Annotated in this window: 106 protein-coding genes and 1 pseudogene (2 of these 107 cut by a window edge); 28 read left to right on the top strand and 79 right to left on the bottom strand. The window is 35.9% G+C overall.

Translation table 11 applies throughout. The features are described 5' to 3' along the window. Positions 1 to 1,007: the 3' portion of a diphosphomevalonate/mevalonate 3,5-bisphosphate decarboxylase family protein gene (locus QWT87_RS02685; protein WP_302713358.1), read on the top strand. Its footprint begins 49 nt before the window's first position; only the last 1,007 of its 1,056 coding nucleotides appear in the window; its start codon lies off the left edge, out of view; its stop codon occupies positions 1,005 to 1,007. A 233-nt stretch (positions 1,008 to 1,240) separates the two neighbouring features. Here QWT87_RS02685 and QWT87_RS02690 read toward each other — a convergent pair. From QWT87_RS02690 to tsaE, 8 genes and pseudogenes are all read right to left on the bottom strand, one after another. Beyond that, positions 1,241 to 2,185: pseudogene (locus QWT87_RS02690) on the bottom strand (IS256 family transposase, variant Zn-binding type); the annotation flags it as partial. A gap of 164 nt (positions 2,186 to 2,349) precedes the next feature. Continuing rightward, positions 2,350 to 3,195, bottom strand: a complete 846-nt coding sequence (locus tag QWT87_RS02695) for a prephenate dehydrogenase (RefSeq protein ID WP_302713362.1) — start codon at positions 3,193 to 3,195, stop codon at positions 2,350 to 2,352. Positions 3,196 to 3,498: 303 nt separating this feature from the next. Then, on the bottom strand, positions 3,499 to 5,775 hold the full coding sequence (locus QWT87_RS02700) for a cation:proton antiporter (RefSeq protein WP_302713364.1): 2,277 nt from the start codon (positions 5,773 to 5,775) through the stop codon (positions 3,499 to 3,501). Between the two features lie 94 nt (positions 5,776 to 5,869). After that, positions 5,870 to 6,580, bottom strand: coding sequence for a LytR/AlgR family response regulator transcription factor (locus QWT87_RS02705; protein ID WP_302713366.1), 711 nt, complete (start codon positions 6,578 to 6,580; stop codon positions 5,870 to 5,872). Beyond that, entirely contained in the window at positions 6,558 to 7,328 is a 771-nt protein-coding gene (locus QWT87_RS02710; RefSeq protein WP_302713368.1) for a histidine kinase, read from the bottom strand. The genes QWT87_RS02705 and QWT87_RS02710 overlap by 23 nt, the downstream gene beginning before the upstream one ends. Before the next feature lie 184 nt (positions 7,329 to 7,512). Beyond that, positions 7,513 to 7,884, bottom strand: a complete 372-nt coding sequence (locus tag QWT87_RS02715; RefSeq protein WP_302713370.1) for a hypothetical protein — start codon at positions 7,882 to 7,884, stop codon at positions 7,513 to 7,515. Then, positions 7,884 to 9,077 carry an alanine dehydrogenase gene (locus QWT87_RS02720; protein WP_302713372.1) on the bottom strand — a complete coding sequence of 398 codons (1,194 nt, stop codon included), beginning with the start codon at positions 9,075 to 9,077 and terminating at the stop codon, positions 7,884 to 7,886. The genes QWT87_RS02715 and QWT87_RS02720 overlap by 1 nt, the downstream gene beginning before the upstream one ends. Positions 9,078 to 9,147: 70 nt before the next feature. After that, positions 9,148 to 9,555 carry a tRNA (adenosine(37)-N6)-threonylcarbamoyltransferase complex ATPase subunit type 1 TsaE gene (tsaE, locus tag QWT87_RS02725; protein ID WP_185206294.1) on the bottom strand — a complete coding sequence of 136 codons (408 nt, stop codon included), beginning with the start codon at positions 9,553 to 9,555 and terminating at the stop codon, positions 9,148 to 9,150. Between the two features lie 187 nt (positions 9,556 to 9,742). Between tsaE and dnaG the strand changes: the two genes are divergently transcribed. The 3 genes from dnaG (at position 9,743) to QWT87_RS02740 (ending at position 13,599) form a co-directional block, all read left to right on the top strand. Beyond that, positions 9,743 to 11,722, top strand: coding sequence for a DNA primase (gene dnaG / locus QWT87_RS02730; RefSeq protein WP_256039647.1), 1,980 nt, complete (start codon positions 9,743 to 9,745; stop codon positions 11,720 to 11,722). A gap of 110 nt (positions 11,723 to 11,832) precedes the next feature. Next, on the top strand, positions 11,833 to 12,519 hold the full coding sequence (gene clpP / locus QWT87_RS02735) for an ATP-dependent Clp endopeptidase proteolytic subunit ClpP (RefSeq protein WP_076392404.1): 687 nt from the start codon (positions 11,833 to 11,835) through the stop codon (positions 12,517 to 12,519). A gap of 483 nt (positions 12,520 to 13,002) precedes the next feature. Beyond that, entirely contained in the window at positions 13,003 to 13,599 is a 597-nt protein-coding gene (locus QWT87_RS02740; protein ID WP_302713378.1) for a superoxide dismutase, read from the top strand. A 50-nt stretch (positions 13,600 to 13,649) separates the two neighbouring features. Here QWT87_RS02740 and QWT87_RS02745 read toward each other — a convergent pair whose 3' ends face one another. Together QWT87_RS02745 and QWT87_RS02750 are read right to left on the bottom strand one after the other, a co-directional pair. Continuing rightward, positions 13,650 to 14,072, bottom strand: a complete 423-nt coding sequence (locus QWT87_RS02745) for a DUF6146 family protein (RefSeq protein ID WP_302713380.1) — start codon at positions 14,070 to 14,072, stop codon at positions 13,650 to 13,652. 48 nt (positions 14,073 to 14,120) lie between these two features. After that, complete coding sequence (locus tag QWT87_RS02750) at positions 14,121 to 15,311, bottom strand: endonuclease/exonuclease/phosphatase family protein (RefSeq protein ID WP_302713382.1); 1,191 nt, start codon at positions 15,309 to 15,311, stop codon at positions 14,121 to 14,123. 251 nt (positions 15,312 to 15,562) lie between these two features. On the opposite strand from QWT87_RS02750, the gene QWT87_RS02755 reads away from it, so the two are divergent. The 3 genes from QWT87_RS02755 (at position 15,563) to QWT87_RS02765 (ending at position 20,448) form a co-directional block, all read left to right on the top strand. Beyond that, positions 15,563 to 18,436 (top strand): carboxypeptidase regulatory-like domain-containing protein, encoded by a 2,874-nt coding sequence (locus QWT87_RS02755; RefSeq protein ID WP_302713384.1) that lies wholly within the window; start codon positions 15,563 to 15,565, stop codon positions 18,434 to 18,436. A 35-nt stretch (positions 18,437 to 18,471) separates the two neighbouring features. Beyond that, positions 18,472 to 19,863, top strand: a complete 1,392-nt coding sequence (locus QWT87_RS02760; protein WP_302713386.1) for a DUF5689 domain-containing protein — start codon at positions 18,472 to 18,474, stop codon at positions 19,861 to 19,863. Between the two features lie 75 nt (positions 19,864 to 19,938). Continuing rightward, positions 19,939 to 20,448, top strand: a complete 510-nt coding sequence (locus QWT87_RS02765) for a hypothetical protein (RefSeq protein ID WP_302713388.1) — start codon at positions 19,939 to 19,941, stop codon at positions 20,446 to 20,448. A gap of 66 nt (positions 20,449 to 20,514) precedes the next feature. Here QWT87_RS02765 and QWT87_RS02770 read toward each other — a convergent pair whose 3' ends face one another. From QWT87_RS02770 to QWT87_RS02795, 6 genes are all read right to left on the bottom strand, one after another. Continuing rightward, positions 20,515 to 20,985, bottom strand: coding sequence for a DUF6702 family protein (locus tag QWT87_RS02770; protein ID WP_302713390.1), 471 nt, complete (start codon positions 20,983 to 20,985; stop codon positions 20,515 to 20,517). A gap of 58 nt (positions 20,986 to 21,043) precedes the next feature. Then, a complete protein-coding gene (locus QWT87_RS02775; protein ID WP_302713392.1) occupies positions 21,044 to 21,796 on the bottom strand; it encodes an LOG family protein in 753 nt (250 codons plus the stop codon). Between the two features lie 7 nt (positions 21,797 to 21,803). Continuing rightward, complete coding sequence (locus QWT87_RS02780) at positions 21,804 to 22,517, bottom strand: nucleotidyltransferase family protein (protein WP_302713394.1); 714 nt, start codon at positions 22,515 to 22,517, stop codon at positions 21,804 to 21,806. A gap of 102 nt (positions 22,518 to 22,619) precedes the next feature. Further along, positions 22,620 to 23,030: a RapZ C-terminal domain-containing protein gene (locus tag QWT87_RS02785; RefSeq protein WP_302713396.1), complete on the bottom strand. Its 411-nt coding sequence runs from the start codon at positions 23,028 to 23,030 to the stop codon at positions 22,620 to 22,622. 90 nt (positions 23,031 to 23,120) lie between these two features. Next, positions 23,121 to 23,525 (bottom strand): GxxExxY protein, encoded by a 405-nt coding sequence (locus QWT87_RS02790; protein ID WP_302713398.1) that lies wholly within the window; start codon positions 23,523 to 23,525, stop codon positions 23,121 to 23,123. 36 nt (positions 23,526 to 23,561) lie between these two features. After that, entirely contained in the window at positions 23,562 to 24,578 is a 1,017-nt protein-coding gene (locus QWT87_RS02795; RefSeq protein WP_302713400.1) for an aminoglycoside phosphotransferase family protein, read from the bottom strand. Positions 24,579 to 24,626: 48 nt separating this feature from the next. On the opposite strand from QWT87_RS02795, the gene xrtF reads away from it, so the two are divergent. Continuing rightward, complete coding sequence (xrtF, locus tag QWT87_RS02800) at positions 24,627 to 25,157, top strand: exosortase family protein XrtF (RefSeq protein ID WP_302713402.1); 531 nt, start codon at positions 24,627 to 24,629, stop codon at positions 25,155 to 25,157. Continuing rightward, positions 25,144 to 25,572, top strand: a complete 429-nt coding sequence (locus QWT87_RS02805) for an exosortase F system-associated membrane protein (RefSeq protein ID WP_302713404.1) — start codon at positions 25,144 to 25,146, stop codon at positions 25,570 to 25,572. Before xrtF ends, QWT87_RS02805 begins: the two co-directional genes overlap by 14 nt. Before the next feature lie 90 nt (positions 25,573 to 25,662). Here QWT87_RS02805 and QWT87_RS02810 read toward each other — a convergent pair whose 3' ends face one another. The 19 genes from QWT87_RS02810 to QWT87_RS02900 form a co-directional block, all read right to left on the bottom strand. After that, a complete protein-coding gene (locus tag QWT87_RS02810; protein ID WP_302713406.1) occupies positions 25,663 to 25,872 on the bottom strand; it encodes a bacteriocin-like protein in 210 nt (69 codons plus the stop codon). Positions 25,873 to 26,085: 213 nt separating this feature from the next. Next, entirely contained in the window at positions 26,086 to 27,084 is a 999-nt protein-coding gene (locus tag QWT87_RS02815) for a cation diffusion facilitator family transporter (RefSeq protein ID WP_302713408.1), read from the bottom strand. 54 nt (positions 27,085 to 27,138) lie between these two features. Further along, positions 27,139 to 28,131 carry an aspartate-semialdehyde dehydrogenase gene (locus tag QWT87_RS02820; RefSeq protein WP_302713410.1) on the bottom strand — a complete coding sequence of 331 codons (993 nt, stop codon included), beginning with the start codon at positions 28,129 to 28,131 and terminating at the stop codon, positions 27,139 to 27,141. Between the two features lie 32 nt (positions 28,132 to 28,163). Next, positions 28,164 to 28,595, bottom strand: coding sequence for a hypothetical protein (locus tag QWT87_RS02825; RefSeq protein WP_087708792.1), 432 nt, complete (start codon positions 28,593 to 28,595; stop codon positions 28,164 to 28,166). 92 nt (positions 28,596 to 28,687) lie between these two features. Further along, a complete protein-coding gene (locus QWT87_RS02830) occupies positions 28,688 to 31,417 on the bottom strand; it encodes a TonB-dependent receptor (protein WP_302713413.1) in 2,730 nt (909 codons plus the stop codon). A 209-nt stretch (positions 31,418 to 31,626) separates the two neighbouring features. Then, positions 31,627 to 32,487, bottom strand: coding sequence for a carboxylating nicotinate-nucleotide diphosphorylase (gene nadC / locus QWT87_RS02835; RefSeq protein WP_273076252.1), 861 nt, complete (start codon positions 32,485 to 32,487; stop codon positions 31,627 to 31,629). After that, positions 32,484 to 33,530 (bottom strand): PDDEXK nuclease domain-containing protein, encoded by a 1,047-nt coding sequence (locus QWT87_RS02840; protein WP_302713418.1) that lies wholly within the window; start codon positions 33,528 to 33,530, stop codon positions 32,484 to 32,486. The genes nadC and QWT87_RS02840 overlap by 4 nt, the downstream gene beginning before the upstream one ends. Before the next feature lie 16 nt (positions 33,531 to 33,546). Then, positions 33,547 to 35,124, bottom strand: a complete 1,578-nt coding sequence (gene nadB / locus QWT87_RS02845) for an L-aspartate oxidase (RefSeq protein WP_302713420.1) — start codon at positions 35,122 to 35,124, stop codon at positions 33,547 to 33,549. Positions 35,125 to 35,154: 30 nt separating this feature from the next. Next, positions 35,155 to 35,781 (bottom strand): NAD(P)H-dependent oxidoreductase, encoded by a 627-nt coding sequence (locus QWT87_RS02850; protein ID WP_302713422.1) that lies wholly within the window; start codon positions 35,779 to 35,781, stop codon positions 35,155 to 35,157. A gap of 111 nt (positions 35,782 to 35,892) precedes the next feature. Continuing rightward, the gene (locus tag QWT87_RS02855) at positions 35,893 to 38,145 is read right to left on the bottom strand and encodes a T9SS type B sorting domain-containing protein (RefSeq protein WP_302713424.1); all 2,253 of its coding nucleotides are present in this window, start codon (positions 38,143 to 38,145) and stop codon (positions 35,893 to 35,895) included. Positions 38,146 to 38,306: 161 nt separating this feature from the next. Beyond that, on the bottom strand, positions 38,307 to 38,783 hold the full coding sequence (rnhA, locus tag QWT87_RS02860; RefSeq protein ID WP_302713426.1) for a ribonuclease HI: 477 nt from the start codon (positions 38,781 to 38,783) through the stop codon (positions 38,307 to 38,309). A gap of 33 nt (positions 38,784 to 38,816) precedes the next feature. Further along, positions 38,817 to 40,412 (bottom strand): replicative DNA helicase, encoded by a 1,596-nt coding sequence (gene dnaB / locus QWT87_RS02865; protein ID WP_185207212.1) that lies wholly within the window; start codon positions 40,410 to 40,412, stop codon positions 38,817 to 38,819. A 163-nt stretch (positions 40,413 to 40,575) separates the two neighbouring features. Beyond that, positions 40,576 to 42,921, bottom strand: a complete 2,346-nt coding sequence (locus QWT87_RS02870) for a T9SS type B sorting domain-containing protein (protein ID WP_302713430.1) — start codon at positions 42,919 to 42,921, stop codon at positions 40,576 to 40,578. Between the two features lie 84 nt (positions 42,922 to 43,005). Next, positions 43,006 to 45,096, bottom strand: a complete 2,091-nt coding sequence (locus tag QWT87_RS02875; protein WP_302713432.1) for a T9SS type B sorting domain-containing protein — start codon at positions 45,094 to 45,096, stop codon at positions 43,006 to 43,008. A 30-nt stretch (positions 45,097 to 45,126) separates the two neighbouring features. Then, on the bottom strand, positions 45,127 to 45,771 hold the full coding sequence (locus QWT87_RS02880) for a tetratricopeptide repeat protein (RefSeq protein WP_302713434.1): 645 nt from the start codon (positions 45,769 to 45,771) through the stop codon (positions 45,127 to 45,129). Between the two features lie 90 nt (positions 45,772 to 45,861). After that, the gene (locus tag QWT87_RS02885) at positions 45,862 to 47,097 is read right to left on the bottom strand and encodes an MFS transporter (RefSeq protein ID WP_302713436.1); all 1,236 of its coding nucleotides are present in this window, start codon (positions 47,095 to 47,097) and stop codon (positions 45,862 to 45,864) included. Positions 47,098 to 47,191: 94 nt separating this feature from the next. Next, a complete protein-coding gene (locus QWT87_RS02890; RefSeq protein WP_302713438.1) occupies positions 47,192 to 47,554 on the bottom strand; it encodes a hypothetical protein in 363 nt (120 codons plus the stop codon). Positions 47,555 to 47,623: 69 nt separating this feature from the next. Then, a complete protein-coding gene (locus QWT87_RS02895; RefSeq protein WP_302713440.1) occupies positions 47,624 to 49,138 on the bottom strand; it encodes a GH3 auxin-responsive promoter family protein in 1,515 nt (504 codons plus the stop codon). A 130-nt stretch (positions 49,139 to 49,268) separates the two neighbouring features. Beyond that, positions 49,269 to 49,532: a hypothetical protein gene (locus QWT87_RS02900; protein ID WP_087708701.1), complete on the bottom strand. Its 264-nt coding sequence runs from the start codon at positions 49,530 to 49,532 to the stop codon at positions 49,269 to 49,271. 122 nt (positions 49,533 to 49,654) lie between these two features. On the opposite strand from QWT87_RS02900, the gene QWT87_RS02905 reads away from it, so the two are divergent. Beyond that, a complete protein-coding gene (locus QWT87_RS02905) occupies positions 49,655 to 49,993 on the top strand; it encodes a hypothetical protein (protein WP_087708703.1) in 339 nt (112 codons plus the stop codon). A gap of 56 nt (positions 49,994 to 50,049) precedes the next feature. On the opposite strand, the gene QWT87_RS02910 is transcribed toward QWT87_RS02905, so the two are convergent. After that, positions 50,050 to 50,439 (bottom strand): hypothetical protein, encoded by a 390-nt coding sequence (locus QWT87_RS02910; RefSeq protein ID WP_116097302.1) that lies wholly within the window; start codon positions 50,437 to 50,439, stop codon positions 50,050 to 50,052. Positions 50,440 to 50,670: 231 nt separating this feature from the next. On the opposite strand from QWT87_RS02910, the gene mfd reads away from it, so the two are divergent. The 7 genes from mfd (at position 50,671) to pth (ending at position 59,687) form a co-directional block, all read left to right on the top strand. Next, positions 50,671 to 54,042 carry a transcription-repair coupling factor gene (gene mfd / locus QWT87_RS02915; protein ID WP_302713445.1) on the top strand — a complete coding sequence of 1,124 codons (3,372 nt, stop codon included), beginning with the start codon at positions 50,671 to 50,673 and terminating at the stop codon, positions 54,040 to 54,042. A 561-nt stretch (positions 54,043 to 54,603) separates the two neighbouring features. After that, positions 54,604 to 55,428, top strand: a complete 825-nt coding sequence (locus QWT87_RS02920; RefSeq protein WP_087708709.1) for a hypothetical protein — start codon at positions 54,604 to 54,606, stop codon at positions 55,426 to 55,428. A gap of 8 nt (positions 55,429 to 55,436) precedes the next feature. Beyond that, positions 55,437 to 56,249 carry a hypothetical protein gene (locus tag QWT87_RS02925; RefSeq protein ID WP_302713447.1) on the top strand — a complete coding sequence of 271 codons (813 nt, stop codon included), beginning with the start codon at positions 55,437 to 55,439 and terminating at the stop codon, positions 56,247 to 56,249. A 3-nt stretch (positions 56,250 to 56,252) separates the two neighbouring features. After that, positions 56,253 to 56,996: a hypothetical protein gene (locus tag QWT87_RS02930; RefSeq protein WP_087708713.1), complete on the top strand. Its 744-nt coding sequence runs from the start codon at positions 56,253 to 56,255 to the stop codon at positions 56,994 to 56,996. Between the two features lie 140 nt (positions 56,997 to 57,136). After that, positions 57,137 to 57,988: a hypothetical protein gene (locus tag QWT87_RS02935; protein WP_302713449.1), complete on the top strand. Its 852-nt coding sequence runs from the start codon at positions 57,137 to 57,139 to the stop codon at positions 57,986 to 57,988. Between the two features lie 103 nt (positions 57,989 to 58,091). After that, positions 58,092 to 59,033, top strand: a complete 942-nt coding sequence (locus tag QWT87_RS02940; protein ID WP_302713451.1) for a hypothetical protein — start codon at positions 58,092 to 58,094, stop codon at positions 59,031 to 59,033. Positions 59,034 to 59,123: 90 nt separating this feature from the next. Continuing rightward, the gene (pth, locus tag QWT87_RS02945; protein WP_302713453.1) at positions 59,124 to 59,687 is read left to right on the top strand and encodes an aminoacyl-tRNA hydrolase; all 564 of its coding nucleotides are present in this window, start codon (positions 59,124 to 59,126) and stop codon (positions 59,685 to 59,687) included. Between the two features lie 48 nt (positions 59,688 to 59,735). Here pth and QWT87_RS02950 read toward each other — a convergent pair whose 3' ends face one another. From QWT87_RS02950 to QWT87_RS02995, 10 genes are all read right to left on the bottom strand, one after another. Continuing rightward, positions 59,736 to 60,158: a hypothetical protein gene (locus QWT87_RS02950; protein WP_302713455.1), complete on the bottom strand. Its 423-nt coding sequence runs from the start codon at positions 60,156 to 60,158 to the stop codon at positions 59,736 to 59,738. A 175-nt stretch (positions 60,159 to 60,333) separates the two neighbouring features. Continuing rightward, positions 60,334 to 60,972, bottom strand: coding sequence for a carbonic anhydrase family protein (locus QWT87_RS02955; RefSeq protein WP_076391687.1), 639 nt, complete (start codon positions 60,970 to 60,972; stop codon positions 60,334 to 60,336). A gap of 53 nt (positions 60,973 to 61,025) precedes the next feature. Beyond that, positions 61,026 to 62,618 (bottom strand): SulP family inorganic anion transporter, encoded by a 1,593-nt coding sequence (locus QWT87_RS02960; protein WP_302713458.1) that lies wholly within the window; start codon positions 62,616 to 62,618, stop codon positions 61,026 to 61,028. 140 nt (positions 62,619 to 62,758) lie between these two features. Further along, complete coding sequence (locus QWT87_RS02965; protein WP_273079079.1) at positions 62,759 to 63,058, bottom strand: hypothetical protein; 300 nt, start codon at positions 63,056 to 63,058, stop codon at positions 62,759 to 62,761. Positions 63,059 to 63,079: 21 nt separating this feature from the next. Beyond that, positions 63,080 to 63,748 (bottom strand): carbonic anhydrase, encoded by a 669-nt coding sequence (locus QWT87_RS02970; RefSeq protein WP_116097318.1) that lies wholly within the window; start codon positions 63,746 to 63,748, stop codon positions 63,080 to 63,082. 245 nt (positions 63,749 to 63,993) lie between these two features. After that, complete coding sequence (locus tag QWT87_RS02975; protein WP_302713462.1) at positions 63,994 to 64,551, bottom strand: serine acetyltransferase; 558 nt, start codon at positions 64,549 to 64,551, stop codon at positions 63,994 to 63,996. Positions 64,552 to 64,593: 42 nt separating this feature from the next. After that, entirely contained in the window at positions 64,594 to 65,745 is a 1,152-nt protein-coding gene (locus QWT87_RS02980) for a glycosyltransferase (protein WP_185207181.1), read from the bottom strand. Next, on the bottom strand, positions 65,746 to 66,309 hold the full coding sequence (locus QWT87_RS02985) for an acyltransferase (protein ID WP_087708728.1): 564 nt from the start codon (positions 66,307 to 66,309) through the stop codon (positions 65,746 to 65,748). Next, positions 66,306 to 67,469, bottom strand: coding sequence for a glycosyltransferase (locus QWT87_RS02990; RefSeq protein WP_302713466.1), 1,164 nt, complete (start codon positions 67,467 to 67,469; stop codon positions 66,306 to 66,308). Before QWT87_RS02990 ends, QWT87_RS02985 begins: the two co-directional genes overlap by 4 nt. Then, entirely contained in the window at positions 67,469 to 68,308 is an 840-nt protein-coding gene (locus QWT87_RS02995; RefSeq protein WP_302713468.1) for a glycosyltransferase family 2 protein, read from the bottom strand. Before QWT87_RS02995 ends, QWT87_RS02990 begins: the two co-directional genes overlap by 1 nt. A gap of 87 nt (positions 68,309 to 68,395) precedes the next feature. Between QWT87_RS02995 and QWT87_RS03000 the strand changes: the two genes are divergently transcribed. The 4 genes from QWT87_RS03000 (at position 68,396) to QWT87_RS03015 (ending at position 72,727) form a co-directional block, all read left to right on the top strand. Further along, positions 68,396 to 69,166 (top strand): class I SAM-dependent methyltransferase, encoded by a 771-nt coding sequence (locus QWT87_RS03000; RefSeq protein ID WP_302713470.1) that lies wholly within the window; start codon positions 68,396 to 68,398, stop codon positions 69,164 to 69,166. Between the two features lie 25 nt (positions 69,167 to 69,191). Beyond that, a complete protein-coding gene (locus QWT87_RS03005; protein ID WP_302713472.1) occupies positions 69,192 to 70,220 on the top strand; it encodes an acyltransferase family protein in 1,029 nt (342 codons plus the stop codon). Between the two features lie 142 nt (positions 70,221 to 70,362). Next, positions 70,363 to 71,796 carry an MBOAT family O-acyltransferase gene (locus QWT87_RS03010; RefSeq protein WP_302713474.1) on the top strand — a complete coding sequence of 478 codons (1,434 nt, stop codon included), beginning with the start codon at positions 70,363 to 70,365 and terminating at the stop codon, positions 71,794 to 71,796. Position 71,797: 1 nt separating this feature from the next. After that, positions 71,798 to 72,727, top strand: a complete 930-nt coding sequence (locus QWT87_RS03015; protein WP_302713476.1) for a hypothetical protein — start codon at positions 71,798 to 71,800, stop codon at positions 72,725 to 72,727. Here QWT87_RS03015 and QWT87_RS03020 read toward each other — a convergent pair. The 23 genes from QWT87_RS03020 to QWT87_RS03130 all read right to left on the bottom strand — a co-directional run bounded on the left by QWT87_RS03020 (position 72,719) and on the right by QWT87_RS03130 (position 94,619). Beyond that, a complete protein-coding gene (locus QWT87_RS03020; protein ID WP_116097336.1) occupies positions 72,719 to 73,660 on the bottom strand; it encodes a glycosyltransferase in 942 nt (313 codons plus the stop codon). The genes QWT87_RS03015 and QWT87_RS03020 overlap by 9 nt on opposite strands. Continuing rightward, complete coding sequence (locus tag QWT87_RS03025; protein ID WP_302713480.1) at positions 73,657 to 74,487, bottom strand: FkbM family methyltransferase; 831 nt, start codon at positions 74,485 to 74,487, stop codon at positions 73,657 to 73,659. Before QWT87_RS03025 ends, QWT87_RS03020 begins: the two co-directional genes overlap by 4 nt. 10 nt (positions 74,488 to 74,497) lie before the next feature. Then, positions 74,498 to 75,571 (bottom strand): hypothetical protein, encoded by a 1,074-nt coding sequence (locus tag QWT87_RS03030; RefSeq protein WP_302713482.1) that lies wholly within the window; start codon positions 75,569 to 75,571, stop codon positions 74,498 to 74,500. Continuing rightward, complete coding sequence (locus QWT87_RS03035; protein WP_302713484.1) at positions 75,561 to 76,514, bottom strand: glycosyltransferase family 2 protein; 954 nt, start codon at positions 76,512 to 76,514, stop codon at positions 75,561 to 75,563. Before QWT87_RS03035 ends, QWT87_RS03030 begins: the two co-directional genes overlap by 11 nt. Beyond that, positions 76,511 to 77,416 (bottom strand): GT-D fold domain-containing glycosyltransferase, encoded by a 906-nt coding sequence (locus QWT87_RS03040; RefSeq protein WP_302713486.1) that lies wholly within the window; start codon positions 77,414 to 77,416, stop codon positions 76,511 to 76,513. The genes QWT87_RS03035 and QWT87_RS03040 overlap by 4 nt, the downstream gene beginning before the upstream one ends. Positions 77,417 to 77,418: 2 nt before the next feature. Then, complete coding sequence (asnB, locus tag QWT87_RS03045) at positions 77,419 to 79,215, bottom strand: asparagine synthase (glutamine-hydrolyzing) (RefSeq protein ID WP_302713488.1); 1,797 nt, start codon at positions 79,213 to 79,215, stop codon at positions 77,419 to 77,421. A gap of 25 nt (positions 79,216 to 79,240) precedes the next feature. Beyond that, the gene (locus QWT87_RS03050; RefSeq protein WP_302713490.1) at positions 79,241 to 79,987 is read right to left on the bottom strand and encodes a class I SAM-dependent methyltransferase; all 747 of its coding nucleotides are present in this window, start codon (positions 79,985 to 79,987) and stop codon (positions 79,241 to 79,243) included. Positions 79,988 to 80,017: 30 nt separating this feature from the next. After that, the gene (locus QWT87_RS03055; RefSeq protein ID WP_302713492.1) at positions 80,018 to 80,935 is read right to left on the bottom strand and encodes a glycosyltransferase family 2 protein; all 918 of its coding nucleotides are present in this window, start codon (positions 80,933 to 80,935) and stop codon (positions 80,018 to 80,020) included. Positions 80,936 to 80,947: 12 nt separating this feature from the next. Beyond that, positions 80,948 to 81,616 carry an NAD-dependent epimerase/dehydratase family protein gene (locus tag QWT87_RS03060; protein WP_302713494.1) on the bottom strand — a complete coding sequence of 223 codons (669 nt, stop codon included), beginning with the start codon at positions 81,614 to 81,616 and terminating at the stop codon, positions 80,948 to 80,950. A 14-nt stretch (positions 81,617 to 81,630) separates the two neighbouring features. Then, entirely contained in the window at positions 81,631 to 82,467 is an 837-nt protein-coding gene (locus QWT87_RS03065) for a 2OG-Fe(II) oxygenase (protein WP_087708755.1), read from the bottom strand. Beyond that, a complete protein-coding gene (locus QWT87_RS03070; protein ID WP_302713497.1) occupies positions 82,460 to 83,338 on the bottom strand; it encodes a glycosyltransferase in 879 nt (292 codons plus the stop codon). Before QWT87_RS03070 ends, QWT87_RS03065 begins: the two co-directional genes overlap by 8 nt. 1 nt (position 83,339) lies before the next feature. Beyond that, positions 83,340 to 84,161 carry a glycosyltransferase family 2 protein gene (locus QWT87_RS03075; protein ID WP_302713499.1) on the bottom strand — a complete coding sequence of 274 codons (822 nt, stop codon included), beginning with the start codon at positions 84,159 to 84,161 and terminating at the stop codon, positions 83,340 to 83,342. A 1-nt stretch (position 84,162) separates the two neighbouring features. Then, positions 84,163 to 85,062, bottom strand: a complete 900-nt coding sequence (locus QWT87_RS03080) for a glycosyltransferase family 2 protein (protein WP_302713501.1) — start codon at positions 85,060 to 85,062, stop codon at positions 84,163 to 84,165. Between the two features lie 22 nt (positions 85,063 to 85,084). Then, positions 85,085 to 85,999: a glycosyltransferase family 2 protein gene (locus QWT87_RS03085; protein ID WP_302713503.1), complete on the bottom strand. Its 915-nt coding sequence runs from the start codon at positions 85,997 to 85,999 to the stop codon at positions 85,085 to 85,087. Positions 86,000 to 86,018: 19 nt separating this feature from the next. Beyond that, positions 86,019 to 86,993 (bottom strand): hypothetical protein, encoded by a 975-nt coding sequence (locus QWT87_RS03090; RefSeq protein WP_302713505.1) that lies wholly within the window; start codon positions 86,991 to 86,993, stop codon positions 86,019 to 86,021. Further along, positions 86,990 to 88,096, bottom strand: a complete 1,107-nt coding sequence (locus QWT87_RS03095) for a DegT/DnrJ/EryC1/StrS family aminotransferase (protein WP_302713507.1) — start codon at positions 88,094 to 88,096, stop codon at positions 86,990 to 86,992. Before QWT87_RS03095 ends, QWT87_RS03090 begins: the two co-directional genes overlap by 4 nt. Then, complete coding sequence (locus tag QWT87_RS03100; RefSeq protein ID WP_302713509.1) at positions 88,089 to 88,550, bottom strand: acyltransferase; 462 nt, start codon at positions 88,548 to 88,550, stop codon at positions 88,089 to 88,091. The genes QWT87_RS03095 and QWT87_RS03100 overlap by 8 nt, the downstream gene beginning before the upstream one ends. Continuing rightward, the gene (locus tag QWT87_RS03105; RefSeq protein WP_302713511.1) at positions 88,547 to 88,948 is read right to left on the bottom strand and encodes a sugar 3,4-ketoisomerase; all 402 of its coding nucleotides are present in this window, start codon (positions 88,946 to 88,948) and stop codon (positions 88,547 to 88,549) included. Before QWT87_RS03105 ends, QWT87_RS03100 begins: the two co-directional genes overlap by 4 nt. 73 nt (positions 88,949 to 89,021) lie before the next feature. Beyond that, on the bottom strand, positions 89,022 to 90,278 hold the full coding sequence (locus tag QWT87_RS03110; RefSeq protein WP_302713513.1) for an ABC transporter ATP-binding protein: 1,257 nt from the start codon (positions 90,276 to 90,278) through the stop codon (positions 89,022 to 89,024). Positions 90,279 to 90,311: 33 nt separating this feature from the next. Continuing rightward, complete coding sequence (locus QWT87_RS03115) at positions 90,312 to 91,160, bottom strand: ABC transporter permease (RefSeq protein ID WP_302713515.1); 849 nt, start codon at positions 91,158 to 91,160, stop codon at positions 90,312 to 90,314. A 176-nt stretch (positions 91,161 to 91,336) separates the two neighbouring features. Then, on the bottom strand, positions 91,337 to 92,200 hold the full coding sequence (rfbA, locus tag QWT87_RS03120; protein ID WP_302713517.1) for a glucose-1-phosphate thymidylyltransferase RfbA: 864 nt from the start codon (positions 92,198 to 92,200) through the stop codon (positions 91,337 to 91,339). A 21-nt stretch (positions 92,201 to 92,221) separates the two neighbouring features. Further along, a complete protein-coding gene (gene rfbB, locus QWT87_RS03125; protein WP_302713519.1) occupies positions 92,222 to 93,301 on the bottom strand; it encodes a dTDP-glucose 4,6-dehydratase in 1,080 nt (359 codons plus the stop codon). A gap of 4 nt (positions 93,302 to 93,305) precedes the next feature. Then, positions 93,306 to 94,619, bottom strand: a complete 1,314-nt coding sequence (locus tag QWT87_RS03130) for a UDP-glucose dehydrogenase family protein (RefSeq protein WP_302713520.1) — start codon at positions 94,617 to 94,619, stop codon at positions 93,306 to 93,308. Positions 94,620 to 94,837: 218 nt separating this feature from the next. Between QWT87_RS03130 and rimP the strand changes: the two genes are divergently transcribed. The 3 genes from rimP (at position 94,838) to infB (ending at position 99,657) form a co-directional block, all read left to right on the top strand. Next, positions 94,838 to 95,305 (top strand): ribosome assembly cofactor RimP, encoded by a 468-nt coding sequence (gene rimP, locus QWT87_RS03135; RefSeq protein ID WP_185207120.1) that lies wholly within the window; start codon positions 94,838 to 94,840, stop codon positions 95,303 to 95,305. A 15-nt stretch (positions 95,306 to 95,320) separates the two neighbouring features. Continuing rightward, positions 95,321 to 96,556, top strand: coding sequence for a transcription termination factor NusA (gene nusA, locus QWT87_RS03140; protein ID WP_076391760.1), 1,236 nt, complete (start codon positions 95,321 to 95,323; stop codon positions 96,554 to 96,556). An 80-nt stretch (positions 96,557 to 96,636) separates the two neighbouring features. Continuing rightward, a complete protein-coding gene (gene infB, locus QWT87_RS03145) occupies positions 96,637 to 99,657 on the top strand; it encodes a translation initiation factor IF-2 (RefSeq protein ID WP_302713524.1) in 3,021 nt (1,006 codons plus the stop codon). Positions 99,658 to 99,686: 29 nt separating this feature from the next. On the opposite strand, the gene QWT87_RS03150 is transcribed toward infB, so the two are convergent. The 5 genes from QWT87_RS03150 to QWT87_RS03170 all read right to left on the bottom strand — a co-directional run bounded on the left by QWT87_RS03150 (position 99,687) and on the right by QWT87_RS03170 (position 104,171). Next, positions 99,687 to 100,196: a transposase gene (locus tag QWT87_RS03150; RefSeq protein WP_302713526.1), complete on the bottom strand. Its 510-nt coding sequence runs from the start codon at positions 100,194 to 100,196 to the stop codon at positions 99,687 to 99,689. 455 nt (positions 100,197 to 100,651) lie between these two features. After that, positions 100,652 to 101,920: an ABC transporter permease gene (locus QWT87_RS03155; RefSeq protein WP_302713528.1), complete on the bottom strand. Its 1,269-nt coding sequence runs from the start codon at positions 101,918 to 101,920 to the stop codon at positions 100,652 to 100,654. Next, the gene (locus QWT87_RS03160) at positions 101,907 to 102,662 is read right to left on the bottom strand and encodes an ABC transporter ATP-binding protein (RefSeq protein WP_302713530.1); all 756 of its coding nucleotides are present in this window, start codon (positions 102,660 to 102,662) and stop codon (positions 101,907 to 101,909) included. The genes QWT87_RS03155 and QWT87_RS03160 overlap by 14 nt, the downstream gene beginning before the upstream one ends. A gap of 1 nt (position 102,663) precedes the next feature. Beyond that, positions 102,664 to 103,659 carry a BtrH N-terminal domain-containing protein gene (locus QWT87_RS03165; RefSeq protein ID WP_185207112.1) on the bottom strand — a complete coding sequence of 332 codons (996 nt, stop codon included), beginning with the start codon at positions 103,657 to 103,659 and terminating at the stop codon, positions 102,664 to 102,666. Positions 103,660 to 103,769: 110 nt separating this feature from the next. After that, positions 103,770 to 104,171 (bottom strand): hypothetical protein, encoded by a 402-nt coding sequence (locus QWT87_RS03170; RefSeq protein WP_087708369.1) that lies wholly within the window; start codon positions 104,169 to 104,171, stop codon positions 103,770 to 103,772. A gap of 195 nt (positions 104,172 to 104,366) precedes the next feature. Here QWT87_RS03170 and QWT87_RS03175 point away from each other — a divergent pair, with 195 nt between their 5' ends. Beyond that, complete coding sequence (locus QWT87_RS03175) at positions 104,367 to 105,179, top strand: peptidoglycan-binding domain-containing protein (protein ID WP_302713534.1); 813 nt, start codon at positions 104,367 to 104,369, stop codon at positions 105,177 to 105,179. Between the two features lie 57 nt (positions 105,180 to 105,236). On the opposite strand, the gene QWT87_RS03180 is transcribed toward QWT87_RS03175, so the two are convergent. From QWT87_RS03180 to QWT87_RS03200, 5 genes are all read right to left on the bottom strand, one after another. Further along, the gene (locus QWT87_RS03180) at positions 105,237 to 105,680 is read right to left on the bottom strand and encodes an ABC transporter permease (RefSeq protein WP_087708371.1); all 444 of its coding nucleotides are present in this window, start codon (positions 105,678 to 105,680) and stop codon (positions 105,237 to 105,239) included. 68 nt (positions 105,681 to 105,748) lie between these two features. Further along, complete coding sequence (locus tag QWT87_RS03185; protein ID WP_302713536.1) at positions 105,749 to 106,180, bottom strand: hypothetical protein; 432 nt, start codon at positions 106,178 to 106,180, stop codon at positions 105,749 to 105,751. Beyond that, positions 106,180 to 107,319 (bottom strand): beta-ketoacyl-ACP synthase III, encoded by a 1,140-nt coding sequence (locus tag QWT87_RS03190; protein ID WP_302713538.1) that lies wholly within the window; start codon positions 107,317 to 107,319, stop codon positions 106,180 to 106,182. Before QWT87_RS03190 ends, QWT87_RS03185 begins: the two co-directional genes overlap by 1 nt. A 1-nt stretch (position 107,320) precedes the next feature. Continuing rightward, entirely contained in the window at positions 107,321 to 108,235 is a 915-nt protein-coding gene (locus QWT87_RS03195) for a dialkylrecorsinol condensing enzyme DarA (RefSeq protein WP_302713540.1), read from the bottom strand. Between the two features lie 40 nt (positions 108,236 to 108,275). Continuing rightward, positions 108,276 to 111,932, bottom strand: a complete 3,657-nt coding sequence (locus tag QWT87_RS03200; RefSeq protein ID WP_302713542.1) for an MMPL family transporter — start codon at positions 111,930 to 111,932, stop codon at positions 108,276 to 108,278. 192 nt (positions 111,933 to 112,124) lie between these two features. Here QWT87_RS03200 and QWT87_RS03205 point away from each other — a divergent pair, with 192 nt between their 5' ends. From QWT87_RS03205 to QWT87_RS03215, 3 genes are all read left to right on the top strand, one after another. After that, entirely contained in the window at positions 112,125 to 113,132 is a 1,008-nt protein-coding gene (locus QWT87_RS03205; protein WP_302713544.1) for a hypothetical protein, read from the top strand. Further along, positions 113,129 to 114,268, top strand: coding sequence for an EpsG family protein (locus QWT87_RS03210; RefSeq protein WP_302713546.1), 1,140 nt, complete (start codon positions 113,129 to 113,131; stop codon positions 114,266 to 114,268). Before QWT87_RS03205 ends, QWT87_RS03210 begins: the two co-directional genes overlap by 4 nt. Positions 114,269 to 114,580: 312 nt before the next feature. Further along, positions 114,581 to 115,343: the 5' end (the start) of a T9SS type A sorting domain-containing protein gene (locus QWT87_RS03215; RefSeq protein WP_302713548.1), read on the top strand. It continues 2,708 nt past the right edge of the window; the window shows 763 of its 3,471 coding nt (coding positions 1–763); it begins with the start codon at positions 114,581 to 114,583; its stop codon lies beyond the right edge, outside the window.

Genomic DNA, 115,343 nt, shown 5'->3' on the forward strand with positions numbered 1-115,343 from the left:
AGACAGTTTCAGAAAGCTGTCCTTCCAATATTGCCTTAATTAAATATTGGGGGAAATACGACAATCAGATTCCCGCCAATCCAAGCATCAGTTTTACATTAAATCATTGCAGAACGAATACTTCGATGGAGTTTTCTGCCAATGAACCTTTTTCTGTGCAGACTTTTCTTGCCGGAAATGAAGAAGTAAAATTTGCAGAAAAAATTGAAAAATATTTCAGAAATATCGAACAGTATCTTCCATGGATTTTACAGGGAAAATATATCATCAGAACCGAAAATACTTTTCCTCACAGCTCAGGAATTGCAAGTTCTGCTTCCGGTTTCGGAGCCATTGCCAAATGTCTGATGAGTCTTGACGAAACATTTTCAGGCAAAACTTCGGATGAAGAATCGTTGAGAAAAGCCTCTTTTTTAGCAAGATTGGGAAGCGGAAGCGCCTGTCGAAGTCTTTATAATGGGCTGGTTGTGTGGGGCGAATCTCAGGTAAAAGGAAGTTCTGATCTTTTTGCAGTACAATACCCAAACGATGAAATTCATGAAATTTTTAAAGATTTTAACGACTGGGTTTTACTCATTCATGAAGGTCAGAAAAGCGTTTCTTCCACTGTTGGTCATGGTTTGATGAATACCAATTCTTACGCAGACAGAAGATTTCAGGAAGCAAGGGAAAATTTCGGTCCCATGAAAGAAATTTTAGCCAACGGAGATTTGCAGCGTTTTATTAAACTGGTAGAACACGAAGCATTAACACTTCATGCCATGATGATGATGAGTGATCCTGCATTTATTTTAATGAAAACAGGCACTTTGGAAGTCATCAATAAAATCTGGGATTTCAGAAGAGAAACCGGTTTGCCGCTGTTTTTTACGTTAGACGCAGGAGCCAACGTTCACCTTCTGTTCCCGAACGATGGTTCAGAAGAAAAAATAAAATCTTTCATTGAAGCCGAACTCTTGCAGCATACTCAGAACAATGGAGTGGTGAAAGATGTGATGAAGTTTTAGAAGTAATCAAAATATTAGGGTTAAAGACATATTAAGGTAATGTGGTCAAAAATAGTTGGTGTTTTTGTCAGAAATAATTCGTAATATTTGGCAGTTGATTGGAAGAGGAAATGAGCAATGCTAAAGAGCAACTCATCAGCAATACAATCAACGCTGTAAACAATAGTTTAGAGGATGGCTTTGCCATCCTTTTTTGCAAATTATTGGAACAGCTCTATGGCTTAAAAAAACTTTTACGACTTTAGATTTTTATAGAAAAGATACCATTGGATGAACTTCTTTCTTCGGCTTTTGGTAAGTCCCCGATGAATATTGAGATTGCCTTTCAGATGACCGAAAAAAGACTCTATGCCGTTGGTTGTTTTAGGTATTTTAGGATTTTGTAGAAACATAAACATATTGGGTAAAGCCTTCCTGATAACCGAAAAACATCTTCTTACCATCTTGTGCGTGTGCCAATATCTTCCGGTTTCCTGACTGTATGATTTTTCATTCAAAAATTCGTGATGCTTCTCAGACCAATCTAAAAATTCTTTGATCCAATACTGCTTTTTAACTTCATTGTCGATAAAATGAATCTTGCAGACAATTTCTCGCAACTCAAAACCCGCTGCAGACTTTGGATAAGCCGAAAGCCATATTTTGCACATTCTCTGAATATGCACCAAACATCTCTGGACAGGAACTTTCGGACAAACTTTACGGATAGCTTTCAGTAGAGATTTGTCGCCATCGCAGGTTATCCCGCCAATTTTTATTCCTAAATTCAAGATGTTTTCCAAATCCTCTTTCAGTTCCTCATAATGCTCACCGTCCGTAATTCTGTAAAGTTGGGGTAGCTTAAAAACATTATCTTTGTAAATCACCAAACAGATTTCATTGGAGAAATAAGTGCCGTCAATCAGTAAATAAACCTCCTTGTTCTGGTTGTAACTGAGTTTTGGAGCTTTACTAAGCATCACGTTAAAATACCGTTGAAGAGTACTTACCGAATATCCAGATTCTGCTGAAATCTGCTCATAAGTCTGTTTCCCAACAATCCATTTTTTGAACCAAATTTCTTTGTTTTTTAGCCCCACAGACTTATTCTCCGAAGTAAAATAAATTCCACAGTTTTTACATTTAAAACGACGCTTTCCGTTTTGCTTTCCCCAAGAAATCACATCCAGACTTTTGCAACTCCAGCAACGATTTTTTTTGAATTTTCAGCCATAAAAAAAGTTTATTGAAACAAAGTTCAATAAACTTTATATATCATCAGTAACAATCGGCAGTACGATGAATTTTACCAACTATTTTTGACTATTAAACCCATATTTAAAATCTTTAACCCTATTTTTATCTATTTATCTAAGATTCCCCTGATTTTATTCGCATTGGAAATCAGTTCTCCAAGATATTCGAAATTCTCTTTTTCCAGAGCGGCTTTAAACTTTCTTAGCTGAGCAATGTGTTCATTCAATACATCCAGAACATTTTCTTTATTTTGTCTGAAAATCGGAACCCACATTTCAGGATGAGACTTTGCCAGACGAACAGTGCTGGAAAAACCGGAACTAGCCAGTTGAAAAATAGTTTCTTCTTCTTTCTCCTTTTCTAAAACCGTATTTGCCAAAGCGTAAGAGGTGATGTGGGAAATATGCGAAATATAAGCGGTGTGAACATCATGATCTTCCGCATTCATGTAAATCAGATGCATATCAAGACTTTCTACAATTTTTTCAACCAGTTGTAAAGCATCTTCTGCGGATTCTTCCTTATCGCAGATAACTCCTGCTTTTCCTGAAAAACTTTCTGAAACTGCCGATTTCGGGCCGTTGTTTTCCGTTCCCCACATCGGATGGAAAGCCACAAATCTCGATCTTTTCGGATGATTTTTTACCGCATTTACAATTCCTGCTTTGGTAGATCCTGCATCCATTACCGTCTGATGTTCTGAAATCAGGTCTAAAACATTCGGCAGTAATTTTCTTGCGGCATCTACAGGAATGGCAAGAATCACCAGATCAGAGTTTTTAATTCCGTATTCCAGATCTACTTTTGCATCGATTATTTTGAGTTCTAATGCTTCATTCAGATGCTCATTGCTGTTATCAATACCGTAAATGAAATCTGCAATTCCTTTTTGTCTTAATTTTAATGCAATCGAGCCCCCGATTAATCCTACACCAATAATACTTATTTTCATCGTTTAAATTTTAAAATAAAAAACCCCGCCCAAGGACGAGGTTTTGTTTTATCTATATGAAATCCTTATCCCAGATCTGAGTTAAAAATTCCGTAATAATATGTTCCGTTGTTTGTAATCACGAGACAAAGGTAAATAATTTTTTTTAATCAGGATTAAAAAGTGAATTGTGAATTTCGCTTCACGAGTCAAGTTTTTTACAGGTCAATTAACTTCGTTGCCAATTCGCTTTGCTGTCAATTTATTTCATTGTGAATTTAAGAATTTACAATCGCTTACGTATCAAAATTCACTATTTACAAATTAAGGATTGCTGATAATCAATGTTGACGGAATATCCGATAACCATATGCTTTTCGTATCAATGAGGTTTTTCCAGCTTTTGCTGCTGATGAGCATTAAATCCTGCGAGTTCAGAAATTCTTTCTCAATTTTTTTCTCATTGTATAAAGTGATGTGATTGGGCGCAACCTGTTCGATGCTTCGGATGAGTTCTTTCACTTCAATATTATTCCGGATCTGTCCTGCAACATCTAAGATAATAATCTGGGAATTGTTATTATTGATGAGTCTTTTGGCATATTCAAGCAGATAAAAATCACTTAAATTAAAGATCGGGACAAAAACTTTGTCTGCGGAAGTAAATTCTTTTTCCACCAGAATACCAACAGGAATCTGGGTTTTATCCAGAATCTGTAATGTAAAATCGTCAAAAGGAGAGTTGTTGAAAATATTTCCTTTCCCTTTTACCGTATTTAAAAGTTTTTCAGGATTAATAATTTTTGTCGTGAAACCAAGCAGTCTTCCCAGTAAACTTCCTTCATACATCGATTTTCCGAGCATAATCAGAAGAAGATCGTAATTTCCTTTGTTGGTAATGTGCGTAAGATCGTTTTCAATATCATTGGAGGCTTTGAAAAGCGTTGTGACTTCAAGATTCAGATCGTTGGACGTTTCTATTACATTTTTAAACTGCTCATTTTCGTATTCATTGATATCGTAAGCGTGCATTTCGTTCACGGGAGCAATATTCATGGCGGTTATGCTTTTGTTGCCGTTCATTTTATTGGTAAAATCATGAGCCAGTTTCAGCAGCGTGCTTCCGGATTCAGGATGATCAAAAGACAATAATACCCTGTATTTTGCATCATTTTCAGGAGATTCGTCTTCATCTTTTTTAGATTTAAATAGAAAATTGATGAAATCCAGCGCAGGTCCCGTCATGAAAGTTGTAAAGAGCGCCATAATTACCATCATCGCAAATATCTGAGGACTTAAAACGCCCAGATCATAACCGATATTCAGGACAATAAGTTCCATTAAACCTCTGGTGTTCATCAACGCTCCGATCGTTAAACTTTCTTTCCAGTTGATGCCTAAAAATTTTGCGGTTAAGGCACTTCCTGCAAATTTTCCGATCACTGCGGTCAAAATGATAAATCCTGCTGTAATCCAGAGATGACTGTCATTCAGTAATCCGATCTGGGTACGAAGTCCTGTAAATACAAAGAAAAGAGGCAGAAGAAGCACTAAAGCGACATCTTCTACTTTATCAATAAACAAAGTTCTGAATTTTGCATTTTCCGGCATGATCGCTCCTGCCATAAAAGCTCCGAAAAGCGCATGAATCCCAATAACTTCCGTAGCATAAGCCGAAAGAATCAAGGTTAAAAAGAAAATCGCAACCATGGGTTTGTTGATGGTGCTTTTTCCTGCCTGTAAGTCTCCGATTCTTTTCAGGAACGGTCTTACAATCTTAATCATAAAAAATACATAGGCAATTGCCATCAAAATTACATACAGGGAGCTTTCAAACGATCCGGCTTTTACGATAGCAATTACGGCTGCCAAAATACACCATGCCGTAATATCATCGGCTGCAGCACAGGTAATAACCACAGTTCCCAGTTTGGTTTTCTGAAGATTTCTTTCCTGAACGATTCTTGCCAAAACAGGAAAAGCGGTAATACTCATGGCAATAGCGATGAAAAGCGCGAATGAGGTAAACTGAATTCCTTCCGGCGCAAATTCTTTATAAATGAAATAAGACAGACCAATTCCCAACGCAAAAGGGATAATGATACTTGCATGACTTATGACTACCGCATCGTGTGCTTTTTTTCTTAAAACGCTTAAATCCAGTTCCATTCCTACAATGTACATGAAAAGGATAAGCCCGATCTGGCTTAAAAACTGCAGATTTCCTAAAGATTCTTTCGGGAAAAGAAATGCCGAAAATTCCGGGAAGTACATTCCTACAAGGGAAGGTCCCAGAACAATTCCCGCGATCATTTCACCGATCACGGAAGGCTGCTTGATCTTCATACAAATCCAGCCGAAAAGCCTTGCGACAAGAATAATGGTAACGATTTGTGCCAGTAATAAAGCTAAAGGATGGTGAAGATTGGTCTTGAATGATTCTAAAAAATTGTCCCAGCTGGAACTGTTGTTTGTTTTTGTAATGATCTTTTCTCCGATTTCCAAAGTCTGCCCTTCAATGATGAAAAAATACATCAGTGATGAAAAAACAATAATGGTGGAAATATAAAAGATAATGTTTCTGTATTTTCCCCAATTCATGATTCCAAATTTTAGACAAAATTGCTAAGAAAATCGGAAAAAAAAGATGATTTTTAATCAAATGTAATGAAAAGAAAGAATTTTGCAGTGAAATCTAATGTCCCAATAAATCGGAAAGAGATTTCCTGTAGGTTTCCCCGATCTGAAGCTTTAAAAAGCGGTCATTTCCCAGAGAAACAGTAGTAATAATTTCGTTGGTGGAAAATACTTTTACAGCAGATAAAGAGATGATTTCTTTTTTGTTGACCTGCGCAAAATCTTTTGCAGGAAGCATTTCCAGCAGATTTTTGAAATTCAGGTTTTTTAGAACAATATTGGTTCCGTCTTTAAGAAGGATTTCCTTATCCCGACTGTCTATTTCCGAAGTTTTGATGTAGGCGATCTGGTATGTAAAAATTACGGTTTTGCCGATGTTGGTATTCCATTCGATAAAATCTTTTTTATTGGTCTTTTGGAGTAGTTCCGCTGCTTTTTCGAAAGCCTGGGTTAACCTTTCTTTTTTGATGGGTTTTCTTACATAATCCACAACATTCAGGTCGAAAGCTTCGGCTGCATATTCTTTGTAAGCGGTGGTAAAAATGATTTTTTTTGAGCCTGAAATGGCTTCTGCAACCTGCAATCCGTTTATTCCGGGCATTTCGATGTCTAAAATGCAGACGTTGCAGTCGATGTTTTCAATTTCGTTCAGAAAAATTTTAGGATCATTAAATGCTTTTACAACTTCTACATTTTCAATCTGTTCGCATAGAAGTTTTAAATAGCTGATTGCCAGTAATTCATCATCAAGAATAACGCATTTTATCATAGAAATCTCCCAAATTGATTGTTAATTCTGCCGTGAAGATACCGTTTTTTGAACTTTTCTGAAGCGTGTAAAAATTATTGTAAATCATTTTCAGCCTTTGATCCAGAGACTGGCTTCCGAAGCCGCTTTTTTCCTTTTCGAGAACATTTTTCAGAGAAGCTTTATTGATTACTTTCATCGTGAAAATTCTTTTTTCAAGTTCAAGCTGAATGGAAATAAAAGAGTCTGAAGCAAGGAAATCGGTGTGTTTAAAGGCATTTTCAATCAAATCTACCGAAAGAAGAGGGGCAAAAACTTTCTCTTCGTAAATTTCATCCGATTTATTGATTTTCGATTTAATTCTGAAATCAAAAAGCGGATTTACTTTAATTTTGTTGATCTCAATTAAACTTAAAGCAAAATTTAATTCTTCTTTCGGGCTTACGAATTTGTTATTGCTTTCGTATAAAATATAGTCTAAAACATTCGCAAGTTTATCGAGCGACATGTACGTCTGATAAGCGTGAGACTGTACCGAATTCAGTATGTTTTTGAATAGATGTGGGTTCAGTTTTGTTCCGATATGTTCAAGCTGTACTTCATTCAGTCTTTCCTGAATCATTTTATTGGCAGTCGAAAGCTTGGCATTTTTTACTTTAAATTTATGATTTTGGCTGAATAAATAAATGCTTACCGTTAAAAAAAAGAAAACCGCAAATACTCCGATGAATATCCAATAATCATGAATCATGTAGTAATTGCCTTCCATGGATTGAAAATTTATTTACTTCTTTTTATTTTCTATTTTAAACCAAACACTCGGTATTTGCGACATGTCATGCTGAGCTTGTCGAAGCATCTTTATTTTTTATTTAAACGCAAAGTTTTAATAAAGATAATTCTAAATTTAAAAGAAGCAAAGGTATAAATGCTTCGCAAAGCAGACTGATAATTTATTTCAATTTCTTCAAAGAATTTACCGTTACGCTTTCCTCGCATTTTTCGAAAGTAATTTCGAAAGTTGCTTTTTCTTCGGGATAGGTGAGAAGATAATCAGGACAGGGTTTTTTCTGTGCGTGGCTTCTGTCGAAATCAATCTTTCCTTTGGTGATGATACTGTCTTTCAGAAATTTTTCATCAACTTTTAATGTTGCCATTTCTGTTTTTGCTGTTTCAGAATATTTAAAATCTTTAGACAGGGTTTCTGCAATAACGCGGCTGTTAGGTAGATAACCGCTGCAGCTTGCGCCTTTTTTGTTTAAGATAAAAAATACAATAATACATCCCGGTACAAGACCGATTGCATAGAATTTCAGTTTTTTCATTAGAAAATTAAAAGATTGATATCGTGATAAGTAAGTCCGAAACGGTCGCAGATGATTTTCTTCGTGTGTCTGCCTTTGTACATATAAAGACTCTGTTTCATTTCGTTTTTGCGAACCAGCATATTTTCGAAACCGCCTTCTTCATCGTAATTTAAAATATAGGAAAGGAAGAAATTGGAGATCGCTTTTGTTGTGGTTCTCGGCATTCTTGAAGTAAGATTCGGAAGTCCGCAGTGGATTACGCCGTGCTTAATGATGTATGGATCTTCCATGGTGGTAAGTTCGGAAGTCTCGATTACTTTTCCGTTGTCGATGGTGATGTCAATAATTACGCTTCCTTTTTTCATTTTCATTACCATATCTTCGGTAACGATGGGTGTCATATTCAGTCTTGGAAGGGCTCCTATTACAACATCGGCTCTCCTTAAAGCTTTTTTCAGTTCTTTCGGATCGATAATAGAAGTAGGAACTCTGCTGTCAACCAAAGTATGAAGTCGTCTTAATTTTGAAAGTGAATTATCGAAAACTCTTACACTTGCGCCTAAACCGATGGCTGCTTTTGTGGCAAATTCTCCAACGATTCCTGCTCCCAAAATAACCACTTCAGCGGGTCTTACTCCTGTAATTCCGCCCAACATTAAGCCGTTGGATAAAGCTAAAAGCTCGGAAGCATAAAGAATGGAAACCGTTCCTGCAATTTCGCCGACCAGTCTTACTAAAGCTAACTGTTTGTATTCGTCTACAATAAATTCGAATGCAATGGCATTTACTTTTTTCTCTGCCAGTTTTAAGAAATAGTCTTTATCTCTCAAATTGATCTGAAGTGCCGATACAAGATAGGTATTCGGTCGCATATAATCGATTTCTTCGTCTGTAGGCGGATTGACTTTTAAAATTAAATCCTGCCCGAAAGCTTCTTTCGGATCGTTTGTAATTCTCGCTCCCGATTCAGAATATTGCAGATCTGTAAAGAACGAACCTTGTCCGGCTCCGGATTCTATGATTATTTCATGACCACTTTCTACCAAAACCTGTACCGCATCGGGCGTTATGCAAGTTCTTCTTTCATTCAGGGAAGTTTCCTTCGGAATTCCTATGCTGAATTGTTTTCCTTTTTTAATGACCTCCAGTTTTTCTTCTTTCGGCATCAGTTCCTCTTCGGTAAAAGGAGTAAAAATGTTTGTAGTACTCATCCTTTTAAATAATTAGGTTCTTACAGATCGTTATTTTACATTCAAATTCAGGAGCAAAGATACATAATATTTACTCGAATGAAATTTCTCTGTTTTCTCCGGTATTAATGATGCTCATTTCGTGGTATTTAAGACCGTAAAGATCTTCTTCGTACACTTCAGGCCATTCAATAATGCAGAGAAATGAATGGTCTAAATATTCTTCCATTCCGATATCATACACTTCTTCAATGTTTTTTAAACGGTATAAATCGAAATGATATACTTTTCCTTTTGGGGTATTGTATTCGTTAACAATGGAATAGGTGGGTGAGTTTACTTCATCTGTACTTCCAAGATTTTTAAGGAGAAATTGGGTGAAAGTTGTTTTTCCGGCGCCCAGATTTCCTTTTAAAAGTAAAATGTTATGCTCTAATTTTGAAATGACGGTTTCGGCAATATTCTGCCAGTCTTCCATATGTTGAATCGTGAATTGCATATTTTTAAACAAAGATAATGAATTACGGTAAAAAATTCAGGTGTAAAATTAGATCAAATAATTGTATTTTCAATTTTTGCGGTCATTCAAATCAATTAAATTTATAAAACTTTTCAGGATAATTTTAAGATGTTTTTATACTAAATTTATACTGTTCTCTATAGATTTTTTTGTATATTTTTGCAGCATGATTTCCAAACAGACCATAGATAAAATATTTTCCACGATTCGGGTAGAAGAAATCGTTGGAGAATATGTACAGCTCAAAAGAGCAGGGTCTAATTTCAAAGGGTTAAGTCCTTTTCATGACGAGAAAACACCGAGTTTCGTTGTTTCGGCAAGCAAACAGATCTGGAAAGATTTCTCTACCGGAAAAGGAGGAACAGCGATCTCTTTCTTAATGGAAATCGAAAATTTCACGTATCCTGAAGCACTTCGTCACGCGGCAAAAAAATACGGAATTGAAATTGAGGAAGATCAGAAGGATTTTTCCGAAGAAGCAAAAAATGCACAGTCGGAAAGAGATTTATTGTACAAAATCCATGAAGTAGCGAACGATTTTTTTCAGAATTTTCTTTGGGAAGTGGAGGAGGGGAGATCAATCGGTCTTTCTTATTTTAAAGAGCGTGAACTTCGTGATGATATCATTAAAAAATTCCAGCTCGGATATTCGCCTGAAAAAAAGAACGCTTTTACAGAATATGCTTTGGAAAAAGGCTATTCAAAAGAAATTCTGGAGAAATCGGGACTTTCGATTTTCCCTGAAAATTCTCCTGCCGGAATCGACCGTTTTCGTGAAAGAGTAATCTTTCCGATCCATAGTTTTTCGGGCAGGGTTTTAGGATTCGGAGCAAGAATTCTTAAAAATAACGTAAAAACAGCCAAATATCTCAACTCTCCGGAAACGGAAATTTATCATAAATCTAACGTTCTTTATGGTTTAAACCAAAGCAAACAGGCAATTTCGCGTAAGAATGTCTGTCTTTTGGTAGAAGGTTATATGGACGTTATTTCGCTTCACATGTCGGGAATCGAAAATGTGGTGGCAAGTTCCGGAACTTCTTTAACTACGGAGCAGATTAAGCTTATCAAAAGATTAACGGAGAATGTAACCATTCTTTTTGATGGGGACAATGCAGGAATTAAAGCCAGTTTCAGAAGTATCGATATGCTTTTGACGGAAGGGATGAATATTCGGGTGATGCTGTTTCCGGACGGAGACGATCCCGATTCTTTCGCCAGAAAACATCCGCAGGAATATGTGGAAAAATTCATCGAAAATGAAGCGATGGATTTTATTGATTTTAAAGCTGAAATTCTTTTCAAGGAAATTGGAGATGATCCGATTAAGAAAGCTGAAGCCATCAGAGACATTGTGAAGTCGGTTTCCTTTGTTCAGAATGCTTTGAAAAGGGAAGTGTATCTGAAGCAGGTTTCTACAAAATTCGGACTTTCTGAGCAAAGTCTGTTTAATGAGCTTGATGTTCAGAAGCAGATCACCCAAAATCAGACGCATAAAGCACAGATTAAAACGGAAGCGCAACAACCTGCAAAGCTTGAAGTAGTAAATGATCCGAGAGATTATATTGATCCGGTACTTTTTAATGTGACGAAACTTGAAAATGATCTTATCAATCATATGCTCAATTACGGAGATGTTGTTCTTCACAGAACCGCGCCGGATCAGCAGCAATATGATATTACGGTGATTGAAGAAATTCTTCACCATTTTGAAGAAGACGACTACGAATTTCAGGTGGAACTGAACAAACGAATCGTAGAATATATAAAAGAAGGAATTGAAAAAGAGGAACTCCGAAAAGGAAATTTCTTTTTCGGATTAATGGATGAGGAGCTCAGTAAGGCAGCCGTTAATTCCATGAACATTTATAGCGAGCTGAACGACTGGACCACAAGAAATATTTTTTCACCCAATTACGGAGATAAAATTCCGGAGCAGGTGGCAGGAGATATTCTGATTCATAAATTCAGATATGTTAATTTCCTGATATCAAAAGCAAAAGGAGAATTGGCAGAATATGCAGAATCCGATGAATCTAAATATTTTGAACAGCTTAAGAAAATTCAGATGCTCACGATGGTTTCCAAGGAATTGGCTAAAATTTTAAATTATTCTGCAATTACAGGTATTTATACTGACAGATAAGAGGAAATAATCTGTTAATTATTGAAACTTTATGACAAAAAGTCTTATAAAATTTTAGGAATAAAAGTTGTAAATTCAACCTCGTAAAATGTAATACACAAAACAAGCATATGGACATTAAAAAAGAATTCAGAGATTTCTCTGTAAAACATCTGGGAAATAACGGTTTGGCAACCGATCAGTATATGGGAATGTATGGTCCTACAGGTCTTACGCCGTACATCATGGAGGAAAGAAGATTAAACGTTGCACAAATGGATGTTTTCTCCCGTTTGATGATGGACAGAATTATTTTCTTAGGAACAGGAATTGATGATCAGGTGGCGAATATCGTAACCGCTCAGCTTCTTTTCTTAGAGAGTGCAGATCCTTCAAAAGATATTCAGATTTATATCAATTCTCCGGGTGGAAGTGTTTACGCCGGTTTAGGAATTTACGACACGATGCAGATCATTAAGCCTGATGTAGCAACAATCTGTACAGGTATTGCAGCTTCAATGGGAGCTGTTCTTTTGGTTGCCGGAGAAAGCGGTAAGCGTTCTGCTTTAAAGCACTCAAGAGTAATGATTCACCAACCTTCCGGAGGTGCGCAAGGGGTGGCTTCTGATATGGAGATCAATTTAAGAGAGATGTTAAAGCTTAAAAAAGAGCTTTACGAGATCATTTCCGAGCACTCAGGACAAACGTATGACTGGGTAGAAAAAGCTTCTGACAGAGATTACTGGATGACTTCCGAAGAAGCAAAAGGATACGGAATGGTAGACGAAGTTTTACAGAGATCTAAAGACAAAAAGTAAATTTTGTAAAAATAATAAGAAAACGCATCAATTGATTTTGGTGCGTTTTTTTTATTGATGGATCAGGAGCTTTTTCCGGCTTTCCGCACTCGCTGTTTCTAATATTTAGGGTTGCGGCGGCGAAGCCGCCGCCGAAATCCTAAAATGAGCTCAGACAATTGCTGCAATCGAGGCTAGGGTTTTTGTCTGATATTTCAATACTTCATTGGATCCACAAAATTTGTGATCCTGAAAGAGTTCAATATAGCATTAAAATAAAGTCTGAAAAAATTCTTGTTTGAACCCTTTGGTTTGTTATCAGCTTTAATTCAAAAATAAATTTTTCAAAATTGATAAGCTTTCGTGATTAGACTTTCTTACCATGAAAATTTAATTCATTCTAAATCAATATATCAATGTTAAAGATTTATTAAAGTAATCCCCATTTTTTGAATATAGATTAAATAATGGCTAAATTTGGGTAATAACATTAAAAATAAAATTATGTCATTTGAATTACCAAAACTAGGATATGCTTACGATGCATTGGAGCCGACAATTGATGCAAAAACAATGGAAATCCACCATACAAAACATCATCAAGCATACGTAGACAATTTAAATAATGCGATTAAAGGAACTGATCTTGAAGGAAAATCTATTGAAGAAATCTGCCAGACAGGAACTGATAAACCAGCAGTAAGAAACAATGGAGGAGGACACTTTAACCATACTTTATTCTGGGAAATTTTAACTCCGGGCGGAAGCAAAGAGCCTGTAGGAAATGTAAAAGCTGCTATCGAAGCTTACGGAGGTTTTGAAAAATTCAAGACCGATTTTTCTGATGCTGCTAAAACAAGATTCGGTTCAGGATGGGCTTGGTTGGTAAAAAATGCTGACGGTTCTGTTATCGTTTCTTCAACTCCAAACCAGGATAACCCGTTAATGCCGGTTGCAGAAGTAAAAGGAACTCCTGTTTTAGGACTTGACGTTTGGGAGCACGCTTATTATTTAAACTACCAAAATAGAAGACCTGATTATGTTTCAGCATTCTTCGAAGTGGTAAACTGGGATAAAGTAGAAGAATTATTCAACAAATAATTTTCAACGATTCATAAAAAAGAAAGGTTCAGAATTACTCTGAACCTTTTTTAGTATCTTGTGGTATCACTTCCCGAAAGTCCGTTCATTTTTAAACCGTATTTCCAGTTTACATAAGCAAAAACCTGATACAGTTTGTATTCGAATTTAATACCGTATTTTTCTTTCGGATCATAATCAATCGAGGATTCGATGACGTTTCTGTACCTTCCGGAATTGTAATACGAATTCCATTCTGTGACCAGAAAAGTATTTCTGTTCTTCAGATAAGATTCAGAATACTGGCTGATTGGCTTTGCAACCGCATTCAGAAAATAATCAAACTGAGTATCGATTACCGTAAGATCCCATTCTCCATCATCATTCTTTGATGGTTTCATTTCCGATTTTTCTTTTTCATTTTTAACATTGCTCTGCGCAGAACAATTGAAAGAAAATAAAGAAAGTATTAACAGCAGAACTAAATTTTTCATCTTATAAAGTTACAAAAAAAAGACACTCAATCGGAGTGTCTTGTACTTTTATGGTTCTTTCTGGAGAACTACAAATGCCGGAAAGTGGTCGCTGTAACCGCCGGTAAACTGATCGCCGTTCCATGATCGGAAAGGGTAGCCTTTGTAATTTCCTTCTTTATTCACTAAGTAAGCAGGAGCAAAAATTTCAGCCTTATAAACCGAATAATCTTTTGTTACCTGATCTGAAACTAAATTTTTAGAAACAATAATCTGGTCAAATAAGTTTGGTGCATCCTGATACGCTAATGAAGCAACTCCTTTTTTATACAAAGGGTACATTAAGTTAAGATAAGGATTGGCATCACTTAAATCTTTTGGGCTTGGCTGTGCTTTCAGGTGATTTTTTAAACTTGCACTTACAGGATCATCATTAAAATCTCCCATTGCAAATAATTTTGTTGAAGGATCTGCTGCTCTTACACTGTCCATTTGTTGTTTCAGTAAAGCTGCTGCTGCATTTCTCTTAGGAAGAGAAACGGCTTCACCCCCTCTTCTTGAAGGCCAGTGATTCATAAAGAATGCTACCTTTTCATTATCAAGGAAACCAGTAACCACCAAGATATCTCTGGTATATTCTCTTTTTCCTTCGTCACCGAAAACTTTCAGTTCTTTTTTGAGAGAATTGGTAGGGGTAAATCTTCTTTTCTGATAAATCAAAGCCACATCAATACCTCTGTAATCATAAGAATTGTAATGAATAATTCCGTAATCATATTTTTTCAGTGCCGGTTCATTAATAAGATCCTGAATAACCTGTCTGTTTTCAACCTCAATTAAACCTATGACTGCAGGAGCCGTTTTAGTGTATTGTGCTCCCATTTCAGAAATTACTTTGGCTTCGTTGGCAAGTTTCGCCTTATACACTTTCGTATTGTAGTTTTTAGCACTTTTTGGAGTAAATTCTTCCGAGCCGCCTTGGTATCTTACTACTTTTTTACCGATTAAAGCGCCATCGCTCCATGGTCCGTCGTATTTTTCAGCTTCCAAAAACTTAACGGAATCCAAAGGAATACTTCTGTGGAAAGCCGGATTTTTAATATCTTTAGTTCCGTCGATATAATCTGCTGACTGAATGGTGTCCCAAAGGTTTTCCACATTCAAAAAACCTACAGTAGCCACCTTTCTCAGTTTTCCCTGCTGTTGTGAAAATGCCATTATCGAAAAAATGATGGCAAAAAAACTCAAAAATTTCTTCATTCTCTTAGAGTTATTATTAATATTATTTAATCTGCAAATTTACTTTTTTTTAATTTCCCGCTATTTTAAATATTTGTAAATTTAAAATGTGGTATTTACGTTTTTATTTATAATGATTCTTAAAAGCTTGCAATGTTAAGAAAAAATAACGTAAAAAAAGTTGTAAATTCTAAATTTTGACTAAATTTGCGTCCCCAACTTTTAAACTGTTGAGAATTAACAAGAAAAGTATTTAAAAAATAAATATACTCATGATTAAAAAACTATCATTAGTCTCTTTATTTACTTTACTTCCAGCATCATACTATTTTGCACAGACTACGGTTTCTGCCTATTTAAAAGATGCTGAAGGAAAGCCCGTTGAAAGGGCAGAAGTAGATCTTAAAGGGAATGACAATGATGTAACGGCTGACAAAATCGGATACTTCCAGTTTGTAGACCTAAAGCCGGGGCATTACCAAATTGTGATTACAAAACCGAATTACGAAACCAAAGTAATGGAGTTTGATGTAATGGACAGTGAGAAGAAAAAGGATTTAGGGACAATCACCCTATATTCTGCACTTACAAGCGCGGATCAAGGTTTAGCAATCATTGACAGTGATGGAGACGATGAGGACAGCAACAGCGGACAGGCTTCTACAGTAGGTTTACTGCAGTCATCTCAGGATATTTTCAGCAGAATCGCAGCGTTTGATTTAGGATTTTATTGGTTCCGTCCAAGAGGAATCGATGGAAGATTTGGAGAAACCATGTTAAATGGTGTTTCCATGATCAAGTCTGATAATGGTAATGTAGATTTTGGAAACTGGGGAGGACTTAACGAAATTACAAGATACCCTGAAATTTCAGCAAACCATTCACCTTCGGAATACGCTTTTGGTGGAAACAGCTCGGTAGTTTATAAAAATACTAAAGCGAGTGAATACAGAAAAGGATTTCAGTTTACTCAGTCTTTAACCAACAGAAATTACAGAAACAGAACATCTCTACGTTACAGCTCAGGAATGAGCAAAAGCGGATGGGCGTTTACTGCAATGGGAGCAAGAAGATGGGCGGAAGAAGGTATTCAGGAAGGAACCTTCTATGATGCTTACGGAGCTTATTTGGGAATTGAAAAGAAATTTAACGATAAGCACACGATGACTTTCAACTTTATCGGTGCGCCTTATAGAAGATCTACCGCGAGTCCGAGTACTCAGGAAGTGTACAACTACAGAGGAGTTCATTACAATTCTTATTGGGGATATCAGGACGGAGAGCAGAGAAGTGAAAGAGTAAGAAAAGGTTTCCAGCCGATCTTCCAGATTCAGGATTTCTGGAAAATTAATAAGAATAATACTCTTTGGACATCTGTATCTTACCAGTTCGGAAAAGATAAAGGGTCACGTTTAGACTGGCAGAATGTACAGAACCCTTCTCCTACATACTACAGAAATTTACCAAGTTATTACGATTCATTAGATCCTAATGCATCTGTAACGCTTCCAACGGGAGTAACGGGAACAACGGCTCAACAGGCTTTTCAGGCAGCTATGAACGGATGGACTTCAAATGATCCGAACTTTACACAGCTTAACTGGGACAGATTGTACCAGAGAAATATGCAGCAGCCAGCAGGAACTTACTATGGACAGACCGGAAAAAGAGCATTATATTATTTAGTAAATGATGTAAGCGACGATAAAATCTGGAATGCATCTACTCACTTTGTTCACAACTTCAACGATAATACGAAATTCTTATTAAACGTATCTTATCAGAATTACCGTTCTGAGCAGTACAGAGAAGTAAACGATCTTTTAGGTGCTGATTTTGTACTGAACAGAGACCCGTTTGCAGCAACAAACCAGCCCGGAAAATCAGGATTATACAATCAAGGTGAAGAAAATGTAACGAAAAAAGTAGGTGATAAAATGACTTACGACTACATTTTCAGAAGACAGGAAGTAAAAGTAAATCCGGGGGTAAGATTTACAGCAGGAGCTTTTGATGTATTTGTATCTGCATTGGCGGGATATTCTTCTTCCAACAGAGAAGGTCTTTTCAATCACTATTTATATAAAGATTCCTACGGAAAAGGAATGGATTATAACTACTGGAACTATGGTCTGAAAGGGCAAGTCGTTTACAGGCTGAACGGTAGAAACTTCTTTGTGTACAACGGAGCATATTATAATCAGGCACCTTATTTAGAAGATTTATTCGTAAATCCTAGAGTAAACGGATCTGTAGCACCCAACGTGAAGAGCATGACAGTAAATGCTAATGATCTTAGCTATGTTATTTCTTCTCCTTTCTTAAAATTAAGATTAACAGGTTATTTAGTTGATACAGACAACGAAACTACGGTTCAGAGATTCTTTGCAGATGGTATCCCATTAAACAGTGTGGATGCAGACGGTAATCAGACTAATGTTCAGAGTGCTTTCGTATCTCAGGTAATGACGGATGTTAAGAAGAGAAATATGGGAGTTGAATTGGGGGTTGATGTTAAGGTTTTACCTACATTATCTTTACAAGGTTTAGCGAGCATCGGACAGTACACTTATAAGAATGATCCGAGAACTTATTTTGCATCAGATGCAGTAGGAGTTTTTGCAAACGGTCTTCCTTATATAGATCTTGGAAAAGCATATATTAACAATTATCGTCAGGGAGGAACTCCTCAACAGGCGTATTCCTTAGGTTTCCGTTACAACAGCCCGAAATACTGGTGGTTTGGTGCGAACTGGAACTATTTTGATGAAAATTATCTGGATCCTGCTGCGTTGGTAAGAACAGAATCTTTCGTTCAGAATAATGTTTCCGGAACACCATACTACGGACTTACGGAAAGTGACCTGAGAAAGGTGCTTGAGCCTAACAGATTACCTTCATCATTCTTCCTGAATGCAAATGCAGGAAAATCTTGGGTGATTGGTAAGTATTATGTTTTAATTTCCGCAACAGTTAATAATATTTTAAATAACAGAAAATACATTACCGGAGGATTTGAACAGACCAGAAATGCGGTTTATCCAAGTTTCTCAGAAGATTTAAGCAGGGAATATACTTTGTTTGCCCCAAAATACTGGTACACTCAGGGAAGATCATATTTTGTAAATTTACAGTTTAGATTCTAATAATCAATTCACTAATTATTCTAAAAATTAATAAAATGACAATAAAGAAATACTTAAGTTTAGTAGCAGGAGTTGCATTCGCAGCAATTTCTATTACATCTTGTGTTCAGAAAGACGAGTGGGATACTCCGCCAATTAAGTGCGAGAACAGATTCCCTGCTCCTACCATGACTTTGGCAGCATTCAAAGCTCAGGCTCCTTCTACAGGATACGTTTTAATTTCCAACGACCAGATTTTTGACGGTTATGTAGTTTCTTCAGACGAAAACGGAAACTTCTATAAAACAATTTCTTTCCAGGATAAGCCGGAAAACCCGACTGCAGGTTTGCAGATCGAGGTAGACAGATCTAGCAATTATGCAGATTTCCCGGTAGGTGCACACATCAGAATTAACGCGAAAGGTCTTAGATTAGGTTTAGACAGAGGTACGGTGAAAATCGGTTCTGTAGATCCTACTTACGCAATCGGAAGAGTGCCTGCTTCTTTGTTAAGCAGATATGTTTCAGGAGTTTGTAACGGAAACGGTCTTGAAGTAGTTACCATCAAGCCTTTGGAATTACCAAATCTTGCTGCTGCAAAGAGTGATCAGTACATCAATACTTTGGTAAAAGTTCCTAACACACAGTTTACCATTGCAGATATTTATCCTACAGCAAAAACATTTATCGATTATGTTGCAGGTGCAGGAGTAGATACAGACAGAACTTTGGAAGATGCATCTGGAAACAGTACAGCTTTAAGAAACTCAGGTTTCTTCTCCGAAGGATCTAAAACATTGCCTACAGGAAATGGAGATGTTACTTTCGTAGTAAGCCGTTATAATTCAACTTGGCAGATGCTGATCAGAAATACCAATGATATTAACTTCAAAGGAACAAGAGTAGATGCAACTCCGCCAAAAGGAGGAACTGCAATTACGTATTCAGGATCTTTCCTTGAAAACTTTGAAAGCTATGCTACCACTCCGGCTAACCTTGAAGTATATCCTAAATATGTAAACGATCCACTTTTAGGAAACAGATACTGGCAGTTAAAGACTTTCAGCGGAAACAAATACATCCAATTGGGAGCGAATTCTGGAACAGGGCCTTATGTAACGTATTTCGCAGTACCTGTTGATTTTACAGCAGCAAACACACTGAAATTTGACGTAAACGTAGGATTTTTTAACGGTAATGCTTTAAAAGTATATTATACAACTAATTATACTCCGCTTGGAGATATTACTCAGGCTACAAAGACAGATATTACTTCTGCGTTTACAATTCCGGTAACACCTACAAGTGGATACGGAACAATTGTACCTGCAGGAAGTTATAGTTTCCCTGCTTCTTTAACAGGTAACGGATTTGTATTATTCGAATACACCGGAAACGGAAGTGGTGTTACTACTACAATCCAGTTGGATAACATTCAGGTTCAGTAATAATTCTGAAAATTTAAATCATATAAAGACTGTCTTTTTAGGCAGTCTTTTTATTTTTGCCCAAACTCATAAATCATGCAGTATTTTGTTTATGTTTTAGACCACATTTATACAGATGAAACTTATACAGATTTTAAAAGATTAGGTTATTTTAACGATCTAAAAGAACTTGAAGAAGCCAAAAACAGAGCAGTTCAATTATCGGGTTTTAAAATGTTTCCGGAAAGTTTTGTGATTAAGAAATATATTGTAAATAAGGTTAACTGGAAGGAAGGATTTACCGAAGTTATCGGAGAAATAGGACGGGATTATCTGGAATCTGGAGATGAGGTTGATGTAACAATAGTATCGGTAAAAGAGATGGAATTAGAATCGGTTTTTTATCTGAGTCATATTTATACAATTCATACTCATCTGGATGATGAAAGATGTATCGGCCTATTTTCAAGCTATGAAAATGCTCATAATGTGATGAATGAATTAAAGGATAAATCGGGTTTTAAAGATTTTCCAGATAATTTTATTCTGGAAGAGGTAATATTAAATGCAATGCATTGGACAACCGGATTTTATTGGGAAGATTAAAATCAGATGCAGCTCCAACAAAAAACCACCGCAAAAGCAGTGGTATGGTTGTTAATTTCATTGTCTTTAAAAAGATACTTCGTTTACCTCTTTTCCGCGCTGGAAATTCATTGTTTTCTGGCTTCCTTTGTATGCAATATTAACGAGGTTAATCTGCTTCGGAAATGCGCTTAAGAGGATCGTATTCTTTATTTTCAAGGTACTGATATCTGAAACACCTCCTGCCTCAAAATATACCCATACTGTTTCTCCGCTTACCTGACTTCCCGTAAATGTAATTGTTTTGGGTGAGCCATTGACATACACATCAAAATTATTGTTTACATACTTTTTAACTTCTGCCTCAAATCCTGCCGTGTTCGGGTTAATTTTTATAGCATCGGAAATATGATTTGTATTCATTTTTGTAGTGAACTTCAACGTTTTGCTTCCATCAATATAATCCACCTTGGTCATTGAAGAGAAAAAGTCTACATACGTGAAACTCATTAACACAAAAAATGTTAAAATTCCTGATATATATAAAATTTTTTTCATCTTAGATAATAGATTTACAATCATGATTGTTAGTTTTAAGTCACAAATAATGTGCCAATTAAAAGTTCACGTTTACGGAATATTTATCATAAAAAGCTTTGATGTGCGCTACCGCTTCATCAGCACTGTCTACCACACGGTAAAGTTCCAGATCTTCTTCGTGGATCATCTTTTCTTTAAGTAAGGTAGTTTTAAACCAGTCTAACAATCCGCTCCAGAATTCCGACCCTACCAAAACAATCGGGAATCTTCCTATTTTGTTGGTCTGAATCAGTGTTAAAGCTTCCGTAAGTTCATCTAATGTACCAAATCCTCCTGGCATAACCACAAATCCCTGCGAATATTTTACAAACATTACTTTTCTTACAAAAAAGTAATCAAAATTCATCGAATACGATTTATTGATGTAAGGATTGAAATGCTGCTCAAAAGGCAGATCAATATTCAAACCGATGGATTTTCCCTGTGCATTAAAAGCACCTTTATTTCCGGCTTCCATAATTCCGGGACCGCCTCCGGTAATGATTCCGAAGCCTAATTTTGTAATTTTCTCCGCAATTTCCACCGCCATTTTGTAGTATTTGCTTTGCGGCTTCAGTCTTGCAGATCCGAAAATAGAAACACACGGACCAATTTTAGCCAGTTTTTCATAGCCGTCTACAAATTCCGCCATTACCTTAAAAACCATCCAACTGTCTTTTGTAATGGTTTCGTCCCATGTTTTTTGTCGCAGACTGTTTTGTAATCTTGTTTCGTTACTATCAAATTCAGGATTTACCAAGCTTTCATCCCTCGTTCCTTCAATTCCCATTGTACAATTATTTAAAGTGTTTTTCGGCTTCCGTTACAGATTCCGGTCTTCCGACATCGATCAGAATACTGTCGTGAAGGAAACCATGGATATGCTCCGTCTGCATAAGATCCAGATACTCTTCCATTACAGAAAATTTCCCTGTTCTCTTCATCTTCTCAAAGATAAGCGGATTGATGCAATGTACTCCACTGAAAGCCAAAGCTTTGAATCCTTTGTTGAATTCTGCCAGTCTCTGCTCTCCGGACTGTACATTCAGCCATCCTCTTAATACCATATCGTCGTTAAAAAGCAGTTTTCTTGAGCTTTCTCTGTCCGATACAGCTAAAGTAGCAAAATCTTTTATCTTTTTATGATATTCTACAAATTCTGTAATATTAATGTTGGTAAGAATATCGGCATTCATGATCAGAAAATCTTCTCCGTGATCGAGAAATTTTCTAGCAAAAACCAAGCCGCCTCCGGTTTCCAGAAGCTCTTCGCTTTCGTCTGAGATTTCTATTTTACATCCGAAATTATCGTTCTGCTTTAAAAAATCAACTATTTGATTTCCAAAATGATGAATGTTTATGACAAAATCGTTTATTCCGAAATTTTTTAAATATTTAATATTTCTTTCCAGAAGCGGAACTTCATTCACCTTTGCCAAAGCTTTCGGATGATGGTCGGTGAATGGTTTCAGTCGGGTTCCTTTTCCGGCTGCGAAAATAAGTGCCTTCATTTTTTATGGGTAATGAGTAATAAAATAATTTTGGTTAAATTAAAAACAATAAATAATAGAATATTAACGAATTTAAAGATATTACTTATTGCACATTACTCATTACTTATGATTCAGTTGATGCTGTTCGTCATGATGAAGGCTGATTTCAACTTTTTCACCATATTTTTCTTCAATAAAATCAGCGATTTTTATCGCAGAATATACCGATCTGTGCTGTCCTCCTGTACAGCCAAAGTTGATCTGGAGATTTTCAAATTCCCTTTCCAGATAATTATCAATATTAATGGAAACAAGATTCTTGATTAATTCCAGAAATTTAGGCATTTCGGTTTTGGTTTCAAGATATTCCTGAACGCCGATGTCGTTTCCGGTCTGGGTTTTATATTCTTCCACTCTTCCCGGATTTAAAATTCCGCGGCAGTCAAACGTAAAACCTCCTCCGTTTCCTGTTTCATCTTTCGGAATTCCTCCTTTTTTGTACGAAAAACTGTGTATGTCGATGTGTAGCATTTTTTTAATTTTATAATTATTTATTCTTAAACCGTTAAGATTTATATTTAAGAAGTTAAGTTTATTTAAGATTTTTGATAAATCAAAATTTTAGTTTGGAAGCTCTTTAAAATATTCATTAATAAAAGGTTTTAAAGATTTGGTTATATTATCGGTGAAGAAATTGATTAACAGACCTTGAGGCTTTTTCAAAACTTTCATGTATGTTAATAATTGAGCTTCATGGATAGGCAAAATTTCTTCGATCGCTTTTAATTCTACGATAACAGCATCATTTACGAGCAGATCATCAACCAGTTTCGTTTTGATATCAACTCCTTCATAATTAATGGTTGTAAAAAGTTGTTGTTTTACATCATATCCATTGTTAATGAGTTCAATTTTTAAACATTCTTCATAAATACTTTCAAGTAAGCCGGGGCCAAGTGTTTTGTGAACTTTTATTGCAAAACCGGTAATTTCATAAGATAATTGTGTAATTTCTTTTTTCGTCATAACACTTAACGATGCTTAACTTCTTAAATATAAATCTTAATGGTTCAATATTTCTTCAATTTTCAATTTTGTTTTATTTGAATTTAATTGATTAATCACTTTTTCCAGTTCGGGATAATCGTTCATATTTTCCCAGTTTTGCGCAAATGCAGTAATGTTTTCTATTCCTTTTTCTATGCTTGAAATAAAATGTGGTTTTCTCTGAATTAATCCCCGAAAACCGTAAGCTCCCAAAACCTGAAGAAATCGCATCAGTTGAATTGGTTTTACCGAAAAATTTAGTTGATTTTTAATGTTCTGATTTTCAAATTGATTTGTATAAAAATTCAACATCTCATTTTTAAAATCTTCCGGAAAGTTTGCTTTTGCCTGAAAGAGAAAAGAAATGACATCATACATCAAAGGACCTTTCATTGCCGATTGATAGTCGATAAACGAGACTTCTTTCTGATCATTCACCATGATGTTTCTTGCCTGAAAATCGCGGATCATCAATCCTTTGGGTTCCAGACTTTCAATCAGGGCGACAATTTTTTTAAATTCTTTGAGAAGAGTAGATTTGTGATATTCCAGCTCCAGAACATCCGCCACGAAATTTTTAAAATAATATAGATCGTGCATTACCGGAAGTTCATCATAGCTTTCATATTCGAAAGTTTTGGTGAAATCTATTTTATTCTGTGTTGAAATCTGTAACTGATACAGTTTTTGAAGGGTTTGCTTTACCAAAGATTTTACATGTTCAGACAAACCTTCCTTTGAGATGATTTCAGAAAGGGTATGGTCTCCTAAAAACTCCTGAATATACATTTTACGGTCATCCGAAACGGCAAAAATTTTAGGCGTATTAAGCTTTAAATCTGAAAATAGATCTGAGTAATACAGAAAACTTTCATTTTCCGCTATATTTTCGTTGTAGGTGATGATAAACTTTTTATCAGTTTTCGCAATAAAATTTACTCTCGCGGAACCACTTTGAGCTAAAGTGATCAACTCAGAAGGTTGTTTTCCAGTATAATTTTCAAAAAAATTTTGGGCGTATTCGGAAATCATAGATGTCACAAATATAATAATTTACAGGCTAATTTCTATATTTGCATTATGCTAAAGGATTTTAAACCTGTTTTGGGCATTCTGCTGCGCTTCATCATCATTTATCTGGTGCTGCTTTTTGCGTATCAGTTTTTTCTCAACAGCTTTCAGAACGAAGGTCTTGATCCCTTTTCGAGAATGATTGCAGAGCAGGTGAGGGATATCCAGAACTTTATGGGGTTTTCAACACAACTGTATGATGATGTTAAAGGCGAACAGGTGTATTTTTATGTCCGGAACAAATATCCTACAAGAATGGTGGAAGGCTGCAATGCCGTTTCTGTGATGATTCTTTTTGTGGCATTTGTTTTTGCCTTTTACAAAGGAAAAAAGACCTTTGTTTTTGTAATTCTGGGACTGGCTTTGCTATACATTATTAATGTTTTAAGAATAATTGGATTGAACATTGTGATTCTCAATTACGAGGAATACGGCAAAATAGTACATGATTATATTTTTCCGGCGGTTATATATGGGACAGTCGTGTTACTTTGGCTAATCTGGATTAAATTTTTTGCTTTAAAACATGAAAAATCTTAACTGGGTTTTAGTCATATTGGGAGTTTTAGGTCTTGTAAGTGTAAGAATACTTGAAGACAGAATTTTTTATGATCCTTTTCTCAATTATTTCCATGAAGCCAATAAGAATATCCCTTTTCCCTCTTTTGAATGGGGAAAATTAATTTCCGGATATCTTTTCCGGTTTATTCTGAATCTCTTATTTTCATGTGTAGTAATTCATTTCTGGTTCAAAAACAGACAATGGACAATTCAGGGTGCTGTTTTAATTGCGATTATTTTTGCGATCACTTTTCCGATTTATTTATACTGCATTTATAATAAATTTGAAATCGGCTATCTTTTTTCTTTTTACATGAGACGGTTTGTGATCCAGCCTTTGGCTTTACTTCTTATTATCCCGATGTTTTATTATAGAAAACAGATAAACAGGTAAAAAATCTTGTTTTTTATATATAGCTTACTTTAGAATATTTAAAATAAAAATGTCGTCAATTATTTGACAACATTTTATTTTTTTTAAAGGCTAGTAGCAAAATCTATTGCAGATATTCATACAAAAATGAGGACTATTCGGATCATCAAGATTGGTAGTAGGAGAGTTCGGATCCATTTCACATTGAGATTTTGAACTGTAGCATCTTGTCATGCTGTTCCATGCATTTACACATTCTGGTGTGTATCCTCCTTTAATTGATTTTAATCCTTCTCTGGAAATTTTTTTTAGATTTTTCATAATGATAAAATAGTTTTTGTGAAATATTCCTACTCTTTGTTAAGCTTTTCGGATATCGCTTTAATTTTCGCTAAAATAATAAATTTATCAACACACTGTGAAATTAGTTTTCAAAATATTAATTCTATTAAATTTTTTTCTTTTTATAACAGTGATTTGAATATTCAGATAACAGTTACAAAGCTAGAATAGAATTTGATTTGTTTAAATTTATTATTCTACGGTATGCTTATCCACAGAAGTCACATTTTCCGGCGTCCAAACTACTCTTGTTACAAAATCTTTTTCGCGGACAGGGCAATTTGATATCTGACAAACGGAACATGAAATTGGTTTACAGTCATCCATATGAAAATTAAATTCCACTGTTCTTTTTGTATTTTTTGCCAGAAGGATGATCATTTTTTCCATTTCATTGTGTGCATCACGAAGGCTGTAATACCAAGGTAGCGTAATATGTGCATCAATATGAAGATGGGCTCCGAATTGCTGGATTTTCATGTTATGAACATCAATCCATTCTTTTTTTCGGTTTTCTTCTAAAATCTGTATGATTTGTTCCAGAAGGTCAGGATCCTGTTCGTCCATAATTCCACTTAACGATTTGCGGACTATTTTGTATCCCACTACAATAATATATATACCGAAACCTAAGGCAACAACGGAATCCAGCCAGTAAATTCTGGTAAAATATACTACAATTAAACTCACAACAACACCAAGTGTTGTTATAGTGTCGGATTGCAGATGTTTTCCGGATGAAATAAGAACGATAGAATTTTCGGCTTTTCCTTTTTGAATGGAAATATAGCCTAATAAATAGTTGATAACAGCAGTGGCAGCAATAATCCAGATTCCGATATCTAATTTACTTAATACCTTTCCTACAATTAAGCTGTTAATGCCTTCGTAGATAATCATAATTCCCGCAATCGCAATTAAAGCACCTTCGATTCCTGAGGTTACGAATTCTACTTTTCCGTGTCCGTAAGGATGATCCTCATCTTTAGGTTTTGCAGCCAGATACAGCGAATAAAGCCCCATAAATGCGCTGATTACATTCACGATACTTTCCATGGCATCAGAAAAAACAGCGTCGGAATTCGTCAGTTTCCAGGCAATAATTTTTCCGATAAAGAGAATAACTCCGAAAGCGGCTATAAGTTTCTGAAAGGCTAATTTATCTTTACTTTTATTCTTCTGAACGTTCATAGGTTTGATAAAAAAAAGAATCTCAATTCTGAGACTCTTTTTATGTTTGTTAGTTTATACTAAGTTATTTTCTACAAGGTATTCTGCAATCTGTACCGCGTTCGTTGCGGCTCCTTTTCGCAGATTGTCTGCCACGATCCAGAGATTCAGAGTTTTGGGCTGCGAAAGGTCTCTTCTTATCCTTCCTACGAAGACTTCGTCTTTTCCTTCCGAGTACAGCGGCATCGGATATTCGTTGTTTTTCACGTTATCTACCACCACAACTCCCGGAGTTTCTGATAAGATTTTTCTTACTTCGTCAAGATCAAATTCATTTTCAAATTCAATATTTACACTTTCAGAATGCCCTCCCTGAACCGGAACTCTTACTGCGGTTGCGGTTAAATTAAAGGTATCGTCCCCTAAGATTTTCTTAGGTTCTTTCATTAATTTAATCTCTTCTTTCGTGTAATCGTCGTCTGCAAAAACATCACAGTGCGGCAATGCATTTTTGAAGATCTGATAAGGATATACTTTTGCAATAGAATCGTCTCCGCTGATTTCTCCGTTTAACTGATCTACAGCAGCTTTACCGGTTCCTGTTACGGATTGGTAGGTAGAAACAATTACTCTTTTTAAATCGTATTTTTTGTTCAGAGGTCCTAAAACCATTACTAACTGAATAGTGGAACAGTTCGGATTTGCAATAATTTTGTCTTCTTTCGTCAATACATCTGCATTGATTTCCGGAACCACCAGTTTTTTATCAGGATCCATTCTCCATGCTGAAGAATTGTCGATTACTGTTGTTCCCGCTTCTGCAAAAAGAGGAGCGAATTCCAGAGAAGTTCCGCCACCGGCAGAAAAAATAGCAATATCCGGTTTGGCAGCTATAGCGTCTTTCATGCTTACAATCGTAAATTCTTCCTGTTTATACTTCACCTTATTACCTACAGATTTTTCGGATGCTACCGGAATTAGTTCGGTGATAGGGAAGTTTCTCTCTTCGAGAACTTTAAGCATAACTTGTCCAACCATTCCTGTTGAACCTATTACAGCTACTTTCATTGATTTAATTAAAAATTATTTTGTTAATATATTTATGCCCCGAAGACTCTCGCCCATGGGAACGCGAATGCAAATAAACCTACGGCAATTAATCCCATAATTACGACTCCTAAAGAAATCGTAGGGTTTGTTTTTACTTTTTTGTTAACGATCGTCATTAAAACAGCGGCGATCAGCATAGAAAACGGATGTTCTACGTATTGAAATCTTAATGCTGAGTTTTTCATCACTTCACCCATATTTAAACCATTAGAGAAATTGATAATCAGCATTACCAATCCCAATAAGAATTGAACATGGAAAAAGATCATCGTGAAAAGAGTGGTCTTCTTAAGGAAGTTATTTACTTTTCCACTGAATCCGAACATGGTTGCTAAAAGTGCAATAACAAACAGCGTCACCAAAAGAATTTCCAGATATCCGAATCCTTTGTGAGCATTAAGTAAAATGTTGTAAAAGTCCATATTTATTTTTTTCTGTTTTTCAGACACAAATATAGCAAAAATCCCGGCGAAAAGCCGGGATTGATATTTATAAAATCTAATTTATGTATTTATTAGAAGTTGAAAGACAGGGTTGCAGACCATGTTCTTCCGTATCCGAAATAAACCTGGTTTTGCTGGCTTACTCCATTCCATGTTCCTGCTGCCTGATACGCCTGATAGTTAGACGTTAATGTTGCAATCTGAGCAGTGGTTAATGGTGTTGACTGTAGAGGTTTATTTACTGCAATATACTGATCTAAAGTTAATCCGGTTTTGATGTTTGTATTAGATTCAGCAATGTAAGTCTTATCCAGCAAGTTATAAACATTACCTCTAATCGTAAAGAATTGTTTAGGATTGTTTAATTTGATTTTAAAAGATATTCCTAAATCAACTAAACCATAAGAAGGTAATTCTAAAGCACCTTGGTTTCCTGCATCCGGATTGGAGAAGTTAAGAAGGTTTAAGTTAGCATATAAATTTTTAATTCCTCTATAGGTTCCGTCGAACGAGAACCAGTCTGTTGGTTTGAAAGTAAATCCAACTGCTGCTGAAGTTTGTGCTGCTCCACCAACTTTAACTTTATCTATGTAAAGAGTCTGAGTATCTGCACTGATCAGTTCATTTGTTTCGCTAAAGATGTTTCCTTGTGCATTTCCTTTATAGTACCAGTCTCCCACAGAAAGCATACCGTACAGGCTTAACATTTTGTGAACATTAGCATTTGCTTCAATTTCAAATCCTTGGTGAATTTCTGTAATTCCCTGAAGGTTTGAATAAGCAGTCGTTGTTGAAATTGTTGAACTTGGATTAGCCGGATCAGGATAAGTATAAGATAGATTACCTCTTCTTAAGAATCTGTCTCTCCACTCAGTTCTGTAAAGGTTCAAATTAGCTGTGAAGATACCAGAACGGAATCCATATCCTGCCTCAACACCGAAGATTTTTTCATTCGTTAAGTTCGGATTTAAGTAGTTTTTGTTATTTGGGTAAACAGCATTAAGGAAAGGCTGCTTAGAATAATATCCGATATTTACAAAAACGTTGTGCTGATCATTAATGTTATAATTAGCACCTGCCTTTACATTATATCCTACAATATCTTTAAAGCCTGTTTTTTCATACAATAATGGATTTGTAGCGGTTGGCTGAGCAATAGCGGTAGATGTTGCTGAGTTTCTGAAACCTGCTTGCTGACCATTTAAAAGGGTAACTCCATCGATGATAAAGTGATCGATTCTCTGGAATGACTGGTTAGATAATGCCCCTGAAACAAATGCAGATAATTTATCGTTAGAGTACTCTAATTGACCAAATCCTCCATACCATAGAACTTCACCATCATTGTTATATCCTACCATATCATCCATGCTGTTTCTTTTTCCTCCGAAAGGATTGAAAGTAGGTTCAGCTTTAAATGTATTGGAAACTACTCTTGGAGTTACAGTATATAAATTTCCTGGAGCAGTGTAAAAGTTTTTATTCGTATTATCTTTGTATCCTGCTGCTCCATAAAGATCAGAAAGTACCTGATAATGATATCCGTAATAATATCTGTCGTCTGTACCGATTGTGAAGTTTAAGTTATCATTAATTTTGTGATTAAAACTAATAATTGCTCCAAACCAGTTATGAGAGTTGATAGATGATCTTCTTACTAAAGTGCTACCTGCTGCTGCAGTGTTTAGATTAACATTTGCGTTTGTAGCAAAAATTCTGTCATAGGCAATTTGTCCGTTTGCATCAACAAAAGAATTTACTCCTCCTGTTGCAGTACCTACACCTGTTGAGATTCTACCTAAATCTCCAGTTCCTCCACCTCTACCGAAAGAAGCATAGAATACTGAATTTAATTTAGATTTTGAACTGATATTCCAATCCCAGTTTAATGACATTACTGGTTTGTGATAGTAGTTTACTCTGTTTGATAAAACTTCACCGTTTCTCCATCCCCAGTCTGCGTTGTATCTTCTGTTAGGAGTTCCGTCATTATCAGAATTATATTTAATGTAATTTTGAATAGTAGAATAGGTTGTTCTCTGATTGTGCCATTGAGGAGCTCCCGTAATGGTAAACTGGAAATCATGTTTTTTATTTGGCTGATATCCTAAGGCAAAATAATAGTTATAGCCTTCGAACTCAGTTCCGTCTGCGTACATTGATCCGGCAGTTCTGCTCATTAAGAATGAAGAAGACCATCCTTTTGCAGATTTACCTGTATTGTATGCAAATAAAGTTTTTAAATAATCATTATTACCAAGACCCAAAGAAACAGTTCCTCCCTGTTTTTTATCAGCAGCTCTTGTTAATACGTTAATTGTACCTCCAACAGAAGCAATGGCTAATTTTGAAGATCCAAGACCTCTTTGTACCTGCATTGCAGAAGTTACATCAGAAAGTCCAGACCAGTTAGACCAATAAACAGCTCCGTTTTCCATATCATTCACGGGAACACCATTTACCATTACAGCAATGTTTTCCTGTGCGAATCCTCTAATGTTAATTTTAGAGTCTCCAAAACCTCCACCCGCTTTTGTAGCATATACAGATGGGGTTGTATTTAAGATTTCAGGGAATTCCTGATTTCCTAATCTTTCAACGATTTGCGCTTCTTTGATTGTTGAAACTGCTACAGGAGTTTTTCTATCTTTTGCGATATCAGCAACTCCAATTAACACTACCTCGTCAATGTCTTTAGACCTTGTATCTTTTACAGTGTCCTTAACCTGTTGAGCATAATAAACGCTAGCTGTGGATAATGTAATTATCGCAGTTAGCATTGATTTGTTGATTAATTTCATAATCGTTAGTAATAGTTAGATTTAATTTTCTGCAAAATTGAGGAAATTTATTTTAACTAATATTAACTGTATGTTAATTTTTAAAGGTTCTTAATAAGGTTTAAAATATTGATTTACAATGTATTGAATAATAATTGAGATTTCGCATGAAAAAAATCACATTATTGAATTTTTAACAAATCGGCATCATTTTTAATAAAAATTCAATGCTATTTCACGGCTTTGAGGCTTAAATCCATATTTTCTGCTGAGTGGGTAAGTGCCCCTGCAGAGATGTAGGTAACGCCTGTAGAAGCGATTTCTTTAAGCTGGTCACGGGTAATTCCGCCTGAAGCTTCACTTTCACAGGAACCGTTAATTAGCTTTACTGCTTTCTTCATAGTTTTTACATCCATGTTGTCGAGCATGATTCTGTCTACCTTTGCATTAATAGCTTCCTGAACTTCATCCAGATTTCTGGTTTCAACTTCTATTTTAAGTTTTTTCTTGTTCTTTTTGATGTAATCTTTTGCCATTTTTACGGCATTCGTAATGCTTCCGTTATAATCAATATGGTTATCTTTCAGCATGATCATGTCATAAAGACCGTATCGGTGATTGGTTCCGCCGCCAATGGCAACTGCCCATTTTTCGCATACCCTGAAATTGGGAGTTGTTTTTCTGGTGTCCAGAAGTTTTGTTTTGGTTCCGATGAGTCTGGAATCCCAGTCATGCGTTAATGTTGCAATTCCGCTCATTCGCTGCATGCAGTTTAAAACCAGTCTTTCCGTTGAAAGGATTGATCTTGCGCTTCCGGTTACGATAAAAGCAATATCCCCAAATTTTACTGCATCTCCATCCTTTACAAAAGTTTCAACTTTTAAGTTTTTATCAAAAGTTTTAAAAATAATTTCAGCGAGTTCTACTCCGGCAAGAATGCAATCCTGTTTTACCAGTAGTTTTGCACTTTGCTCCAGATCTTTCGGGATAGTGGAAAGCGTAGAATGATCGCCATCCTGAATATCTTCTTCAAGAGCGTTTTTAATAAACTGTTTTAAAACTTTATCTGTAACGTATGCGGGTCTTTTCATGAGTCTAATTTTTTTAATTCATTTTCCACTTCTTCAATTGACGGAAGATGCGATTTGAAATTTTCGGGTAATATTTTTTTGAGTTCATAGGACGAAATTCCTAACGGTTTATGAAGATCTGTAAGAGAATATTCTGCAATGATTTCGTTTTTATCTTTACAGATAATCATTCCTACAGTTGCATTGTCGTTTTCATCTCTTAGTTTTTTGTCGACAGCAGTTACATAAAAATTTAACTTGCCGGCAAACTCCGGTTCAAAATGTCCTGTTTTCAATTCGATTACAATATACCTTTTTAATTTAAGATGATAAAAAAGTAAATCTATAAAGAAGGATTGGTTGCCAACAGAAATTTCAACTTGTTTTCCGACAAAAGCAAATCCACTTTCTAATTCTATTAAAAATTTTGAAATATTTTCGGTTAATGCCTTTTCCAGTTCCCTCTCTTTATGATTTTCTGTAATGTTTATAAAATCAAAAATATAAGGATCTTTGAATGTTTCACGGACCAGTTCACTGTCGTAATCAGGAAGTGTTTTTGAAAAATTATTAATTGTTTTTCCTTGGCTTTCAAATAGTTTCCCAGAAATCATGTTAATTAAAATAGCACGACTCCAGCCATTTTCTATTGTCTTCTCGATATAAAAATGAGCTTCTGCCTGAGTTTTACATTTTGTGATTAAGACAATATGATGTCCCCAGGGAATGAGGAAAATATGATGCATCAAATCGTCAACAACTTGTTGACGATTTTTATCTGTTTGATTATAAAATTGATAGAATCTTTTACAATATTTCAAATTGCTTTCGGAAAGTCCTTTGATTTCAGGGAATTCTGTGCGTAAATCCTTACTTAATTGTAAAAAAAAGCCGGAGCCATAAGTATTTTCAAAATTTCGTTCAGAGATTTCTTTTCCCAAATCCCAATACATTTCTATCAAAGCGGAATTCACCTGAATGGCTGCTTTGATCTGGCTTTGCTGAATTTTTTGTTTTAAATTTAAAATCCAGCCAATATATTGTTCATTGTTCTTATTTAGCATATCAGAAAAATATAGCTTATGCCTGAACTAAATCTTTATTATAAAACGCACCTTTATTCTCCGTCATTTCCATAGACTGCGTAATGATGAGGTGGGCAACGGTTGTTAAGTTTCTTAGTTCCGACAACTGTGGCGAAAGAATAGAGTAATGGTAAATTTCGTTCACTGCGGCAGCGATTTCCTGATGTTTTTGCAAAGCCATATTCAGACGGCGGTTGCTGCGTACAATCCCTACAAGATCGCTCATCATTTCCTGAAGCTGTTTTCTAAGGTAGGAAACGATCACCATTTCGTCCATGATTTTCATTCCTTCTTCATCCCATTCCGGAACGGCTTTCAGATCGTCGAAGTTGAAATTATTTTCATTTAAAAGTTCAACGGTTTTCATTGCAGCATTGTGCCCGAAAACCAGTCCTTCCAATAATGAGTTGGAAGCCAGTCTGTTCGCTCCGTGAAGTCCGGAATTGGTACATTCTCCCACTGCAAAAAGATTTCGGATAGAAGACTGTCCGTCGCGGTCAACCTCAATTCCTCCCATCAGATAATGACAAGCCGGAACAACGGGAATTAACTGTTTAAAAGGATCAATTCCTTCGTCTTTACATTTTTTATAAATATTCGGGAAATGTTCAAGAAATTTTTCATGACTCATTTCACGGCAATCCAGTCCTACAAATTCGTCTCCGGTAATTTTCATTTCCGCATCGATAGCTCTGGCAACAATGTCTCTGGAAGCAAGCTCTTCACGCTCATCATATTTGTGCATGAATTTTTCGCCTCTTTTGGTTCGTAATTTGGCTCCGTCTCCACGAACAGCTTCCGAAATTAAAAACAACATTCCATCAAGCTTGCTGTACAGCGCAGTTGGGTGAAACTGATAGTACTGCATATTGGAAACCTTACCTTTAGCTCTTGCCACAAAAGCGATTCCGTCTCCTGTTGCGATTGTCGGATTTGTGGTGTTTTTGTAAACGTGTCCCGCTCCTCCGGTTGCAACAAGGGTTATTTTTGAGGTGATTTTTTTAATAGTTTTGGATTTTTCATCCAGAATATAGGCTCCGTAGCAGTGGATGTCGCCTTCATTCAGTTCTTTTCCCGGAACGTGGTGCTGTGTAATAATATCAATTACGTAATGATGATCGAGAATCTCAATATTCGGGCTGCTTTTTGCGGTCTGTAAAAGCGCTCTTTCAATTTCAAAACCGGTAATATCTTTGTGGTGTACAATTCTGTTTTCGGTATGTCCTCCCTCTCTTCCTAAAGCAAATTCGCCGTTTTTTTTGTCAAAATTTGCCCCCCATTCTACAATTTCGTTGAATCTTGCAGGCGCTTCCGTAACCACCATTTCTACGACATCGCGTTTGTTTTCGCCGTCTCCGGCACGCATCGTATCAGCAATATGTTTTTCGAAGTTATCATTTTTAGAATCTGTAACCACCGCAAGACCGCCTTGTGCATATTTGGTATTGCTTTCATCTTCGTCCGATTTTGTTACGATGATTATTTTGGCATCAGGAAGCTGCTCAGAAATTTTTATGGCATAGGAAAGTCCCGAAATTCCGGAACCGATTACCAGTACATCCGCTTTTATCATATCCTTAGTTTAAGACAATTGTCTAAATGGTTAAATAAATTTAAACAATTTTTCGTTTGGTTTTCTTACTTTTTTCATGTGCTGGAAATGATCTTCCTCCGAACGGTATCCCAAAGCGAGGGTTACACTTACTTTTTCGGTATCAGGATTTATCTCCAGAATTTCTTCTATAAGTTCCTGTCGGAAGCCTTCCATGGGGCAGGTGTCTATATTTTCTATCGCTGCTGCATACATGAGATTTGCCAGAACGATGTAAGACTGCTTTTCTGCCCAGCTGAAAATTTCATCCTGTGTTTTTTGATTAATATGCTGATTGATGCTGTTTTTAAAAAGATCCAGTTTTTCCAGCGGTGTTTCTCTTACTTTAGAAATGTGCCGGAAATAACCGTTAATGTAATTGTCGTCCACGATTTTTTTGGAAACAATAACAATGAGATGAGAACAGGTGGAAATCTGTGACGGATTGTAGAATGCAGGAATTAATTTCTGCTTCATCTCCTCACTTTCCACGATAAGAATTTCGTAAGGCTGAAGACCAAGAGAACTTGCCGATAATTTTCCGGATTCAAGAATATTATGCAAAATTTCCTGAGGAATAATTTCTTGATTAAATTTTTTTACAGAGTATCTTCTGCTTAAAGCCTCTAAATAATTCATAATTCAAATTTAAGAATTGAATGCGAATTAAATAAGTTTAAAATAAAATATTTCTTCTAAATAAGGCATAAAAAAAGATCATCCGTTTTTTCGAATGATCTTTAAAAAGTGTTATTCTATATTTTTTACCAAAACCCAGCCATTGTAAGAGGTCTGAGTATTGTTTTTGTCATTTTCATTCCAGGTAATGGTATACCAATAAGTTCCTGTCATTACTTTTTTACCGCCGGTTGTTCCGTCCCATTTGTAGTTTCGGATTTTGTCCGCTTCGTACATTTTATTTCCGTATCTGTCATATACCGTGAACACCAAATTCTTTTTATATGCTAATGCGGAATAATCAATGTAATCATTTTTATTATCTCCATTCGGAGTAATGGCATTCAGGAGATTCGGAACTGTAATCTGAACTTGAATTGGAGCGCAATTGTATGCATCTTTTACATATACGACCACTTCACCTCTTGCAAGACCTGTAAAGACATTAGAATCCTGCCAGTTTATCCCGTCTAAAGAGTATTGATACGGTGTTTTTCCACCTTTCACATTCACCGTAATCGTGTTATTTTTTATATCAATCGTTGCAATTACAGGCTGCTGCGAAGGATTTACCCTTACAGTCTGCTGTGTTGTGCATCTTCCTGATTTCAGTTGTACCCAGTAAATTCCTGTAGTTACATTTGAGATAGACTGAGTGGTTGCTCCTGTGCTCCATAAGTAACTGTCAAAGCCCGAACCGGCATCCAAAGTGATTTTCGCATCGATACAGATGATTTTATCTTTTAATACGGAAGAATAAATTGGCGCTAAAACTTTTAATGTAATTTTTGCAAGAGTCCAGCAATTGGTCACATTCGTAATTCTTACATACACTACCGATGAGGTACTTACGTAAGCTGCGGGATTCAGGATCTCATTTGTTCCGGCTAAAGCATCTGCCTGTGTCTTAAAATATCTTTTGGTAATGCCTGTTGCAGAAGTTACGTTTGCCTGTGTAAGGTTAAATAAACCTGTAGTCGGTGCATTTTCAATAAAGCACGACTCTAAAGTAGCATCAGTAGTGGCAATCTGAGGATAAAATGCTAAAGTAATTGCAGCAGAACCCTGACAGCCAAGCGGAGTCGTTACTTTTACATATACGGTTCCCGCAGCAGAAGTGTAGGCTGTAGGATTGGTGATTTCATTCGTTCCTGCGTTCAGATCCGCCATGTTTTTGTAATATTTCTTGGTAGAACCTGTCGGTTCATTTACATTGGCAAGCGTAAGATTGTAGGTTGCCGTTCCTGTATTGTTGTTATTACATTCCGTAAGCGTTGCAGGGGTTGCTGTGAATGGAGAAAGGTTTAACTGAATTTTTCCGTCCGGATTATCACAAAGCAATCCTGTATTGTCTTTAATTAAAACGGAAACTGAAGTATTTGCACTGAACTGATAGTTGGTAGGATTTGTAATCGGAGTTCCGCCTACACTGTACGAGAACGTATAATTGGCAGGATTGGTTACAAACTGTCCCTGATAAGATGTTAAATTTACCGTTCCTTGTCCTGTTGCAGGATTCGGACAAAACGTATCCGTAACCAAAGTTTGGTTAAGGGCTACTTTATCAATATAAACTTTTACGTTTTTAATAGATTGTCTTGCGCTTGCTCCTCCTGTAGAAGCAGAAAATCCGAAATAACCGGTCGTCATGGTAGCAGCCGCTCCGGAAGGGGCAAAAGACTGGCTTACAATCGTAGTTCCGTCGATTTTCAGGGTGATGATCCAGCTTGCAGGAGCCGCAGGATTTACCTGTCCGTTTACTTCAACATGTCTGAAAGTAGTTCCTACAAAAGGCTGGGTAGGATTAAGATCCGGAGAGTGAAATGTACTTCCGGCAGTATTGTTGTATTCGATGTTTGATCCTGTTGTGTTATTGGTTCCATATAAAATATGAACCTTGCTCATCTGTGCTTCTGTGGTATTATTAAAGATGTCAAAACCTACCATTAATCCGGTAGAGTTTGCAGGAATTCCCAATCCTCCGCCAGAGGTGTAAGAAGCGGGTGGATTTGCCAGATACCAAAAAGCAATACCGTCTCCTCTTCCGTAAGCCGTTGTTCCGTTTCCGTCGATTCTGAAATCAAATTCCACTCTCCATTTATCGCAGTATTTTAGATTGATGGGAGAGTCTAATTTAATGCCTCCTACCTGACTGATCTGGTCTGCGGTAAGCTGGATGAAGTCTGTATTTACAACAGCGGCAGGAACGATATTCCAGCCTGTCGTGTTTACGGGATTTCCGGTAAGCTGATAGGTTTGCGACGAAATTTTTCCGAAGAAGCAAAATAAGAAGAGGGATAAATACAGGAGTAAATTTTTATTCATTTATTAGTATACTTAAAATTAGACGTGTAAATATATTAAATCCTGATTAAATAATATGTATTTAATATTAAATTTACCTTATTTAGTATTTATTTTGTAATAAATGATAATAAAAATGAAAGAATACTGAAAAGTGTTTTTCCGAATCTTGTAATTTTAGATTAAAACAAAGTGTTATTTTCGAGATTTTCGAAGAAGGAATCGACCTCTAAATTTTCAGAGGCAGCAGCGGTTACGGCAAGTTTGTCGCACAATTCGTTTTCAAAGTGTCCTGCATGGCCTTTAATCCAGTGCATTTTAGGCTTGTGTATATTATAAAGTGCCACAAATTTTTGCCACAGATCGGGATTTTTTACATTTTTCCACCCTCTTTTGATCCATCCGGATAACCAGTTCTGGTTTATGGCATCCGAAACATATTTACTGTCTGTGTAAATATGAATTTCGTTGTCAGGAGATTTCAGTTTTTCCAAAGCCGTAACTACAGCTAAAAGTTCCATCCTGTTGTTGGTGGTTTTCCGGAAGCCTTTTGAAAATGTTTTCTGATAATTTTTTTCAGGCACGCGCATGAGAATTCCATATCCGCCTTTTCCGGGATTTCCGCTGCACGCTCCATCGGTGTATATTTCAATTTTCATTTTTAATTCTTAACCTTATTCTTAGTCCTGAATTTAAAAAGGAAAATCGTCATCATCATCAAAATCATTCATTGAAGATCCTGAAAGTTTTGAACTGTCCGGAAGATCAAATGCCGCACCCGGCTGAATGGTTGTTTTAATTTTATCAAAACCGCTTGGTTCGGGCTTTCCGAAGCTCGATGGATATCCTCCTCCGCTCATTCCTCCGTCAAAAGCAGCCTCAATATCACCGAATTTCGCAAAATGTTTTAAGAAAGATAAACGTACATCGGCAGTTGCACCGTTTCTGTGTTTTGCAATAATCAATTCCGCCTGATTTTCTGTTGAGGTTTCCTGTCCTTCTTCATCGTTATCCCAAACCGTAATCTTATAATACTCCGGTCTGAAAATAAAAGATACAATATCCGCATCCTGTTCAATTGCTCCGGATTCCCTTAGATCGGAAAGCTGAGGTCTTTTTCCCGGACGTGTCTCCACACTTCGCGAAAGCTGCGAAAGTGCAATTACCGGAACATTCAGTTCTTTGGCAATGGCTTTTAAAGATCGTGAAATCATGGAAATTTCCTGTTCACGGTTTCCGCCTCCTTTTCCGCCGCTTCCGGCTGTCATCAGCTGAAGGTAATCGACCATGATGAGCCTTACGCCATGCTGCATGACAAGTCTTCGGCATTTTGCACGGAAATCGAATATAGAAAGCGAGGGAGTTTCGTCAATATATAATGGTGCGTTTTCCAATTCGGAAACATTGGAGAACAGTCTTTCCCACTCTTCATCATCAAGCGTTCCTTTTCGGAGTTTTTCTGATGAAATTCTTGTTTCGGAAGCAATCATCCTTGTGATAAGCTGTACCGATGCCATCTCAAGCGAGAACAGAGCCATAGGAATTTTATGTCCCACTGCAATATTTCTTGCCATCGACAGAAGAAAAGCTGTTTTCCCCATCGCCGGACGTGCTGCAATAATAATAAGGTCGGAGTTTTGCCATCCTCCCGTTTCTTTATCCACATCACGGAATCCGGAAGGAACTCCGGAAAGTCCTTCTTTGTCTTTTAAAGATTTAATGGTATCGATTGCCTGTTTTACCAATGAATTGGCGGTATCGAATCCTTTTTTTATGGTTCCGTTTGTGATTTCGAAAAAAGACTGTTCGGCTTTATCCAGAAGTTCAAAAACGTCGGTAGATTCTTTATAGGAAGCATCAATTACGTTTGCCGAAACATTAATTAGGCTTCGAAGAATATATTTTTCAAGAATAACACGAACGTGGTATTCAATGTGGGCAGAAGAGCTTACTCCCATCGTAAGATCGATGATGTAGCTGTCTCCGCCGGCAGAACTTAATTTTCCCTCTTTTTTAAGCTCCTGAATAATCGTCATTAAATCGACAGGCTGGTTGCCTTCGTATAATTTTAAAATGGTAGAAAATATAACCTGATGTCTCGGATCGTAGAAAACTTCGGGGGTAAGCAAATCAATGGAATGATCAAGCCCTTTTTTATCAATTAAAAAAGTACCAATCACCAGTCTTTCAAAATCCAATGCATTGGGAGGCATTTTCCCGTCTGCAATGGAGAGTTCTTTTGCAAAATTTCCGTTCGTCAAAGAAGATAATGTTTCTTTCTGCGCCATAATAGTGCAAAGATAGTTTTTTTGAAAAGCAAATGAAACGGAGTAACTAACAAAAAATTGTGGATAACTTTTGAAACCGTTATTCAGAAAGGCTTTGCAGAGAGAATAAAAAAATCACCCCAAAAATGAGGTGATTTAATGTTTTGAAAATCAGATTAAATGATTACTGGATGTTTTTTACCAATACCCAACCGCTGTATTTCGTTTGTGTATTATCCTTATCATTTTCTGTCCACGTAATCGTGTACCAATACGTTCCTGTAACGATTTTCTTGCCACCGGAAGTTCCGTCCCATGTGTAATTTCTGATCTTGTCTGCTTTATAAATCATGTTTCCGTATCGGTCGAAAACCGTGAAAACCAAATCTTTTTTATATGCTAAAGCAGAATAATCGATATAATCGTTTTTGTTATCTCCGTTTGGCGTAATGGCATTCAGAAGATTCGGAACAGTTACCTGAACGCTAATTGGGTTACAGTCGTAAGCATCTTTTACATATGCTTTGTTTTCACCTCTCGGAAGACCTGTGAAAACATTGGAATCCTGCCAGTTTACTCCGTCGATGGAATATTTATAAGGGGCTTTTCCTCCTGTTGCATTAATTGTAAATGAATCATTGTTTATATCTATGCTTGTAATTACAGGCTGTAATGAAGCGGTTACCTTCACCTGCTGTAATGTCCAGCATTTTCCTGTTTTCAGTTTTACCGTGTAGATTCCTGCAGAAACATTTGTGATAGACTGAGTGGTTGCTCCGGTGCTCCATTCATAGGCATCAAAACCAGGTCCTGCGTCCAACGTTGTTTTATCTTCAATACAGATGATCTTATCTTTAAGAACGGATGATTGTACCGGAGGTAAAACCTTCAGGTTGATTTTTGCAATAGCATAACAGTTTTCTATGCTGATTACTTTTACATAAACTACGGCTGTTGTTGAAATATATGTTGTAGGATTTAAAATTTCATTAATTCCTGCAATAGCATCTGCCTGAGTTTTGTAATATCTCTTGGTGTGTCCTGTCTGTGTCGTTACACTTGGTACAGTTAAATTAAATGAAGCTGTTGTTACATTAGATTCAATGTAGCATTCTTCAATAGAAGCATCATTTACCGTTACTACCGGATTAAACTGTAAACTAATCTGGTTATATCCTGTACATCCCTGAGGATTTCTCACTCTTACATATACTGTTTTCGGAGCTGCAGAAGTGTAGGCTGCAGGATTGGTAATTTCATTGGTTCCTGCATTAAGATCTGCTAAAGTAGGGTAGTATTTTTTTGTAACGTTTGTAGATGTAGGATAAACATCAGGAGCCGTTAGATCAAAAACACCAGTTCCTGCATTGTTGTTGTTACAAGCTTTTACAGTAGCCGGAACTACAGCAAGTGCTGGTAAGAACTGTAAAGTTATTTCTGCATTTGCTGTACATCCTTCATTGGTGGTAATCTTTACAAAAACTGTTTTTGGAGCCTGAGACGCATAAGCAGACGGTGTTGTAATTTCGTTGGTTCCTGCCGTAAGATCTGCCATAGTCGGATAGTATTTTTTCACAACATTGGTTGGTCCATATACGTTTGCGGAATTTAAATCGAAATAACCGATTCCTGTATTGTCATAATTACAAGAAGTAATCGTAGCATTATTTACAACAATATTTCCTGATCTGAATTTGAATTTCCCAACCTGAAAACATCCGTTTATCGGGTTATTCGGGTTGTTCGGATCTACATATTTAAGTCTGTAATAGTAAATAGTGGTAGCATTTACCATGATCGGCGTTGTAATAGGCGCTGTTCCTGTAATCGCATCATTACTTGTTAAATGATAAGTTACCGTGAAGTTTGGATTACCATTGATAATTCCTGTAGACAATGTGCTGAAATCGAACATTGAAGGTAAAGCACATTTTAAAATTTCATTAGGATCTGCCGGGTTTGCAGCAGGTGTTCCTGGTGTAATAAACGGATTTGGCGTTAAAGCAGGATTGTTGAATGCAGAAGTTAAAGATGCAGTTCCTCCCCACGTTAAAGAAAATCCATACGGATTACTCGGAATATAATTATCAATAAGAAGATAATAAGTTTCTCCCGCAATTACGTTCAGCGGAGTTTCCCATTGACTTCCTGTTATTGTTGAACTTAGACCTGTAGGACCACTGGTTCCGGAAAAGTTACATTTAATAGCGTTTCCAAAATCCCAGGTCGCACAATTGATGTTGGGGCCGTAAACCGCAAAATCATAGTCATAATGCGTTACTCCCGGAACGGTATTTGGGGTAATGGTGAATTCTATTGTTCCTGTGGTTGCTGCTGTAAATACATACCATACAGAATAGTGCTCATCTGCAAGACAGCTTCCTGAAGTAGCTTCCTGAACGGTTCCTGAACTACTTGGATTATAAGAAATGTCTGAATTTCCACAAACCGGAATTGCCGAAATACAATCTGATTGCGAGAAAACCATTTGCGACAAAAATAAAATAGTCAGCAGTAATAATTTCTTCATTAGAAAGATTTTAAAAATATATTAGACTTTATGATGTGAAAAAAACCGCTTTTTCCAAGCGGTTTTTTATTTAATTTATGGTGTTTATTCTCTGTTTTTAACCATCACCCATCCTGAGAATTTGAATGGTGTATTTTTCTTGTCATTCTCTTTCCATTCTACGGTATACCAATATGTTCCGGTAGGTATTTTTTTACCATTGGTTGTTCCGTCCCATTTGTATCCGTTGGATTTATCAGCCTGGCCAACTTTTACTCCGTATCTGTCGAAAATGCTTAGAACAAGACCTTGTTTTCCTGCTAAAGCAGAATAGTCGATCACATCATTTACACCGTCTCCGTTTGGAGTAATCACATTGATTAGGTTTGGAACAACCACAGTTACCGTAAGAGGATCACAATCGTAACCATCTTTTACATAAACGGTATTGTCTCCTCTGGCAACATTTTCAAAAACGTTTGAATCCTGCCATTTAATTCCGTCTAAAGAATATTTGTAAGGAGTGGTTCCTCCGATTACGTTTACAGTTATTGTATTGTTTGTAATATCGATGCTGGAAATTACCGGCTGTTCGGAAGGATAAACTTTTACAGTCTGTTTTGTAACGCAGTTTCCAGTTTTAAGCTCAACCCAGTAAGTTCCAACGGTTACATTGTTAATTGCCTGTGTGGTAGCTCCTGTACTCCATTTGTACGCGGTAAATCCAGGTCCTGCATCTAAAGTTGTCTTATCTTCCATACAGATAATCTTATCTTCAAGTACGCTTGAATAAACCGGCGGAAGAACAATTAAAGTTACTTTTGCTACTGCATAACATCCGTTTCCGTTGGTTACTTTAATGTATGCTACACCGTTCGGAGCAGTATAGGTACTAGGATTTAGGATCGCATTCGTTCCGTTGATAGCATCTGTAAGAGACGGATAATATGTTTTTGTTCCTGCCTGAGTAGTTACAGGAGCCAAAGTAAGATCAAAAGTTGCCATTGCAGGATTAGTGTCAAGATAACAAGATCTTAACGTTGCATCTGTTACCACAACAACAGGGAAGAAGTTTAAAGTGATTTTTGCAATATCAGAACATCCTAAGTTGGTTGTAATTTTTGCATATACATCTCCTGTAGACGATGTGTAAGCTGCCGGATTCAAAATTTCATTGGTTCCGTTATTAGCGTCTGCAAGTGTTGGATAATACTTTATAACATACGTGTAATTCGGGTTTGGTGTATATAATGTTGTTGAAGTAAGATCATATACCGCAACACCGTTGTTGTTATTGTTACAAGATGTTAAACTTGCATTTGTAGCTTTAAAGGTAACATCCTTAAATTTAAATGCATTAACGTTGAAACATTTATTCGTCGGGTTATTAGGATTCGTTGGATCCAGATAACGAATTGTATAATAATAAGTACTGGTTGTATTTATAACAATTGGAGAAGTAATAGCATTAGTATCCGCTAAAGCATCATTGGATGTTCTGTAATATTTTACATAGAAGTTAGGGTTACCGTTAACAATATTGGCGCTGTTTGTCTGGAAATTGTAAGGAGCCGAAATGTCGCAAATTTCGATGATTCTAGGATCTGAAGCAGTAGCTCCCGGAATTCCGATAGGATTGAACGGGTTAGGCTGAATCGCAGGATCGTTGAACGGTGAAGTTAACGTTGCCGTTCCTCCCCAGGTTAATGAAAATGCCATTGCAGCGTTTGCTCCGGACCAGTTATCCACAATAAGATAATAGGTTTCTCCCGGAAGAACATTCAGCGCAGGACTCCATGCTCCTGAATTTGCAGTAAGACCTGTCTGTAATCCGGTCTGGTTAGGAAAAGCTTGTGCACCTGCATAATTACAACGAATAGGAGCACCTTTTGTACCGCAGGTTTTATTTGGTCCGTATACAGCAAAATCATAATCCGCAGTATAAGGAGCCTGTGGAGAAATCGTAAATGTTAACGTTCCGGCTGTTGCAACGGTAAACTCATACCAAACCGAATAGTGCTCGTTTGCACTTAAACAGCTTCCGTTGGCATTTACCTGATCATCCACACTTCCGGGACCCGTAGGAAAATAAGAAATATCTGAGTTTCCACATACTCTAATTGCAGAAGCACAGTCTGATTGTGCAAAGAAGAATTGTGAAAAGATTAACAGTAATATAAGGTAGATTTTTTTCATAATAGTCGAATTTATCTTGATTATGACAGATTATTTAAGGGTAGAAAGATAGTAGTTAACATCATCTCTTCCCCAATTTGGATCCAGACTGGATTTCTTACTATACGTTTTAAATTTAGCCAATGCTGAATTGAAATACGTTTTTGCCGTTTCTTTATCAGAATTCAAGGCAATCTCACCTTTTATAATATCAATTCTGGGATTGTTTTTATCATCAGAAGCTGCTTTTGCAAGATATTCATTAGCTTTTGATAAATTGGCAGCGGTGTCCGCCGGATTAGTTGATGATTTAAGTAAATATATCTGAGCTAAAAGAATATTGGCTTCCGCATTATTAGGATTTTTTACAAATACTCCTGCAAGATATTTTTCTGCCAATCCTGAAGTTTCTTCAATATTTTGAGCAGTACCTTGTCTTTGAGCACTGATTTCCGCTCTTACCAATGATAAAGCAGTGTAATAATATGCTCTCCAGTCTTCTTTTTTTGTTTCTGTTCCTCTGGAAAGGGTATTTACATATTTCATGAAATAATCCTTAGACTGCTGAAAGTCTTCGGATTTTTTGGCAGACTCCAATTTTGCAATCTGAGTCTCCATACCTTTCTCAGCGGAGGTTTGAGCAAAGCTGTAAGAAGCCACCACCATAGAAAGGAGAATAGATAGTTTTTTTACCATAATAGAAAATATTTTATAGACAAATATAAAAAATTATTAACTTTAATTTGAAGTTTTTAAGATTTATTTAATAAAAACGTGTATATTGCCCTAATATTGCATTTTTCTCAATTTTGGATTAGTCGCCCCCACAATAACTGCAATAAGCACCGTCATGGTTCCTCCGAAAACTACTGAACGTACAACTCCCAGTAATTTTGCAGATAATCCGCTCTCAAACTGTCCCATTTCGTTGCTCGACATAATGAAGATGGAATTTACGCTCAGTACCCTTCCTCTGATGTTGTCCGGCGTTTTTAGCTGAACAATCGTTCCTCTGATCACTACCGAAATCCCATCCAGCATTCCGCTCATTACAAGGAAAAGGAATGAAAGCCAATATAAGTTTGAAAGCCCGAAGCCGATAATACAAAGTCCGAAACCTGTAACCACACCAAGTAAAATCTTACCCTGATTTTTTCTTAACGGAATAACCGATAAAATGGTGATGATGCACATTGATCCAATATCAGATGCGGCATTCAGTAACCCGAATCCTTCCGCTCCTACCTTCAGAATATCTGTTGCATAAACCGGAATCATGGCAACAGCACCTCCGAAAAGAACGGCAAACATATCCAAACACAGCGCTCCGAGAATTTCTTTTGTTTTAAAAATATACGAAATTCCTTCCCGCATACTATCCATAACGTTAATATTCTCTTTTTTGTATTCGGAATGTTGTTTTTTTAACTGAAAAAAGAATAATGAAGCCAAAAAGATTAACGAAATGATAACAACCAGCGTCCACTTTACACCAAAATAACCGATCAGAAAACCTCCGACCGCGTGTCCGCAAACCGAAGAGATAAGAAATGTTGCCTGATTTAAAGTAACGGCATTCGGAAGATTTTCCTTTTTTACAATTTTAGGAATCATCACCGGAATAATCGGTCCGATGAAGGCTCTCGCAATACCTGTAAAAAAAATAACTCCATAAATAAAGTACGTGATTTCATGTCCCGAAAAATGCATTTTAACATTGAAAAAAGCAGGAATCAGCAAAAGGCTTATTAAAAAAATATAGACATAGTTGCAGATCAGGAGCAGGCGTTTTTTTTCATTCATATCAATAACGTGACCGGCATACAAAGCGCAGCTTACCGCGGGAATTACTTCCGAAAGTCCGATTAAACCGATTGAAAAAGGATCTTTTGTTAACTGATATACCCACCATCCGAGTAAAGTAGCGAGCATTCTGAAAGCCAAAACGATAAAAAATCTTCCGGTAAGAAGGTTTCTGAATTCGACATTTTGCAATGTCTGAAGCGGGGTAAATGAAATCATCCGACAAAAATAGCCTCAAATATTAACTTGAGGCTATTGTTATCGTCATTTTTTAAATGAAAAATTAAATGAGACTTAAAAGATAAAATCTATTTTAGTCTGCTCTTGAAGCACTGAACACCAAAGCGGCAACTCCCGCAGCTCCGATAATGGTGGCTCCGGTTGTAATTCTTGCTTTTCTGCTGTCTCTCACGGCTGCAACATTAGATTTAGGAATGGTTACTACTGTACTGTCTTTCTTTCCTTTCGTTCCGATAAGATTATCTCCTTCCACGTTACGGAATAACATTTTTTGATTTTTGGAACCATCTCTCATCATTACAGTATAAACTTTTCCTGCCTCCAGATTAGAATAATCATTTTTAGCAGTATCCATACTATATTTTGTGGTTGCACAAGATGAAATTACAAATAACGACGTTAATAAAGATGATTTTAAAAGTACAGATGCTTTCATTATTATTTTTTAGTTTTCCAAATTTATAATTTTTTTCGAATATACGTTTCCGGAATCAAAAAAATGTGCCTAAAGTTTATAAATTTCTAATAAATCGGCGATTTTTCTGTCATTCGCAAGTCTTGGCGTTTTGTTTTGTCCGCCCAGTTTTCCCTGAGACTTTGCATATTCGTGGAATGCATTTTTCTTCAGAGCTGTGAGGTGAAGTTTTTGCAGAATATTTCCCGAAATTAAATCATCATAATAGGTATTGCGCTTTCTGAGCTGATCATCAAGTTCGCTCTTGAACAAATTTAAATTCTCCGGATCTTTTTCAAATTCAATAAACCACTCATGATAGGGAAGTCCTTCATCGGGATTTACCTGTGGTGCAAGATGAAACTCTGTAATCTGTGCAGGATATTTTTCCAGTGTGGCTTTCATGGCTTCCTCCACTTCAAAGGCAATCACGTGTTCTCCAAAAGCTGAGGTAAAATGTTTCGTTCTTCCACTCACGAGAATTCTGTGCGGATTTTTATCGATAAATCTCACGACATCTCCAATGGAATATGCCCAAAGCCCTGAATTTGTTGTTAAAATTAAAGCATAATCTTTATTCAGTTCAACGTCCTTTAAGGTCAGTCTTTTTGTGCTATGCTGATCGGAGTCGACGCGCCCGTATTCTTCCAGAGGAATAAATTCATAGAAAACTCCATGATTGGTTAAAAGCAATAAGCCTTCTTTCGTATAGTCATCCTGAAACGCAAAAAAACCTTCCGAAGCCGGAAACGTCTGTACAATATCCACTTTTCCTCCTAAAAGTTCTTCCATTTTGTCGCGGTAGGGTTCGTAATTAACGCCACCCGTAACAATCAACTGAAGATTAGGGAAAATCTGTTTTATTTTTTTGCCGTGTTTTTCAATCAGCTTTTCAAAATACATAATCAGCCAGGGTGGAATTCCGGAGATCAGCGTCATATTTTCCTTTTCGGTTTCCTCTACGATTTTATCCACTTTCGTTTCCCAGTCTTCAATGATGTTGGTTTCCCAGCTCGGAAGTCTGTTTTTCTGCAAATAATCGGGAATATGATGGGCTACAATTCCGGATAGTCTTCCGGTTTTTATTCCGTACACTTCTTCCAGTTCAGGACTTCCCTGTAAAAAGATCATTTTTCCCTGTACAAAATCGGCATTGTTTTTTTTGGCAATATAATGAAACAATGCACTTTGCGCTCCTTTTACCTGAAAAGGCATTCCTTCTTTTGAAATCGGGATGTATTTTGATCCTGAAGTGGTTCCTGAAGTTTTGGCAAAATATTCCGGAGTATCGGTCCAGAGAATATTTGCCTGTCCCTTTTTTACCCTTTCAATATAGGGTTTAAGGTCTTCATAATCCGAAACCGGAACACGTTCCTGAAAATCCTTTACCGTTTTGATGTTTTCAAAATCGTGTTCTCTCCCGAAAAGCGTTTTTTTCGCAGTTTCCTTTAAGGCTAAAAGAAGCTTTTCCTGATCGTTTTCCGCATTTTTTTTGAACTCTTCTGCTTTCCGGACGTGGTTTTTCGCCCAGATCAAAGCTGCATATTTCTTTAGGAAGTTTACCATGGTTCAAATTTATAAATAACTGAACAACTGGCGATCATTTTCAGAAAATAAGACACAAAAAAACCGATGAATGAGTGTGCATCGGTTCTTCGAAATTTGATTATGAAAATAACAACTAATAATGTTGAGTTTACTTGTTTACTTTGTACCTTTTATCAGGAGTACCGTCCTTTTTCAGTTTTTTGTTTTCCTTATATCTTTTGTCCGGAGTTCCGTCTTTTTTCATTTTTGCTGCGGTTGGCGCTGTTGCAGGTTTTACAGTAGCTGCCGGAGCGGGTTTAGCGGGCTTTACTGTTTTTACCGTTTGAGCTTTTGTTGCAGCCGGAGCCGTCTGTTGAGCGGAAGCAAGTCCAAGTCCTAAAACAATAGACATTGCGGTTAAAAATTTTTTCATAGAGAATTTGTTTGTTTTGTTGAATCAAAGGTAGAGAAAATTCCAACTGAAAAATCTATTTTTTTAAACTTAACTAAAGTTTATTACAGCTTAAAAAAAGATTAAATGATACATTTGATGTAATGAAAAAGCAGGCGCAAAACACTTTGGCCGTAATTTTTGCTATTGGATTTGTAATCATTTATAAATCTTTGTACAAAGATGAAACGTATGAAGAAGAAATAGAGAAAAAAGAGATAAAATCTGTTGTTGCAAAGAAGTTTGTTAACTATGATAACCACGGCATTCATTACATTGTTTATGAAAAAGACAGTATTATGATTTCTGAAAGTTGGGATCAATACATAAATGTTGGAGATTCAATCATCAAGCCTGAACAATCAACACAACTTATCATCAAAAATAAAGATAAATATATTGAGTTAGATTTCAATAATCCCAATTTATTTCCACTGAAATAAAAAACCTGCTTTCTCCGAAGAAAAAGCAGGTTCTAACATATGTATGAAAAGTTGGTTTATCGGGTACAGTTCGCTGTCCAGGTTTTTCCATCTTTTATGTATAAGATTTTTAGATCGTTGTTGTCTATTCTAATGTACGATGTTGCGGTAGATCCTACCATTACCAAAGTGTTGTCTCCCTGTTGATTAAATTCTACTCCGTTAAGATCCGGGATTCCGTTCGAGAAGGCAAAGTTGTATTTTGTACCGCTCGCAATTTTTGTTACAAATACACTTCCGTCATTGGAACTGATGTTGTTGTCGCTGTCGTTATAACCGACGCTTCCTTTGTAAGTCCCTGCAAAAAAGTCGTTGTTGGCAGGATCATCGTCGTCGCTGCATGAAACGGTCGTGACTACAAAGAACAGTAATAGGAATGCTCCTAAAATTCTGATTGCTTTTTTCATAATAATATTTCTTTAGTGGTTGTAGAGGGGTTTATCCAAACAAAGTGCCATGTGGTAGGGGTAAATTTTTTTTAACTTTTAATTTAAAATTTTAGTAAAAAATTAAGAATTTTGAAGTGTTTAAATACTTTCCAACTTCTTAAAAGAAAAATATTTATCCTTATCTTTGTATAGTCAAAACGGTTTCGGAAAACTCCCGAAATCGCTTTTTGCGTTTATACCAAATTATCTATGCAATTAAAAACCATCAGCGAAAAATTTCTTCCGGAGCTTCTTCAGAAAGAATTCGGAAAAGAGATTTTCATTCAACTGGAAAATAATCAACATATTTCTGTAAAAGGAAGCGCGGGTTCTTCGGTTTCTATTTTTGTAGCCGAATTATTTCTTACCCAAAAGAAAACCATTCTTTATATTCTGGACGATAAAGAAGATGCTTTGTATGCCAATACGGAAATGGAAGATCTTTTAGGGAAAGAAAAAGTACTCTATTTTCCGGCGACTCATCTGGAACCGTATCAGGTGGAAAAAACGCAGAACGCCAATCTTGTTCTGAGAACGGAAGTTATCAATAAGATCACATCCGGAAAATCTCCGCGCGTTATCGTTGCGTATGCAGGAGCGCTGTCTGAAAAGGTTTTAAAAAAGGAAGATTTTAAGGCGATTTCGCATCATATAAAAGTAGGCGATCAGTTGGATTTTGATTTTGTGGATGAACTGCTCAATCATTATCATTTCCAGCAGGCAGATTTTGTTTCAGAGCCGGGAGAATTTTCCGTAAGAGGAGGAATTGTTGATGTTTTTTCGTTCTCTAATGAAAAACCATACAGGATCACATTTTTCGGGAATGAAGTGGAAAGCATTAAAACGTTTGATATTGAAACACAGCTTTCCATTGATAAAGTAAGCGATTTTCAGTTGGTTTCCAATATGAATTTTACAGTAACAGGAAGCAGGATTTCTTTATTGCAATTGTTGCCAAAAGAGAGTTTCGTGGTTTCTAAAAATGGAATTGTGGGAATGCAGAGACTGAAATCATTTTATGAAAAATCTCTGGAAAAATATGAAACCTTAAGCAAGGACATTGCACACAGATCGCCGCAGGAATTGTTTATTTCTGATCAGGAATTTCTGTTTGATTATAAAAAATTTAAAACGGTTGATTTCGGAAGTGTTTCTATTGAAGGACTTATTGAATTATCGGAAATGAAAATAGAGCAGACTTCGCAACCTGCTTTTAATAAAAATTTCGAACTGTTAATTGAAGATATTGAAGGCAAACAGAATGAAGGCTTCGATACATGGATTTCTTTTTCCACAGAAAAACAGAAAGAAAGACTGGAACTGATTTTTGAAGAACTTGAACATAAACTTCCTTTTAAAAGTTTTAAATCTGAGCTTCATGAAGGTTTTGTGGATAATGATCATAAAATTCTGGTCTACACCGACCACCAGATTTTCGACCGTTACCAAAGATATAAGGCGAAAAATACCTTTGCAAAATCTGAACAGTTGACACTGAAGGATTTAATGTCTTTGAAAATAGGAGATTACATTGCCCACATCGATCACGGAATCGGAAAATTCATGGGATTGGTAAAGGTGAATAATGACGGGAAAATTCAGGAATGTTTTAAACTGACGTATAAAAACGGAGACTTATTATATGTTAGCATTCATTCTCTTCATAAGATTTCAAAATACAACGGTCCGGAAGGTCGCGAAATTGTTTTAAGCAAACTCGGATCGCCAACATGGAAATCTTTAAAACAGAAAACGAAAGCAAGGGTAAAACAACTGGCTTTTGATTTAATAAAATTATACGCTCAAAGAAAATCTGCGAAGGGTTTTGCGTACACTCCGGATTCTTATCTTCAGAATGAGCTCGAAGCAAGTTTCCTTTACGAAGATACCCCGGATCAGGAAAAAGCCACCATCGATGTGAAGAAAGATATGGAAGCGGATACGGTGATGGATCGTCTGGTTTGTGGAGACGTAGGTTTCGGTAAAACGGAAGTTGCGATTCGTGCTGCATTCAAAGCGGCGACGGACGGAAAGCAGGTCGCAGTTTTGGTTCCTACCACGATTCTGGCTTTTCAGCATTACAGAAGTTTTAAAGAAAGACTTAAGGATTTTCCGGTAAATGTTGCGTATGTGAACCGTTTCAGAACGGCAAAACAGAAATCTGAAACGCTTGCAGCTTTAAAAGAAGGAAAAGTAGACATTATTATAGGAACACATCAGTTGGCAAGCAGCTCTGTAAAGTTTAAAGATTTGGGATTGCTGATTATTGATGAAGAACACAAATTCGGAGTTTCTGTAAAAGATAAGCTGAAAACCTTAAAAGCAGATGTTGATACTTTAACATTAACGGCAACACCGATTCCGAGAACGTTACAGTTTTCTTTGATGGCAGCGAGAGATTTATCCGTTATTAAAACGCCGCCGCCCAACAGACAGCCGGTAGATACGCAATTGATCGGATTTAACGAAGAAATTCTTAGAGATGCAGTTTCCTATGAGCTTCAGCGTGACGGACAGGTTTATTTCATCAACAACAGGATTGAAAACCTGAAAGATATTGCAGGACTGATCCAAAGACTGGTTCCGGATGCGAGAGTAATTACGGGACACGGACAGATGGAAGGAAAACAACTGGAGAAGAACGTTCTGGATTTCATGGAAGGAAAATATGATGTTCTTGTTTCTACAACCATTGTGGAAAGTGGAGTGGATGTTCCGAATGCGAATACCATCTTTATTAATGATGCGCAGCGTTTCGGGATGGCAGATCTTCACCAGATGAGAGGTCGTGTCGGGCGAAGTAACAGGAAAGCATTCTGTTATCTTATTACGCCGCCTTATGATATGATGACTTCCGATGCCAGAAAACGTCTGGAAGCCATAGAACAGTTTTCGGATCTGGGAAGCGGATTCCAGATTGCGATGAAGGATCTTGAAATTCGTGGAGCAGGAGATTTACTGGGAGCGGAACAGAGTGGGTTTATTAATGAAATGGGTTTTGAAACTTACCAAAAGCTGATGCAGGAGGCTTTGGAAGAGCTGAAAGATGATCAGGAATTTGAAAATCTTTTCGAAAATGAAGAAGAAAGGAACAAATTATTTAAAACCACAAAAGACGTTAATATTGATACGGATCTGGAACTGATGCTTCCGGACTGGTATATTTCAAATACGGAAGAAAGATTACTGCTTTATCAGAAACTTGCGGAAATAGATAATGAGGCAAATCTGAATAAATTTGAATCTGAACTGATCGACCGCTTTGGAGAACTGCCGAAAGAAGCGGTAAATCTATTAAAAAGTGTAAGCTTAAAATGGCTTGCTTCAGACATTGGTTTTGAAAAGATTGTCATGAAGAACGGAGTGTTCTTAGGATATTTTCCGGGAAATCCTCAGGATAAGTTTTATCAGACGGATAAATTCAGGACTATCATTAATTATTTAACGAAGAATCCTAAAGAAGCACAGCTTAAGGAAAAGATAGGTAAGGAAGGAAATCAGTTGATGATGAGGAAGGATAAAGTAAGGAATGTAGATGAGGTGAATGATCTTCTGAAAACAATTCTGAAGAGTGAAATATAGTTCATTGTATTATCTTATATATTTTGCCGTGTTGTTCTACAATGCGGCATTTTTTATCCCATATTTTTAAAGATAGCTGAAGAACAATACTTTATGTTTTTTAATGTTAAGGGAATTTAACATTAAAAAAATATTAAAAAGACGGCATGTAACATGATTTTTATCGTGTTTGTAATTTTAGCTTTGATCGAAAAAATTGGATAATAAAAACGAATTTATTTTAGTCTTGAAATGTTATAAAAAGGTTCTATTTATCACGGTTTTTAGATAAATGAATAAGGTGTTAAATGCTTTTTTAAATTTGTAAATATTTCAATATTAAAAAGATATGATTTTTATGTAAATCATAATTCGGAAGGAAAGTAAATTATTTAATTCATTAATAAGGGATATTTAACTTGAAATATCATTAGAAATTGATATGGAATAATAAGTTTTAGTAGTAATAATTCTACTTTTTAGTCAATTGCTGCTATGGCGTAATTAGTTAATTTCTATCAGTTTACGTATTTCTACTCTACTTTCTGTATATTTTTTTATTTATCTTTGCAGTCCCTTATTATGAAAAAAACTCTATATAGCTGTGTAGCCGGATTATTATTTTCTGTTCAGGCATACGCTCAGGTGGGAATTGGTATTAGTACCCCCAATGCTGTTCTCGATGTAAACGGGAAAACCACCTTAAGAAAAGAATTGAGAGTAGGAGGTACTGCTACTACGCTGGGTAATCCCGGCTTGAACGGACAGGTGCTGGTTTCTCAGGGCGAAGGTCTTCCCCCAAACTGGCGATCCATAAATGTTACCTTTATGGAAGAAGGTCAGTATAAACTCATCAACTCGTATTTATCTTCCGATCAGGTGGGTATCAGTACGCTTTCTAACGGTGTTGCTGCAGACGGAATTTATAAAAATTCTGTTGGAAACGACATTGCTGCTACTGCAAACGGTACGTGGGTAAAGATTGCCGGTCTTGAGAATAACTTCATCATTAAAAACGGAAAAAACAGGCTTACTTACCAGTTTCAGACAGGAGTTGAAATGAAAGCACCCGCTGCAACAACTTCTCAAAGTGTTACATTTGCCTGTGGTATATTCCGAAACAATAAGCTGGTTGCGGTACGTCCGGATAAGATTACTTCCAATAACAATACCGATAAAGGTGGTTTTCAGGATTATATATTCACGCTGAATTATACGGAGCAGAATGTTCCTGTAGGTACCCAGAAAATTGAGGTTGCCTGCAGAAAAATTGAATCTTCAGATATCAATTCTCAGTTTACCATCGGAAAAAATATCTCGAATTCAAATTCAGTTTCCAATGCATTTAATCTTGAATCTGATTTTAAGGTGGATATTATTGAATATGTAACGTATAAAAGCAACTAAATCCCTCCATGAAAAAAATATTATTAGCTTTCTGTATTTCCGCAGGAATTTTATCTTCTGCGCAAATAGGTATAAAAACATCCACTCCGAAATCCACTCTTGATGTAAACGGTGATGTTAATCTAAGAGATAAATTATCTGTTTTCAATCCTACGGATAACAGTATTTCACAGGGAAATAACGATCAGATACTTGTTTCGCAGGGAGCAGGAAATCCTCCGATCTGGAAGTCTCTTCGCATTCCGGAATATGAACCGAATAAATTTTATTTAATTTTTAATAACTCTTTCTCAGATAAAACAGGGATTACTTTTTCGAGTACGGAAGAATCTTCCAATGGAACAAGCAGATCTACAACTCTTGTAAAAGATACAGATTTCAGCAGTTTAAATCAGTTTAAAAAAATAGCATCTTTATCTCAGCCATTCTTTGTTTACAGTACGGAAAGTAAAACCTACTTCCAGTTTGAAACAGTGGTTCAGGCTACGTTTCCAGCCAATGGAACGACCGATATTTCTATTGATTATGCATGCGGAATTTTTGTAGACGATAAGCTTGTGAATCTAAGACAGAGAAATATAAAGGCAAGTAGTGCTACCAATACTTTTATTACGCATAACCAGATCGGGATGGTGCAGAACCTTACCAAAGGGCAGCATACAGTGAGTGTAGCATGTTCCAGATTAAAATCGTACAATACTACGGCAAATTTAGGTATCGGTATTAATGTGTCTTCAAATATCGACAGCTTTATCACACAATCCTCACTTAAAGTGGATGTTTACGAAATACCGCAAGTATTTAATTCAATCTTAAACTAAATCATGAAAAAAATAGCTTTAGTAATATTTTCTATATTCTCATTAGGATATTATGCCCAAGTCGGTATAAAGACTACAACACCTGTAGGTTTACTTGATATCAACGGGGATCTGAACATCAATAAAGAAATGAGAATGGGCGGAACAAATACCGTAAAAGGTTCTGCCGGAACAGCAGGAACCATTTTTCATAATAACTCGGATCTTGCAGTTAACGACTGGAAGAGTGTGAAAATTGCAGACGGACAGGGAAGTATGTCTTTATTTTCCATGAATACGGTTTCGGATCAGACAGGAGTAACCTTCAGTGGAAATAACGGTTCTACTTCTCCTTATGCAGAAAACTCTGCGCTTACTTCAGATTGGACAGTAATTACAGGAGCTCAGGATACATATTCGGTAACCAATACCACTAATAAAGTTGTTTTTACGTTTCAGACAACTGCTCAAAAGACCAATAATTCAAACTCGTCTTCAGGTTTTGCGTGCGGAATTTTTGTGGATGATCTTTTAAAAGCAGTAAGAACCGATGTTTTAATCGGGACAGACGGTTCCTATAAAATTTATAACATGAACACAACACTTACGAATGTAACTCCGAAAAATAATTATAAAGTAAAAGTTGCCTGTACAAAACGAAACCTGAATAGCGGAACTTTGGGAATAGGAACGGCAGTGAATACCAACTTTCTGAATTCCGATATGTCTCAGTCTGTTTTAACAACGTCTGTTTTACAGCCTTACTAAAAACAGATTATTTTTCATAAATTAAAATCTAAAAGCGAAAGTTTTTAGATTTTTTTATTTTAAAGTGATATTTATTTAATGATTTTAAGGCTTTAATAGGAGAAAATAAATTATATTTGACGGCATTAAAAATTAATAATATGACCAAAAATTACATCCTGTCTACTTTTGCTGCAATTGCCCTTGGTTTTGTGGTTTCTTGTGACAATACAACGGAAGATCCGCCGAATCAGAACAAGAATACAACATCTGGAACTACGATTACAGGTCCCAGAATTTTATCTAAAGTAAACAATGGGACAAAAGATCTGGAAGAGTATGTTACAACAGGAGGAGCGCTTTCTCAGGTTTTTGTAAGAGATGCTGCGTCCAGCAATACGCTTACTTCTACCGTAACCTATTCGGGAACTACAATTTCTCAGATAAAAATTCAGGATAATGTAACTCCGCACGTTACAGATAATACTTACGCACTTACGTATACAAGCGGAAAATTATCCGCATTTACGATGGATCAGACTGTTATGGGAGTAGCTAACCACAGCGATTTTACAGTATATTATGATGCAAACGGAGTGCTGTACAGAATTGTTGAGAAGAAAAAAATGGCAGGAAGTACTTCCTATACTCATTATACAGAACTTAAATTTACCTTTTCGGCAAACAATATCGTAAAAGCAGATTACACCACGATGTTAATGAGCGGAGGAACTCCTACTGCTTCCACGGCATCTACCACTTCTTATCTGTATGAAAATTATGATATTAAAGTAAACCCTTACACTACGCTTCCGAAGGAATATTTTATGATATCTTCCACTATGACGCAGCTCAACTCTTATATGCTGTCTGCCAATAATGTAGGGAAAGTTACGATACAGAATCCTGCCGGAGCTGCCATTTCTTATCCTAAAGGGTATCTGTATGATTCACAGAATTATCCGGTTTCAGATCAGAGTCAGACAATTAAATACATCTATAAACCGTTATAAAGAAGAATTATCTTTTACTAGTTTTATGATAATATGAATAAAAACGTGATTTTTATTCAAAAAAAAATTATATTTGTGAAAAAATAAATAATCCCCTATTGGAATGAAACGACTTTTTTATTTTGTTTTACTATTGGTAGGTATTTCTACAATTCATTCTTGTAAAGATTTATTGGATGAAGACGGAAATCCTCTGGTGGATATTAATGACAATACAGGACTGAATGGTCCGAGAGCTTTATACAGAGAGATCACAGACTCAGATACTTTAGCAACCTATTATTACAATGGTCTTCAATTGTCTAAAGTGGTAACAGACAGTATGAACTCTACTACAGATTTAGCATGGAGCGGAGACAAGGTAAGCAGAATAGATTTCAGAGGATTTTTAGATCTTGACGGAAACGGAGATTTAGATAAAGACAGTGTTATCTTTACACAGCAGTTTACTTATGGAAGTACAGGAAGAATAGAAACCATCTCAGAAAACAGATCTTTCTTCAAGAGAAGTACTACAGCTCCATATACTCCTTTAGTACCGGGACCACAGACGCTTTATAAAAAGACAAAGACACTTTATACCCTGAAGTATGCTGCGGCAACGGCTAAACTGGATTCAATTATCATGAGAAACGGACCTGAAGCTTCAGGAACTCCATTTGTATATACCTCTTATTCAAAAACAAAGTATGAATATACAGGAGATAATGTTTCCAAAGTAACGAGAAATTACGGACCAATGGGATCAACTGGTTCATTTGGATCTCCGACAACTAAGTTAGGATATGAGTTTACAAATTATGATACGAAAATCAATCCGTTTACTTTAATTCCGAATGCGTACAAAATTTCAAGATTATTATCAACGGAAGCGAATGATGTAAAAAGCTGGATTTTGTCACCGAACAGTCCTCAGAGATATTCTGTAACAGATTTAACCACACCAATTCCTACACCGGTTGTATTCTCCACGAATTACAACTACGATGCACAGACTTATATGCAGAAAGGATATGGAATAAATTACATCTACAAACCATTGTAAAAATTTACAATTAAAATAATAAAAAACTCAATCTTCATGAAGGTTGGGTTTTTTTATTTGAAATCCTTTAATTTTGCAAAAAATTTCTCAATGAAATATTTAATAGTCGGTCTTGGAAATAAAGGCGCAGAATACGAAAATACACGTCACAATATAGGCTTTAAAGTTGCAGACAAATTAGCAGAAACCATGGAAGTTTCTTTCAATACCACCAATTTCGGCTGGATGGCAGACGGAAAATACAAGGGAAGAAGAGTCTTGGTCTTAAAACCGGATACTTACATGAATCTTTCCGGAAATGCGATTCGTTACTGGATGCAGAAAGAAAACATTCCTCTGGAAAATGTTCTTATCGTAACAGACGATCTGGCTTTGCCTTTCGGAACCTTAAGACTGAAGGGTAAAGGCTCGGATGCAGGACACAACGGCTTGAAAAACATCAACGAAGTATTGCAGACGCAGAATTATGCGCGTCTGCGTTTTGGAATTTCTGCCGATTTCTCGGAAGGAAGACAGGTAGATTATGTTTTGGGAACCTGGAATGAAGAAGAAAATGAAAAACTTCCGGAAAGAATTGAAAAATTCTCCAAAGCGTGTCTCTCATTTGTATTCGTAGGAATCAACAATACGATGTCTGCATTCAATGGAAAATAATTCTCCGAAAATAATATGTCAAAAACCTCCGGAAATGGAGGTTTTTTGTTATTTGTACACTACAATATCTTTTATGATCTTCTTTTCGAAAAAGTTTCTTTCATTAAGTGTAAAACGATAATTATGTTCCTGCTCAAAAAATTCTATCGGAGTTACAGGAGCTGTGTCTGCTTTCCATTTAATCACAAAACTTACTTCATTAGGAGAATTTATCTCTTTATCTGAAAACCTGAAAATTGTACTTGGAAGAGCATTTTCCTGATCTTCTTTAATGTCGGATTTTGCTTTCTTAAACTGAAGCTGCGTCATGTCTTTCAGCAATAAAGAAAAAGGTTTTCCAATATATTTTTGCTTATTGGTCTCAAATTTTTTGGCATATGTTAAAGTATCCGAAACCGCTTTTTGAGCATGCAGATCTGTAATAAAAAACAAAATACAGGTTCCCCAGAATATTTTCATCAGTATTTTCATGAAAAGAATAAAATTTAATAATCAAAAGTAAGATTTTATATAGTTTGGTCATCATTTTCTTTGAATTTTTTCTAAAACTGTTTAAATAAAACAAAAGACCACCGAAATCCGATGGTCTTTGCGATTGTACTCTTAAAGCTAATTTCCAATCAATTTATCTAAACTATAACATTTCTTATGCTAACCAGGTTACAACGCCTGTTTCTACATCATAATTGGCTCCCACGATCTTAATTTTTCCTTCCTCTTCAAGTTTTCTAAGGGTAGAACTCTGCTTACGGATATCATCAATCGCATTAATCACATTATGCTGATTCAGTCTTTCCAAAAGATCTGCATTGGCAGAAGAGCGCTCTTCTCCTTCTTCGATAATATCATTGATAATCGGGTTGAAATGATTGATCAGGTGGTTAAGGTTATCCATTCCCAAACCTTCGATTTTTGCTGCATCAAGACCGCCTTTTAAAGCGCCGCATTTTGTGTGTCCCAATACCACGACAAGCTTAGAACCGGCAACATTACAACCGAATTCCATAGATCCTAAAATATCCTGATTAACGAAATTTCCCGCAATTCTGATGCTGAAAATGTCTCCCAATCCCTGATCGAAGATAAGTTCTGCAGAAGTACGGCTGTCGATACAGCTTAATACTACCGCAAAAGGCCATTGTCCTTCACGGGTTGCGTTTACCTGCTCCAAAAGATCTCTGTTGGCTTTCAGGTTATTTACAAATCTCTGGTTTCCTTCCTTTAAAAAGTTTAATGCTTTTTCAGGAGTAATCGTCGATTGCGTTTCGGATGTATGTGCTTTCATATAATTTTTATTAAATTGAATTTTTTAAAGGTATAAAATTTATTGTTTTGAGCTTACATTGCTCTTTTATGCGTAACTAAAATGTGAGATTCTTCATCTCTTTCATAATCTCTGTAAGACGTTTTAAATCCTAACAATTCAACCGTAATGTCTTCTTCTTTTGCACGGATATTGGCAAAATCCTGAATCATTTCCAGAACATCGGTTGCTATATAAGATGTTTCTCTTGCATCAATAATTACTTTAGAATTCGGTTGAATGTTTTTCAATGTTTTTTTGATAGCCGCTTTATTCAGAAAAGAAACTTCTTCCGCCAGTTTCATTTTTATTTCATCTGCATCATCCAGCTTCTCACGGCTTAAATAATAAGCTCTCTTCATATTTCCCTGAAGAATATAGAATATTGAAATAGCAAGACCTATTCCAACACCTTTTAACAAATCGGTTGCCACAACAGCCACCACCGTTGCAATGAAAGGAATGAACTGAAACTTTCCTAAATGCCAGAAATGTTTAAACGTAGCAGGTTTTGCCAGTTTATAACCTACCATAATTAATACTGCTGCCAAAGTCGCCAGTGGAATTAAATTTAAAACTACCGGAATCGACAGAACGCATATTAGCAATAAAATTCCATGAATAATGGTTGATAATTTTGAGGTTGCTCCCGAATTGGCATTTGCCGAACTTCTTACCACCACAGAAGTCATCGGAAGTCCGCCGATAAATGAACTTATTAAATTTCCGATTCCCTGAGCTTTTAGTTCCAGATTGGTATCGGTAATTCTTCTCTGTACATCCAGTCTGTCGGAGGCTTCAATACAAAGCAGGGTTTCAATAGAAGCGACAATAGCGATTGTTGCTCCTGCAATCCACACTTTCGGATTGGTGAATCCGTTAAAATCCGGCATCGTCACAAGATTTTTAAAATCATCAAAAGACTGGGGAACCGGTAAGGAAACCAAATGCTGGGTCTGGATTTCCAATGAGCTTCCTGTCATTTTAAAGATCTGGTTTAGGATAATCCCTGTTACAACGGCAACCAGAGCTCCGGGAAGCATTTTAATTCTTTTAAGAGCAGGAACTCTGTCCCAGGTAATAAGAATTGCTACTGAAATTAAGGTAATAATGATCGCACCCGGCTGAATCGCTCCGAATAATTCTGTAAAATATCCGAAATTTAGACCATTGTCGAATATAGATTCATGTCCTTCATAATCCTTATCAAATCCCAAAGCGTGAGGAATCTGTTTCAGGATAATGATGATCCCGATTGCGGCAAGCATTCCTTCTATAACGTTATTAGGAAAATAATTGGAAATACTTCCCGCCCTTATAAATCCTAAAATCAATTGCAGCAATCCTGCAATAATTCCGGCACAAAGGAAAAGTTCGAATGCGCCAAGATCTGTAATGGCAGTTAAAACAATGGCCGTTAATCCCGCTGCAGGACCTGAGACGGAAATATTTGAATTACTGATGGATCCTACAACAAGACCTCCGACGATTCCGGCGATGATTCCGGACAAAGGCGGGGCTCCAGAAGCCAATGCGATCCCTAAACATAAAGGAAGCGCTACTAAAAATACCACGAGTCCTGAAGGGAAATTCTCCTTAATTCCTCCGATTAATGATGTTTTTTTCATGATGAAAATGCTGTGAATAGTGATCTGTTTTTATGAACAGACCGTTGTAAAGTTTGGAAAATGTAATTTTTAAAGCACGTGTTTATTCAATATCAATGGTATGACAAAGAATAGCTATCAAAAAAATCTAACGGTAAAAATTACGCTTCCGGAGGCGGAGAAAATATGGTAAGCAATGGAGACAGATGAAAAGAATCGTCTATCAGTACAAACGATCTGTCTTCCAGTGAGGGTTCATAAAACTTCAGATAATCGAAAACATCTAAAGTTTTAGGAAGTGTTTTTTCGTAAACTATAAAAGTCGAGGGGTGGGAATGTGGCTCTTCTTCATTAATTACTACATTGGTTCTTGTAAGATCCCAACCGAAAACCTCGGCAATACTCGGTAAAGCCGTAAAGTTGAGAAAAAACAGTAATGTAATAATACTCCAGAGTTTCATTTTACATTCTTTATATAAAAATTATTTGGTCTTTCTGCTCATTACCCAGTCTGAGCTGGTAAGGTTATAAATTTTCTGGATATCTTTTAATATTTTTTCAAAATCGATCTCAAGATCGATGATTTTTCCGGTTCTCAGATCGAAAACCCAACCATGAACTACGGGATATTCCTCTAAAATATATCTTTCCTGTACACACGCCATTTTGATAACGTTAATGCACTGTTCCTGTACGTTAAGTTCTACCAGTCTGTCGTAGCGTTTGTTTTCGTCTGTAATAGAATCCAGTTCAGCCTGATGCAGTCTGTATACATCACGGATGGTTCTTAACCATGGATTCAGCAATCCCAGATCCTGAGAAGTCATTGCTGCTTTTACACCGCCACAATTGTAATGTCCGCAAACAATAATGTCTTTTACTTTAAGATGTTCCACGGCATATTGAATAACGGCTGTAGAACTCATATCCAGAGTATTCACCACATTGGCAATATTTCTGTGGACAAAAACTTCTCCCGGTTTGGCTCCCATCAGTTCTTCTGCAGTCGCGCGGCTGTCTGAACATCCGATGTAAAGATAATCCGGATGCTGTGTCTTGGCAAGATCGTGAAAAAACTCCGGGTTTTCCGCGATTTTAGACTCTACCCATTTTCTGTTGTTTTCAAAAATAGCTTTGTACGACTGTGACATAAGAGCTTTTTAAAGGATTAATTATTTATTTGGTTTAAATTAATTTCAAAATCAATAGACCAAATCGATAATGATGCAAAAATATAATTTTTGGTCACATTCTAATTACTTTTAACAAAGTTTAATATTAAAATATGCTTAAAATCATAAAAGAGATCATTATTTTATGTTTTTTATATGGTTGTAATAATTCTATGCTAAAATTACAAACAATTTGATGACGATAGCTAAAATATTTTTATTTATCAGATCTTATTATTAATATACCCTTCAGTTGCGTTTTCAGATTCATAAATTTTTGCCGGATTGCCCATCACGACAGAATTTTCAGGGACATCAAAATTTACGTAGGCATTTGGCGCGATAAGAACATTGTTTCCGATGGTAATTCCTCCCACGATAACGGCATTGGTTCCAATCCATACTTCATCTCCAATAGCTGGAAATCCCTGATTTTTTCCACGATTCTGCTGTCCGATGGTTACGCCTTGTGCAATATTACAGTTTTTTCCGATTTTAGTATTGGGATTAATCACAAGACTTCCCCAATGTCCAAGATAAAAACCTTCCCCGATTTCTGTTTCGGGATAGATCTGGAAGCCGTACTTAATCTGATAATGTCTTAAAACAAGTTTCCAGAAAATATTCAGCAACGGCGTTTTTAGATATTGCTGGCTCTTTCTTAAAACATAAATAAAATGAAGGTTCGGATTGATGCATTTTGCCCAGATCTGAAATGGAGAAAGCCATTTTCCGCTTTCCCGGTAAAAATCTTTCTGAAGAATGGAATAGTTTTCTGCCATACCACAAATGTAATAATTCTACAGGTTTAAATTTTTAATCAGTTACAATTCATCCACAATAGAAACAATTTTGCTTACGGAATTTTTCAGATTAAAAGGCATTTCATAATTCATAAGTTTTTCCGGATATTTGTTGAAAAACTCAGGTTCAGATAATGCTTTCTTCATTCCGTTATAAATTCCTTCTTCAGAATTTTCCACAATGAGACCCAATTCACCATCGTTTAACATTTCATTGGCTCCCGAAACGTCAGTAGAAATAATTTTCTTTTTCAGGGTAATGGCTTCAAAAAGAACAGTTGGAAAACCTTCATACCTCGAACTTAAAATATAAAAATCAGCATTTTTAAAATAAGGATAAGGATTGTCTGTAAATCCTAACATGGTTGCTGTTTCATCAATGCCAAGCTCGGATTTTAGTTTTTTAATGTTTTCAAAATCATATCCGTCGCCAACAATTAAAACTTTGTGCTGAAAACCTTCATCCAAAAGTTTTTGATGAACTTTCAATAACCTGTCGAATCCTTTTTGTGGAAAAACAGTTCCGACTGAAATAAAGGTAGGAACATTCTGATCAAACTGATAGTTTATAACTGGAAGGTCTGCTTTGGCAAGAAACTCTTCGGTGTCTAAAGGATTGTAGATCTTTACAATTTTTTGTTTTTCAGTTTCATTTTTTGCCAGACTTTGGAAAAGCTGCTGTATCTTTTCAGAAATCACCATGATTTTGTCAAACCCAAAAAACTTACGGATCTCATCATTGGTATAGCCTTTCACCTGTGAAAGATCATTGTGAATCCAGACGATTTTTTTTGAACTTTTTAAAGGAGATCCTAAGATTTCATCCCGCATTCCGTGGATGGCTGCGAATTCGATGTCGTACTTTTTATTTTTTAGCTTTCCTTTGTAAAGAAGATTTGGGAACTTTTTCAGTATTTTTTCATGAATGACTCTTGCTGCTTTTCTCGGAATTTCGTGAGGACGATTCGTGGTTATCATTTCGCCTTGATGAAGATGCAGAATATTGATCCAGCCGGGAACTTCAGGCAGATATTTTCCTGAATTCAGATTCAGCAGCAAATCAATCTCATACTTATCGGAAGGCAGATTTTTCAAAAAAGTCACCAAAACTTTTTCCGCGCCACCGTGACGCAGAGAGCCTATACGGATGAGAATTTTCTTTTTTTCAGACATTTATTTCTTTACGGGTTTGTAAACATGAGGAATGTTTTCTTTAATGTAAGCTTCAAGTTTTGCTCTTTCAGGTTCAAGTTCTCTCGGGTACATTACATTGTTTTCCAGGGCTTTATCTCCGTATTGTTCCACTGTGCAGATAAATTTTGCCGGAGTTCCAGCATAAACAGAATTGTCGGGCATACTTGAATTGAGTACGGAACCGGCTCCCAAAATACAATTGTCTCCCATCTGTGATCCGGGAAGAAAAATACAGTTGTTTCCTACAAAACAGTTTTTCCCCAGCTTTATCCTGCCAAAATTTCTTGCATCCTGATATTTTTCCATGCTTCGGATGACGTACATTGCACCATCATGATTGATGAATTTGCAGCCTGCCGTAATTTTTGTCCTGTCTCCGATTTCAATTAAAAAAGGTTCTGAACCAAAATCCGGAGCTTCCACAAAAATTACATCTTTCCCCACCTTCAGTCCTCTCGCAACAGAAATTTTAATATAAATCTTCTGAATGATCTTTTGATAGGTGGTATGAATTTTCAGAATAAGACGGTAAAGGAAAATCATTGTTCTTTTTTTGCTAAATTAATAATGATATTTTCTACAGCATTAAAAATCTTCTGATTATCAAACTGTTCTTCAATATTGATGAGATTTTTCTTAATTTCGGCAATTAATTCCGGTTCTGTAAGAAATTTCTTCATTGCTTCATACATCTCATCCGTTTCATAATTGATGAGATAACCTGTTTTTCCATGCTCAATCATTTCGGGAATTCCTCCTACGTTGGTTGAAATAATTGGTTTCTGAAGAATGAGACTGTCTGCAATAATCAGAGGCCAGCTTTCAGATTCCGAAGGAAGAATGAAAAAATCTGCATTTTTCACATAAGGATAAGGGTTCATGGAAGATCCTAATAATTTGAAGCTTTCCGTTACTCCAAGTTCTTCCGATTGTTTTTTCAGGTTATTCATTTCCTCGCCGTCGCCGATTATGATAATGTGATGATCAAAACCATCTTTCAGTAATCTTGCATGCGCTTCCATGAGTTTATGAAAACCTTTTCGGCTGTGAAGTCTCGCAACAGAAACGAAAACAGGTTTGTTTGGTAAGTCAGGTTTAAAAGCTAAAGCTTTCTGTTTTAATTCATCAATAGGAATCGCATTTAAGATAACCTGATTTTCGGGAATTTTAAGATCAGGATACGTTTCTATTAAAATATCTTTTGTTTGTTGGGAACCGAAAATAAAATAGTCAAATTGAGGAATCTGCTTTAAAATTTCAGGAACCAAAGGCTGAAGTTTCGGCAGAGTAATATCGGAGTGAAACCAGCCTATTTTCTTTGATTTTTTATTAACAGAATGGAGAACCACAGAAAAAGCAGCGTAAGTAGGAGCTATTTCTACATCATATTCATCATTAAGAATTTTCTGAGCGATGGAAGGGTTTCTCAAAGCATTCTGAAGTCTTAATTTTCTTTTTGCTAACTGTAGTTTTTGGATAAGCGGATTTTTTGAAAGATCTTCTCTGCCTTCAGTAAGGTAAACTTTTCTTACATGAGTGGGAATTTCGTTTCTCAGCTCTCCCTGATTCATATTTAAACAGATCGTCATGTCGAATGTATCTTTGTTAAGATGATTCAACATACTTAAAACTACTTTTTCCACACCGCCCATTTCCATAGAACGATGCCTGAAAAGCACTTTTATTTTATTATTTTTCGTCATTAACTAAAGATTTGTTGGGCAAATATGATCAGTTTCTTTTTAATTTTAAATGCAATGGAATTCTGATATTCTAAAAGTCTGTAGATTTCCTGAGAACTGTTGTACTCTTTCGGGATTGTCTTTCCGTTTATGGAAGATAATTTTCTGCGTTTCATGGTATTGAAAATGACTTTGGCAAAATATTCCCTCGATTTGGGGCGGTTGTCATTTTGAGAAATACCTCCGGAATGAAGCCTGTAAAGATAATTTACCTCGTTAATAAATTTTACCTTACCTTTTTCATACATTTTTAAATATAAATCCTGATCTTCAGCAATCTTCATTTCCGTGTTCATTTTTTCCGTCTGATTATAAATGCCCTTTCTGAAACACACGAAATGCACAATATTTACAGGGCAGTTGAAAAAAAACGGACTGTTATTAATAACCTGCTGAGCGATTTTTGGAACCTCCAGAATTTTCAGATTTTCATCACATTTTGCAAATTTGCTGTAAGTAAGAACAACATTTCGTTGCTTTTGAAAAATTTTTATGCTTGAAGAGAGCGCATTCGGTGTAATAGCGTCATCAGGATCTACAAAGCCGCAAATATCACCTTCTGCCAGTTCAATCAGTTTGCTTTTTGTGATTCCTACACCGCTGTTTTCTTCATTTCTGTAAATTTTAAAACGTTCATCACTGCCGGTTAATTTTTTAATTATCTCCACGGAATCGTCTGTAGAAGCGTCATCCAGAATAATCGCTTCCCAGTTTTTGTAATCTTGTGCTATAATAGAATCATAGCATTCTTTAAAGAATTTTCCATTGTTGTAATTGGCAATCAGAACAGAAAACTTCATCTTATTGTGTTAATAAATTTTTACAAAGATAATTATATCCTAAAGATAACAGAAAAATCTTTATTTTTGTGGCTTAAATTTAACACAGTGAGCGAAATATCCAGAGTTCTCAAAACGTTTATAGCCTATCTTAAAAGACCCGATCTTTACCCTGAATTAGGACGTAAAATTGTAAAAAATACCGTAAATCGGGGAAATGCTTTTAAAGGAAAAGAAAAAACAAATTCGTGGGCTGCATCTAGAGCGGTTTCTCAAAAGCAGGCGGTTTCCCAGCTTTTCGGAATTGATATTGAGCCTTTTCAGACTGAATTTGCTGAAGTTTTAAAAGATTCTCAGAAAAGACAGGAAGATTGCCCTATTAAAATGGGTGGAGCAGGAGCTTTGGAACTGATTTATTATTCATGCGAATTTACCAACGCTAAAAGTACCGTTGAAACAGGTGTTGCTTATGGTTGGTCTTCTCTGGCAGCATTGCTTTCCTTAACCAAAAGAAACGGGACTTTGTACAGTTCAGATATGCCGTATCTTGCGCAGGACGGCGATCAGTATGTGGGATGTATTGTTCCTGAAAATCTGAAATCTCACTGGAAATTATTCCGTTTTGCAGACAAAGAATCGTTACCGAAAATCTTTGCAGACAACGCATCTTTTGACGTTGTACATTATGATTCTGATAAGAGTTATAACGGGAGATTCTGGGCTTACAACGAATTGTACAAGCATTTGAGAAAAGGCGGAGTTTTTATTAGCGATGATATCGGAGACAATTCTGCTTATCAGGATTTCTGCGAAAAAAATAGTATTGAAACTACGGTAGTAGAATACGAAGGAAAATACATTGGTGTTTTTGTTAAATAAAAACTTTTAAATGTATTTTTGATTCGTGAAAATTAGTCAGATTACATTTACAAGATTTTTAGCCGCAATAGCAATTGTAATTTTTCATTATGGTGAAGGCGCTTTCGTTTATAAAATAAAATATATATCGGAGATTTTTGCTAAGGCGAATATCGGAGTAAGTTATTTTTTTATTCTTTCGGGATTTATAATGATCGTTGCTTATCATAGCAAAGAAAAAATAAATTATATTGATTTTTACAGCAACAGGGTCGCAAGAATTTATCCACTTTATGTAGTTGGATTGCTTCTCTATTTGTTGATTCGGTCTCAGGAAACTGCTTTTTTCCCGATTATTGCATATTTGTCTGGTGTTCAGAGCTGGCTTCCCGGTAAAGCTTTAATTTTAAATTTTCCGGGATGGTCGATTTCAGTAGAATTTTTCTTTTATCTGATCTTTCCTTTTCTATACAATTATATTTATGCCAAAAAGAATAAATCGATTTGGATCATTGCCATTATAATCTGGATTGTCACTCAGGTTTTTTGCAACTACTTTATGTTCTCCGGATTGTATGAAGGAAGGTATTCCAAAAGTCATGATTTTATTTCATACTTTCCGCTGCTGCATATTAATGAGTTTCTAATCGGAAATCTCGCAGGAATATTTTTTATTAAAAATTGTAGACAAAGAAACTATGACTGGGCAATAATACTGATTTTCAGTTTAATATTATTGGCACTTCTTTTCGTTCCTCTATATTTTCATGATGGATTAATGGCGGTGTTTTTTGTTCCACTGATTGTTTTAATCTCCCTGAACAATGGTTTTTTAACCAAAATGATGTCTTTAAGGCCTTTGGAATATCTGGGTGAAATAAGTTATGCCATTTATATCGTTCATATTCCTGTTTTATTTATTTTAAGATCGTTTCTATATGATTATTTCAGGATATATGATAAAAGTATGATCTTCTGGATTTATATTCCTGTTTTAATAATTATTTCAGGTGTTTTTTATCAATTGATAGAAAAACCCTGCAGAGATTATTTAAAGAAGATAAAATTCCGATAAAAATATTTACTTTTGTTAAACATAAATGAATAAATTATGACAGAAATGATGTTCCCTTTTCCTATTTTCGTTCCTGATAATAGCTGTTTATCAATATATTCTGCATAAGTTTTTCTTAAAATCTTCAATTTAAAAGAATACTATGCTATTTAATTCTATTGGTTTTCTAATTTTTCTGCCAATCGTTTTTATACTTTATTGGTTTGTTTTTAATAAAAAGTACCAACATCAGAATGTACTTGTTCTGGTAGCAAGCTTCTATTTCTATGCCTGTTGGGACTGGAGATTTCTTTTTCTGCTGATGTTTTCTATCGGGCTGGATTTTGTTTCCGGTATTATGATCGAAAAAAGCAAAAGCAAAAAAGAATCCACATTTTGGTTAGCACTCAGTATTATTATAAATCTGGGTTTTTTAGGTTTTTTTAAATATTATAATTTTTTTGTAGAAAGTTTCTCTGAGCTATTGGGGAATTTTGGATTGCATGTAAATGTATGGCTGTTAAAGATCGTGCTTCCGGTAGGAATTTCTTTTTATACCTTTCACGGTCTTTCTTATGTTATTGATATTTATAAAAAGAGAATTTCTGCGGAACGGAATTTTATAGACTATGCTGTTTTTGTAAGTTATTTCCCATTATTGGTAGCGGGACCTATTGAAAGAGCAACGCATCTTTTACCACAGATTCAGAAAAAAAGGATATTTAATTATGAACAGGCTGCAGACGGAATGCGGCAAATTCTCTGGGGCTTTTTTAAGAAAATGGTTATTGCAGACAATTGTGCGCCTCTGGTAAATGAAATTTTCGCACATTATCACACCGAAAGTGCCAGTAATTTGGTTTTGGGAGCCATACTTTTTGCTTTTCAGATTTATGGTGATTTTTCGGGGTATTCTGATATTGCTCTTGGAGTTTCAAGACTTTTTGGAATAGAGCTTCTGAAGAATTTTGCTTTCCCTTACTTTTCAAGAGATATTGCAGAATTCTGGAGAAGGTGGCATATTTCGCTTTCTTCATGGTTCAGAGATTATCTTTATATTCCTTTAGGAGGGAGCAAGGGCGGACTGATAATGAAGATCCGCAATACTTTCATCATTTTTTTAGTCTCGGGTTTCTGGCATGGAGCCAACTGGACATTTATTATCTGGGGCGGATTGAATGCTTTGTATTTTATGCCTCTTTTACTGATGGAGAAAAACCGGCAAAATCTTGAAGTTGTTGCCATGGATAAATTTTTACCTTCTTTCAGGGAGATTTTTCAGATTTTAATTACCTTTTCTCTTACCTGTTTTGCATGGATTTTTTTCCGCGCGGCATCTGTTTCTGAGGCTGTTTCTTATATTGGGAAAATTTTTAATAAGACGATTTTTTCAGTTCCTACTCATTTTCCATATAAAGTAATGGCTCTTATTGGAATAATGCTTATTGTTGAATGGCTCAACAGAAGCCGCTTTCACGGTTTGGAAATTGAAAGATTTCATCCGTGGCTGAGAAGAGCTATGTACGCAGTGATTATTTTTATCATTTTCCGGTATGCTAATTTCGGGAATAATGAATTTATTTATTTTCAGTTTTAGTATGAAAAAATTTTTATTCAAATTATCATTTTATCTGGTAGGTTGTGCTGTCGTTTTGGCTGTTCTCGGATCTTTCGCAGATGGAAATACAGACGATAATTATATGCATTTCGCAGTAGAAAAGCCTGAAAATATTATTTTGGGAGATTCCAGAGCTTCTCAGGCTGTTCAGCCGGATATTTTAGAAGGTAAGCTTCATAAAAAGTTTGATAATTTCGCCATGAATGTCGTTCAGTCACCTTACGGAAAAGTTTATCTGGAAGCTCTAAAAAGAAAAATTAAACCGAATACAAAAAATGGTGTTTTTATACTGACTGTTGATCCCTGGAATTTATCTGTCAATAAATCATTTGATGAGTCTAAAGATTTTCCGGAAAAAGAAAATTCTCCATTAGGAAATATGTACAGCTATGATATGTCGCCTAATTACGAATATCTTTTAAAGAATTATCCAAGAAGCTGGTTTAAAATTTTTAGCGAAAGAGAAGAATCGGGAAGATCCAATACTTTTTTACATAAAAATGGATGGCTTGAAGTAAATGTAAGCATGGAAAAAGATTCTGTACAAAAAAGAGCAGAAGCCAAGCTGAAATTTTACAAAGAAGATCTTGCTAAAACACAGAAAATATCTGCAAAAAGAATTCAGGCACTGGAAGATATGATTACATTTCTAAAAGATAAAGGAAGTGTATATCTTGTAAGAATCCCTGCTTCGGGTGAAATTATGAATGTTGAAAACAGATATAGTCCTGATTTCAGTCAACGTATAGAAACTATTTCAAAAAGATATCATGTAGTGTACTTTGATTTTTCTTCAAAAGCTGAAGATTATATTTATACAGACGCAAACCATATGTACAAAGAATCCGGAAAAGTTTTTACCTCACAAATTGCGGATTCTATACTTTCGAATACAAAGCAGTTAAAATAAATATTCTCTGAAATTAATATTGTAAAGCCCAGAGCGGATACTTCTGTAATCTGTAAAAAGATATTTAATGATCATTCCCCATTTTTTCAGAGTGGGAGTCAGAGCAATTTCGTAGCTTCTGTGCATTCTTTTGATGTGTAATTTTACGTCTTCAGGAATAGTTTTTTCATTCCGTGCCCAATCGTTCACTTCTTTCCACAGCAGAACCCGCGTGATGGCAGGATTTACTTTTTTAGAATCTACAGCCGTAATTCTGTTGCTTTCATGAACGCCTCTCATGGCTATTGCTTGATCCAGAATTCCGGGATAAAGATCAAGATAATAAGACAGTCTGAACAAAAATTCTGTATCCTGATGAAGCCTTAAATGCGTTTTGAAAAAAGGATTGAGCTTTCTGACCATAGATTCTCTCCTGATCGTTAAACAATCGATACTGAAAAGCCCAAAGCTTCCTCTCATATTGAGCTGACCCGGAAAAACATCTCTGGGATCGTGCTTCTTATAAACGGTAGTTAAATTATCCTTAAAAAGGCTATAGTACTGTTCTTTTGCTTTTTCAGAATAGTAATGAACTCCTAAAGCACCGTAAACACCTTCTACTTTTGGATCTTTAAATAGTTCTTTTTCGGCGTCAAAACGGTTCGGCAGATAATAATCATCTGCATCCAGAAAAGCAATAAAATCTCCTGTTGCTTTTTCCAGACCTAAGTTTCTTGTTTTTCCTGCTCCGTGATTTCCTTTGTCGGGATGCTGAAACAGCTTTACCCGATCATATTTTTCAGCCAGTTTTTTACAGATTTCTAAGGCATTATCCGGAGATTGGTCTTCAATTAAAATAACCTCATATACTTCCTCAAACTGAAGAGCGGATTCCACAGCTTGGGTTACATATTTTTCGGCATTGTAAACGGGAGTTATGACGGAGATTTTCAATTTAGCTCTATGTTAATTGGTTTTATAATCCAGTTGTCCTGGAATACATTTGGAAAGTCACTTTTCTGAATGACTTTATTATGCACTCTGCTGTATATTTCAAATTTATTATCATTGAAAAAGTTGAAAAGATCATCAGGAGTGTAAGAGCCTTCTTCCGAAATCCATTGTCTGTCATATTCCAGAAAAATGACAGGTCTGTTTTTCAGAATGATTTCTTTATTTCCAAGAATTACAACAGCTTCATACCCTTCAACATCTATTTTCATGAGATGAAAATGAATTTCTCCAATTGTGTTTTCCAGTGTATCTGTTTTTACGGTTATTTTATTGGTATGCTCATTAGCTCTGTCTATAAAAGAACTTGCTCCGGCATGATCCTCAATAAAATTGAATTCCTTGGTTTCTTTTCTATTACTTATTCCTAAATTAAAAGTTTTTATGTTCTTAATATTATTTTTCGCAATACTTCTGTTAAACTGTTGATATACTTTGGGAATAGGCTCAAAGGCATATATTTCTTTGCAGTACGAGCTTAATATTAAACTGTGCTGACCGATGTTCGAACCTATGTCCAGCATTATTTTGCCTTTATCCAGCTCATTGTACATATCGTCGATAATGTCTTTTTCATAAATACCATTTTTAAAGATCATCAGGTCAACAAATCCGAATTGTCTGTTTAGAATTATTTTGGTTTCTTTTTCTCTATATTTTATGGTATATGTGGTAACGCTGTCGAGGTAAGAGATATTGAGTTTTCTTTTAACAAAATTGAAAACTCCTTCTTTAAATAGGACATTACTAAATTTTTTTACTGTATTCATGTTTATAATTTTATCGGATAAATTTTATACTTCTGTGTTCCGCCTGTAAATATATAAGTTTTTTCTCTTCAATGCTTTTATTAAGGCGTTTTACCAGAGCTTGCGGAGTGAGATAGTCGCTATAATAATCTAAAACATTTTTTCTCATTGCAGCAATTTCGTGTTCCTGTAAAGTGAAAATTTCCTGCTCAAGAATCTGTTCTAAATGATTAAGGTTTTCGAATACAATTGCATTTACTTTATGTTTAAGATTAGGATACATTACTTCTGCATATTCTCTTTGTATAAGAGGAATAGTTCCCACGGACATTGCTTCGATCACGTTATGACAAAGCGGCATTACGACTCCGGGACAACATAAATAAAAGTTGAAATAGGAGAGTAGTTCCCGGATATCCTCCATTTTTATGGGATAATTTTCCTTGATCGCGAAAACATATTTTTCATCTAAATTCTCATTTGAAGAGACGATATCATTTTTACCATGAATAGAAACAAAGTTCTCTTTTTTCTGAAAAAAATCTAAAAGCGCAACTCGTGTTTCCACTGTAAAAGCAGTTCTTTTGATATCCAAATAAGCTTTAGCATCAAAATTTCCATAGCAAAAAATAGAATTGAACCTTTTTCTGTCAGTATCCACTTTATGGTTCCATATTTCTTTATTATACATGAACGGATGAAAACTCATAGGAATATGAAAAGCATTTTCATCAATATTCTTATGCTCGAAATAAGTGAAAAAATAATCAGGACTGAACATTTTATCATTTATTTCAATACAATTTTCAGGAAGACCTTTTTTGTGAATGCTTAAAAAGTTTTTTTCCCGGACAATAAGTCCCAAATAGCGGTCTTTATTTCTCAGATTTCTAAATCTTGCAAAATTCATGGGATACACAATATGATATCCTGAAAGCTGGTAGAATTTAACCAGTAAATAAAAAAAGCGATGATAAAGATTCGGATTTTCAAAATTGATCAGCAATGTTTTGTCATTCTTCGGCGGATTGTAAAACTTTAATTTCACATAAGCCAGAGAATCGCTCACAAGTCTTTTGATCTGGTTAATTCTTTTATTCATCATGAGGATTGTTTAAAGCATGAAACCGATATCTTGTTTTCAGAAATTCCGGATTTTGAAGCGCTGTAATCAAAAATAAGAACCATTTTTTTAATCCCTTCTGATTCGCTATTTTGAAGCTGAAATAATCTAGTGCTATTTTTTTTGTATATTCTTTTTCTAAAGAATTCGCTTTACTCCATAAATAAACAGACTCATTGTAGAGTAAGCTGTTTTTATAAAATTTTGAAGAATAAGGTTTTATCTTTGTAATTCTGTTATCATCATGTATTCCTCTTATAGCAATCGCCTGATCGATAATTCCGGATTTTAAATAACATAGATATGCCAGTTTAAGGTTGAAATCAGAATCCTGATGTACTCGGAGATTTACATTAAAACGAAGATGAACTTTGTCTAAAGCAGATTTTCTTACTGTTAAAGCATTCAGATGAAAAAAAGAGCCAAATGTTTTTGAAGTTAAGCCCAACAAACCTCTGAAAACCTCTCTTCCTTCCGCAGGATAATTTACGGTGGTAAGATTAGATTCTTTAAATTTCTGCCGAAATTCCTGTTTGCCTTTTTCCGTTATGTATTCCACGCCAATTGCTCCAAAAACACCATCGATTTTAGAATCTTTGAAAATTTCTTTTTCCGCATCAAAACGGTTGGGAAGATAATAATCATCTGCATCCAGAAAAGCAATAAAATCGCCGGTTGATTTTTCAATTCCTAAATTTCTTGTCGCTCCTGCTCCATGATTTCCCTCATCGTAATGCCGGAATAATTTAATTCTGGAATTTTCTGAGGTTAGCTTTTTACAAATTTCTAAAGAATTGTCAGTAGAACAATCCTCTGCCAATATAATTTCTTTTACCTCATCAAATTGCAGAGCAGATTCTACGGATTTTCTCAAAAATCCGGAAGCGTTATAAACGGGGATGATCACAGAAATATTCAGGTTCATTCTTTTATTTCTAAAATGATACTTTCTTGATAAGATTGAGCAAACTCCTCAGGAATATCAAACGATTCCTGTTTTTCGGCTTCGTTCACATGTCTTCCTTCGATGGGAATTTTTTCAGTAGCTTTTCTTAAAAACCAGATGTATTCAATATCAATATGTCCGATATCAATAGTCCAGTAATTATCTTTAGCGAGATCATAAGCCAAAATGGTTGCTGTAGGACCTAAAGCTGCCAAGATAAGTCTGTCTTTTCCCAGTTGTGCTGCTGCTTCAAAAATTTTATCATAACATCTGAAGGCGTTTTTTTCTGGACAAATAATCCTTTTAAGAGAGGCTGCATTGTCAAACAGATCATTTCCTACTCCCAATCGGGAATACCTTCCTTCAATGATCAGTATATCTTTCTTATCCCATATTTTTTTTAAGGATTTGATGATATCTGCATTTCTTTTCTCGGATTTATCTTCATAACCAAGATAAAATCTGGTGATGAATGAATTTCCGTAGGTTTTGTTTTGATCTAAAAAAGGAGAAATTCTGGAACCGTAATTGTTAATGAATTTTTTCCACCAATATTTGGTAATAATATCAAATGAGCGTACCGTAACAAGTGGTTCAGGAAGACAAACCAAATGGTTTTTAAGGTCTGAACCTATCACTTCACGCATTTTTTCACGAATTCTCTCACTGTTTTCCTGAAATTCCAGTTCGTACTGCGGAAGCATCAATCTGAATTCTCCATCTCCAAACCTGCTTACGGAAAGTTTGTTTTTAATAATATCATCAATAGTATCTTTTATATTCAGAATACGGAAAGACGGAAAGTCTGCACGAAGCTTTCGGGTATTAAAAAGCCACTGATAATAATAGAAACGGGAAGTAATTCTTTTTTTCAGACTCATGATTACAAATATTTTTCGTTGTTATGAGCCCAAAGAGCCAGTTGCAGAAGACACCAGTGTTTATAATCTTTGGTCAGTAGATTCTGAGTCGCCTTGAAATCAATGTAATTAAAAATTTTCTGATTTGGATTTTTTAACAGTTCATCGGAAAAGCGGAGAAGGTTATCTTCTGTAAACCAGTTTTTAACATTCATCCCGAATCCTTGTTTATGTCGTTTTCTGATGGTTTCCGTCCAGTAAGAACCCATCGCTTTGCGAAGTATAATTTTATCGTTGTCATTATTAAGCTTAAGATTTTCCGGAAGCTGAATACAGAATTCTGCGAAATCCAGATCAAGAAACGGTGTTCTTACTTCTAAAGAATTTGCCATTGCCATTCTGTCGGATTTTACCATCATATTCGAAGGCACAAAATCCTCGATATCCAGTCGCATGATGTCATTTAATGAATCCGGATCAGGAATAAAGCTGTAAGGCTGCTCATAATCTGAATGCAGTCCTAAAGCCTGTCTTTCTTGCTTTGAGAAAGCTCTTCTTACATAGTTTTGGTGGAAGTCGAGAATATTTTTGTTTTCAATATTCTGTTGACTGATAAAAGAGATAGGTTTTATTTTCTGATATAGTTTTAATCCAAACTGGGCAATAATATTTTTGTAACTGAAATGATTTCTCAGTTTATTTTCAATGGTATAGAAGTTATAGCCGCCGAATAATTCATCTCCTACATCTCCAGAAAGGACAACGGTAAGATTTTTACGCGCATTTCTGCAGATTTCAAAATGCGGAATTGAAGAATAATCCGCAAAAGGTTCATCGAAAAAAGGAGAAGTTTTTAAAAGAGCCGTTACGAGATCTTCCTTTTTTTCGTGAACTTCAATATGATTGGTATTGTATTTATCGGCTATTTCTTTGGCATATTTCAGTTCGCTGTCTTCATGATCATAACCAAAGCTGATGGTTGTCTGTTTCGGTAAAAATTCGGCAACAAGTCCTACAATGGAAGAAGAATCTAAACCTCCACTCAGAAAACTTCCTACTTCAACATCGGCCACAAGCTGTTTTTTCACAGCATTCTTTAACAGATAAGTAAATTCTTCTTTAGCATCCGATAAACTGATGGTTCTGTCTTTTTTGGGAAGACTGTAATATCTTGAAACGGAGATATTGCCCTCTTTCCAGATCAGCTGATGAGCAGGAGGAAGCGCATGAATATTTTCGTAAATACTCTGATATGTACTTACATACCCATGCTGAAGGTAATGAGAAAGTGCCAGATTGCTTACTTTTGGACGGATAAGCCCTGAAGCGAGGATTGCTTTGATTTCTGAGGCAAAAATAAATTCATTATTGCTTCCAATTGCATAATAAAAAGGTTTTTCTCCAAAACGGTCTCTTGCACAGAACAGTTCCTGCTTTTCGTTGTCCCAAATGGCAAAAGCAAACATTCCCGGAAGATCATGGATGAGGTTTTCTTTTTTCCTCTGATACATGGCTAGAATTACCTCCGTATCTGAACTTCCACGATAAGGATATTCTGGATAATGTGCCTTAATATCCTGATAACCGTAGATTTCTCCGTTCAGTACGATGCACTCGTTTTTTGTAGAGGAAAACATGGGTTGTTTTCCGTTTTCAGAAAGATCAATAATAGAAAGTCTGCGATGTCCTAAAGCTGCATTTTCGTAAAATTCAAAATGAGAAGAATCCGGACCGCGATGCGCAATGGCATCGGTCATTTTTTTCAGTTCTTCCTGATAATTTCCGGCGTTGTTGGTAATGATTCCCGCTATTCCGCACATACCTTTTAATTTTAGTGGATCTTAATTATTTTTCGCAGTAGAAAATATCTTCATCAGGATTAAGACCAAATTTCTTATATTTTTCCGAAATATTTATTCTTTTTACTTTAAAACCAACACTTTCCAGCCTTGTAACATAATCCTGCCCATAAATTCTCACATGATCGAACTGCCCGAATAATTCTTCTCTTTTATTACGGTCGGTAATGGTAAAGTCTTCACGAGTTTGTTGGCTGTTTTTTGAAATCGGAACCTGTAGAAGAGCATGACCTCCCGGTTTTAATACTCTATGAAGTTCCTTCATCGCTTTCGTATCTTCAGGAATATGTTCCAGAACGTGGTTGCAGATCGCAAGATCAAAATGGTTATCTTCATAAGGAATGTCCATCACGTTCATGTTTTTTACATGGCTTGGATAATCATAACCTTTTGTAAATAGATCGCCGCAGATGTATTCCTTTAGATTTGATTTTAAAAATATATTTGAAAGCTTCGGTTCCGGAGCAATGTGAAGAATGCTGAAATTTTTGTTGTCTGTAACTTTCAGTTCTTCAATTAAAAATGCATATAAAAGTCTCTCTCTGTCTCTTGAATGGCATTTGTAGCAACCTGCTGCACGTCTTCCGCCGCCAATTACCTGTTTGTCTCTTAGTACTTTAAGATCATGTCCTACCACTTCCAGATCTTTAGAATCGTAACCGCAATAGGGACAGTGATAGGTGGAACCTGAATGGGAAAGTAGTTTTATTTTGTTTGCAATTTTATTTATCATTTTAAGTATTTTTAAATATTGAATATGGATTTACAGATTCAGAAATGAGGGCGATTTCTTTTCCACGATATTTCTGAGTTCAGTTAATTTTTTTTCCTCGGAAACGATTTTCTTATATTTTGATGCTAACTTCTGATAGTTATTTTTCTTTCCGGTAAACATATTTTTTAGCATACTTTGTTTGAGTGCTTTTTTCTCTGCCTTCAGAGAATTCGGAATAGAGGGATTCATGATGTTGGTTTCTATTCTGAGGTCTTCGTATTTTGTATAATCGACCTTAGACAGAGACTGTTTTCCGTCATGTACCACTTTGCTCTCCGGAACAAGTAACGTTTTCTTCTTGTGGAATAAAATGCGGTTTACATATTCTAGATCTTCGCCGTAATGAAAAAAATAAGGGTTGAATCCTCCTACCACGTCAATGGTTTCTTTGGGTAAAAACCAATGAGCAGCATTGATGAAGCTTATTTCGTAAAAGGGCTGTAAAGTCTGGAAATAGAGATCAGAGATCATTCTTGTTTCAAAATTGTGGGCAATATATTTATCAAGAAAAATATCCAGTTTATTTCCGGTTCCGTCGATATGCATCGGGCTCAGTATGCCTATTTCTTTTTTATCGGGATGGAGATGGTAAACATTCAGAAGTTTTTCCACACTGTCGTTAAAAATCCATGCATCCTGATTCATCAGATAAAAAAAATCAGCTCCCTTTTGATAAGCTTTTTCGATTCCTATATTGTTAGCTTTTCCAAATCCTAAGTTTTTTTCGGACTGAATCAATTCAACTTCGGGAAAATTGGACGTAATAAATTTTTGTGTGCCGTCTGTAGAACCATTGTCTACCACAATACAGTGAACAGGAACAGAAGACTGCCTTAAACTGGTAAAGCATTTTTCTGCCCATTTCATGGCATTGTAGGTAACAATAATAAAATAAATTTTAGGCATTTGTGTTCTGTTCTAAATATATTTGTCAGCTAAATTTTTTAAATAATTTTCAGCATCTGTTCCTTTAAAGAAATCATTGACTGATTCATCAAAATCAACTTTATAAAAATCTCCTTCATCTGATTCCTGATAATTTGCTTCTTTTTGAAGCTTATTCTGTATAGCTCCTACAATTTCCTTTAAATCATAATAATACGGATAGGCAAAGTTAATGGTTTGATTATTAACATTTGTACAGTTTGATTCTAAAAATTTCGTAATGTCATCAATATCCAGCAATAATCTTCTGGCTTTTTGGTGTAGCATAAAGTGATTGCCATGTATAATCTGACTTTTAAGGAAATTAAAAAGAGTATTGGGATTTCCGCCATTGCCAACAATATTACCGATTCTCAGGATGATATAGTTTTTACAGTGCTGTTTTATAAAATTTTCAATCTCCAGCTTATGAAGAACATATGGACTTTGCTGTTTGGAAAGATCATTCACGCTTAAAGTAGAAAAATAAAAAAGCTTATTTTCCTTATGTTGTATAATGCTGTTTTTTAGAAGAGAAAATTCTCTTTCAAACTCCGAGCTTCTTGTTTCGAGGGAATTTGAAACTCCGGAAGCAAAGTAAAGATGGTCTTCGGTATCGATATTTTTTAGTGATTTTGCAATGAGTCCGTTTCCTATGATCATTATGCTTTTATTTGCTAGCCTCTGAAAATTTTATTAAACACCCTTTTTGCTAAAGATGTTTTTGGGGAAAGATGCTGTTTTTTTCTCTGCTCATTCTCATTCCACGCATTTGTGTCTTTGTCGGAGTCTTTTCTCTGTACAAAAAGAGTATTGTGATTTTCTTTGAAAGCAATTGCTTCAGATTCAGGTCTGCCGTTGGAATAATAATATAATGCCAATGATTTACGGCTTCTTTCTTCAGGACAGTTCAGAGGATCCGGGTGGCCATGATAAGAATTTGATGTTGTTGAAAACATTGCCAATGTATTGAATTTAGGAGCAATTTTTGTTTCACATTTTGTCATATCTTGATTCCATAATTCAAAATGACCTCCGTATTCATCCTTCCATTCTTTATTAAGATATACTAAAACATTAACTCTTCTGTCTAATCCGTTAGTAGGATTTTTATTAAAATCGGCATGAACTTTTAAAAGTCCTCCTCTTTTTATTTCATGAAGTCCCCCTCCGGAAAAATAGGGATCACCGTATAAAATTTCATTTATTCCAGTAACCTTATTTACAAAATTTAAAAAAGGTTCCGAATTTAGAAAATACATTAATTCTCTTGTTTTTGGGCCAAAAGATTTTTCGCCTTTACCTGCAAATTTTTTCTGTAAAGGATCATTAAAGCTGATTGCATCTTGTTTTGATAAGTCCGGAAATTCGCTCAAAACCTCTTCTAATAGCTCAGGATTAAAAAAGTTTTCAAATGAAATACTTGGAAAAGGAATCCCGTTTTTATATTTTTCAGAATTTTCTTCTGCAAATTTTAACAAGTCTTGATTGTGGGAGTTTAAAAATTTATTCATTATAGTGGTTTTTATGATTTTTATTGATATCTGAAGAATATAGTATGTAATTGAAATATTTTTTTAAAATTACATAATGACCAGCAATAGTTAAATATTTAAAAGGATAAAATTTAAGAGTTTGTAATATTGTTTTTTTTGTTATTGGATAATACATAAAATAACGGGTTAAAAAACCTAGAAAAGCATTTAATTCGGTCTTCGACTTTTTTTTATGAAATTTAGATCCTAACGTTTGTCTTATTTTTATATTTGTATCAAACCATTCTTTATTTAAGTTTCCCATTGAAAAATGCTCAATTAAGATATCATTAATCACATAGTTTTGTAGCTTTTTAGAGATGCGTAGACTTATATCTAAATCGTAACCGTGAAATCCTCCCAAGTCTTCGTTGAATTTATAATTTCTAAAAACACTTCTTTTTACAGCTAAAAATACTCCGTCTACACCAAAAACTTCATTCATGTTTTTTTTTGTCGTCTGAGTATGTCTGGGAATGGGATTTTCTTTCGTGCTTTCAAGTATATTGGTTTCCTGATATTCTTCTGATACAGTCCAGCTTGAAGGAGCGGTAGGAACATATGATGATCCTGATATACCTATAATTCCAACACCAGGTTTGTTTAAATGTTTTAATAATCTTTCTCCCCAGTTATGAGTATGAAATATAAGATCTTCATGAATAAAAAGAAGATTTTCATATCTTGCTTTTTCCGCTCCCGAATTGTATGCTTCTGTAATGCTCATCACATTCGGATTCCATATCTGGATAATTTCATATTGAAAATTTTCTCCGATCGTTTCACGAATATTTTCAGTGAGCTGATCAAAGTAGTACTTCTGATAGGATGAAATGATGATGGAGAGCATTCTAGGAGAACTTTATAATTAGTTTAAATAATATTCTGTTGATGAAATTTTTATTTACTTTTTCGTTATAAAAATCTAAGTTATTTTTTAAATTTTCCTGCAGATGAAAATTTTCAATAGCATTTTTATTTTTTGGCAGGTATTTTTTAAGATGCTTTTTATAAATATAGTTTAGAGAAAAGTCTATTTTATTTTTATCCTGATTAATTGCAATATCCATAGATTCTTCTTTTCGTCTATAAAAAAAGCCTAAGTAATCCAAACATAACACTTTTTTGCTCCCATCCAATATAGACAGCCAAAAGTCCCAATCTTCTTTTCCGTAGATCAAATGAATGTCATACCCATTTACGATTTTCCAATCTTCTTTTTTAAAAAATGCGGAACAGAATATTAAGTTTTCTACCAGTAAATGTTGATATTGGTAGCTTGGTAATTTCCATGGATGATTTACTTTATCAAAAAACTCAGCTTTACAATAGATTACGGTATATGCGTCATTAAATTTTTGTGAAGCCAGTTCCAAATACTGATTTCCGATTTTATCATCGGAATCTAAAGGAAGAATCCATTTTCCTTTTGCTATCTCAATTCCCGCATTTCTTGCTGAAGAAAGACCTCCGTTTTTCTTATGTAGATAAATAAAGCGATTATCTTTTTCTATCCATTTTTTAGATACTGCTTCTGTATGATCTGGTGAACCATCGTTAACGATGATACATTCCCAATCCTGAAAAGTCTGATCCAGAACCGATTGCAGACATTCATCAAGATATTCTGCCTGATTGTAACACGGAACAATGATGGAAATTATAGGAATCATTTTAGATAATTTTATTCAAAAGCTTATAAAGAGGTCTCGGAATTTTATTTTTTAAAGCAAAATTAAGCCTTTTAAGGTGATAGGGATAATTGTTATATGCCTGAAGATATTCCTGAGAAAATTTTTCTCCATTAAGATACAGTTTTTGTGTTTTGCTGTTAATCTTTTGTTTTACGGCTCCATCTTCATCAAAAAGCATTTGAAGCAAAAGGGTTTCCTTTTCAATTCTTTCTTTTGCTGATGATGAAAGGTTGGTTGTATGTGTTCTATAATAAGCTAATTTTTTTGGGATATATGCAATATAATAGAGAGCATTAATTTTCAGCCATCTGAAATAATCTTCAATTAATAAATCTGATTTATATTTGCCTGTTTCAACTAAGACATCTTTTCGCATTAAAACAGTAAGAGCAGCAATTCGGTTGTTTTTAATTAATTCTTTTCGGAATAAATCTTTATCAATATTTCCTAATGTATTGTAATCTGCAAGATTTTCTGTAATTTCTGATTCTTCATTTACGAAATAAGTGTCTGTGAATACCATTCCATAGTCATCTCCCAGTCGTTCAAGCTCTTTAACAGATTTTTCAATGGCTTCAGGATGAAGATAATCGTCTGCAGCAATCACTTTTACAAACTCCCCTTTTACAGATTCTATACATTCATTAAGCATTGTTGCCAAACCTGTATTTTTTTGATGAAAATTTTTTTCAGCAGGATAATTATTTTCACTAAGCCAGTTCTCAAAAACTTTTACGGAATTGTCTTTTGAAGCATCATCAGCTACAATAAGCTGTATATTTTTATAGGTCTGATTTTTTATGCTATCAAGATTTTCCTCAATATATTTTGAATGATTATAACTGCAAACTATAATACTTACTAAACCTTTTTTTTCCAAATCAAATAATGTTTTATAATTCTTATTTTATCCTTTTGCCTGATTTTAAAAGAATGTAATATAAAAACCGAGGGAGATTATTTCTTAAAGCAAATGATAATCTTTTTACTCTGAAAGGATACTCTAAATATTGATTTCTTATAAGTTCCGAAATCTTTTCACCGTTTCGGTATTTTGTGGAAAGATATTGAAATAGTTGAGTTTTGTTAACTCCTGTTTTGTCGTACTTCATTCTGATATAGAGATCTTCTTCCATCATCCTTTCATGTCTGGTTCCTGTAATGCTTGTCGGGAGAACTCTGTAGTAAGCAAGTTTTTTATTAATAAAACAAATTTTCTTTATTTCATTTATTTTAAGCCAGCGGTCATGATCTTCAAGAATCAGAGAAGGATTATATTTTCCGGTTTCTAGCAGTGTCTCTTTTCTCATCAGGACAGTAGGAGCAACAATACAGTTGTACTTTACCAACTGATCGTCTTTTAATGAATTATCAGGATTAAAGAAGTCTTTATTCTCATAATTCAGAAAAAAATCCACGGGTTTATTATCATCATCAATAGTCCAGAAATCCGTAAATACCATTCCAAAGTCTTCACCAGAATTTTCTAAAGCATTTACGCACGATTCTATTGATTCTGGGTGAAGATAATCGTCTGCGGCAATTATTTTTATGTATTTTCCTTCTGCAAGTTCAATACACTCGTTTAACATTGTTGCTAAACCTGTATTTTCTGTATGAAAATTAGTAACAGCAGTATAAATATTATCTTTCAGCCAATTGCTAAAAACTTCCACAGAATTATCAGAAGATGCGTCGTCTCCCACAATAAGCTGTATATTTTTATACGTTTGGTTTTTTATACTGTCAAGGTTTTCCTGAATGTACTTTGAATGATTATAGGAAACTACAATAACTGTTACTAAAGGATTTTCCATTGTCTTATTTAAATTCTTTTTACTCTAATTGCTCTTTCGCTCCTTCAATACCTAATAAACTCTGTACTTTTTTTCCTTGATCGTCTAAGGAATAGATCAATTCTTTCTTATTATCCTTTACAAGATAAATTTCTGAAGGAACAATGTTGGCATTATCAATGTTTTCAGGAATAACTAATTTCAAAGTGTAGCCGTCCAAAAACTTTTCATTAAGAAATTCAGGTTTAATATGTATTGTAGGATTTAACGTATCTACAGATACTCTGTTTAATTTTGTAGCTACAAGTTGAGAATGTATTGGGCTTAATCCAATACGGAAAAGTTTATGCTTTCTGATATATTGAAATCCATTTTCTTCTAATGTAACAGGGTTGTGATAAACCATCTTTTCAAGATGTTTTAAAAGCCCTTTTGAATGATAAATAGTTCCATCTACAGAAAAAGGATAAGTCCAGTGATGGATATTTGTTTCAGCGTAATAATCCCATTCATAATAACCGTTTTTCTTTACCAGAAAATTAGGCTGCCCTTCAAGATTTTCTCCTACATATAATCTGTAAGATGCATTTTCCGGATTATTGCGGATAATATGGTAAACTTCATCAGATATAATAACATCCTGATAAAAAACACCGTCATCTGTATTAAACATTACAAATTCGCAACCACTCTCACAAATTATTTTCTGAAGTAACCCTTTAAAATTATCTCCGTTTTTGTTAAAAAGATTTCTTTCTTTAAAAAAGTTCCAGTCATTTTTTGAACGTACAGCTTTGAAATATGAAGAATCAAAAAGTACATTTTTTCTTTCCATAAAAGAAATACCCCTACTTTCATATTTTTCTTTAAGTAAATCATAGCCCTTTTTATGAGTTCCTGTAGTATGATATAGAATTACTACTTTAGAATCTTCTTTAAAGCATTCTAATACAGATTGTATTAAATAATCCAGCTGAACTGCACGATTATAGGAAAAAATTACATTAAGTATCATTTGCTGAATGAATTTAAGGTTTCTATTACTTTTGTAATCTCATCCTCCGCCATTAGAGGAGAGATAGGTAAGCTTAATACTTCATGATGAATTTTCTCTGTAATCGGCAATTGCAGATTCTTGATTCCGGAGTAAGCTTCCTGATGATGAGGTGGGATAGGATAATGAATTAAAGTCTGTATCCCATGTTCATTAAGATATTCCTGAAGTTCATCTCTTTTTTCGGTTCTGATTACAAAAAGATGATAAACATGACTGTTTTCTTCAATTTTATGATGAGGCAGTATAATTGCCGGATTGGCTATTTCGGCAAGATAGCGATTGGCAATCTCTTTTCTTCTGTTGTTTTCCGCATCCAGATATTTAAGTTTTACAGAAAGCACAGCAGCCTGAATTTCGTCTAATCTTGAATTATATCCCTGATACTGATTCACATATTTTTTCTGAGAACCATAGTTGGCCAAAGCTCTTATACATTTTGCAAGAGATTCATCATGGCAGGAAACTGCTCCACCATCGCCTAAAGCACCTAAGTTTTTTCCGGGATAAAAGCTGAATCCTGCTGCATCGCCTAAACTTCCTGATTTTTTTCCTTTCCAGACAGCTCCGATAGCCTGTGCATTATCTTCTACAATTTTCAGATTGTATTTCTTGGCAAGAGTTTTTACATCTTCGGAGAAAATTATGCTTCCATATAAATGAACCAAAAGGATAGCTTTGGTTTTTGAAGAGATTTTTTCTTCTATTTTATGAATATCAATATTATATGTTTCAATATCAGGTTCTACCAAAACCGGAACCAGTTTATTGTCTGTGATCGCAAGAAGTGATGCAATGTATGTATTCGCAGGAACCAAAACTTCATCTCCTTCCTTCATGACTCCCAATTCTATATATGCACGAAAAATCAGTCTTAAAGCGTCCAGACCGTTAGCGACACCTATTGCATGAGGAACATTGCAATAGGCAGAAAGCTGTTCTTCAAAAGTCTTCACTTTATCTCCCAGCAAATACCATCCGGAACGGAAAGTTTCCAGTAGGGCTTGCTCAATTTCCTGCTGATGAGCAAGATTTATTTTTTGTAAATCAAGAAATTTAATCATTGTTATTTTTCTTTAAAAATTTTGCGGGATTTCCCACCCATATTTCATTATCGGGAATGCTTTTTGTTACCACACTTCCGGCTCCTACAAGAGAATTTTCCCCGATCGTTATTCCTGCTAATAGGGTTGCATTTGCTCCAATGGAAGCACCCTTTTTTACCAGAGTTTTTATAAGTTTAAATTCTTTATTTTTTGATTTTGGAAAGAGGTCATTCGTAAAAGTTACGTTGGGCCCAATAAAAACATGGTCTTCAAGGGTAACCCCATCCCAGATTTGTACACCGGGTTTTATGGTAACATGGTCCCCAATTACAACTTCATTTTCTATGAGTACCTGACAGTTTATGTTACAGCCTTTGCCAATAACAGCGTTTTTTAACACTACACAAAATTGCCAGATTGTAGTACCTTCACCAATATTTTGAGTTTGTACGTCAGCTAAAGAATGTATCACCTGTTATAATTTTTAAATTCTTCAAAATCCCTAAAATAGTCTTTCTCATCATACAATTCTGAAGCAAGACATAGCAAAACGGCACTATGACTGAATTTTATATCTCTCCAGATCAGTTTTGGAATGTATAATCCTTTAGAAGGTGCGTCTAGTATAAAAGTTTCTTTATTTCCTTCCATATCTAATGTATTAAACTCTATAGTTCCGGAAACTGCAAAGATAATCTGCTGAAGCTCTTTGTGTGCGTGTCCTCCGCGAATAACATCCTGTGGCGTGTAGTACGTCCAGTAGACTCTTTTTATTTCAAAAGGAATATTTTTTTGTTCTTCAGCTACAGTAATATATCCTAAATCCTGAGAACCTATTTTAGAGAAGTTTATAATACGAGGAGTATCCATTAATGGCAAATATTATTTAATAATTCTTGTAAATGTATAAAAATTATTAACTGTTAAATTTATCTGAGTCTTTTTATATTCTTTCAACTGTGTGGGTAATGCGGGGAAATAAAATGCCGGGAGATTTTATAATTTCTCCAAACTGATTCTGCATTCCGTTAACTTCAAACCCAAACAGCTGAGTTCTGAAGGCAATATCTTCTCTATTCACCCCCCAGAAAAAATCGAAGTAATAGGAATCTTCGTTTATTGTGTAGGGAGGAATCTCAAAGCTAATAGTATAATCTCCTTTTTCGGAATTTCTATTATTGCTAACCATTAAGCCTGTACTCATTACAGTAAGGTCGTGGCTGTTTTTTAAAAAAAAGGAAAGATCAATATCTACATCTTCAAGTTTAGACATAAAAGTAACAATGATGCTAACTCCGGATTTAATATTTATAATGTCTCCGTTAATAGGCTTTGCCTCATAAGATTTTACCAAAATCTTGTCATTTTCAAGCTTAATGTTGTCTTCAGAATAATGGTAAAAAGATCTGATGTCACTATTCTTCTGATATTCTATAATACATCGGTTTATATCATCTCTTGCGATCATGCTTCCTTTCTCAAGTAAAATGCCGGTATTGCACAATTCTTTGATGGCTGTAATATTATGGCTTACAAACAGAATCGTTCTTCCTTCGCCTTTCGTGACATCGCCCATTTTTCCAAGACATTTTTTCTGGAATTCTGCGTCACCAACAGCCAGAACCTCATCAACGATTAGTATCTCTGATTCAAGGTGTGCTGCAACCGCAAATGCTAATCGCACATACATTCCTGAAGAATATCTTTTAACGGGAGTATCTATATATCTCTCCACTCCCGAAAAATCAACTATTTCTTCGAATTTTCGTGTAATTTCTTTTCTTGTCATCCCAAGAATAGCTCCGTTAAGGTAAACGTTTTCCCGACCCGTCATTTCCGGATGAAAACCTGTGCCTACCTCCAGAAGAGAGGCAATTCTGCCATTGGTATAAATTTTTCCGGTTGTGGGTTTTGTGACTTTGCTTAAAAGTTTCAGAAGAGTGGATTTTCCGGCTCCATTTCTTCCGATGATTCCTACGGCATCACCCTGTTCAATTTCAAAATTGATATCACGTAGAGACCATACATAATCAGATTTTCCTTTTGCGGTTCTGTCATTTGCTTCACCAATTTTTAAATAAGGATCTTCCTTCCCTCTTACTTTATGCCAAAAACGGTTAAGGTCATGAGATAGAGTTCCTGTTCCGACTTGTCCGAGACGGTATTGTTTTGATATGTTTTCTGCTTTTAGAGCGAGCATATTTTCTTATGATTAAAAATGTTAAAAAGATTTTTAAACGGTATCCATAAAGGTCTTTTCAATCTTATTGAAAATTACAATACCTACAGCCAAGAGTATAACGATGATTACTGAGCTGATTCCCAGCATTAATGGCGAAAAATCTCCAACGCCAAGCCAAGCATATTTAAAACACTCAAAGATTCCGGTTAAAGGATTATAAAGAGAAAGTTTTTTAAAACCACCAGGTAAAGCTGAGGTGGGATATATAACCGGCGTAGCATACATATATAAGCTTACTCCAAATCCCAGAAGCATTGTAAGGTCTTTATATTTCGTAGTGAGCGCTGAAAAGATCATTCCCACTCCCAAAGCAAATAATGCCATCAAAATAATTAAAAGAGGAGTTGCCAATACCCAAATGTTTGGATGTATTTCATCTTTCGATAAATAATAACACCAAGCAATGATAAAAAGTAAAAACTGTACGCCGAAACGCATAAGATTTGAGATCACAATAGATAATGGAGTAACCAATCTTGGAAAATATACTTTTCCGAAAATACTGGCGTTGCCCACAAAAGTTGAGGATGTACCTAAAAGACAGGATGAAAAATAATTCCAAAGGGTAACTCCTGCGAGATAGAAAAGCAACTGTGGCGCTCCATCAGTCGGAAGGTTGGCTATTTTTCCAAAAATAACCAAATAAACAATTGTCGTTAAAATTGGATTTATGAAAAACCAGATTGGTCCTAAAATGGTTTGCTTGAAACTGGAAACAAAGTCTCTTTTTACAAACATATAGACAAGATCTTTGTACCGCCATACTTCTTTAAGCTTTAAGTCGAATAAAGAATGCTGGGTTTCAATAGTTTCTGTCCACTTTTGCTGTGGGTCATTCATCTGTGTAAAATTTTAATGCAAATTTATACTATTTAATTGATTCCCTTTTTTATTTATTATGAATTATTATTCATTTAAATTAAGAAAATATCAACTAATATATAAATATTTGTCGTTATGAACAAAAAACTATCAGCTATAAAGCCAATAGTTTTAAAATGTATTAATTTAGCCGATTATTTACTGACTAATTTTTTCAGGTATTCTCCATAACCACTTTTTCCGTATTTGGTTGCGGTTTCGAGTAATTTTTCTTCGTTGATGAATTTATTTCTGAAAGCAATTTCTTCAATACAGCCGATTTTGAAGCCCTGTCTCTTTTCGATTACTCTTACAAATTCAGAAGCATCGTTTAAAGAATCAAAAGTTCCCGTATCCAGCCATGCTGTACCTCTGTCGAGAACACCAACTTCCAGTTTTCCTTTTTGAAGATATACGTTATTTACATCAGTGATTTCCAGTTCTCCTCTCGCGGAGGGCTGAATGTTCTTTGCAATTTCAACCACTTCATTATCGTAAAAGTATAATCCGGGAACAGCGTAATTTGATTTCGGCTGTAAAGGTTTTTCTTCTATTGAAACGGCTTTAAGATTATCGTCAAATTCTACAACGCCATATCTTTCAGGATCTGAAACGTGATACGCGAAAACAACACCTCCATCCGGATTGGTTTTGTTTTTAAGCAAAGTTCCCATTTCTGAGCCGTAAAAAATATTATCACCCAAAACCAAGGCGGCCGCATCATTTCCAATGAACTGATCTCCCAGAATAAAAGCCTGTGCAAGACCATCCGGACTTGGCTGAACCACATATTCTATATTGCATCCAATCTGAGATCCGTCTCCTAATAATTTTACAAAGCCTTCCTGATCGTGTGGCGTTGTTATAATTAAAATATCTTTAATTCCTGCTAATAGCAATGTAGAAAGAGGATAATAAATCATCGGTTTGTCGTAAACAGGCATTAACTGCTTGCTGACAGCGATGGTAAGAGGGTAGAGTCTGGTTCCGGAACCTCCGGCTAAAATGATACCTTTCATCGGTTAATCTGTGTTTAATTTTTAATGATACTGTTTTTCGTAGTATTTCTGGTAATCTCCGCTCGTTACGTGTTCCAGCCATTCTTTATTTTCAAGATACCAGTCGATGGTTTTTGCCAAACCTTCTTCAAAGGTTACAGAAGGTTTCCATCCGAGATCATAATTAAGTTTTGTAGCGTCAATAGCATATCTTTTATCATGTCCCGGTCTGTCTTTTACAAAAGTGATTAATTTTTCAGAGTAGCCTTCTTCTCTGCCTAATTTAGCATCCATTTGCTTGATTAATTCTTTTACCAAGTCGATATTCTGCCATTCGTTGAAGCCTCCGATATTATACGTTTCTCCGGTTTTGGCTTCGTTGAAGATCTGATGAATTCCTTTGGCATGATCAATAACAAATAACCAGTCTCTTGTGTATTTTCCGTCACCGTATATAGGCAAAGGTCTTTCGTTAATAATATTCGAAATACAAAGAGGAATCAGCTTTTCCGGAAAATGATTCGGACCGTAATTATTTGAGCAGTTTGAAATGATAAACGGCATTCCGTAAGTATTTCCGTAAGCTCTTACCAAATGATCTGAAGCCGCTTTTGAAGCCGAATACGGAGACTGCGGATCATAAGCTGTGGTTTCTAAGAAAAAACCTGTTTCGCCTAAACTTCCATATACTTCGTCTGTAGAAACATGGTAAAATAAGTGGGTTCTTTTTTCATCCGGAAATCTTCCGTGTGTATGATCCGGATTTAACGTCCAGAATTCCTTGCAAAGATTCAGGAGATTGGCGGTTCCGTTCACGTTGGTATTAATAAATGCCATAGGATCCGTTATGCTTCGGTCTACATGACTTTCAGCCGCTAAATGCACAACAGCATCTGGATTGTACTTTTCAAAGACTTTTCTAAGTTCTTCAGGTTTTGTAATGTCGGCTTTTTCGAAAACGTAATTAGGTTCGTTTTCGATATCCTTAAGATTTTCCAGATTTCCTGCATATGTAAGTGCATCAAGGTTGATGATCTTTGTTTCAGGATTATTTTTTACAAATTCTCTTACCACGTGCGAACCGATAAAGCCGGCTCCGCCTGTGATGATTATATTTTTCATCTGATTAATTTAAAACTGTTTTACGTCCTATACTTTTATAATAAAAACCATTCTGCTCAGGAATTTCCAGCGGATACATATTTCGTCCATCGAAAATTACCCTATTGTTCATTCTTTTTGCCATCAGTTCGAAATTCGGATTTTTGAATTCCGGCCATTCTGTGGCGATAAACAAAGCATCTGCATTGTCCAGAGCTTCGTACATGTTTTTTGCGTACTGAATTTTGTTGCCTAATATTTTTTTTACGTTGTTTTCTGCAACCGAATCATAAGCAACAATCTTTGCTCCTTTTTCCAGAAGTAACGCAATGTTGTCTAAAGAAGAAGCCTCGCGAATATCATCGGTATTCGCTTTGAAGGCTAATCCCCACATTGCGATCGTTTTTCCTTCGATATTTCCTCCGAAATACTTTTCAATCTCCGAAACAAGGATTACTTTTTGGGCAATATTTACATTTTCTGTCGCTTCTAAAATCTGAAAATTAAAATCTTCCTGCTTTCCGGATTTTATCAATGCTTTCACATCCTTCGGAAAACAGCTTCCTCCATATCCGATGCCCGGGAATAAAAACCGATGCCCGATTCTGTCGTCACTTCCCATTCCAAGCCTCACTTTGTCTACATCAGCGCCTACTTTTTCACAGTAATTGGCAATTTCATTCATGAAAGTAATTTTTACTGCCAAGAATGAATTGGCTGCGTATTTTGTGAGCTCAGAAGATTTTTCGTCCATAAAAATAATAGGAACTCCGGTGTTGGTGAATGGCTGATAAATTTTAGCCATAATTTCCTGTGCTTTTTCAGAACTTGCTCCAACAACCACTCTTGCAGGATTCATGGAATCTTCCACTGCGAAACCTTCCCTTAAAAATTCAGGATTGGAAACCACATCAAAAGGAATCTGCGTTTTTGAAGCGATAACTTCATGTACTTTATCGGCTGTTCCTACGGGAACGGTGCTTTTATTGACAATAACTTTGTATTCCGTCATCATTTCGCCAATATCGTTCGCCACTTTCAGTACATAGGAAAGATCGGCGGAACCGTCTTCTCCGGGAGGAGTCGGTAAGGCTAAATAAATAACTTCGCTCTTATCCAGAGCTTCTTTTAGATTGGTTGTGAAAAATAATCTTTCAGCCTGTATATTTCTCAGGAACATTTCTTCAAGATTCGGCTCATAGATGGGAACTACGCCGTTTTTCATACCTTCTACTTTTTTTTCATCAATATCTACACAGTATACTGAATTGCCAAGCTCTGCCAGAGTGGTTCCTGTAACCAGTCCTACATAACCTGTTCCTACAATAGTAATATTCAAAATGTATGTTTTTAAAAAATTCAACCACAAAAATACTAAAAATACCATCACGCCCGTCTTTAATTTCCGGTAAATGAGCAATACATATCCTGTTGATAATAAGATGTTTTGCTTTTTTAATAAAAATTCGTATATTTGCAGTGGATTTACGGAAAAAATGGGAAGGCCTTCGCAAGAAAGCCTTTTTTCGTACCGTACATCAGGATTTTATATATTTTATGGAGTTTAGAAAAAGAATTGAAGAATTATTACATGAATTCCTCGAGACCAGAAAAGATTTATTCCTAATCGATTTAAAGATTTCTGCGGGGGATGACATCACCGTGATTTTGGATGGTGACAACGGTGTTTCTTTACAGGACTGCCTTGATGCAAGCCGCGCGATTGAATTTAATATGGATCGGGAAGAGCATGATTTCAGCTTACAGGTAATGTCTGCGGGATTAAGCGAGCCTTTGGCAACTCCGAGACAGTTTGCAAAAAATATCGGAAGAGAAATTGAAATTTTACTGAATGACTCTACCAAAACGGAAGGCGAACTGGCAAAAGTAGATGAAGAAAAGATCACACTCATCCTGCGTTACCGCAAGCCGAAAGACATCGGTAAAGGAAAAGTGGATGTGGAGGAGGAAAAAGAAATTCCGTACTCTGAGATTAAGAAAGCATTAGTAACAATTAAATTTTAAAAGAAAAAAGAATAAATGGACAATATAGCGTTGATTGAATCCTTCGGTGATTTTAAAGACGAAAAAGGGATCAGTAAGATTGATCTTATGGCAATTATTGAAGATTCTCTGAAGACACTTTTGAGAAAAAGATATGATTCGGATGATCATTTTGATGTGATTGTAAACCCTGATAAAGGAGATTTTCAGATATTTTTAAATAAAACGATCGTGGAGGACGAAATGTCTGAAGATGATGATTTGGAAATCGAGATCTCTGAAGCTAAGAAAATTGACCCTACTTTTGAAGTGGGAGAAGATTTTACGATGGAAATTCCTGTTGCACAGTTGGGAAGAAGAAATATTCTTACCCTGAAGCAGATCTTGGCTACAAAATTGCAGGAGCACAACAATGCCATGTTGTACGAGCAGTTTAAAGACAGAATCGGGGAGATTGTAGTAGGAGAGATCCACCATATCCGTCATAAGCACGTGATTTTGCTGGATGATGAGGGGAACGAATTCATTTTGCCTAAAGAAAATCAGATTCCATCCGATTTCTTTAAAAAGGGTGAGAATATCAGAGCTATTGTTGAAACAGTAGATTTCAAAGGTTCAAAACCGCAGATTATTATTTCCAGAACTGCACCTAAATTCTTAGAAAAACTATTAGAGCTGGAAATCCCTGAAATTCAGGACGGAACTATTATGCTTAAGAAAGTAGTAAGAATTCCTGGAGAAAAGGCGAAGATTGCAGTAGATGCTTACGACGACAGAATAGATCCGGTAGGAGCTTGTGTAGGAGTAAAAGGATCCAGAATTCACGGCGTTGTAAGAGAGTTGAGAAATGAGAACATCGATGTTATTCAGTGGTCTAAAAACCCTGAGATTTTGGTGAAGAGAGCTTTAGGAAATGTTACCATCAATAAAATTGACATCAACGAGGAGCAGGAATACGCTTTAGTATACACTCCGGTTGAAGAAATTTCTAAGGTAATCGGAAAACAGGGTCAGAATATCAGACTTGCTTCTTGGTTGACAGGTTATGAGATTGATGTACACAGAGAATCCAGCGAAGATGATGATGTTGAGCTTACAGAGTTCAATGATGATATCGAGCAGTGGATTTTGGATGAATTTAAGAAAGTAGGTCTTACTACTGCAAAATCAGTTTTAGACAAGGAAACTGTAAGCTTACTGAATATGGTTGACCTTGAAGAGGAAACGATTGAAGAAGTGAAACGTATTCTGAGAGAAGAATTCGAAGATTAAGATTTGTAAATAAATTTTAATAAACAGTAAAAAAGAAATACTTTAATTTTAAGAATTAAAAAAAATAGTAAATAATATAGATGCCAAAAATTAGATTAAATAAAGCGGTTAAGGAATTCAATATTTCGATGTCCAGATTAGTAGAATTTTTACAAGCTAAGGGTATCGAGGTTGAAAGCAATCCTAACGCTCAATTAGAAGAAGCGGCATATTCTGCATTGGAGGCTGAGTTTGCCAAGGACGGCGAGCAACGTAAAGCTTCCCATGAGGTGGTAATCACGAAAGTTCCGGAAGAAAAGCTGGAAATTGAAGAAAAGAAAACCCCTGAAGTAATAAGAGCTAAAGCTAACAAACCGGAAACTAAAATTTTAGGTAAAATAGATCTAGAGCCTAAAAAGCCTGAAGCTGAAGAAGTTCCGGCTCCGAAACCGCAACCTGTGGTGGAAGAGAAAAAAGAAGAAGTTGCGCCTGCTCCTGAAGTAAAAGCAACTCCTGAAAAACAGGAATTTAAAGTTTTGGATAAAATAGATCTTTCCCAGATCGAATCCAGAAACAGACCTGTGAAAAAAGATAAACCAAAAGCGGAAGAGAAAAAAGAAGAAGAAAAACCTGTGGCTAAACCTACAGAAACTGTGAAGGAAGCTGCGCAGCCCGTTGTTGCTGAAAAACCGGTTGCAAAACCAGTTGAAGAAAAACCAGCTGAACCTGCAAAAGCAGAAGAGGAATCTCAGGAACCACAAAAAATTGAAACAGTTTATCAAAAACTTGATGGTCCTAAAATCGTTGGAGAAAAAATCGATTTAACTCAGTTTGCTCCTAAACCTGGAGCGGGAGCTAAAAAGAAAAGAAAGAGAATTGAGAAACCGGGCGGAGGAAATCAGCAGGGTGGAAACAATAATCAACAAGGAGGAAATAATCAGGGACAAGGAAACCGTCCACAAGGACAGGGAGGTCAAGGTGGAAACCGTTTTGGAAATAACCAGGGCGGACAAGGAAACCGTCCACAAGGTCAGGGTGGACAAGGAAACCGTCCTCAAGGACAGGGAGGTCAAGGTGGAAACCGTTTTGGAAATAACCAAGGCGGACAAGGAAACCGTCCTCAAGGTCAGGGTGGACAAGGTGGAAACAGAGGTGGATTCAACAGAGGCGGACAAGGAGGTAACAGACCGGGTCAAAGAACAATGCCTGTTGAATTAACGGATGAACAAGTTAAAAACCAGATCAAGGAAACCCTTGAAAAATTAACAAATAAAGGAGGTAAATCTAAATCTGCTAAGCACAGAAAAGATAAGAGAAACTTCCGTAGAGAGCAGGACGAACGTCAACAGGAAATTGATGCGGCAGACAGAACACTAAAAGTAACGGAATTCATCACGGTTGGTGAATTGGCAAGTTTAATGAATGTGTCTCCTACAGAAGTAATTTCTGCCTGTTTCTCATTAGGTGTAATGGTTACCATGAACCAAAGACTTGAAGCAGATACCTTATTGCTGGTAGCTGATGAATTTGGTTATAAAATAGAATTCTCTGATGCAGATCTTGAAGATTCAGATTCTGAAGATGAAATTGATAATGAAGAAGATCTTCTTCCAAGAGCTCCGATCGTAACGGTAATGGGTCACGTAGACCACGGTAAAACTTCATTACTGGATTACATTAGAAAAACCAATGTAATTGCTGGTGAATCAGGAGGGATTACTCAGCACATCGGTGCTTATAACGTGAAACTGGAAAATGGACAAAGAATTACATTCTTAGATACACCGGGTCACGAAGCCTTTACCGCGATGAGGGCGAGAGGTGCACAGGTTACCGATATTGCAATTATCGTAATTGCTGCGGATGATGATGTAATGCCTCAGACCAAAGAAGCAATCTCTCACGCACAGGCAGCAGGAGTTCCAATGATTATTGCAATCAATAAGGTTGATAAGCCGAATGCGAATCCTGATAACATCCGTCAGCAGCTTTCCGGAATGAATATTTTGGTAGAAGAATGGGGAGGAAATGTTCAGGCGCAGGAAATTTCAGCTAAATTTGGTAACAATGTCGATGTATTGCTTGAAAAAGTTTTATTACAGGCTGAATTACTTGAATTAAAGGCAAATCCTGATCGTGCTGCAAACGGAGTAGTTATTGAAGCTTCTCTGGATAAAGGTAGAGGTTATGTAGCAACTATGTTGGTACAAACCGGAACTTTAAGAGTTGGTGATTATGTGGTAGCTGGTAAAAACCATGGTAAAGTAAAAGCTTTGCTTGACGAAAGAGGTAAAAATCTTTCAGAAGCAGGTCCTTCAATCCCGGCAACTATTTTAGGTCTGGACGGAGCGCCAACAGCTGGAGACAAATTCCGTGTTTACGCTGATGAAAGTGAAGGTAAGGCGATTGCCAACAAGAGAGAGCAGCTTCAGAGAGAGCTTTCCATCAGAACCAAAAAACATACGACGCTTGAAGAATTGGGTAGACGTATTGCTTTAGGAGAATTCAAGGAATTGAATATTATCCTAAAAGGTGACGTGGATGGTTCGGTAGAAGCACTTTCTGATCAGTTACAGAGATTATCAACAGAAGAGATCAGCGTGAAAATCCTTCACTCAGGTGTTGGACAGATCACAGAATCTGATATCAACTTAGCGGCAGCATCTGATGCAATTATTATCGGATTCAACGTAAGAGCCGGAGCTAATGCAAAAGATCTTGCAGACCGTGAAGAAATTGAGATCAGAACCTATTCTGTAATCTACAAAGCGATTGATGAGGTAAAAGAAGCAATGGAAGGGATGCTTTCTCCTGAAATTCAGGAGCAGGTTATCGGTAATGTTGAGATTCGTGAAGTATTCAAAATTTCTAAAGTGGGAACCATTGCAGGTTGTATGGTTCTTACCGGAAAAGTTACCAGACAGTCTAAGGTACGTTTGCTAAGAGATGGTATCGTGAAATTCGATGGTGAACTTGAAAGTTTAAAACGTTTCAAAGATGATGTAAAAGAAGTAACAAAAGGTTACGAATGCGGATTGAACCTGAAAGGCTACAATGATATTGAACAGGGCGACATTCTTGAAGTTTATGAAGAAGTTGCTGTGAAGAAGAAGTTGAAGTAAAAAAGTAAGATAAAAATGGCTGGAATTTTTCAGCCATTTTTTTTAGGTAATGTACTGAAAAATAGTTGGTGAAATTCAGGATATATTTTAACGTGTTTTCTAAGTTCCTGACCGGCAATGTGTTTAGGAAACTTTGTGAGCCAGATCAGGCACATTCTCTGAATATGAACCAGACATCTCTGAGTAATGATCTCTCCGTCAGATTTATTTATGGCTTTCAAAACGCTTTTATGTCCATCTGTAGTAATGCTTTCCAGTTTTACGCACAATCGTAAAAGATTGTTTAAATCTTCCCTGATTTCTTCATAATGTTCTCCATCGGTAAAACGGATAAGCTGTGTATATCCATCAAAATCATCCTGATAAGCAATTAAACAGAACTGAGCAAAATAAGTTGCATCCATTCTTAAATTCACCTTTTTCCGTTTGATGATCTTTAAGGTAGGAGACTGCTCTAAAATGGTATAAAATGTTCTCTGCAAAGTATCTTTCGAATAACCGCTGTCTCTGCAAAGCGTTTTGTAGGTCTGCCTTTCCAATACCCATTTTTTGAACCAGATAAAACGATTTTTAATTCGTTGTTCCGTTCTGTTTTGAGTAAATAAAATCTCACAATTTTTACATTTAAATCTTTGTTTTCCCCAACGAATTACCTCTAGGCTTGAACAAGACCAACAACGTTTTTTTGCCATTTTTCAGACAAAGAAAAAGTTTTATGAAACACGTTTCATAAAACTTCCTACAAACAGCCTAACAATGAGGTTTTGATAGGATTCTACCAACTATTTTTCAGTATTATGCCTTTTTTTATAATGAGTCTGCTATATTAATGGAAACATCGGAAAACATGGTCAAATTATCTGCTATAAAACTTTTATTGAACAAAATTTAAATAGGCTCTTAAATCTTCTTAATAGTTAAAATTATTTAGAAATAAACAAAGTTCATTTAGTTTAAGAAAATTAAGATTAAAAATATCTTTTAATGTCAGTATTTACACTGCATTTTGTTTTCTTTCATAAAATAATGAAATAGCGACCATTGCTATATAAAATAAAAACAGGAAAATGATTTCTTTCGCAATTCCTCCGATTCCGCTGTTTCTTAAAATAATATCGTAATAGGCATTCAATCCCCAGTTCATCGGCGAGAATTTAGCGATGGTCTGCATAAATTCAGGCATTAAAAATATGGGAACCCAGATTCCTCCGATTGCAGCCAAAACCACCACGGAAGTCGCACCAAACGGAGCCGACTGCTCCTGAGTATTGGCAACCGTTCCTAAAAGTATGCCAAATCCGATGGCTGCCAAACCTGCAAAAATGGTCACGACAATAAGCGGAAACATTTTTCCGGTAACATCAAATTGCGGAAGATCCATATAAGGGAAAAGATAAATTCCCACAGCAACCATCAGTAAAAACTGGATGACACAGATGATGAGATACGTAAATGTTTTTCCTAAAATATGAACGAAATACGGAGTCGGGCTGATTCTTGCTCTTACGCTTGTTCCCTGACTTTTTTCTTTTACAAGGTTAATAGACAAAGGAACGACAATGAAAAATATCGCAAACAGCGCCCAAGCCGGAACATTATGCTGAACGGAATTCGGCATGATGTCTGTTTTGCCTTTTTTCGGAGTGATTTCTTTAAAGCTGATTAAATTTTTAGTTTTTCCGAGATCTTCCGTAGTTCCCAACTGATCCTGAAAGGCTTTGTAAATCTTTTTGTTCTCAATTTCAAAAACCATTTTGTTCACAGCGGTCATCACATTGTTTTTGAACCCGATATTGGTTGCCGGATCAAAATATAGATGAATATCATCAGATTTAACGGGACTTTCCCTCACAGATGTCGAGTCATTTTCAAGCCCAAATGAACTGACGATTGCCTGAACTTTAGATTCTACATTGGAATTGATATTCTTCGTTAAATTTTTCGGAATAACAATCGCCATCTGATAATCTCCTCCGAAAACTGCTTTTTCGGCAGAATCTTCCGTAAAATTGGTAAGAAGTTCGAACGTTTTACCATTTTCGAACTCTTTTTTGATGTTTTGTGAAATCTCAGATTTATCGTTATCAATAAAAATAATCGGAATTTTGGTGCCTTCCAGATTTTTAAAGGTAGAATCCTGAATTAAAGTAATGGTGATAATCAGCAGCAAAGGCATCACAAAAATTATGACAATTCCTCCGATATCTCTTTTCAGCAAAAGAATCTCCTTAATGAAACTCCGCCACAATTTATACAACAACATCTCGTAATTCTTTTCCGGTTAATGATATAAAAACGTCTTCTAAATTTTCTGCATTGGAAACCTTATTGATTAATTCTTCAGGTGTTCCCACAGCATGGATTTTCCCATGATCGATGATGGCAATTTTGGTACAGAATTCTTCCGCTTCCGAAAGGTGATGGGAAGTGTAGATGATGCACGTTCCTTTTTTATTTAAATCCAGAAGATAATCGATAATTGCTTTTTTAGACTGAACATCCACACCAACGGTCGGTTCATCCAGAAATAAAACTTTCGGGTTATGAAGGGTGCCTGCAATCAGATTACAGCGGCGCTTCATTCCTCCGGAAAACTGTTCCACTTTTTTGTCTGCAAATTTCGACAAACCCATGATTTCCAGAGATTCAGTGATCGAATTCTTTAAATTTTTGTGACTCAACCCGTAAAGACTTCCGAAAAACATTAAATTTTCTCTTGCCGTTAAAGTTGGATATAAAGCATATTCCTGCGGAACGATCCCGATGATTTGTCTCAGTTTGAACCCGTTCTTCTGTGGTGAAAGTCCGTCAATTGTAAAATGTCCGGAAGTCGGTTTTATCAATCCGGAAAGCATGGAAATCAACGTTGTTTTTCCGGCGCCGTTGGGACCGAGAATTCCGTAAATCTCGTTTTTGGCAATACTCAGCGAAATATCGTTTACAGAAAAGTCTTCTGCATTTTTATATTTTTTGTAGAGATTTTTTATTTCTATGAAATGTTCCACGTTATATTGCTTTTCTCAGTTTTTTATAAAAAGCTTCTTCCAGATCGGCAATGTGAAGCATTGATTTTGATAATTGGTTATAAATATCGCTTTTGGAGTTCCTGTTTTTGTACACTCTTGCAATATCCACCGCAAAATCTCTCCAAAGATCACCAATTGCCGTGATTTCTTTAGAAAGTTCTCTTAATTCATCATTTTTAAGAATAACGGCTGCTTCCTGTAGAAATGCACCGTAAATAAACCTGAATCCGCCGCCGCCGGTGCCGATTTCTTCCTGCATTCTGATCAGTTGTCCCAGATAATGATTGGTGGTTTTTGTACCTTTTTTGGCTGCCCATTTCGGAATGCTTCTTGCGACCCATCTCATGGCTTTTACCCCGATAATAGGAACCGGAGCCAGCATATTTTTACAGGTATCTTTTATTCCTTTTTTTATCGCCTCTTCCAGATTTACATGATCCGGAATGTGAGTAGGGTAGTACATATGACCTTTCGGCGGAAGTGCTCCTTTGGCGTATCTCACTTTTTCCAGCTCGGCTTCAGTAAGGGTTGTGGTGTAATCCATCACGGGGTCGCTGATCAGGAATTTTCCGTCTTCTTTTCCGTAAACCACGAGATTGTGAGCGTTAAAATGGAATTTATATTCTTCGGGAAAATAAGTAAGGTTAAAAACGCCGACCTGCAAACCTGTCGGAATATTATTATTGAGGTTTCTTTCTAAAGCTTTTTGTGCTTCGGCAGGATTGGAAAATTTTTCTCTTTTAATTTTAATTCCCAGTCTTTTTGCGGCTTTGCTGAAAATGGCTCCCGGCATCGGACGATAGCTGAAACCCGGTGCAAAATTAACTTTCAGGAAAGGTAAATACACAAAAAATAATCCGGAACCGATTCCGAAGATCATAGGCTCGCTGAGCTTTAATCCTTTATTCAATAATAAATTGGAGGCAACACCGTTTTCGCAATGGGCAGTCTGGTGATGTTCAAAATTAAGTTCCATTCGTTTCTTGTCTTTTTATCGCGGGAAATGCTTGATTTTCATATTGTAGAGATTCTCTTTCCGTCAGAATGAATGACAGTCGGAGGGATTTTTCTCTTTTAATCAATTGTCTACCCTTTGAAGTTTTTTAGTTCATCCACCGAAATACCGAAAGCATCGGCATATTTTTTCAGTACGGAATCGCTTAGTGTTTTAAATATTTTTGGTTTTCCGTGTCTTTTCACGCGCCACTGCCACATTCCGACATAGGCTGCAAGAACCTGCAGATCCATTTTATTCAGCTCCATGAAATAAAAAATGGGGCTTGCTGTATTGTTGGCAACATTTTGTCTTGCTTCTTCAATTCTTTCATTAATCAAAGCCAAAGATTCGTCCAAAGCAGCTTTTTTAGCTTCCCAGCCAATACTGTTTGCGGTCGTGTAGTTGTTGTTTTCATCTGTAACATACAAAACCTCAGTCATATTCGCTGACTTTAAGTTGCTTTCGTCTTGTGGAAGGTCTTGTTTTTTCATCTGAAATTAATATTGAAAGATGGTTTAAATAGTTCGCTAAGATAATAAAAATGTGCAACATAGTATCATTTGTTTTTAGAGGGTCTTACAGGTGTTTACTGGTTATAAATCACCCCAAATCGTTATTTCTCTGTTTTATTTTCGAGCTTACATTTGTTATGATCTTTAAGAAATAATAACCATAAAATCTATATCATGATAAAAAAACATTTTTTAAAAGAAATTGAGATTTCAGGAACGCAGTCAAGAGGAGCTGCGAATTCCTCCAAAGAAGTATCGAAAATACAAAGCTGGCTTAATCTTTACGCTTTTTTAAATCCTTCAAAAGGAACTTCAACCGGGATTGATGGTGATTTCGGACCGGCTACAGAAAAAGCGGTGAAGAATTACCAAAAGGCAAACGGACTTACTGAAAATGGCATTGTAACTCAGGAGCTTTTCCGGAAAATGGCAGATCCTATGATTAAAGCTTTTACCCAGCCTGTTGAGGGAACAGGATTAAGGGAATTGGTCGTGAATGCCGCAAAACAGCATCTTGTTGCCGGAGCACGGGAACTTACCATAAAAGGGGAAGGAAACAGAGGTCCTTGGGTAAGAGCTTATATGGATGGGAGCGAGGGAAAGGATCAGCTTTGGTGTATGGGATTTGTGCAGACGATTTTAGATCAGGCAACAAGTCAGATAGGAGGCAGTTTTACCAATATTGTGAAAAGAAGCTTCAGTTGCGATACGGTAGCTGGTGAAGCGCAGAAAAGAGACAATTTTATTAATTATACTTTGGTGAGAAATCGTGTATATCATGTTCGGCCGGGCGATATTTTTCTTTTGCAGAGCAGTACAAACAGCCACGACTGGATTCATACAGGAATTGTTGTTGAAAGTAACAGAGATGTTTTTGAAACCATCGAAGGAAATACCAATGCAGACGGAAGTGAAAACGGCTATGGCGTATTGCGGAGAACCAGAAATTTTATGAAATCTAAACTGGATATCATCAGAATTGATTAATCAGGAGAGGTATTAAAAACAAAGAAGCTGATCTTTTGGAACAGCTTCTTTGTTTATTTATGATTTCACTTCCTGAATAAATAGAGTAATTTCCGCTCTTATCAGCAATTCATCATCATTGAATGTCTCACAAAAAATCTGACAGATATTTTCAAACTGTGAAACCAATGAGGCTTTTGAAATAATTTTGTTGCCGACTTTGGGCAAGGTAAATATTTCAATTTTTTTTATGTTGGTAATGAAGCCAATTACTTTTGTTTCTGTTTCCGGATTTTCAAAAAAGCTTTGTCCTAAAATTGAGGAGCAGGTTTGTGCTGCATTTTCTATGAGTCCTGCTTCAACGAATACATTATCGTGAACAAAAATATTGTCTTCTTTTATTTCAAAGGAAGTAATCACTTTTTCTTTCGTCAATTCCAGAATATAATCTGTCATCAGCATCGGTTCGCGATGCGGGAGAAAGTTGTGGATATTGATGATGTTTTCTTCCTTAATTTTCATTGAAATTTCTATTTTATTTTACCAGACCTCATAGGTTTCAAAAACCTATGAGGTCTATCTAAGTATAATTACATTACAACCGTTTTCATTTGAGATTTTGCAATAACCTCATCGTTCAGCTTTGTTACAATATCGACTAAAGTAACGCCCATCATTTCATTGAGAATAGAAACTTCGGAAGTTAAGGTGTCGCCCAATTTAGGTAAAGTATACACTTCAAAGGTTTTAATGGCACCAATATATCCTGTAGGAGCTTCTTTTCCTAAAAGGTAAAATTTATAACCGGTGTGTAAAGCTACACTCTGCGCCTGATGTTCTATCAAACCTGAAGCCTGAAAAATTCCGTTCTGAACAAAAATATTCTCTTGCTTAATTTCAAAACCTGAAATCAGGTGGCTTTCGGAATATTCTGAAATGCTGTTCACCATGACGAAAGGAAATCTTTGCGGAATTAAGCTTTCCACAAAGTCCTGATCGGAGGTTGGTAATTTGTTTTCCATTAGCAAACCGTTAGCAAAGCACAGGAATAAGCAAATCTTCCGCTTTCAGGAACACAAAGCAATACTTTTTCTCCTTTTTTCAGCTTTCCGGAATTCATTAATTCTTCTAAAGCGATGAAGATAGAACCTGCTCCGATGTTTCCAACTTCAGAAAGGTTGTAATACCATTTTTCCCAAGGGAAATCCAGTCCTACATTGGCAAATTCTTCTTTAAGTCCTTCTTTAAAGTATCCTGAAGAAATATGCGCCAAAACATGGTCGACTGATTCCGGATCAAGTTCATGCTTATCAAAAGATGATCTTAAACTTTCAGCACCTTTTACCAGAATATATTTATCTAAAATTTTCGTGTCCTGTTTCAATGCAAAAATAGACTGTTTCAGCCATTCGTCGGACGGATAATCTGCCCACGATTTAAGGCTTCCGTCTTCCTGTTTTTCGCATCCTGCATACATACAGGCTTCGATCTCGTGTGCGTAAGAATAGAAATCAATCCATTCTACTTTAAGATTTATTGCGTTTTCTCTCGGTTTATTTTCAAGTAAAAAAGCTCCGGCTCCGTCGGAAAGCATCCATCTTAAAAATTCTCTTTTGAAAGCGATGATGGGTCTTTCTTCCAGTAAAGCGAGGTTTTCTGCTTCATGGTTGAATTTATCCGCCGTCATCCAAGCCGACATTCTCTCGGAACCTGCGCAGACTGCTTTATCCTGAACTCCAGCTTTTACAGAAAGGAATCCGTAGTTCAAAGCGTTCATTCCGGAGTTGCACAATCCGGTTGCGGTATTTATTTCAATAGATTTCCCGATGTTCAGTTCGCCGTGTACCATGGATGCGTGAGAAGGCTGAATCTGATCCGGAGAAGTAGTTCCCACGGATAATAATTTCATGTCTTCCTTTTTGAAATTTTCGTCAAAAAGTCCTTCAATGGCTTTTGCCGTAATCTGGGCATTGGTATGTGTAGGATTTCCTTCTTTATCTAACGCGTAGTATCTTGTCGTAATTTTGTTATTTCTTAAAATAAGAGCTTTCGCTTTAGATTTTGCACCGTTTATATAACCAAGATACGTTTCCATTTCATCATTAGAAACCGGCTCATTGGGTAGGTATTTTGATGCTTTTGTTATAAATACGTCGTACATTCTATTTTAAATTAATTCCTTGTAAATATTCTCTTTGTTTCTTTCTTTTAAACCAGAAAACAGGTGTTGTTAATAAGTGTAAAACCAATACGATAGGTGAAATGATCCATATCGCAGCCATCAAATATACCTTAAAGAATTTAATAAGCAATGGTCGTTTTTCTTTTTTCTTCATGATAAGGTTTGACCAGATGGTGAAAATTTTGTTTCCCACTTTTTCCACTCTTACCAGAAAAGCGCGGATTTCCACCGCTCCGTTTCTCACCAGATCAGGCTGTAAAGTATCCAGATCATTTCTGCTGAAATGTTTTTCAATAATTTCTCCGTATTTTACAGAACCTTTTATTTCTTCATCCGAAACTCCTGCTGCAGGAAGAATTCCCGATTTTTCCTTTTTTCCGGTGGTCAGCCAGCGAAGAATCGTAAGAACACTGGTGTAATTGTCGTGTCGGTCTACCAAAGCGATATTTCCTACCAATTTGGCGTTTAAGTTCTTTAAATATACTTTCAGTTTTTCCTGAGAAAGCATCCACATATTTCTCGTTGCCGAAACGGTAACAACCGGAGTATCTTTTAAGATATTTTCTGCAAAACCACTTTTTAGGAATGAAATGATCGGGATGGACGGTGTTAAATACCAAACCTGATAACCAAAGAAAATCAAATCAAACTTTTTGTTAACCACTTCTTCCGGCGGCGGCAGAATTTCACTCGGGATCTGCAGGTAAGATTCCGGAAAGGTATTGAAGAATACATCATTCGGCCACGGAAAAGGGAAGTCTTTTTTCAGCGTAATGTTGTAATACGTTACACGGTACTCTTCCTTTTTGGCTTCAAAAGGGCGGGCAATATTTTTTACAATATCGGTAAGCTGTCCGGTTTGTGAATAATATATAACGAGTATATCTTTTTGCATGGGTTCTCCTTATTCGTTTACAAAAATATGCTTTTCATATTTATTTTTCAGAACGAAATACTTTTAAAGCTTCTGAACTGAATTTCAGTGTATAATTATTATTTTCCGGTAACGTATTTTTCACATTCATAAAAATGATGGTTTCAGGAAGATTTTCCATTCGGTCTGCTTTGAAGTTTTTATCCGAAACCAGAAGAACGTCTATCTTTTTATCAATTTCCGTACTGTTTTTTATGTATTTAATTTTCCTTCTTTTTACCAAATAAATCTGTTCGGCGATTTGTCTTTTTTCTTCATCTTTCATTAAACTGAAGATTTTTCGGCTCGCCTGCTGAAGTGTAAGTAAAACATCTTTCTGCCCGAAATCATCTGCAATATGCAGAATATTGGCATCTTTAGGAAGGTGTTTATTCAGTTCAAAATAAACCGATTTATTTTTGTTAAAATCTTCTTTTACTTCCTGTACAACTTCGTTATCTTTATACAGATAGCTCAGGAAGAGTTTTTTCTTAAAATAATTTTCATCCTCCAGCTCACTTCGTAACTTCGCAAACTGCTCCCTGAAAAAAGCATTGATCTTTTTTGTTCTTTCGGAATAATTTTTCCCGAAGCGTTCATCATTTTTATCAATTCTGTCGCCCACTTTTACGGTAATTGAACCGTCATAGATAATAAAGTCTCCTTTCGGCTGTACTTCAGAATTTCCGTGAATGTAAACCGGAACCACATCCAGTCCGAATTCTTCTGCGATATAAAAAGCTCCTTTGTGAAATCTTTTGATATCGTTGGTATAAGACCGTTCTGCTTCCGGAAAAACAACCAGAGAATAACCCTGATCTACTTTTTCTCTCAGCTTTTCCATTCCGTTTTCAATACCCTGAGAAACGGGATAAAATCCTAATACTCTCACAATCTTTCCGAAAACAGGAGAGTTGTACACCCAGTCATTCACCAGATAAATGATTTTATGTGTTGTCATGGCTAGAGCCAATGTATCCAGAAACGAAGTGTGATTGGCTATAATGACTGCGGGTCTGCTGAAATCTTCATTCGGGTTTTTAATGAGCTTTTTCTTTACAAATGGATTCGTATAAAGGACAGAAGTTAAAAACTTCGCTAAAATTAATTTAATAAAGTTCAGCGTTTTGCCTTTCGATCGCTTTACAAAGATGCTTCCGATGGCAGAAAAAAGCAATCCGCCTAATCCGTAATACAGGAAAGACAATACTGCATTGAAAAATAACCTGAAAGTAACCGGAGAAAGTCCTTTTTTAGCCCTGTTCGTAATCAGCAAACGGAACCAGAACGGATATAAGGTTGAGGTGATGATGATTACGGAGAACATCCCAATTAAAGCAACCAAAGCTAATGAATGTAGAGCAGGATGTTTGGCGAAAATTAATGAACCGATGGATAAAATCGTTGTGAAAACCGCCAGAATAATGGATGTTCTGTAGGTAGGAAGCTCGTTTTTTCCTGTCGTATGCTCTTTCTGCATTGCCTGTGTAAGGAAAATGCTGAAATCGTCTCCGACTCCGAAAACCAAAGTACAGACAACGGTGCTGAAAATATTCAGTTCCAGACCTAAAAAGTAGAGGATTCCCGCTGTAACCACTCCTGTTAAAACAATCGGGAACATCGTAAGAACCGTTAATTCAAAATTACGGAAGAACACAATAATTGTTAAAATAATTGCCAAAAGGGAATAATTGATTAACGTGTTAAAATCATTTTTCAGCAAGCCCAAAAAGTTTTCGTTCATTTGCTGACGGTCGATTGCCAAAGCATCATGCTTTTTTTCAACGTCTTTAATGAAGGTATCTCTTTTCTTTTCGTCTACTTTTACGACATTGGAAACTGTGTAAAATCCGTTTTCCTGACTCAGAAATTCAGAAATCTGGAGTGCTTTTACCTTTTCGTAATCTTTTAAAGTTAACGTAGAGTAGCTTTTATTTAAATTTTCATTGAACTGATCGAAAGCAGAACTGTTAAATCCGAATTGATTTCCGTTTTTAATTAATTCAGAAACTGTCTGATTTTTTTTATTTTCGTCCCAGAATTTTTTCCAGTTTTCAATTCTTTGCTGCTGATCTTTTTCAGAAAGAACCACATTCCCGAGAGAATTGTAGCTTAAAATTTTTCCTTCTTTTTTTTCTTTTTCTAAAAATTGGCTCAGCTCAGAATTTCTGGTTAAAGCCTGTTCTTCGGAATCGCCGTAAGAAATCGTGTAGATGGATTTTGACGTAATGTCGGATAACTTCTGAAGTTTTGCTTCGCTTATTTTTAAGTCTTTCGGAATATAATTCAGATCGCCGATGTCTTCGTTAAAACCTACTTTTCTGAAACCGAAAAGACACGCAATAATAATAACCGAACAGATAATAATTAAAGGTTTGTTTTTCTCATACGGATACGAACCGATTTTATCGATGAAATTTGCATTGACTGCTTTTTCTTTTTTCTTCGGATGATACAGTTGCGGAATGATAATTAAAGCCGTAACGGAAGATAAAATAACCGTTATTGCGGCGAAAAGTCCCAGATCTTTCAACGCTTCCGAACGTACAAAAACAAGGCATAAAAAAGAAACCGCCGTTGTTGCGCTGCTTAAAATAATAGGCTGCGTAATTTCTTTGTAAAGCTCTTCAATATTGTTGTTGTGTTTGTAATGCGTCAGAATATGAAGGGCGTAATCAATGGTGATTCCTATCAAAATGGCTCCCACGCTCAGAGAAATTGCCGAAATTTTATCTTTAACAAAGTATAAAATCAAAAGAGCGAGTAAAACCGAGAAAACCGTGGGAAGAAATACAATAATCGGCGTAAAAACATTCCTGAAATAATAAATAAGAATCAGAAGAAGAACCGTCATGGAAATAATAACCGTATTCTGAATGTCTTTTTTGATCTGTTGTGCATTCGCAACCGCAATGACAGGCGAACCAAAATAGCTGATTTCTGTTTTTCCTTTAAATTTTGCGTTGAGGTTTTCTTTGATAGTATTTAACTGATTAACAAATGTTTCGTTGTTTTTGGTGTCGTTGCTTTTGTTTTTGGGATCGATGAAAAGCAGCAGGTTTTTCCCATCTTTGGTAACGATGTAATTGTCTTCCAGCTTAAAATCTTTGCTGATGTTTAAAGCATTGAGTTTTTTGATTCCCAGAAAAGTAATTCCCAGCGGATCTTTTTTAATGAATTCTTTGGTAACGAGGCTCGTGGGCGAAACCAGAGAAACGTAGTTGTTTTCAACCTGTTTGGCAATGCTGTCTTTCTGGAGTTTTCTCTCAATTTCTTTGTAATCGTTTTCATTGAGGAATAAAGGCAGATTCTGATTGACGAAATCGAAGGTTTCCGAAATTTCATTATCGTTTACTTTCCCCTGAACCGAACCGATGTATTTTTGCAGAGGTTCAATTTCATGTAAAAAAGAATCCGCAGTCTCCGAAAGCTGAAAATTTTCTTCTTTGGATCTGTTTTCAATAATCACGATGATCTTGTCTGAAAAATTGAGCTGTTTCAGAACTTTTGCGGTAAGATCGGATTTTTCGTTTTTAGGAATGATCTGATTAATGTCTTCCTCAAAATTGATTCTTGAAGCGAAAAACAAACATAAAACGGCAATTCCGACCGAAAAAAATACGGACAGAAGTTTGTTTTTAGAGATCAGATAATATAAAAATATGAAAAAACGATGCATTACATTATAAAAATCAGGTTTGCAAATTTAAATTTTTCGGGGGGAGTTCAAAATTTTTTATCACAAGTTTTATCTGAAAATCAATAAAATATTTAGTAAAAATGAAAAAAAAATATACTTTTGCAAAAGTTCCCAACTGATGAAGCGTGTTTTAAAACAAAAATTGACTAAGTCTAAAACTTAGGTTTTGATATGTTTAAACTATTTGATGAAAAAATAAACGGATTTTTATTTATTATAATCTTTCCTTTCCTTCTCTTTTTCATGTCCTATTACGGATTTGAGACTTCTTATGTTGTAGGAATTAAATCCTGGGAAAAAGCGCCGGATTTTATGTTTTCGTCTGTGTATGCATACCGTGTAATCCCGAATTACCTGAGTGTTCATGTAACGGAGATAATAACTTCTTTGGTGAATAATTATCTTCCTTTTGCAAGAAGTTTTCTTTTGAAGCAGGGTTCGCTGTTTTATCACAGTACATTTTTAATTAATGTTTTCTTTTTTCTACTGACTTCATTTGTTCTGTATAAAATTTTAGAACTGAAGCCCGTAGAAATTCTTTCAAACCAAAAAATCAGAAGAATGGTTCATCTTATTGCGGTATTTTTTATCGTTATTCTTCAATATGTTCCGACTAACTGCGACTGTATCGCGATCTTTTTTTATGTTTTTGGGATGTTTTTAACGTTAAAATATTTACAACATAAAAAGCCTACGGATTTATTGGGATTAAGCATCGTTATATTTATTTCAACTTTTGTGCGGGAAACTGCCTGTCTTAATATCGCTTTCTTTGCAGCGGTTTTTATTGATTTTGAGAATCTGAAGAACAGGAATTTCGCTTTCATAAAAGAAACTTTTTTGCTGGTGATTGCGTTTGTGCTTCCATATATTGCTTTGAGGCTTGTTATTCCGCAGAAAGCTTCTTTTGTGGAAGGAATTTATTTAATTAAGAATTTTACAAGTCCTTTTAATCTTGCCGGACTTTTATTCGGAATTTTAGGGATTTATTTCAGTTATGGTTTTTCTGATGATACCGGAAAAATAATGATGAAAAAATATTTGTTTTTTGCGCTGCCGTATCTTTTAATGATTACTTTAGTGGGGCTTTTCTGGGAGACCAGATTGTTTATGCCTTTGCTGATTACGGGAATCGTAACGGCTTCTTATCAGTTTAAAAATAGTTTACCGGAAAGATGAGTTTACTGCATCCATATTATATTATTGCCATTATCTATATGCTGATTTTCAGTTATCAGGAAGTTTTTCATGGTAAAGTTGAAAAAAAATGGCTTTGGTTCTTGGGGATCTATCTCATGATTATTGCAGGACTTCGGGATCAGGTAGGTCCGGATTACGGAAGTTACCGTGGAATTTACGTGTATTCCGATACCAAAGATTACATCTCGCTCATTATGAAAGGTTTGGGGATGAAGGGACCTCAACCGATCGAAGTGGAATGGCTTTATGTACTCATTAATAAAATTTTACTGAATGTTTTTAATGCACCGTTTTATATTCTCACCTTTGTAATAGCTATTCTTGCGATTTATTTTAAGGTAGAATATACGGATGATAATACGTTTTATCCCTTTACCTTTATGCTTTTCATGTTCATTCCCGGATTTTTTATCGGGGAAAGCGGACAGATCCGGCAGAATCTCGCTTCGTTTATCGCCTATTTCGGAATAAAATATATTAAAGAAAGGAAACTTCTTGCTTATCTTCTCTGTATTTATCTTGCAGCAGGAGTTCATACCGTTTGTTATGTATTTGTCCCGATGTACTGGTTGGTAAGAATACCGCTGAACAGATTTGTAATGCTTTTTATGATTATTACTTCTGTCTTCCTGTCTCCATTTGAAGTCTATCGTGTTTTTGGAGATTTTATGACGGATATTGCCGCAGACAGTACACTTTCTATTGGTTTTAACGGATATATGGATGAAACGGTACAAAGATTGAACGGAGCCATCGGAATTCCTGAAGTAATGATGGCAATCCTCACCTTCTTCCTTTTTGCTTTTGATGAAAAAATGAAAGAAAAATTTCCTTACTACGAATACCATCGTGCGTATGTTGTAATCGGGGTTTGTTTTTATTTCATTTTCAGGGATAATCCTATTTTCTCTTCGCGCCTTGCGGGAGCTTTTATTGGTTTTGCCTATATTATTATTCCGAATGCGATGTATGTGGTTTCTTCGAACTCGAAAAGGATGATCTATTCTTTTATCATCGCCCTTACTGTTTTCAACTTTGTTGTATTCTCAAGCTTTAAAAATATTGTGAACGGAAGATTTACGTGGGATTTGTATGAGAATCATCTATTGCCTTAAAAGAGCTTACAACAACCATCAATAAACGAAGACAATACTGAAGAGTGTTGTCTTTTTTATTTCAATATCTCTCAAATTATCAGGGTATTAAAATTAATTCGATGCATAATTTATTGTAAAAAGATTAGAGAAAATAATGTATTTTCGCAGAACCTGAGTTTGAAAATGATATATTGACATCTATAATGATTAATTGTGGAGTATTGTTTTATTGATTCCTTTTATTGTGAAGTTTTTTATAAAATAAATCGATTTTCTTTAACAAGGGTTTAAATGTTGTATTGTATTAACAACAGCATAAAATCAAAGGACATGAAAAAATCGTTTACCAATTTCGCAGCACTTTTAAGTTGCCTGTTTGCGCATGAAATATACGCCAAAGAAAATTTTAAGATAAATAAATCTGATGATTGGACAACATCAGAAAAAAAACATTCCGGACACTCAGATTCATTGGTGGAATCATTGCATAAAGACCGTTTTCCCCATGCTCATAACGGAAAGTTATTAGCTCCGGACTGGACGAAAGCTCCCAACAGTTATATTTTTGATCCCAGCCAAAACAGCAACGGTATTTACATTCCCGTTAGAAAAGCATATGCGATGTGGGCGCAGGATAAATTATTGGGAGGTGCAGGAATTCCTGCGGGTAAAGTTACGGCAGATGTTCTTTGGGAAGATGTTCACGGCTTAATAAAATCCGACGCTGGTTATCGGCTTGAAGTAACAGATTTCGGCGAAAATGCCAAAATTAAAGTGCCTGTAAACAAATCTAAAAAAGGAAATGCGGTCATTGCTTTCAGAGTAGACGGAGAAGTCTACTGGTCTTGGCACGTTTGGGTCACAGATGATCCTTCCAACGGCTCCACTTATAAAAGTTACCCCAATGTGAAAAGACAAAAAGCAGACGGAACGATTGAAGCTATTCCCGATGAAGAATGGGGCTGGATGGATAGAAATCTCGGTGCAGTAAGCAGTTCTATAACGGCAAACGACTGGAATAGAAACGGAGGACTGCTTTATCAGTGGGGAAGAAAAGATCCCATTCCGCCATTGGTTTACAGAGGAAATGATT

It is taken from the genome of Chryseobacterium urinae, from assembly GCF_030518295.1.
GTDB classification, from domain to species: domain Bacteria; phylum Bacteroidota; class Bacteroidia; order Flavobacteriales; family Weeksellaceae; genus Chryseobacterium; species Chryseobacterium mucoviscidosis.

What these genes read in the sequence shown, in the direction of transcription:
- QWT87_RS02695 (WP_302713362.1), bottom strand. Translation starts at nt 3,195, where the DNA reads ATGAAAATAAGTATTATTGGTGTAGGATTAATCGGGGGCTCGATTGCA.
- QWT87_RS02700 (WP_302713364.1), bottom strand. Translation starts at nt 5,775, where the DNA reads ATGAATTGGGGAAAATACAGAAACATTATCTTTTATATTTCCACCATT.
- QWT87_RS02705 (WP_302713366.1), bottom strand. Translation starts at nt 6,580, where the DNA reads ATGATAAAATGCGTTATTCTTGATGATGAATTACTGGCAATCAGCTAT.
- QWT87_RS02710 (WP_302713368.1), bottom strand. Translation starts at nt 7,328, where the DNA reads ATGGAAGGCAATTACTACATGATTCATGATTATTGGATATTCATCGGA.
- QWT87_RS02715 (WP_302713370.1), bottom strand. Translation starts at nt 7,884, where the DNA reads ATGAAAAAACTGAAATTCTATGCAATCGGTCTTGTACCGGGATGTATT.
- QWT87_RS02720 (WP_302713372.1), bottom strand. Translation starts at nt 9,077, where the DNA reads ATGAGTACTACAAACATTTTTACTCCTTTTACCGAAGAGGAACTGATG.
- tsaE (WP_185206294.1), bottom strand. Translation starts at nt 9,555, where the DNA reads ATGCAATTCACGATTCAACATATGGAAGACTGGCAGAATATTGCCGAA.
- dnaG (WP_256039647.1), top strand. Translation starts at nt 9,743, where the DNA reads ATGATTTCCAAACAGACCATAGATAAAATATTTTCCACGATTCGGGTA.
- clpP (WP_076392404.1), top strand. Translation starts at nt 11,833, where the DNA reads ATGGACATTAAAAAAGAATTCAGAGATTTCTCTGTAAAACATCTGGGA.
- QWT87_RS02740 (WP_302713378.1), top strand. Translation starts at nt 13,003, where the DNA reads ATGTCATTTGAATTACCAAAACTAGGATATGCTTACGATGCATTGGAG.
- QWT87_RS02745 (WP_302713380.1), bottom strand. Translation starts at nt 14,072, where the DNA reads ATGAAAAATTTAGTTCTGCTGTTAATACTTTCTTTATTTTCTTTCAAT.
- QWT87_RS02750 (WP_302713382.1), bottom strand. Translation starts at nt 15,311, where the DNA reads ATGAAGAAATTTTTGAGTTTTTTTGCCATCATTTTTTCGATAATGGCA.
- QWT87_RS02755 (WP_302713384.1), top strand. Translation starts at nt 15,563, where the DNA reads ATGATTAAAAAACTATCATTAGTCTCTTTATTTACTTTACTTCCAGCA.
- QWT87_RS02760 (WP_302713386.1), top strand. Translation starts at nt 18,472, where the DNA reads ATGACAATAAAGAAATACTTAAGTTTAGTAGCAGGAGTTGCATTCGCA.
- QWT87_RS02765 (WP_302713388.1), top strand. Translation starts at nt 19,939, where the DNA reads ATGCAGTATTTTGTTTATGTTTTAGACCACATTTATACAGATGAAACT.
- QWT87_RS02770 (WP_302713390.1), bottom strand. Translation starts at nt 20,985, where the DNA reads ATGAAAAAAATTTTATATATATCAGGAATTTTAACATTTTTTGTGTTA.
- QWT87_RS02775 (WP_302713392.1), bottom strand. Translation starts at nt 21,796, where the DNA reads ATGGGAATTGAAGGAACGAGGGATGAAAGCTTGGTAAATCCTGAATTT.
- QWT87_RS02780 (WP_302713394.1), bottom strand. Translation starts at nt 22,517, where the DNA reads ATGAAGGCACTTATTTTCGCAGCCGGAAAAGGAACCCGACTGAAACCA.
- QWT87_RS02785 (WP_302713396.1), bottom strand. Translation starts at nt 23,030, where the DNA reads ATGCTACACATCGACATACACAGTTTTTCGTACAAAAAAGGAGGAATT.
- QWT87_RS02790 (WP_302713398.1), bottom strand. Translation starts at nt 23,525, where the DNA reads ATGACGAAAAAAGAAATTACACAATTATCTTATGAAATTACCGGTTTT.
- QWT87_RS02795 (WP_302713400.1), bottom strand. Translation starts at nt 24,578, where the DNA reads ATGATTTCCGAATACGCCCAAAATTTTTTTGAAAATTATACTGGAAAA.
- xrtF (WP_302713402.1), top strand. Translation starts at nt 24,627, where the DNA reads ATGCTAAAGGATTTTAAACCTGTTTTGGGCATTCTGCTGCGCTTCATC.
- QWT87_RS02805 (WP_302713404.1), top strand. Translation starts at nt 25,144, where the DNA reads ATGAAAAATCTTAACTGGGTTTTAGTCATATTGGGAGTTTTAGGTCTT.
- QWT87_RS02810 (WP_302713406.1), bottom strand. Translation starts at nt 25,872, where the DNA reads ATGAAAAATCTAAAAAAAATTTCCAGAGAAGGATTAAAATCAATTAAA.
- QWT87_RS02815 (WP_302713408.1), bottom strand. Translation starts at nt 27,084, where the DNA reads ATGAACGTTCAGAAGAATAAAAGTAAAGATAAATTAGCCTTTCAGAAA.
- QWT87_RS02820 (WP_302713410.1), bottom strand. Translation starts at nt 28,131, where the DNA reads ATGAAAGTAGCTGTAATAGGTTCAACAGGAATGGTTGGACAAGTTATG.
- QWT87_RS02825 (WP_087708792.1), bottom strand. Translation starts at nt 28,595, where the DNA reads ATGGACTTTTACAACATTTTACTTAATGCTCACAAAGGATTCGGATAT.
- QWT87_RS02830 (WP_302713413.1), bottom strand. Translation starts at nt 31,417, where the DNA reads ATGAAATTAATCAACAAATCAATGCTAACTGCGATAATTACATTATCC.
- nadC (WP_273076252.1), bottom strand. Translation starts at nt 32,487, where the DNA reads ATGAAAAGACCCGCATACGTTACAGATAAAGTTTTAAAACAGTTTATT.
- QWT87_RS02840 (WP_302713418.1), bottom strand. Translation starts at nt 33,530, where the DNA reads ATGCTAAATAAGAACAATGAACAATATATTGGCTGGATTTTAAATTTA.
- nadB (WP_302713420.1), bottom strand. Translation starts at nt 35,124, where the DNA reads ATGATAAAAGCGGATGTACTGGTAATCGGTTCCGGAATTTCGGGACTT.
- QWT87_RS02850 (WP_302713422.1), bottom strand. Translation starts at nt 35,781, where the DNA reads ATGAATTATTTAGAGGCTTTAAGCAGAAGATACTCTGTAAAAAAATTT.
- QWT87_RS02855 (WP_302713424.1), bottom strand. Translation starts at nt 38,145, where the DNA reads ATGAATAAAAATTTACTCCTGTATTTATCCCTCTTCTTATTTTGCTTC.
- rnhA (WP_302713426.1), bottom strand. Translation starts at nt 38,783, where the DNA reads ATGAAAATTGAAATATACACCGATGGAGCGTGCAGCGGAAATCCCGGA.
- dnaB (WP_185207212.1), bottom strand. Translation starts at nt 40,412, where the DNA reads ATGGCGCAGAAAGAAACATTATCTTCTTTGACGAACGGAAATTTTGCA.
- QWT87_RS02870 (WP_302713430.1), bottom strand. Translation starts at nt 42,921, where the DNA reads ATGAAGAAATTATTACTGCTGACTATTTTATTTTTGTCGCAAATGGTT.
- QWT87_RS02875 (WP_302713432.1), bottom strand. Translation starts at nt 45,096, where the DNA reads ATGAAAAAAATCTACCTTATATTACTGTTAATCTTTTCACAATTCTTC.
- QWT87_RS02880 (WP_302713434.1), bottom strand. Translation starts at nt 45,771, where the DNA reads ATGGTAAAAAAACTATCTATTCTCCTTTCTATGGTGGTGGCTTCTTAC.
- QWT87_RS02885 (WP_302713436.1), bottom strand. Translation starts at nt 47,097, where the DNA reads ATGATTTCATTTACCCCGCTTCAGACATTGCAAAATGTCGAATTCAGA.
- QWT87_RS02890 (WP_302713438.1), bottom strand. Translation starts at nt 47,554, where the DNA reads ATGAAAGCATCTGTACTTTTAAAATCATCTTTATTAACGTCGTTATTT.
- QWT87_RS02895 (WP_302713440.1), bottom strand. Translation starts at nt 49,138, where the DNA reads ATGGTAAACTTCCTAAAGAAATATGCAGCTTTGATCTGGGCGAAAAAC.
- QWT87_RS02900 (WP_087708701.1), bottom strand. Translation starts at nt 49,532, where the DNA reads ATGAAAAAATTTTTAACCGCAATGTCTATTGTTTTAGGACTTGGACTT.
- QWT87_RS02905 (WP_087708703.1), top strand. Translation starts at nt 49,655, where the DNA reads ATGAAAAAGCAGGCGCAAAACACTTTGGCCGTAATTTTTGCTATTGGA.
- QWT87_RS02910 (WP_116097302.1), bottom strand. Translation starts at nt 50,439, where the DNA reads ATGAAAAAAGCAATCAGAATTTTAGGAGCATTCCTATTACTGTTCTTT.
- mfd (WP_302713445.1), top strand. Translation starts at nt 50,671, where the DNA reads ATGCAATTAAAAACCATCAGCGAAAAATTTCTTCCGGAGCTTCTTCAG.
- QWT87_RS02920 (WP_087708709.1), top strand. Translation starts at nt 54,604, where the DNA reads ATGAAAAAAACTCTATATAGCTGTGTAGCCGGATTATTATTTTCTGTT.
- QWT87_RS02925 (WP_302713447.1), top strand. Translation starts at nt 55,437, where the DNA reads ATGAAAAAAATATTATTAGCTTTCTGTATTTCCGCAGGAATTTTATCT.
- QWT87_RS02930 (WP_087708713.1), top strand. Translation starts at nt 56,253, where the DNA reads ATGAAAAAAATAGCTTTAGTAATATTTTCTATATTCTCATTAGGATAT.
- QWT87_RS02935 (WP_302713449.1), top strand. Translation starts at nt 57,137, where the DNA reads ATGACCAAAAATTACATCCTGTCTACTTTTGCTGCAATTGCCCTTGGT.
- QWT87_RS02940 (WP_302713451.1), top strand. Translation starts at nt 58,092, where the DNA reads ATGAAACGACTTTTTTATTTTGTTTTACTATTGGTAGGTATTTCTACA.
- pth (WP_302713453.1), top strand. Translation starts at nt 59,124, where the DNA reads ATGAAATATTTAATAGTCGGTCTTGGAAATAAAGGCGCAGAATACGAA.
- QWT87_RS02950 (WP_302713455.1), bottom strand. Translation starts at nt 60,158, where the DNA reads ATGAAAATACTGATGAAAATATTCTGGGGAACCTGTATTTTGTTTTTT.
- QWT87_RS02955 (WP_076391687.1), bottom strand. Translation starts at nt 60,972, where the DNA reads ATGAAAGCACATACATCCGAAACGCAATCGACGATTACTCCTGAAAAA.
- QWT87_RS02960 (WP_302713458.1), bottom strand. Translation starts at nt 62,618, where the DNA reads ATGAAAAAAACATCATTAATCGGAGGAATTAAGGAGAATTTCCCTTCA.
- QWT87_RS02965 (WP_273079079.1), bottom strand. Translation starts at nt 63,058, where the DNA reads ATGAAACTCTGGAGTATTATTACATTACTGTTTTTTCTCAACTTTACG.
- QWT87_RS02970 (WP_116097318.1), bottom strand. Translation starts at nt 63,748, where the DNA reads ATGTCACAGTCGTACAAAGCTATTTTTGAAAACAACAGAAAATGGGTA.
- QWT87_RS02975 (WP_302713462.1), bottom strand. Translation starts at nt 64,551, where the DNA reads ATGGCAGAAAACTATTCCATTCTTCAGAAAGATTTTTACCGGGAAAGC.
- QWT87_RS02980 (WP_185207181.1), bottom strand. Translation starts at nt 65,745, where the DNA reads ATGTCTGAAAAAAAGAAAATTCTCATCCGTATAGGCTCTCTGCGTCAC.
- QWT87_RS02985 (WP_087708728.1), bottom strand. Translation starts at nt 66,309, where the DNA reads ATGATTTTCCTTTACCGTCTTATTCTGAAAATTCATACCACCTATCAA.
- QWT87_RS02990 (WP_302713466.1), bottom strand. Translation starts at nt 67,469, where the DNA reads ATGACGAAAAATAATAAAATAAAAGTGCTTTTCAGGCATCGTTCTATG.
- QWT87_RS02995 (WP_302713468.1), bottom strand. Translation starts at nt 68,308, where the DNA reads ATGAAGTTTTCTGTTCTGATTGCCAATTACAACAATGGAAAATTCTTT.
- QWT87_RS03010 (WP_302713474.1), top strand. Translation starts at nt 70,363, where the DNA reads ATGCTATTTAATTCTATTGGTTTTCTAATTTTTCTGCCAATCGTTTTT.
- QWT87_RS03015 (WP_302713476.1), top strand. Translation starts at nt 71,798, where the DNA reads ATGAAAAAATTTTTATTCAAATTATCATTTTATCTGGTAGGTTGTGCT.
- QWT87_RS03025 (WP_302713480.1), bottom strand. Translation starts at nt 74,487, where the DNA reads ATGAATACAGTAAAAAAATTTAGTAATGTCCTATTTAAAGAAGGAGTT.
- QWT87_RS03030 (WP_302713482.1), bottom strand. Translation starts at nt 75,571, where the DNA reads ATGATGAATAAAAGAATTAACCAGATCAAAAGACTTGTGAGCGATTCT.
- QWT87_RS03035 (WP_302713484.1), bottom strand. Translation starts at nt 76,514, where the DNA reads ATGAACCTGAATATTTCTGTGATCATCCCCGTTTATAACGCTTCCGGA.
- QWT87_RS03040 (WP_302713486.1), bottom strand. Translation starts at nt 77,416, where the DNA reads ATGAGTCTGAAAAAAAGAATTACTTCCCGTTTCTATTATTATCAGTGG.
- asnB (WP_302713488.1), bottom strand. Translation starts at nt 79,215, where the DNA reads ATGTGCGGAATAGCGGGAATCATTACCAACAACGCCGGAAATTATCAG.
- QWT87_RS03050 (WP_302713490.1), bottom strand. Translation starts at nt 79,987, where the DNA reads ATGATAAATAAAATTGCAAACAAAATAAAACTACTTTCCCATTCAGGT.
- QWT87_RS03055 (WP_302713492.1), bottom strand. Translation starts at nt 80,935, where the DNA reads ATGCCTAAAATTTATTTTATTATTGTTACCTACAATGCCATGAAATGG.
- QWT87_RS03060 (WP_302713494.1), bottom strand. Translation starts at nt 81,616, where the DNA reads ATGATCATAGGAAACGGACTCATTGCAAAATCACTAAAAAATATCGAT.
- QWT87_RS03065 (WP_087708755.1), bottom strand. Translation starts at nt 82,467, where the DNA reads ATGAATAAATTTTTAAACTCCCACAATCAAGACTTGTTAAAATTTGCA.
- QWT87_RS03070 (WP_302713497.1), bottom strand. Translation starts at nt 83,338, where the DNA reads ATGCTCTCCATCATCATTTCATCCTATCAGAAGTACTACTTTGATCAG.
- QWT87_RS03075 (WP_302713499.1), bottom strand. Translation starts at nt 84,161, where the DNA reads ATGATTCCTATAATTTCCATCATTGTTCCGTGTTACAATCAGGCAGAA.
- QWT87_RS03085 (WP_302713503.1), bottom strand. Translation starts at nt 85,999, where the DNA reads ATGGAAAATCCTTTAGTAACAGTTATTGTAGTTTCCTATAATCATTCA.
- QWT87_RS03090 (WP_302713505.1), bottom strand. Translation starts at nt 86,993, where the DNA reads ATGATACTTAATGTAATTTTTTCCTATAATCGTGCAGTTCAGCTGGAT.
- QWT87_RS03095 (WP_302713507.1), bottom strand. Translation starts at nt 88,096, where the DNA reads ATGATTAAATTTCTTGATTTACAAAAAATAAATCTTGCTCATCAGCAG.
- QWT87_RS03105 (WP_302713511.1), bottom strand. Translation starts at nt 88,948, where the DNA reads ATGGATACTCCTCGTATTATAAACTTCTCTAAAATAGGTTCTCAGGAT.
- QWT87_RS03110 (WP_302713513.1), bottom strand. Translation starts at nt 90,278, where the DNA reads ATGCTCGCTCTAAAAGCAGAAAACATATCAAAACAATACCGTCTCGGA.
- QWT87_RS03115 (WP_302713515.1), bottom strand. Translation starts at nt 91,160, where the DNA reads ATGAATGACCCACAGCAAAAGTGGACAGAAACTATTGAAACCCAGCAT.
- rfbA (WP_302713517.1), bottom strand. Translation starts at nt 92,200, where the DNA reads ATGAAAGGTATCATTTTAGCCGGAGGTTCCGGAACCAGACTCTACCCT.
- rfbB (WP_302713519.1), bottom strand. Translation starts at nt 93,301, where the DNA reads ATGAAAAATATAATCATCACAGGCGGAGCCGGCTTTATCGGTTCGCAC.
- rimP (WP_185207120.1), top strand. Translation starts at nt 94,838, where the DNA reads ATGGAGTTTAGAAAAAGAATTGAAGAATTATTACATGAATTCCTCGAG.
- nusA (WP_076391760.1), top strand. Translation starts at nt 95,321, where the DNA reads ATGGACAATATAGCGTTGATTGAATCCTTCGGTGATTTTAAAGACGAA.
- infB (WP_302713524.1), top strand. Translation starts at nt 96,637, where the DNA reads ATGCCAAAAATTAGATTAAATAAAGCGGTTAAGGAATTCAATATTTCG.
- QWT87_RS03155 (WP_302713528.1), bottom strand. Translation starts at nt 101,920, where the DNA reads ATGTTGTTGTATAAATTGTGGCGGAGTTTCATTAAGGAGATTCTTTTG.
- QWT87_RS03165 (WP_185207112.1), bottom strand. Translation starts at nt 103,659, where the DNA reads ATGGAACTTAATTTTGAACATCACCAGACTGCCCATTGCGAAAACGGT.
- QWT87_RS03170 (WP_087708369.1), bottom strand. Translation starts at nt 104,171, where the DNA reads ATGAAAAAACAAGACCTTCCACAAGACGAAAGCAACTTAAAGTCAGCG.
- QWT87_RS03175 (WP_302713534.1), top strand. Translation starts at nt 104,367, where the DNA reads ATGATAAAAAAACATTTTTTAAAAGAAATTGAGATTTCAGGAACGCAG.
- QWT87_RS03180 (WP_087708371.1), bottom strand. Translation starts at nt 105,680, where the DNA reads ATGAAAATTAAGGAAGAAAACATCATCAATATCCACAACTTTCTCCCG.
- QWT87_RS03185 (WP_302713536.1), bottom strand. Translation starts at nt 106,180, where the DNA reads ATGGAAAACAAATTACCAACCTCCGATCAGGACTTTGTGGAAAGCTTA.
- QWT87_RS03190 (WP_302713538.1), bottom strand. Translation starts at nt 107,319, where the DNA reads ATGTACGACGTATTTATAACAAAAGCATCAAAATACCTACCCAATGAG.
- QWT87_RS03195 (WP_302713540.1), bottom strand. Translation starts at nt 108,235, where the DNA reads ATGCAAAAAGATATACTCGTTATATATTATTCACAAACCGGACAGCTT.
- QWT87_RS03200 (WP_302713542.1), bottom strand. Translation starts at nt 111,932, where the DNA reads ATGCATCGTTTTTTCATATTTTTATATTATCTGATCTCTAAAAACAAA.
- QWT87_RS03205 (WP_302713544.1), top strand. Translation starts at nt 112,125, where the DNA reads ATGTTTAAACTATTTGATGAAAAAATAAACGGATTTTTATTTATTATA.
- QWT87_RS03210 (WP_302713546.1), top strand. Translation starts at nt 113,129, where the DNA reads ATGAGTTTACTGCATCCATATTATATTATTGCCATTATCTATATGCTG.